This is a genomic window from Microbacterium sp. AB (assembly GCF_032878875.1).
Lineage (GTDB): Bacteria > Actinomycetota > Actinomycetes > Actinomycetales > Microbacteriaceae > Microbacterium > Microbacterium betulae.
The window spans coordinates 3,453,937-3,567,078 of sequence record NZ_CP118157.1 but is presented as its reverse complement, the minus strand read 5'-3'; the positions used below and the strand labels follow the sequence as shown (position 1 = coordinate 3,567,078).

At 72.9% G+C, this 113,142-nt stretch carries 104 protein-coding genes (2 of these 104 cut by a window edge); 73 read left to right on the top strand and 31 right to left on the bottom strand.

All coding sequences use genetic code 11. The annotated features are described in order from the left end of the window. Positions 1-382: the beginning of an exodeoxyribonuclease III gene (locus N8K70_RS16765; protein WP_317139496.1), read on the bottom strand. Its footprint begins 458 nt before the window's first position; only the first 382 of its 840 coding nucleotides appear in the window; the start codon lies at positions 380-382; its stop codon lies beyond the left edge, outside the window. Positions 383-567: 185 nt separating this feature from the next. On the opposite strand from N8K70_RS16765, the gene pyrE reads away from it, so the two are divergent. Both pyrE and N8K70_RS16755 read left to right on the top strand, forming a co-directional pair. Then, on the top strand, positions 568-1,146 hold the full coding sequence (pyrE, locus tag N8K70_RS16760; protein ID WP_317139495.1) for an orotate phosphoribosyltransferase: 579 nt from the start codon (positions 568-570) through the stop codon (positions 1,144-1,146). A 175-nt stretch (positions 1,147-1,321) separates the two neighbouring features. Then, positions 1,322-2,227, top strand: coding sequence for an ROK family protein (locus N8K70_RS16755; RefSeq protein WP_317139494.1), 906 nt, complete (start codon positions 1,322-1,324; stop codon positions 2,225-2,227). Positions 2,228-2,357: 130 nt separating this feature from the next. Here N8K70_RS16755 and N8K70_RS16750 read toward each other — a convergent pair whose 3' ends face one another. Then, entirely contained in the window at positions 2,358-2,837 is a 480-nt protein-coding gene (locus N8K70_RS16750) for a hypothetical protein (RefSeq protein WP_317139493.1), read from the bottom strand. 209 nt (positions 2,838-3,046) lie between these two features. Between N8K70_RS16750 and N8K70_RS16745 the strand changes: the two genes are divergently transcribed. From N8K70_RS16745 to N8K70_RS16720, 6 genes are all read left to right on the top strand, one after another. Further along, on the top strand, positions 3,047-3,652 hold the full coding sequence (locus tag N8K70_RS16745) for a helix-turn-helix domain-containing protein (RefSeq protein ID WP_317139492.1): 606 nt from the start codon (positions 3,047-3,049) through the stop codon (positions 3,650-3,652). A gap of 161 nt (positions 3,653-3,813) precedes the next feature. Next, entirely contained in the window at positions 3,814-5,016 is a 1,203-nt protein-coding gene (locus tag N8K70_RS16740; protein WP_317139491.1) for an amidohydrolase family protein, read from the top strand. Between the two features lie 41 nt (positions 5,017-5,057). Then, positions 5,058-6,656: an ABC transporter substrate-binding protein gene (locus tag N8K70_RS16735; RefSeq protein WP_317139490.1), complete on the top strand. Its 1,599-nt coding sequence runs from the start codon at positions 5,058-5,060 to the stop codon at positions 6,654-6,656. Between the two features lies 1 nt (position 6,657). Then, positions 6,658-7,746, top strand: coding sequence for an ABC transporter permease (locus tag N8K70_RS16730; RefSeq protein WP_317139489.1), 1,089 nt, complete (start codon positions 6,658-6,660; stop codon positions 7,744-7,746). Then, positions 7,743-8,555: an ABC transporter permease gene (locus N8K70_RS16725; protein WP_317139488.1), complete on the top strand. Its 813-nt coding sequence runs from the start codon at positions 7,743-7,745 to the stop codon at positions 8,553-8,555. The genes N8K70_RS16730 and N8K70_RS16725 overlap by 4 nt, the downstream gene beginning before the upstream one ends. Beyond that, positions 8,552-10,195 carry an ABC transporter ATP-binding protein gene (locus tag N8K70_RS16720; protein ID WP_317139487.1) on the top strand — a complete coding sequence of 548 codons (1,644 nt, stop codon included), beginning with the start codon at positions 8,552-8,554 and terminating at the stop codon, positions 10,193-10,195. Before N8K70_RS16725 ends, N8K70_RS16720 begins: the two co-directional genes overlap by 4 nt. An 804-nt stretch (positions 10,196-10,999) precedes the next feature. Here N8K70_RS16720 and N8K70_RS16715 read toward each other — a convergent pair. Then, a complete protein-coding gene (locus tag N8K70_RS16715; RefSeq protein ID WP_317139486.1) occupies positions 11,000-11,818 on the bottom strand; it encodes an HAD-IIA family hydrolase in 819 nt (272 codons plus the stop codon). Positions 11,819-12,036: 218 nt separating this feature from the next. Between N8K70_RS16715 and N8K70_RS16710 the strand changes: the two genes are divergently transcribed. The 3 genes from N8K70_RS16710 to N8K70_RS16700 all read left to right on the top strand — a co-directional run bounded on the left by N8K70_RS16710 (position 12,037) and on the right by N8K70_RS16700 (position 15,820). After that, a complete protein-coding gene (locus tag N8K70_RS16710) occupies positions 12,037-13,512 on the top strand; it encodes a condensation domain-containing protein (RefSeq protein ID WP_317139485.1) in 1,476 nt (491 codons plus the stop codon). Positions 13,513-13,520: 8 nt separating this feature from the next. Continuing rightward, positions 13,521-14,762, top strand: coding sequence for an MFS transporter (locus tag N8K70_RS16705; RefSeq protein ID WP_317139484.1), 1,242 nt, complete (start codon positions 13,521-13,523; stop codon positions 14,760-14,762). A gap of 68 nt (positions 14,763-14,830) precedes the next feature. Next, positions 14,831-15,820, top strand: coding sequence for an SDR family NAD(P)-dependent oxidoreductase (locus N8K70_RS16700; RefSeq protein ID WP_317139483.1), 990 nt, complete (start codon positions 14,831-14,833; stop codon positions 15,818-15,820). A 32-nt stretch (positions 15,821-15,852) separates the two neighbouring features. On the opposite strand, the gene N8K70_RS16695 is transcribed toward N8K70_RS16700, so the two are convergent. The 7 genes from N8K70_RS16695 to N8K70_RS16665 form a co-directional block, all read right to left on the bottom strand. Continuing rightward, positions 15,853-16,518 (bottom strand): response regulator transcription factor, encoded by a 666-nt coding sequence (locus tag N8K70_RS16695; RefSeq protein ID WP_317139482.1) that lies wholly within the window; start codon positions 16,516-16,518, stop codon positions 15,853-15,855. Further along, a complete protein-coding gene (locus N8K70_RS16690) occupies positions 16,515-17,768 on the bottom strand; it encodes a sensor histidine kinase (RefSeq protein WP_317139481.1) in 1,254 nt (417 codons plus the stop codon). Before N8K70_RS16690 ends, N8K70_RS16695 begins: the two co-directional genes overlap by 4 nt. Before the next feature lie 172 nt (positions 17,769-17,940). After that, positions 17,941-18,777, bottom strand: a complete 837-nt coding sequence (locus tag N8K70_RS16685) for a hypothetical protein (RefSeq protein ID WP_317139480.1) — start codon at positions 18,775-18,777, stop codon at positions 17,941-17,943. 14 nt (positions 18,778-18,791) lie between these two features. Further along, on the bottom strand, positions 18,792-19,712 hold the full coding sequence (locus N8K70_RS16680) for an ABC transporter ATP-binding protein (protein WP_317139479.1): 921 nt from the start codon (positions 19,710-19,712) through the stop codon (positions 18,792-18,794). A gap of 258 nt (positions 19,713-19,970) precedes the next feature. Next, positions 19,971-20,672, bottom strand: a complete 702-nt coding sequence (locus tag N8K70_RS16675) for a hypothetical protein (protein ID WP_317139478.1) — start codon at positions 20,670-20,672, stop codon at positions 19,971-19,973. A gap of 12 nt (positions 20,673-20,684) precedes the next feature. Beyond that, positions 20,685-20,837, bottom strand: a complete 153-nt coding sequence (locus tag N8K70_RS16670; RefSeq protein ID WP_317139477.1) for a ribbon-helix-helix domain-containing protein — start codon at positions 20,835-20,837, stop codon at positions 20,685-20,687. Between the two features lie 54 nt (positions 20,838-20,891). Further along, positions 20,892-21,524, bottom strand: a complete 633-nt coding sequence (locus N8K70_RS16665; protein WP_317139476.1) for a metal-dependent transcriptional regulator — start codon at positions 21,522-21,524, stop codon at positions 20,892-20,894. A 164-nt stretch (positions 21,525-21,688) separates the two neighbouring features. Here N8K70_RS16665 and N8K70_RS16660 point away from each other — a divergent pair, with 164 nt between their 5' ends. Further along, complete coding sequence (locus N8K70_RS16660) at positions 21,689-22,018, top strand: coiled-coil domain-containing protein (RefSeq protein ID WP_317139475.1); 330 nt, start codon at positions 21,689-21,691, stop codon at positions 22,016-22,018. Positions 22,019-22,057: 39 nt separating this feature from the next. After that, positions 22,058-22,687 (top strand): TrmH family RNA methyltransferase, encoded by a 630-nt coding sequence (locus N8K70_RS16655; RefSeq protein WP_317139474.1) that lies wholly within the window; start codon positions 22,058-22,060, stop codon positions 22,685-22,687. 13 nt (positions 22,688-22,700) lie between these two features. On the opposite strand, the gene N8K70_RS16650 is transcribed toward N8K70_RS16655, so the two are convergent. Then, positions 22,701-24,023, bottom strand: coding sequence for an MATE family efflux transporter (locus N8K70_RS16650; protein ID WP_317139473.1), 1,323 nt, complete (start codon positions 24,021-24,023; stop codon positions 22,701-22,703). Positions 24,024-24,072: 49 nt separating this feature from the next. After that, positions 24,073-24,969: a LysR family transcriptional regulator gene (locus tag N8K70_RS16645; RefSeq protein WP_317139472.1), complete on the bottom strand. Its 897-nt coding sequence runs from the start codon at positions 24,967-24,969 to the stop codon at positions 24,073-24,075. Positions 24,970-25,055: 86 nt separating this feature from the next. Between N8K70_RS16645 and N8K70_RS16640 the strand changes: the two genes are divergently transcribed. The 3 genes from N8K70_RS16640 (at position 25,056) to N8K70_RS16630 (ending at position 29,014) form a co-directional block, all read left to right on the top strand. Next, positions 25,056-25,964 (top strand): EamA family transporter, encoded by a 909-nt coding sequence (locus N8K70_RS16640; RefSeq protein WP_449406852.1) that lies wholly within the window; start codon positions 25,056-25,058, stop codon positions 25,962-25,964. 51 nt (positions 25,965-26,015) lie between these two features. Continuing rightward, positions 26,016-27,983 (top strand): M13 family metallopeptidase, encoded by a 1,968-nt coding sequence (locus N8K70_RS16635; protein WP_317139470.1) that lies wholly within the window; start codon positions 26,016-26,018, stop codon positions 27,981-27,983. A gap of 119 nt (positions 27,984-28,102) precedes the next feature. Beyond that, complete coding sequence (locus N8K70_RS16630) at positions 28,103-29,014, top strand: serine hydrolase (protein WP_317139469.1); 912 nt, start codon at positions 28,103-28,105, stop codon at positions 29,012-29,014. Between the two features lie 72 nt (positions 29,015-29,086). Here the strand turns inward: N8K70_RS16630 and N8K70_RS16625 are convergent, their stop codons facing one another. From N8K70_RS16625 to N8K70_RS16610, 4 genes are all read right to left on the bottom strand, one after another. Then, on the bottom strand, positions 29,087-30,451 hold the full coding sequence (locus N8K70_RS16625; protein WP_317139468.1) for a DUF3100 domain-containing protein: 1,365 nt from the start codon (positions 30,449-30,451) through the stop codon (positions 29,087-29,089). 76 nt (positions 30,452-30,527) lie between these two features. Continuing rightward, the gene (locus N8K70_RS16620) at positions 30,528-32,090 is read right to left on the bottom strand and encodes an aldehyde dehydrogenase family protein (RefSeq protein ID WP_317139467.1); all 1,563 of its coding nucleotides are present in this window, start codon (positions 32,088-32,090) and stop codon (positions 30,528-30,530) included. After that, a complete protein-coding gene (locus N8K70_RS16615; protein WP_317139466.1) occupies positions 32,087-32,977 on the bottom strand; it encodes an NAD(P)-dependent oxidoreductase in 891 nt (296 codons plus the stop codon). The genes N8K70_RS16620 and N8K70_RS16615 overlap by 4 nt, the downstream gene beginning before the upstream one ends. Positions 32,978-33,002: 25 nt before the next feature. Next, entirely contained in the window at positions 33,003-33,851 is an 849-nt protein-coding gene (locus tag N8K70_RS16610) for a MurR/RpiR family transcriptional regulator (protein WP_317139465.1), read from the bottom strand. A 138-nt stretch (positions 33,852-33,989) separates the two neighbouring features. On the opposite strand from N8K70_RS16610, the gene N8K70_RS16605 reads away from it, so the two are divergent. The 3 genes from N8K70_RS16605 to N8K70_RS16595 are packed head-to-tail and all read left to right on the top strand — an operon-like array spanning position 33,990 to position 40,685. Beyond that, positions 33,990-35,861 carry an HSP90 family protein gene (locus N8K70_RS16605; protein ID WP_317139464.1) on the top strand — a complete coding sequence of 624 codons (1,872 nt, stop codon included), beginning with the start codon at positions 33,990-33,992 and terminating at the stop codon, positions 35,859-35,861. Beyond that, positions 35,858-38,665: a hypothetical protein gene (locus N8K70_RS16600; protein ID WP_317139463.1), complete on the top strand. Its 2,808-nt coding sequence runs from the start codon at positions 35,858-35,860 to the stop codon at positions 38,663-38,665. The genes N8K70_RS16605 and N8K70_RS16600 overlap by 4 nt, the downstream gene beginning before the upstream one ends. A 55-nt stretch (positions 38,666-38,720) precedes the next feature. After that, entirely contained in the window at positions 38,721-40,685 is a 1,965-nt protein-coding gene (locus tag N8K70_RS16595; RefSeq protein ID WP_317139462.1) for a BCCT family transporter, read from the top strand. A 19-nt stretch (positions 40,686-40,704) separates the two neighbouring features. Here the strand turns inward: N8K70_RS16595 and N8K70_RS16590 are convergent, their stop codons facing one another. Both N8K70_RS16590 and N8K70_RS16585 read right to left on the bottom strand, forming a co-directional pair. Next, positions 40,705-42,414 carry a long-chain-fatty-acid--CoA ligase gene (locus N8K70_RS16590; protein ID WP_317139461.1) on the bottom strand — a complete coding sequence of 570 codons (1,710 nt, stop codon included), beginning with the start codon at positions 42,412-42,414 and terminating at the stop codon, positions 40,705-40,707. 116 nt (positions 42,415-42,530) lie between these two features. After that, positions 42,531-43,913, bottom strand: coding sequence for an amidohydrolase (locus N8K70_RS16585; protein ID WP_317139460.1), 1,383 nt, complete (start codon positions 43,911-43,913; stop codon positions 42,531-42,533). Between the two features lie 220 nt (positions 43,914-44,133). On the opposite strand from N8K70_RS16585, the gene N8K70_RS16580 reads away from it, so the two are divergent. Genes N8K70_RS16580 through N8K70_RS16510 form a run of 15 tightly spaced genes read left to right on the top strand, consistent with a single transcriptional unit; the run spans position 44,134 to position 60,246 of the window. After that, positions 44,134-44,877 (top strand): GntR family transcriptional regulator, encoded by a 744-nt coding sequence (locus N8K70_RS16580; RefSeq protein WP_317139459.1) that lies wholly within the window; start codon positions 44,134-44,136, stop codon positions 44,875-44,877. Then, complete coding sequence (locus N8K70_RS16575) at positions 44,874-45,713, top strand: class I fructose-bisphosphate aldolase (RefSeq protein WP_317139458.1); 840 nt, start codon at positions 44,874-44,876, stop codon at positions 45,711-45,713. The genes N8K70_RS16580 and N8K70_RS16575 overlap by 4 nt, the downstream gene beginning before the upstream one ends. After that, the gene (locus tag N8K70_RS16570; RefSeq protein WP_317139457.1) at positions 45,710-46,765 is read left to right on the top strand and encodes a zinc-dependent alcohol dehydrogenase; all 1,056 of its coding nucleotides are present in this window, start codon (positions 45,710-45,712) and stop codon (positions 46,763-46,765) included. Before N8K70_RS16575 ends, N8K70_RS16570 begins: the two co-directional genes overlap by 4 nt. Beyond that, positions 46,762-48,093, top strand: a complete 1,332-nt coding sequence (locus N8K70_RS16565) for an FGGY family carbohydrate kinase (RefSeq protein ID WP_317139456.1) — start codon at positions 46,762-46,764, stop codon at positions 48,091-48,093. Before N8K70_RS16570 ends, N8K70_RS16565 begins: the two co-directional genes overlap by 4 nt. Continuing rightward, positions 48,090-49,469: a UbiD family decarboxylase gene (locus tag N8K70_RS16560; protein WP_317139455.1), complete on the top strand. Its 1,380-nt coding sequence runs from the start codon at positions 48,090-48,092 to the stop codon at positions 49,467-49,469. Before N8K70_RS16565 ends, N8K70_RS16560 begins: the two co-directional genes overlap by 4 nt. Next, positions 49,466-51,097 carry an ABC transporter permease gene (locus tag N8K70_RS16555; protein WP_317139454.1) on the top strand — a complete coding sequence of 544 codons (1,632 nt, stop codon included), beginning with the start codon at positions 49,466-49,468 and terminating at the stop codon, positions 51,095-51,097. The genes N8K70_RS16560 and N8K70_RS16555 overlap by 4 nt, the downstream gene beginning before the upstream one ends. Positions 51,098-51,156: 59 nt before the next feature. Continuing rightward, complete coding sequence (locus N8K70_RS16550) at positions 51,157-52,179, top strand: ABC transporter substrate-binding protein (RefSeq protein ID WP_317139453.1); 1,023 nt, start codon at positions 51,157-51,159, stop codon at positions 52,177-52,179. Next, positions 52,176-52,988, top strand: a complete 813-nt coding sequence (locus N8K70_RS16545) for an ABC transporter ATP-binding protein (RefSeq protein ID WP_317139452.1) — start codon at positions 52,176-52,178, stop codon at positions 52,986-52,988. The genes N8K70_RS16550 and N8K70_RS16545 overlap by 4 nt, the downstream gene beginning before the upstream one ends. Before the next feature lie 20 nt (positions 52,989-53,008). After that, positions 53,009-54,514, top strand: coding sequence for an aldehyde dehydrogenase family protein (locus N8K70_RS16540; protein ID WP_317139451.1), 1,506 nt, complete (start codon positions 53,009-53,011; stop codon positions 54,512-54,514). Beyond that, positions 54,514-55,893 carry an NtaA/DmoA family FMN-dependent monooxygenase gene (locus N8K70_RS16535; protein WP_317139450.1) on the top strand — a complete coding sequence of 460 codons (1,380 nt, stop codon included), beginning with the start codon at positions 54,514-54,516 and terminating at the stop codon, positions 55,891-55,893. Before N8K70_RS16540 ends, N8K70_RS16535 begins: the two co-directional genes overlap by 1 nt. Before the next feature lie 22 nt (positions 55,894-55,915). Continuing rightward, the gene (locus tag N8K70_RS16530) at positions 55,916-56,416 is read left to right on the top strand and encodes a thiamine pyrophosphate-binding protein (RefSeq protein ID WP_317139449.1); all 501 of its coding nucleotides are present in this window, start codon (positions 55,916-55,918) and stop codon (positions 56,414-56,416) included. Next, the gene (locus tag N8K70_RS16525) at positions 56,413-57,027 is read left to right on the top strand and encodes a thiamine pyrophosphate-dependent enzyme (protein ID WP_317139448.1); all 615 of its coding nucleotides are present in this window, start codon (positions 56,413-56,415) and stop codon (positions 57,025-57,027) included. The genes N8K70_RS16530 and N8K70_RS16525 overlap by 4 nt, the downstream gene beginning before the upstream one ends. Beyond that, positions 57,027-58,616 (top strand): GMC family oxidoreductase, encoded by a 1,590-nt coding sequence (locus tag N8K70_RS16520; protein ID WP_317139447.1) that lies wholly within the window; start codon positions 57,027-57,029, stop codon positions 58,614-58,616. The genes N8K70_RS16525 and N8K70_RS16520 overlap by 1 nt, the downstream gene beginning before the upstream one ends. Beyond that, a complete protein-coding gene (locus tag N8K70_RS16515; RefSeq protein ID WP_317139446.1) occupies positions 58,613-59,224 on the top strand; it encodes a UbiX family flavin prenyltransferase in 612 nt (203 codons plus the stop codon). The genes N8K70_RS16520 and N8K70_RS16515 overlap by 4 nt, the downstream gene beginning before the upstream one ends. Then, complete coding sequence (locus tag N8K70_RS16510; RefSeq protein WP_317139445.1) at positions 59,221-60,246, top strand: adenosine deaminase family protein; 1,026 nt, start codon at positions 59,221-59,223, stop codon at positions 60,244-60,246. The genes N8K70_RS16515 and N8K70_RS16510 overlap by 4 nt, the downstream gene beginning before the upstream one ends. 47 nt (positions 60,247-60,293) lie before the next feature. Here the strand turns inward: N8K70_RS16510 and purU are convergent, their stop codons facing one another. Then, positions 60,294-61,169 carry a formyltetrahydrofolate deformylase gene (gene purU / locus N8K70_RS16505; RefSeq protein WP_317139444.1) on the bottom strand — a complete coding sequence of 292 codons (876 nt, stop codon included), beginning with the start codon at positions 61,167-61,169 and terminating at the stop codon, positions 60,294-60,296. 227 nt (positions 61,170-61,396) lie between these two features. Here purU and N8K70_RS16500 point away from each other — a divergent pair, with 227 nt between their 5' ends. The 7 genes from N8K70_RS16500 (at position 61,397) to N8K70_RS16470 (ending at position 69,773) form a co-directional block, all read left to right on the top strand. Beyond that, on the top strand, positions 61,397-62,986 hold the full coding sequence (locus N8K70_RS16500) for a pyridoxal phosphate-dependent decarboxylase family protein (RefSeq protein WP_317139443.1): 1,590 nt from the start codon (positions 61,397-61,399) through the stop codon (positions 62,984-62,986). Beyond that, positions 62,983-64,380: a lysine N(6)-hydroxylase/L-ornithine N(5)-oxygenase family protein gene (locus tag N8K70_RS16495; protein WP_317139442.1), complete on the top strand. Its 1,398-nt coding sequence runs from the start codon at positions 62,983-62,985 to the stop codon at positions 64,378-64,380. Before N8K70_RS16500 ends, N8K70_RS16495 begins: the two co-directional genes overlap by 4 nt. Next, positions 64,377-66,764 (top strand): GNAT family N-acetyltransferase, encoded by a 2,388-nt coding sequence (locus N8K70_RS16490; protein ID WP_317139441.1) that lies wholly within the window; start codon positions 64,377-64,379, stop codon positions 66,762-66,764. The genes N8K70_RS16495 and N8K70_RS16490 overlap by 4 nt, the downstream gene beginning before the upstream one ends. Before the next feature lie 134 nt (positions 66,765-66,898). Beyond that, positions 66,899-67,552, top strand: coding sequence for an acyl-CoA synthetase (locus N8K70_RS16485; protein WP_317139440.1), 654 nt, complete (start codon positions 66,899-66,901; stop codon positions 67,550-67,552). Then, positions 67,549-67,869 (top strand): amino acid transporter, encoded by a 321-nt coding sequence (locus N8K70_RS16480; RefSeq protein ID WP_317139439.1) that lies wholly within the window; start codon positions 67,549-67,551, stop codon positions 67,867-67,869. Before N8K70_RS16485 ends, N8K70_RS16480 begins: the two co-directional genes overlap by 4 nt. 91 nt (positions 67,870-67,960) lie before the next feature. Continuing rightward, the gene (locus N8K70_RS16475) at positions 67,961-68,800 is read left to right on the top strand and encodes a nitroreductase family protein (protein WP_317139438.1); all 840 of its coding nucleotides are present in this window, start codon (positions 67,961-67,963) and stop codon (positions 68,798-68,800) included. 247 nt (positions 68,801-69,047) lie between these two features. Then, positions 69,048-69,773, top strand: coding sequence for an FHA domain-containing protein (locus N8K70_RS16470; protein WP_317141237.1), 726 nt, complete (start codon positions 69,048-69,050; stop codon positions 69,771-69,773). 166 nt (positions 69,774-69,939) lie between these two features. On the opposite strand, the gene purB is transcribed toward N8K70_RS16470, so the two are convergent. Then, positions 69,940-71,322 carry an adenylosuccinate lyase gene (gene purB / locus N8K70_RS16465; RefSeq protein ID WP_317139437.1) on the bottom strand — a complete coding sequence of 461 codons (1,383 nt, stop codon included), beginning with the start codon at positions 71,320-71,322 and terminating at the stop codon, positions 69,940-69,942. Positions 71,323-71,531: 209 nt separating this feature from the next. Between purB and N8K70_RS16460 the strand changes: the two genes are divergently transcribed. Together N8K70_RS16460 and N8K70_RS16455 are read left to right on the top strand one after the other, a co-directional pair. Further along, positions 71,532-71,792, top strand: a complete 261-nt coding sequence (locus tag N8K70_RS16460) for a hypothetical protein (protein ID WP_317139436.1) — start codon at positions 71,532-71,534, stop codon at positions 71,790-71,792. A gap of 2 nt (positions 71,793-71,794) precedes the next feature. Beyond that, positions 71,795-73,120, top strand: a complete 1,326-nt coding sequence (locus N8K70_RS16455) for an alpha/beta hydrolase family protein (RefSeq protein ID WP_317139435.1) — start codon at positions 71,795-71,797, stop codon at positions 73,118-73,120. 22 nt (positions 73,121-73,142) lie between these two features. Here the strand turns inward: N8K70_RS16455 and N8K70_RS16450 are convergent, their stop codons facing one another. Next, the gene (locus N8K70_RS16450; RefSeq protein WP_317139434.1) at positions 73,143-73,538 is read right to left on the bottom strand and encodes a phage holin family protein; all 396 of its coding nucleotides are present in this window, start codon (positions 73,536-73,538) and stop codon (positions 73,143-73,145) included. 68 nt (positions 73,539-73,606) lie between these two features. Then, positions 73,607-74,320, bottom strand: a complete 714-nt coding sequence (locus tag N8K70_RS16445) for a helix-turn-helix transcriptional regulator (RefSeq protein WP_317139433.1) — start codon at positions 74,318-74,320, stop codon at positions 73,607-73,609. Positions 74,321-74,508: 188 nt separating this feature from the next. Here N8K70_RS16445 and fepB point away from each other — a divergent pair, with 188 nt between their 5' ends. The 6 genes from fepB to N8K70_RS16415 are packed head-to-tail and all read left to right on the top strand — an operon-like array spanning position 74,509 to position 80,684. Further along, positions 74,509-75,504 (top strand): Fe2+-enterobactin ABC transporter substrate-binding protein, encoded by a 996-nt coding sequence (gene fepB, locus N8K70_RS16440; RefSeq protein ID WP_317139432.1) that lies wholly within the window; start codon positions 74,509-74,511, stop codon positions 75,502-75,504. Then, positions 75,497-76,555, top strand: coding sequence for a FecCD family ABC transporter permease (locus N8K70_RS16435; RefSeq protein ID WP_317139431.1), 1,059 nt, complete (start codon positions 75,497-75,499; stop codon positions 76,553-76,555). Before fepB ends, N8K70_RS16435 begins: the two co-directional genes overlap by 8 nt. After that, positions 76,552-77,610: a FecCD family ABC transporter permease gene (locus N8K70_RS16430; RefSeq protein WP_317139430.1), complete on the top strand. Its 1,059-nt coding sequence runs from the start codon at positions 76,552-76,554 to the stop codon at positions 77,608-77,610. The genes N8K70_RS16435 and N8K70_RS16430 overlap by 4 nt, the downstream gene beginning before the upstream one ends. Beyond that, positions 77,607-78,410 carry an ABC transporter ATP-binding protein gene (locus N8K70_RS16425; protein ID WP_317139429.1) on the top strand — a complete coding sequence of 268 codons (804 nt, stop codon included), beginning with the start codon at positions 77,607-77,609 and terminating at the stop codon, positions 78,408-78,410. The genes N8K70_RS16430 and N8K70_RS16425 overlap by 4 nt, the downstream gene beginning before the upstream one ends. Further along, positions 78,407-79,591, top strand: a complete 1,185-nt coding sequence (locus N8K70_RS16420) for an enterochelin esterase domain-containing protein (protein ID WP_317139428.1) — start codon at positions 78,407-78,409, stop codon at positions 79,589-79,591. The genes N8K70_RS16425 and N8K70_RS16420 overlap by 4 nt, the downstream gene beginning before the upstream one ends. A gap of 22 nt (positions 79,592-79,613) precedes the next feature. After that, positions 79,614-80,684 carry a histidinol-phosphate transaminase gene (locus N8K70_RS16415; RefSeq protein WP_317139427.1) on the top strand — a complete coding sequence of 357 codons (1,071 nt, stop codon included), beginning with the start codon at positions 79,614-79,616 and terminating at the stop codon, positions 80,682-80,684. Between the two features lie 4 nt (positions 80,685-80,688). Here N8K70_RS16415 and N8K70_RS16410 read toward each other — a convergent pair whose 3' ends face one another. Further along, positions 80,689-82,389: an AMP-binding protein gene (locus N8K70_RS16410; RefSeq protein WP_317139426.1), complete on the bottom strand. Its 1,701-nt coding sequence runs from the start codon at positions 82,387-82,389 to the stop codon at positions 80,689-80,691. Between the two features lie 128 nt (positions 82,390-82,517). Between N8K70_RS16410 and N8K70_RS16405 the strand changes: the two genes are divergently transcribed. The 14 genes from N8K70_RS16405 (at position 82,518) to N8K70_RS16340 (ending at position 96,910) form a co-directional block, all read left to right on the top strand. Then, positions 82,518-83,657: a thiamine pyrophosphate-dependent enzyme gene (locus tag N8K70_RS16405; protein ID WP_317139425.1), complete on the top strand. Its 1,140-nt coding sequence runs from the start codon at positions 82,518-82,520 to the stop codon at positions 83,655-83,657. Beyond that, entirely contained in the window at positions 83,654-84,634 is a 981-nt protein-coding gene (locus tag N8K70_RS16400) for an alpha-ketoacid dehydrogenase subunit beta (RefSeq protein ID WP_317139424.1), read from the top strand. Before N8K70_RS16405 ends, N8K70_RS16400 begins: the two co-directional genes overlap by 4 nt. Before the next feature lie 21 nt (positions 84,635-84,655). Further along, positions 84,656-86,005: a dihydrolipoamide acetyltransferase family protein gene (locus N8K70_RS16395; protein ID WP_317139423.1), complete on the top strand. Its 1,350-nt coding sequence runs from the start codon at positions 84,656-84,658 to the stop codon at positions 86,003-86,005. Positions 86,006-86,042: 37 nt separating this feature from the next. After that, positions 86,043-87,020 (top strand): arsenic resistance protein, encoded by a 978-nt coding sequence (locus N8K70_RS16390; RefSeq protein ID WP_317139422.1) that lies wholly within the window; start codon positions 86,043-86,045, stop codon positions 87,018-87,020. 200 nt (positions 87,021-87,220) lie between these two features. Continuing rightward, positions 87,221-88,102, top strand: coding sequence for a glycoside hydrolase family 16 protein (locus N8K70_RS16385; RefSeq protein ID WP_317139421.1), 882 nt, complete (start codon positions 87,221-87,223; stop codon positions 88,100-88,102). A gap of 105 nt (positions 88,103-88,207) precedes the next feature. Further along, positions 88,208-89,215 (top strand): metal ABC transporter solute-binding protein, Zn/Mn family, encoded by a 1,008-nt coding sequence (locus N8K70_RS16380; RefSeq protein WP_317139420.1) that lies wholly within the window; start codon positions 88,208-88,210, stop codon positions 89,213-89,215. Positions 89,216-89,295: 80 nt separating this feature from the next. Beyond that, positions 89,296-90,123 (top strand): metal ABC transporter ATP-binding protein, encoded by an 828-nt coding sequence (locus N8K70_RS16375; protein ID WP_317139419.1) that lies wholly within the window; start codon positions 89,296-89,298, stop codon positions 90,121-90,123. Then, a complete protein-coding gene (locus N8K70_RS16370; RefSeq protein WP_317139418.1) occupies positions 90,120-91,022 on the top strand; it encodes a metal ABC transporter permease in 903 nt (300 codons plus the stop codon). The genes N8K70_RS16375 and N8K70_RS16370 overlap by 4 nt, the downstream gene beginning before the upstream one ends. A 10-nt stretch (positions 91,023-91,032) precedes the next feature. Further along, positions 91,033-91,437 (top strand): Fur family transcriptional regulator, encoded by a 405-nt coding sequence (locus N8K70_RS16365; RefSeq protein ID WP_317139417.1) that lies wholly within the window; start codon positions 91,033-91,035, stop codon positions 91,435-91,437. Beyond that, complete coding sequence (locus N8K70_RS16360) at positions 91,404-92,456, top strand: permease (protein WP_394357789.1); 1,053 nt, start codon at positions 91,404-91,406, stop codon at positions 92,454-92,456. Before N8K70_RS16365 ends, N8K70_RS16360 begins: the two co-directional genes overlap by 34 nt. 7 nt (positions 92,457-92,463) lie before the next feature. Beyond that, entirely contained in the window at positions 92,464-93,366 is a 903-nt protein-coding gene (locus N8K70_RS16355; protein WP_317139416.1) for a TIGR03943 family putative permease subunit, read from the top strand. 268 nt (positions 93,367-93,634) lie between these two features. Continuing rightward, entirely contained in the window at positions 93,635-95,068 is a 1,434-nt protein-coding gene (locus N8K70_RS16350) for an Ig-like domain-containing protein (RefSeq protein ID WP_317139415.1), read from the top strand. Then, positions 95,050-95,733, top strand: a complete 684-nt coding sequence (locus N8K70_RS16345) for a DNA-3-methyladenine glycosylase (RefSeq protein ID WP_317139414.1) — start codon at positions 95,050-95,052, stop codon at positions 95,731-95,733. The genes N8K70_RS16350 and N8K70_RS16345 overlap by 19 nt, the downstream gene beginning before the upstream one ends. Before the next feature lie 199 nt (positions 95,734-95,932). Beyond that, entirely contained in the window at positions 95,933-96,910 is a 978-nt protein-coding gene (locus N8K70_RS16340; RefSeq protein ID WP_317139413.1) for a zinc-binding dehydrogenase, read from the top strand. 40 nt (positions 96,911-96,950) lie between these two features. On the opposite strand, the gene N8K70_RS16335 is transcribed toward N8K70_RS16340, so the two are convergent. Genes N8K70_RS16335 through N8K70_RS16310 form a run of 6 tightly spaced genes read right to left on the bottom strand, consistent with a single transcriptional unit; the run spans position 96,951 to position 103,754 of the window. Then, complete coding sequence (locus N8K70_RS16335; RefSeq protein ID WP_317139412.1) at positions 96,951-97,925, bottom strand: sugar phosphate isomerase/epimerase family protein; 975 nt, start codon at positions 97,923-97,925, stop codon at positions 96,951-96,953. A gap of 19 nt (positions 97,926-97,944) precedes the next feature. Next, a complete protein-coding gene (locus N8K70_RS16330) occupies positions 97,945-99,465 on the bottom strand; it encodes a GMC oxidoreductase (RefSeq protein WP_317139411.1) in 1,521 nt (506 codons plus the stop codon). Further along, a complete protein-coding gene (locus N8K70_RS16325; RefSeq protein WP_317139410.1) occupies positions 99,462-100,652 on the bottom strand; it encodes an ROK family protein in 1,191 nt (396 codons plus the stop codon). Before N8K70_RS16325 ends, N8K70_RS16330 begins: the two co-directional genes overlap by 4 nt. A gap of 14 nt (positions 100,653-100,666) precedes the next feature. Continuing rightward, entirely contained in the window at positions 100,667-101,527 is an 861-nt protein-coding gene (locus N8K70_RS16320) for a carbohydrate ABC transporter permease (protein ID WP_317139409.1), read from the bottom strand. Next, positions 101,524-102,450 carry a carbohydrate ABC transporter permease gene (locus N8K70_RS16315; protein WP_317139408.1) on the bottom strand — a complete coding sequence of 309 codons (927 nt, stop codon included), beginning with the start codon at positions 102,448-102,450 and terminating at the stop codon, positions 101,524-101,526. The genes N8K70_RS16320 and N8K70_RS16315 overlap by 4 nt, the downstream gene beginning before the upstream one ends. An 8-nt stretch (positions 102,451-102,458) precedes the next feature. Beyond that, the gene (locus N8K70_RS16310) at positions 102,459-103,754 is read right to left on the bottom strand and encodes an extracellular solute-binding protein (RefSeq protein WP_317139407.1); all 1,296 of its coding nucleotides are present in this window, start codon (positions 103,752-103,754) and stop codon (positions 102,459-102,461) included. Between the two features lie 339 nt (positions 103,755-104,093). Here N8K70_RS16310 and rpmB point away from each other — a divergent pair, with 339 nt between their 5' ends. From rpmB to rpsN, 3 genes are read left to right on the top strand one after another with little or no spacing between them, the layout of a single operon-like run. Beyond that, complete coding sequence (gene rpmB / locus N8K70_RS16305) at positions 104,094-104,330, top strand: 50S ribosomal protein L28 (protein ID WP_317139406.1); 237 nt, start codon at positions 104,094-104,096, stop codon at positions 104,328-104,330. After that, entirely contained in the window at positions 104,330-104,500 is a 171-nt protein-coding gene (gene rpmG, locus N8K70_RS16300; protein ID WP_155049151.1) for a 50S ribosomal protein L33, read from the top strand. The genes rpmB and rpmG overlap by 1 nt, the downstream gene beginning before the upstream one ends. A gap of 2 nt (positions 104,501-104,502) precedes the next feature. After that, complete coding sequence (rpsN, locus tag N8K70_RS16295) at positions 104,503-104,808, top strand: 30S ribosomal protein S14 (protein WP_317139405.1); 306 nt, start codon at positions 104,503-104,505, stop codon at positions 104,806-104,808. A 69-nt stretch (positions 104,809-104,877) separates the two neighbouring features. On the opposite strand, the gene N8K70_RS16290 is transcribed toward rpsN, so the two are convergent. Both N8K70_RS16290 and N8K70_RS16285 read right to left on the bottom strand, forming a co-directional pair. Then, the gene (locus N8K70_RS16290; protein ID WP_317139404.1) at positions 104,878-106,206 is read right to left on the bottom strand and encodes a purine-cytosine permease family protein; all 1,329 of its coding nucleotides are present in this window, start codon (positions 106,204-106,206) and stop codon (positions 104,878-104,880) included. A gap of 131 nt (positions 106,207-106,337) precedes the next feature. Next, positions 106,338-107,777 carry a PucR family transcriptional regulator gene (locus N8K70_RS16285; RefSeq protein WP_317139403.1) on the bottom strand — a complete coding sequence of 480 codons (1,440 nt, stop codon included), beginning with the start codon at positions 107,775-107,777 and terminating at the stop codon, positions 106,338-106,340. Positions 107,778-107,881: 104 nt separating this feature from the next. On the opposite strand from N8K70_RS16285, the gene pxpA reads away from it, so the two are divergent. From pxpA to N8K70_RS16250, 7 genes are all read left to right on the top strand, one after another. Further along, positions 107,882-108,628: a 5-oxoprolinase subunit PxpA gene (gene pxpA / locus N8K70_RS16280; RefSeq protein ID WP_317139402.1), complete on the top strand. Its 747-nt coding sequence runs from the start codon at positions 107,882-107,884 to the stop codon at positions 108,626-108,628. A gap of 1 nt (position 108,629) precedes the next feature. Next, positions 108,630-108,869, top strand: a complete 240-nt coding sequence (locus N8K70_RS16275) for an acetyl-CoA carboxylase (protein ID WP_317139401.1) — start codon at positions 108,630-108,632, stop codon at positions 108,867-108,869. After that, entirely contained in the window at positions 108,869-110,212 is a 1,344-nt protein-coding gene (locus N8K70_RS16270) for an acetyl-CoA carboxylase biotin carboxylase subunit (protein WP_317139400.1), read from the top strand. Before N8K70_RS16275 ends, N8K70_RS16270 begins: the two co-directional genes overlap by 1 nt. Then, positions 110,209-111,114 (top strand): 5-oxoprolinase subunit B family protein, encoded by a 906-nt coding sequence (locus N8K70_RS16265; RefSeq protein ID WP_317139399.1) that lies wholly within the window; start codon positions 110,209-110,211, stop codon positions 111,112-111,114. The genes N8K70_RS16270 and N8K70_RS16265 overlap by 4 nt, the downstream gene beginning before the upstream one ends. Further along, complete coding sequence (locus N8K70_RS16260) at positions 111,107-112,081, top strand: 5-oxoprolinase subunit C family protein (RefSeq protein WP_317139398.1); 975 nt, start codon at positions 111,107-111,109, stop codon at positions 112,079-112,081. Before N8K70_RS16265 ends, N8K70_RS16260 begins: the two co-directional genes overlap by 8 nt. A gap of 197 nt (positions 112,082-112,278) precedes the next feature. Next, on the top strand, positions 112,279-112,566 hold the full coding sequence (locus N8K70_RS16255) for an HU family DNA-binding protein (protein WP_317139397.1): 288 nt from the start codon (positions 112,279-112,281) through the stop codon (positions 112,564-112,566). Positions 112,567-112,663: 97 nt separating this feature from the next. Then, positions 112,664-113,142, top strand: partial view of a cytochrome c oxidase assembly protein gene (locus tag N8K70_RS16250; RefSeq protein WP_317139396.1) — the start only. The gene runs 1,492 nt beyond the window's last position; 479 of the gene's 1,971 nt are visible here — the first part of the coding sequence; its start codon is at positions 112,664-112,666; its stop codon lies beyond the right edge, outside the window.

The following is a 113,142-nucleotide window of genomic DNA, read 5'->3' as shown; positions in this document are numbered from 1 at the left end:
CGAAGTGCGGGTCGTCGAGCCCGCGGCCGTTGGGGACGTAGAGGCTCCACACGCGCACGCCGTCGACGAGGGCGGAGATCGCGCGGGCCTCCAGAGGCGCGTCGTCGCCTGTATGCCCCTTCTTGAATCCGGGCATTCCCGGAAAGGAATACTGCACGTCCTCGAGCGGCTCGCGGCTCGCGATCGCGACCCCGTTCCACTGGTCGAGGCCGTGGGCCTCGACGTGATAGCCGGCCTCCTCGAACCGCGCGTACGGGAACTGCTCCGGCTTGCACTTGATCTCCTGCATCGCGAGCACGTCGATGTGCTCCCGCTCCGCGAACGACACGATGCGATCGACGCGGGCGCGGATCGAGTTCACGTTCCAGGTGGCAAGACGCATGCCTCCAGCCTATTTCGCGCGGCGACGTCCGATCGCGATCCGAGTCCGGGCGCCGCCCGACACCACGCAGGAAGAACGGTCGGCGGCGGCTGCCGCGTCCGCGCGATGCCGGGGCTCTCGTCGGTCCCTCCCCGCGGGATTCCTGCATTGTGCTCGCACGATCCGTGCTCTCTAAGCTGGTGCGCATGGCCATCGCATCCACGCCCGAGCTCGAAGCCGACCGTCAGGAGCTCATCCGCCTCATCAAGGAGGACGCGGTCTTCCACGGCGACTTCACGCTCTCGAGCGGCAAGAAGGCCACCTACTACGTCGACATGCGGAGGCTCACACTCGACCACCGCGCCGCTCCGGCGATCGGCCGCATCGTCCTCGACCTCATCCGCGACGTCGACGGCGTGGCCGCCGTCGGCGGGCTGACGCTCGGCGCCGACCCGATCGCGAACGCCGTCGTGCACGCGTCGGTCGCGGCGGGGCGTCCCGTCGACGCCTTCGTCGTCCGCAAGGAGCCGAAGGACCACGGCCGGGGGCGCCAGATCGAGGGCGCCGACGTCGAGGGCAAGCGCGTCGTCGTGCTCGACGACACCGTCACGACGGGCGGCTCGCCGCTCAAGGCCGTCGAGGTGCTGCGCAAGGCCGGCGCCGAGGTCGTCGCCGTCGCCACGATCGTCGACCGCCGGACCGGCGCGCAGGAGCGCATCGAGGCGGAGGGACTCCAGTGGCTCGCCGCCGTCGACCTCGACGACCTCGGCCTCGAGCCGCAGTAGGCCGGTCGCCGTCGGAAGCCTGCTGGCCCGTATCGGCGCCGATCGCATGGACGGGACGGCGCACCGTGGTGGGCACGGGCGGTGATCGCGGCCGGAAGCGACACCTCGGCACCGATGAACGCCCGCGTCGATACGCTAGGGGTGCCCACCGGCGCGCCACGCAGAGGAGCCCCGCATGACCCGCATCGCGCTCGCCGTCGACCTCGGCGGCACCAAGGTCGAAGCCGCCCTCGTCGACGGAGACGGCGCCGTCGTGACGGCGAGCCGCAACCGTCAGCCGACCGGGCCGGAGCTCACCCCGGACCGGCTGCGCTCCGCCGTCGCCGACGTCGTGTCGCGTGCGCTGGCCCATCTCCCGGAGGGTGCGGAGTTCGTCGGCGCCGGCATCGGCAGCGCGGGGCCCATCGACCTCGTCGAGGGCACCATCCGCCCCGTCAACCTGCGGGGCGTGCACGGATTCGGCCTCGTCGAGGCGGTGAGGGACGCCGTCATCGCCTCGACGGGGCAGTTCGACCCCACGGTGCGGCTGCGTCACGACGGCGGATGCCTCGCGCTCGCCGAGTCGTGGATCGGCGCCGCCGCAGGAGCGCGTGCGTCGCTGTCGTTCGTCGTGTCGACCGGCGTCGGCGGCGGCATCGTCATCGACGGCCGGGCCATCGGGGGAGCATCCGGCAACGCGGGGCATCTGGGGCAGATGCACGTCGGCGAGCTCACGGTCGAGGAGATCTCGTCGGGGCCGTCGAGCGTGCGCTGGGCGCAGCTGCAGGGATGGCACGGCGAGACGGGGGAGGACCTCGCACGCGCCTCGGCGAGGGGCGACCGCATCGCGCGGGCCGCGATCGAACGGTCGGCGAAGACCCTCGGGCAGGCGCTCGCCGACGCGTCGTCGCTGCTCGACCTCGAGGTGATCGCCGTCTCGGGCGGCTTCTCCGCGGTGTCGGACGACTACGTCGACCTCGTCGCCGGATCGCTGCGCGAATGGGCCGTCCTGCCCTATGCGCAGAGAACGCGCGTCGTCCGCAGCGCGCTCGGCGGCGACGGCCCGATCATCGGCGCCGCCGCGCTCGTGCTGCGGGGCTGACGCGCCCGTCGGCGGGTCGGCCTGTCCGGTCCGCGGAGTCGTGGGACAGGGGTGCCCTCGTGGGGCTCATCCGCAACGTCGGCCGCACTCATCCACCGACCGGCCACGCGGCCCGGTGCGCGGGCCGCCCTCAGCCCTTGCGGTACGCCGCCCGCATCCGCCGCGTCGACAGCAGCGCGCCGACCCCCAGCATGAGCGCGGCGAAGGCGACCTGCTCGACCGTCATCCACGCGGGATACAGGCCGGGGACGGCGGCGATCGTCAGGGTCACGGCGGGGAAGACGAACGAGAACAGGCGCATCCGCGAGTACGCCCAGTACCAGCCCTGCTCGGCGCGGAACGAGAAGTAGCCGAGGCCTCCGGTCAGCCCCAGGACGACGAGGCTGCGGAACCACACGAGGAACGGCTCGGGCATGCCCTGCGCGGTGAGCCAGAAGGCGATGCCCACGGCGCTCACGCCGAGCATGATCGCGACGCCCAGGAGCAGTCGGACGACGAGCCACGACCTGCGCAGGAACGGGTCGGCGAGCCTGTCGGCGGGGACGCGGATGTCGCGCTGACGGCCGGCCGCGAATCGATCGACGCGCAGCAGCACCTCGTTGAGACTCACCCCTCAGATGGTACCGGGGTCGACGGGCGGGACTCGCGGCGGCTGCGCCGCGCGTCCGGTCCTGAGGGCCGGGGATCCCGCGAACGCCGGATGATCCGGGCCGATCCGATCCGGCGTTCGCGGGATCTCCGGCGTTGGGGAAAGCGCCGTGGGTGTCGGCGGCGGCGCTCGCAGGGGGCGGGGGAGCGCGCTGGCCTAGTCTGTCGAGCATGACCGACCCGCACGAGACCCGTTCCGCCGTCGAGGAGTCGCGGCTGGAGAAGACGGTCGGCAACCGTGTGCGCCACTACCGGGCGGCCGCCGGTCTCACGGCGGCGGATCTCGCCGCGCGCGCCGGGCTGTCCCCGGCCATGATCTCGCGCATCGAGTCGGCGTCGACGTCCGCGAGCCTCACGACCATCAACCGTCTCGCCCGCGCCCTCGACGTGCCGGTGGCGTCCCTCTTCCGGGGAGCGGATGCGCCGCGCGCGGCCGTCGTCGTCAAGGCCGGCCAGGGCACGGAGTCGGTGCGCGCCGGCAGCAGGCAGGGGCACCGCTACGCGAGCCTCGGGAGTCTGCTGTCCACGAGCGGCCCGTCGCTCGAGCCCGTCATCGTGACGCTCAACGGGGCGTCGGACGAGTTCCCGCTCTACGAGCACGCGGGGGTCGAGTTCCTGTACATGCTGGAGGGTTCGATGCTCCTCGTCCACGGCGACGACGAGCACGTGCTCGAGGCGGGCGACTCGATCCTCCTCGACGCCGAGACGCCCCACGGCCCCACCGCCGTCCTGCGGGCCCCCGCGCGGTTCCTCTCCGTGAACCCCGTGGGCGGCTGACCCTCGCAGGCGCGGGACTCTCGGCCGCACGACATCCGGACGTAACACGGATAGCTTTACTGTCGGTAAATTAGTTGCGTTGGCCGCAAGATGGCACACGCGCTTCCCGTCGGACGGAGACCCCGTTCGCGGCGACATCCCGCTCGTCTCCTGGAGTACTCGTGCCCGAAAGCCCTCTGTCCCACGTCGCCATCTGGGACGGCACCCGCGCCATCGGCGCGGGCCGTCTCGCGTGGGAGGGCGATCTCATCACGGCCGTGGAGGCGACCGGCGACGGCGGGAGCCCGCGCTACGCCGTCATCCCCGGGCTCGTGGACACCCACGTGCATCTCGGCGGATACGCAGGGCCGCAGGAGCAGCCGTGGGGATCGCCGTGGTCGCTCGTCACGCCCGACACCGAGAGGGTCTTCCACATCGCCGCGCAGGCGCAGCGCGCGATGCGCGCCGGCGTCACGACCGTGCGCGACCTCGCGGGCGACGCGCTCCAGCTCTCCGTCAGCCGCGTCTTCGACGACGGCGTCCAGGTCGGGCCCCGCGTGCGCGTGCACGGCCAGGTCGGCATGACCGCCGGGCACGGCGACCTCTTCATCCCGCCCCACTACCCGCACCGCGACCCCGTCGCCGACAGCCCCGACGAGTGCCGCAAGCTCGTGCGCCAGTGGGCCCGGCAGGGCGCCCACGGCATCAAGATCTACGCGTCGGGCGGGGTGCTCTCGATGGGCGACCGGGTGGGATGGCGCAACCAGACGATCGAGGAGATCCGCACGACGATCGACGAGGCGCACGCGCTCGGCATGCCCGTCGCGGCGCACAGCCACGACGCGGTCAGCGCCCGCCGCGCGCTCGAGGCGGGCGTCGACTCGATCGAGCACGGCACGGGGCTCGAGGAGTCCCTCTGGCCGCTCGTCACCTCCCGCGGCATCCCCGTCGCACCCACCCTGCTCATCAACGACCGGCTCGCGGACGGCACGGTGCCGGTGGGCCAGGACGCGCGCGCGAAGGCGCAGGCCGTCGTCGCCGAGCGCGACGCGAACTTCGCCGGAGCCGCGGCCGCCGGCGTCCGCTTCGTCCTCGGCACCGATGCGAACGGCGTCATGGTCCGCTTCGGCGAGCAGCACCGCGAGGTCCGGCTCATGGCGGAGACGTTCGGCTGGACCGCCGAGCGGGCGCTCGTCTCGGCCACGAGCGACGCGGCCGACGCGATCGGGATGGGCGACCGCGTCGGCCGCCTCGCGCCCGGCTACGGCGCGGACTTCATCGTCATCGACGGGCGCCCCTGGGAGGACGTCTCCCACCTCGACGCCGACCGCATCGTCGCCGTCGTCTCCCGGGGACGCCTCGTCTCCGGGTCCCTGAACCTCTGACCCCCGACGTTCTGCACCACCTCCATCCCGAGAGGAAAACCGTGAACACATCCCCGAAGAGGCGCATCGCGCTCGCCGCAGGCTCCGCCGTCGCCCTGACGGCGCTTCTCGCCGGCTGCTCGGCAGGCGGCGGCTCCGAGGGCGAGGGCTCGGGCGGCACGCTCGTGTTCGCCGTCGAGACCGACCCCAGCTGCATCGACCCGCAGCAGCCCACCGTCACGCAGGCCCTGTACATCGGACGTCAGGTTGTCGACTCGCTCGTCGACCAGGACCCCGAGACGGGCGAGATCGTGCCGTGGCTCGCCTCGGAGTTCTCCTCGAACGACGACATGACCGCATTCGAGTTCACCCTCCGCGACGACGTGACCTTCAGCGACGGCTCCGAGCTCACGAGCGAGGTCGTGCAGGCGAACTTCGACGCCATCGTCGAGATGGCGGCCGACGGCTCGACGGCGTCCCTCGCCGGCCAGTACCTCTCGGGGTACGCAGGGACGGAGATCGTCGACGACCAGACGTTCCGCGTCGCGTTCGACGCTCCCAACGCGGCGTTCCTGCAGGGCGCGAGCACCATGAGCCTCGGCCTCGTGTCGCAGGCGACGACCGAGGAGACGCCCGAGGCGCGGTGCCAGGACGGCGTCATCGGCACGGGCCCGTTCGTCTACGACGCGTACGCGCCCAACAGCGAGGTGTCGATGGACCGCCGCGACGGCTACGACTGGGCGTCCGGGCTCCGCGGCCACGAGGGCGACGCGTACCTCGACCGCATCGAGTTCGCCGTCGTGACCGAGGCCAGCGTCCGCGTCGGCGGGCTGCAGTCGGGCGAGTTCGACATCGTGGGCGAGCTGCCGTACGCCGACGAGCCGCGCATCGCCGACGAGGGCTACTCGATCTACGCGAAGGCCAACCCGGGCATCCCGACGAGCCTCATCCCGAACCTCGAGAACCCGGTCCTGGCCGACCCCGCGGTGCGCGAGGCGCTGCGCGTCGGCATCGACCGGGAGGACATCAACGCCACGCTCGGGTACGCGGGCGGCGAGGCCCCGACGAGCGCGCTCTCGAGCGGCACGAGCGGCTACACGAGCCAGGCCGGCCTCATGGCGTACGACCCCGACGCCGCGATCGCCGCGCTCGAGGACGCCGGATGGGCCGAGGGCGCCGACGGCATCCGCGAGAAGGACGGCCAGCGCCTCACGTTCACGGCGACCGGCTTCTACGAGCAGGAGATGATGGAGCTCATCCAGCTGCAGCTCAAGGATCTCGGCATCGACATGCAGATCGACTTCACCGACGCGGGCGGCTTCTTCGGCGCCATCGCCGACCGCAGCTACGACGTGCTCTTCGCCGCGCTCACGCGCACGGGCCCGGACGCCCTGGGCGTGATGTTCGAGCAGGCCGCGCCGTCGCACTGGGCCGTCGTGGACGACGCGGAGCTGGAGGCGATCCTCTCCGAGCAGGCCGCCACGAGCGATGAGGACGCCCGCCAGGAGCTCCTCGACGAGGCGCAGCGGATCATCATCGAGGACGGCTACCTGTTCCCGGTCCTCGAGGTGTACCAGGTGCACGCGTCGCAGCCCGAGGTCACCGGGTTCGCGTTCGACTCCGCGTCCCGCTTCCATCTCTACGACGTCGAGCTCGGCTGACATGCCGGGAGCAGGAACGTCTCCGTCGCGGACGGCCCTCGCGGCGGTCCGCGCGGTCGCGCCCCGGATCCTCCAGTTCGTCTTCGTGGTCTGGGCGACCTACACCGTGACGTTCCTGCTCATCCGGATCCTCCCCGGAGACCCCGTCCTCGCCGCGCTCGCCGTCCAGTCGGGCGACGCCACGACGGTCGACCCCGAGCAGCTCGCGGCCCTCCGCGAGGAGGCGGGCCTCGCCGGCAGCGTCCTCTCCCAGTACCTCGCGCAGCTCGGCGGCCTGCTCACGGGCGACCTCGGCACGTCCCTCGCCACCGGTCGCCCCGTCACGCAGATGATCTCCGACGTCGTCCCGGGAAGCCTCGCCGTCGCGGGCCTCGCGCTCGTCGTCGGCGTCACGATGTCGCTGCTCGTCGGGTTCCTCGCCTACGTCTCCCCGTGGCGGTGGCTGCGGGACCTCCTCGTCCAGCTCCCGCCCCTCGGCGTCGCGGTGCCCGCGTTCGTCACGGGGCTCGTCCTCATCAGCGTCTTCTCGTTCACGCTCGGCTGGTTCCCCGCGTCGGGAGCGCGCTCGCCGCTGAGCGTCGTGCTGCCCGCGGTGACGCTGGCCTTCCCCGTGGGCGCGATCTTCTTCCAGGTCTTCTCCGCCGCGATCCGCGAGGCGGAGGGCAGCGCGTACGTCTTCACGGCCGACGTGAAGGGCCTCTCGCGCCTCGCGATCTTCGGCCGCCACATCCTCCGGAACGCCATGCTGCCGTCCGTCACGAGCATCGGACTGCTCGTGGGCTTCCTCGCGGGCGGCACCGCCGTCGTCGAGACCGTCTTCTCGCGCGACGGCATCGGCCGCATCGTGGTCGCGGCCGTGCAGGCGCGCGACGTCAACGTCATCCAGGGCGTCATCATCGTCGTCGCCGTCGTCTACGCGCTCGCGGCGCTCCTCGTCGACCTGTCCTATCCCCTGCTCGACCCGCGGCTGCGGACGCGCGGGCGGGTGCGGCCGGCGCCGGTCGTGGCGGGCGGACTCGGCGCCGTGGCGGCGCCGGGCGAGGCCCCGTCGGGGTCCGCGCCCTCCGCCGGCGAGGAGGCTCCTCGATGATGTCGCGCCTGCTGCGGCCCACGACCCTCCTGGCGCTCGCCGTCGTCCTGCTCGCCGCCCTCATGGCGCTCGCGCCCGGGCTGCTCGCGCCGGGCGACCCGCTCGCGGGCGTGACGGCCGATCGTCTCCGGGCTCCGAGCCTCGCCCATCCGTTCGGGACGGATGCGCTGGGCCGCGACGTCTACACGCGCGTCGTGCACGGATCGTTCCTCTCGCTCGCGGCCGCCACCACGGCGGTCCTCGTCGGCGGCATCGCCGGGGGAGCGGTCGGGCTCGTGTCCGGCGCGCTGCGCGGTCGCGTGGGGCGGATGGTCGACTTCGTCGTCATGCGCTTCGTCGACGTGCTCATCGCCGTCCCCGGCATCCTCCTCGCGCTCATCGTCGTGGCGACGCTCGGCTTCGGCCCGTGGAGCATCGCCCTCGGCGTGGGCCTCGGCGCCGCCGGCAGCTTCGCGCGCATCATGCGCGCCCAGGTGCTGCGGGTCCGCGGCGAGGAGTACGTCGAGGCCGCGTCGACCCTCGGCGTCCGCCCGCTCGCGGTGCTCGGCCGGCACATCCTGCCCAACGCCATGCGTCCCGTCCTGGCGATGGCGGCCCTCGAGCTCGGCACGGCCATCCTGTCGGTCTCGACCATCAGCTTCCTCGGCTTCGGCGCGCAGCCGCCCTCGCCCGAGTGGGGTGCGCTCGTGAGCGACGGCCGCGACTACCTCGCGACGGCCTGGTGGCTCACCGTCCTGCCGGGAGCCGTCATCGTGTGCGTCGTGCTCGCCGTGACCCGGCTGGCCCGCGTGATCGGAGTGGAGCGATGAGCGACGGAATCCCCCGCGGCGGGACAGCGCGTGACGACGCCGCGCGTGACGACGTCCTGACGGTCGAGGGCCTGCACGTCCGGTACCGCAGTGGCCGGCGCACGATCGACGCCGTGCGCGGCGTGGACCTGCGCGTCCCGCGCGGCGGGATCGTCGCGCTCGTGGGCGAGTCCGGCTCGGGCAAGAGCAGCGTCTCGCAGGCGCTCGTCCGCCGGCTGCCCGAGAACGGGCTCGTCTCGGGAGGGGCCGTCCGCTTCGACGGCGTCGATCTCACGCGCGTGCGCGAGCGGGAGCTGCGCCGCATCCGCGGTGGACGGATCGGCTTCGTCCCGCAGGACCCCAACGCCTCCCTCAACCCCGTCATGCGCGTGGGGGAGCAGATCGCGGAGGGCCTGCGCCTCCACGTCGGGCTCTCGCGCGTCGACGCGGCCGAGCGCGCCGTGCGCATCCTCGGCGACGTCGGGCTCCCGCACCCCGAGGCGCGGGCGCGCCAGTACCCGCACGAGCTGTCGGGAGGCATGAAGCAGCGCGTGCTCATCGGCATGGCGTGGAGCTGCGACCCCCGGCTCGTCATCGCCGACGAGCCGACGAGCGCCCTCGACGTGACGGTGCAGCGGCACGTGCTCGACCAGATCGCGTCTCTCGCGGCGGAGCGGGGCACGGCCGTGCTCCTCGTCACGCACGACCTCGGCGTCGCGAAGGACCGCGCGCAGGAGGTCGTCGTCATGCAGCAGGGCCTCGTCGTGGACCAGGGCACGACGGCCGAGGTGCTCGGCGCCCCGCGCACGGAGTACACGCGCGAGCTCGTCGCGGCGGCCCCCGGGCTCACGAGCCGTCGCCTCGAGCCGTCGATCGAGGGCGACTCCGTCGAGGACGTCGACGCCCCGGTGCTCCTGGAGGTCGACGGCCTGCGCAAGACGTTCGGCGACTTCGTCGCGGTCGGCGGCGTCTCCTTCGCCGTGCGCGCGGGCCAGACCGTGGCGCTCGTGGGCGAATCGGGCTCCGGCAAGACGACGACGGCCCGGATGGCCGCACGCATCGCGGACGCGGACGAAGGACGTCTCCTGTTCCGCGGCGAGGACGTCACGGCCCTGCGCGGAGCCGGGCTGCGCGAGTGGCGGCGCTCGGTGCAGGTCGTGTACCAGAACCCGTTCGGCAGCCTCGATCCGCGCATGAGCATCGAGGCGGTCGTCGCCGAGCCGCTGCGCGCGTTCCGCATCGGCTCGCGCCCGGAGCGTGCGCGCCGCGTGCGGGGGCTGCTCGACGCCGTGCGCCTGCCCTCCTCGGTCGCGGAGAGGCTTCCCGCCGAGCTGTCGGGCGGCCAGCGGCAGCGCGTCGCGATCGCGCGCGCACTGGCCCTGCAGCCCGACCTGCTCGTGCTCGACGAGCCGGTCTCGGCGCTCGACGTGTCGGTGCAGACCCAGATCCTGCAGGTGCTCGTCGACCTCCAGGCCTCGCTCGGGCTCGGCTACCTCTTCATCACGCACGACTTCGGCGTCGTCCGGCAGATCGCCGACCACGTCGTCGTCATGCGCGCGGGGAAGGTCGTCGAGCAGGGCGCGGCGCGGCGGATGCTCTCGACCCCCGGCTCGGACTACGCTCGCGAGCTGCTCGAGGCGGTGCCCGGCTCGCTCGGATGAGCGGCTCGTGCAGGACCTCGTCGTGGACGCGCAGCGCGTCGGGATGCTGGCCCTGACGCCGCGAGCACGACAGGATGGCAGGCGTGGCGGACCTGGATGAGCTTCGGCTGCTGAGGGAGCGCGCGTACGGCCCGCACGCGGACATCGACGCCGAGGGGTGGCGAAGGCTGCAGGAGCTCGAGACGCAGTCGTCCGGTCCCGGCCCGCGGGCGGCGGAGGCCGAGACCGTGTCGCCGGCTCCCGAGGCCCCGGCGGCGAGGAAGCGGTCGCGGCACCTCCGCAGCGGGATGATCCGCCCGAGCGCGGACGGATCATCCGATGGGCGGAGAGTCTGCAGCGGCTCCCGCTCCGGCGGCTGTCGCTGCTCTGGGCGACCAGCCTCCTCGTCGTCGCGCTCGCCGCATCCGCCGTGACCGTGGCGATCGTCCGGCACGATCCTGGCCGGGTCGCCGTGCTCGACGTCGACGAGGACTTCGCGTTCCCGGGATTCCTCGGGGACCCCGGGGAGGACGGGGCCGGCTACGAGGAGTTCCTCGGGCTGTCCGTCGTCCGGTTCGGCGAGGGCTTCTCGCTGTATCCCGGGAGCGTCTGCGTGGGCGTCATGCTCGCCGACGACGTGGACGAGGGCTCGACGTCGTCCTCATCCGGGATGGGACTCCAGGTGGGGTGCAGCGCGGGCGGCTTCCCCGCCGCCTACTCGTCCCTGTCGCGTCGTCCTCGCCACAGCTGCCAGACGAGCACGACGAGCGTGGCCGTCGTGACGAGGAACGTCGCGGCGAACAGCAGGTCCCGTTCGGACACGGCTCAGACCCCTGCGGTCAGCTCCGCGCCGCCATCGCCCTCGACCGCGGTGTCGAGGAGGGTGGCGACGGACGGCACGATCTCGTCGGGGCGGAACGGATACTGCTCGATCGAGGCGCGGTCGCTGATGCCCGTCATCACGAGCACCGTGTGGAGCCCCGCCTCGATGCCCGCGACGATGTCGGTGTCCATCCGGTCGCCGATCATCCCGGTGTTCTCGCTGTGCGCGCCGATGCGGTTGAGCGCCGAGCGGAACATCATGGGGTTCGGCTTGCCGACGATGTAGGGCTCCTTGTTCGTGGCCTTCGTGATGAGCGCGTTGATCGCACCCGTCGCGGGCAGCACGCCCTGGGCGCTCGGGCCCGTCGCGTCGGGGTTCGTGGAGATGAAGCGGGCGCCGTTGTTGATGAGGCGCACAGCCTTCGTCAGCGCCTCGAACGAGTAGTTGCGCGTCTCGCCGACGACGACGTAGTCCGGGTCCGTCTCGGTCATGATGAAGCCGGCCTCGTGCATCGCCATGAGGATGCCGGCCTCGCCGATCACGAACGCCGACCCGCCCGGGCTCTGCTGCTTGAGGAACGCGGCGGTCGCGAGCGCGCTCGTCCAGATGTTCTCCTCCGGCACGTCGATGCCGGAGGACCGGAGCCGCGCGGAGAGGTCGCGCGGCGTGAAGATCGAGTTGTTCGTGAGGACGAGGAAGGGCGTTCCGGTGTCGCGCCACTGCGACAGCAGCTCGGAGGCGCCCGGGATGGGCCGCTCCTCGTGCACGAGGACGCCGTCCATGTCGGTGAGCCAGCACTCGATCTCGTCGCGTCGCGCCATGACCTCAGCCTAGGTTCCCGCGGGTGCGCGTGGGATGCCGATCGTGTCGCGGGCGGCGGATCCATCGCCGATCCCCAGGACGGACGCGGCGTCTTGTCCCCCGAAATACCTACATCGCGCGGCGGCGAACGGTGTCACCATGGCGATAAGGCCTCGGGGCACATCGACGTGATGGGCACCGGGGCCTTTCTGCGTTCGGCGTGACAGGGGGGGACATCATGAGAAGTGGACTGCTGCCCGACTGGGAACCACGTCGCGGAGCCGTGACCGCCTGGCGGGCGAGCCGGAGCTCGAAGGACGCCGTGCGCGCGGCGGCGACGGAGCCCGCGCATCCCAGCTACATCCAGCGCCGCCATTTCGTCGACGCCGCGGGCGCCCAGACGGGAAAGCGCCGGTCGAGCTTCGCGGTCGTCACGTTCGACATCCACGACGCGTACGACGAGCGGCTGGTGGCCGAGGTCTTCCGCGACCACCTCCGCCGCCACTCCGTCTACCACACGTGGGTCGAGCACGACGGCGGCGGCTACACGGGCCGCACCATCGCGGCCGAGGACATCGAGGTCGAGATCGACCCGGCCGTCGGCGGGGTCATGGAGGCGGATGCGCTGCGCGCGTACGTCGACGGCGACCTGCCCGACATCGCCGAATGGGACATGTTCCGCCTCATCGCCATCCGGCCCGAGGAGACCCCCGACCGGTTCACGCTCGCGTTCGTCGTCGACCACTTCTACAGCGACGGCGTCTCGCTCGGCATCGTCCTGTACGAGTTCGTCACCGCCTACCGGGCCGCGCGATCGGGCGAGCAGCCGCGCCTCCCCGGCGTGGAGGGGTATCACGCCTACTGCGCGGACGAGAAGGACCACTGCGACGAGCTCACGTGGACGCACGACGACGTGCAGCGCTGGGCGCAGCTGCTGGTCCGCGCGGGCGGGCACCTGCCCCGCTTCCCGCTGCCGCTGGGCCTCTCGGAGCACGTCCACGTGCCCGGCCGGGGGCACATGATCGAGAGCGCGGTGGACGCCGCCGCGCTCGACGCCTTCGCCGAGGTCTGCCGCGGTGCGGGCGGGAACCTCAACAGCGGGGTGATCGCCGTGGCGTCGATGCTCGACGCGGTCGTGACGGGGAACCCCGTCTACTCGATGCTCACCCCGGTCTCCACGCGGTCGCGGCGCAGTCAGATCCTCTCGGTCGGCTGGTACACGCGGCTCGTCCCCGTGCAGTTCGCGCGCGCGGAGGACCCGCTCGACTTCGCCGCGGTGATCGCGGGGGCGCAGCGCGGGGTGGAGGAGAGCCGGGCGTTCGCGAGAACGCCCCTGCACCGCGTCCTCGAGGTGCTCCCGTCCGCGGGCGGCGAGGCGCCCCCGACCGACTTCGCCGCGCCGATGATCTCCTATCTCGACCTGCGCAGCCTGCCGGGCAACAACCTCCCCGTCACCCACGACATGCACGTGTACGGCAGCGTGGACGACTCCCGAGAGGTGTTCGTCTGGCTCAATCGCACGCCGCAGGGGCTCGACGTGAACGTCATCCATCCGGACACCGAGACGGCCGCGCGCAGCACGGCCGCGTACACCGACGCCTTCGTCGCGGTCATCGCCTCGATCGCGAGGCACGGCAGGGTCGATCCCCTCGAGATCGCGCCCCAGCTCGACGCGCTGCGCACGGCGGCGGGGCGCGAGGCGGTGGCGGCCTGACCGCCATCGTGCGCAGACGGCGCGAGGCGGCGCTCTTCCTCGCGTCCTACGGCCTCAGCACCGGCGGCAACTCCGTCGTGGGCGTGCTGCTGCCGCTCGTCGTCATCCAGCAGCTGCGGGATCCGCTCGGAGCCGCCGTCGTCGCGGCCGGCAGCGCGGTCCCCGGCATCGTCGCCGGTCTCTTCCTCGGCGTCGTCATCGATCGCATCGACCGGCGCTGGTCGGCGTCGACGGCCGACGCGCTCTCCGCGCTCGCCGTGGGCGCGCTCCCCGTCATCGCGTGGACGGGGGAGCTCACGCTGGGATGGCTCCTCGGCCTCGCCCTCGTGCGCGCGGTCGGCGAGGTGCCCGGCGTCACGGCGCGGGAGGCGATGGTGCCGGCCGTCGTGGCGCGCAGCGGCGTCCCGATCGAGCGGCTCACCGCGATGCGCGAGACCGTGGGGGCGGGGGCGATGATCCTCGGTCCCGCCGCCGCCGGCGCCCTCCTCGGCATCCTCGGACCGGCGACGGCCCTCTGGGTCGCGTCGGCGTGCTGCGCGTCGGCGGCGGTCACCGTCCTCGTCCTCGACCGCGTCGTCGGCAGGCCCGACGCGGGGGAGCAGGGCACGGCGGTCACCTGGGCCGCGGTGCGCGAGGGATGGGGCTTCATCCGGCGGACACCGGTGCTGCGGAGCATCATCGTCGTCACCGCCGTCATGATCGCGGTCCTCGGGGCCGTGCAGGGGATGATCCTCCCCACCTACTTCACCGAGATCGACCGGTCCGACGCCGTCGGGTTCGTGCTCGTCGCGTTCGCCGCGGGAAGCCTCGTGGGCGGCGGGTCGTTCGCGTTCGCCGGGCCGCGCGTGCCGCGCCGCCTCTGGCTGTCGGCGGGCATCGTCCTGTCCGCCGCCGGGATCGCGACGATCGGGAGCCTCGCGTCGATCCCGGTCATCCTCGCGGGGGCCGCCGCGCTCGGCGCCGCGAGCGGCGCGCTCGTGAGCCTGCTCGGGGTCGTGCTCGCCGAGCGCGTGCCGGACCGGCTGCGGGGCCGGGTGTTCGGGGTGCAGAACGCGGTCTCGGCCGCCGTGCCTCCGCTGGGCATCGGCGCCGCTGCGGTCTGCGTGCACCTCGTGGACGTGCACTTCGCCGGCGTGGCCGTCGCCGCGGCGTGGCTGGTGACGGCGGTCGTCGTGCTCGTGCTGCCGGCGCTCGGGCAGCTCGCGGCGCCGGGGTCGCCCGGTCGTCCGGCGTCCTCCCCGCCCTCGTGATCCGTCTTTCCGTGACGTCGCGCCCCGTCGTGCAGCCGTGAGTATGCCATCGGGCGTATCTTCTAACCGTGACCGAAAGCGCGCCCGCCCCCTGGGACCCCGCGCGCCTGCCCGACCAGTCGGGCCGCACCTTCCTTGTCACGGGCGCGAACGCGGGGCTCGGGTACTTCGCGAGCGAGCAGCTCGTCGCGGCCGGCGCGCACGTCATCCTGAGCGGTCGCAGCCCGAACCGGCTCGCGGCGGCGCACGACGCGCTCGAGGCGCGCGTGCCCGACGCCTCGGTCGAGACGCTCCTGCTCGACGTGAGCAACGCCGGTTCGATCCGCGCGGCGGCGGCGAGCGTCCGAGGCGGCCTCTTCAAGCGGCAGCGGCTCGACGGGGTGCTGCTGAACGCCGGCATCATCCACACGCCCCGGCAGCGCGAGACGACGCGCGACGGTCGTGAGCTCGTGCTCGCGACGAACGCGCTCGGCCACTTCGTGCTCGCGTCCGAGCTCCTCACGACGCTCTCCAAGTCGGCGAGCCGCACGTGGACGCCGCGCATGGTCTGGCTCGGCAGCGCCGTGACGCGGATGGGCGCGTACGACCCCGTCGACATCCAGCTCGAGGGCCGCTACCGGGCATGGCGCGCGTACGTGCAGTCGAAGGTCGTCGTGCAGGCGCTCGGCATCGAGGCCGACCTGCGTCTCAAGGACGCCGGGGTGCCGGTGGAGAGCGTGCTGGCGCATCCGGGGTACTCCATCGGAGGCCGCACCCCGCGGGTGGCCGGCGTGAACGAGCCGGGCGCCTGGAAGCGGGTACGCGACGGCCTGCAGGCGCCGATCGCGCAGTCCAAGGAGCGCGGGGCCGCCTCGCTCGTGCGTGCGCTCGTCGACCCGTCGATCGCCGGCGGCGAGTACTGGGGTCCGCGTCACGTCACGCGCGGCGACCCGACCCGTCAGCAGCCCTCGAAGACGTCGTCCGACCCCGAGGTGCGGCTCCGCATCTGGGAGACGTGCGAGCGCCTCTCGGGCATGGAGTGGCCCTTCGCCCGCGCCGCGCGGCTCGCGGGACGCTAGCCTTCGCCCTCCGCTCCGCCCCCGATCGTCTCTCAGCGCCCGACGACGCCCAGCTCGTAGGCGAGGATGACGAGCTGCACGCGATCGCGCGCGCCCAGCTTCTGCAGCAGGCGGCCGATGTGGGTCTTCACGGTCGAGGGGGAGAGGAAGAACCTCTCGGCGAGCTCGTCGTTCGTGAGGCCCTCGGCGATCGCGGCGAAGACCTCCCGCTCACGCGGCGTGAGGGCGTCGAGATCCACGTGCTCGCGCGCCGCCGGGGTCGCGGGCATGGCGAACAGCTCGAGCATCCGCCGCGTGACGCTCGGGGCGAGGACGGCGTCCCCCGCGTGGACGGCGCGGATCGCGGCGAGCAGGTCGGCGGGCTGGGCGTCCTTCAGCAGGAACCCGCTCGCGCCCGCCCGCAGGGCGGCGAACGCGTACTCGTCGAGGTCGAAGGTCGTGAGCATGAGGATGCGGGGGAGCGGCGAGCGCTCCGTGATGCGCCCGGTCGCGGCGATGCCGTCGACCCCCGGCATCCGGACGTCCATGAGCATGACGTCGACCTCCTCGCTCTGCGCGAGCGCGACCGCGGCGGCGCCGTCGTCCGCCTCGCCGACGACCTCGACGTCGGTCTGGGCGTCGAGCACCATGCGCAGGCCCAGGCGCACGAGCTGCTGGTCGTCGGCGATGGCGACGCGGATGGACGGGCTGTCCGTCACGATGATCCCTCCTTCAGCACGGTGCGCAGCCGCCATCCGCCCGCCGGGGTCGGGCCCGCCTCGACGGCCCCGTCGTGCAGCGCCGCCCGTTCGCGGACGCCGATGAGCCCGCTCCCGCGGCCGGAGGGCGCGGTGCCGGGGCGGGCGGGCGGATCGTTGACGACCTCGACCACGACGGCTCCCTCGTCGTGCCGGACGATCGCCTCGACCCGCCGGGCCCCGGGCGCGTGGCGCAGCGCGTTGGTGAGTCCCTCCTGCACGATGCGGAAGGTCGTGAGCTGGAGCGCGCGGTCCTCCACCGGCGGTCCGCTCCGGGTGAGCCGCACGGGCAGACCCGTCTCCCGGAACCGGGCGACGAGCGCGTCGAGGTCGGCGCCGCCGGGCTGCGGCGCGAGGTCGGGAGACTGGTCGCGCGCGCGCAGCACGCCGAGGAGCCGCCGCATCTCGGCGAGCGAGGCGCGACCGGTCTCGGCGACCGTGCGCATGACGTCGGGCGCGCGCGGGTTCCCGGCCTCCGCCTGCGCGGCGGCGCCCTCCGACAGCGTCACCATGACGGTGAGGCTGTGCGAGACGATGTCGTGCATCTCGCGCGCGATGCGGGCGCGCTCGTCGGCGACGGCGAGCCGGGCGCGCTGATCGCGCTCGCGCGCGAGGTCGGAGGCGCGCGCGATGATCGCGGCGACGTAGCGGCGCCGGTTGCCGACGGAGATCCCGAGCAGCGTCGGAACGAGGAACACGATGGCGTTCGGGACCGCTGCCGTGACGGGGGCGGGGGAGTCGCCCGTCGCCCAGATGCTCACCTGGGCGACCGACGACAGCTGCAGGACGACCAGCGTGACCGCCGAGGCGACGCCGTACCCGATCCATGTCCGTCGCGGAGTGCGGTACACCCCGAGCGAGTACAGCGCGATGAACACCGCGACGGCGCCGCCGAAGTTGAACGGATCCGGGAGCGCGGAGAGCACGGCGCACACGACGGCGCTCACGAACGGCATCCGCCGCCTCACCATGAGCGCCGCCCCGCCGGCCACGAGCGCTGTCACCACCCCGGCCGTGCTCCAGCCGTCGAGCACGAGGTCGCTCGCCGGCAGGCTGGCCGCGATGAGGGTGGCCGCTCCGGGAAGCACCTGGCTGACGAGCACGAGACCGGCGTCGACCGTGCGCGGGTGCGCGTCGAACCAGCGGCGGACGGCCCCGGGCGGGCGGGGGAGCGCGAGCTCCGCCGCCGATGCCGGGTCGTGCTCGGTCATGTCGTCCTTCTGCACGGCACAGTGCAGGAGATCTGCGTCCCCCTCCGGGCAGGAAGCGCGTTCCCGGCCGGATCCCGCGCGGGATTCCTGCGTTCTGCTCGCCTCACGCGTCCGACCCTACGCGGGCGGCCCGCACCCCGCGAGGGATGCGGGCCGACGCGCGGATCCTCGGTCATACGTCGCGTCGGCGCACCACGGCCATGCCCGCGACGAGTGCGGCCGCCGGCCAGGCGAAGGTCAGCGCGATGTCGCGGACGACCGTGCCGTCGACGCTCTCGTGCACCGTGTAGAGCGCGGAGCCCGTCTGCCCCATGAGCAGCTCGGCGACGTGGAGCGCCCACTCGAAGGGGAGGGACAGGAACACCGTCGGAAGGATGAGCAGGAAGACGAGGACGAGGCTCACCGCCCACGTCTCCGAGCGCAGCAGCGCCGCGACGCCGAGCCCCAGGACGGCGGACAGCGCGACGAGCACGGCGGCACCGAGCACGGGGATCGCGATCTGCGTCAGCGGGGAGTCGAACGCGACGGGGAAGTCGAACGCCGTGTAGACGATCGCGACGCCGATCGCCGAGACGACGAAGACGAGGGCGGCCCACACCGCGGTCACGAGCCCGACGACGGTCGCCTTCGCGCCGAGCACGCCGACCCGGCGCGGAGCCGCGGCGAGCTGCGTCCGCAGCGAGCCGGTCGAGTGCTCCTTGGCGAAGGCGCCCACGCCGATGAGCACGGCGACGATCTGCACGATGACGACGCCGTTCAGCGCCATGTCCATGAGGGGCGGCGCGACCTCGACGGGGAGCGGCTCCTCCGCCCGCTGCGTCGCAAAGCCCCAGATGACGGAGAACCCGACGGCGGCCAGGATGGCGAAGAGGGCGCCGAGCACGAGGGAGACGACGTTGCCGCGCAGGCTCCAGAGGCTCACCCACTCGGCGTGCACGAGGTGCGGGAATGTGATGCGGGCGTCCGCGACCGAGACGGCGCGGCGGGGAGAGGCGGTGAGAGAGGTCATGGGGTTCCTCCGGGTCAGGCCGCGATGGCGGCGGGGTCGCTGCGGTACTCGACGGCGTCGCCCGTGAGGGCGAGGTAGGCGTCTTCGAGGGAGCCGCGCAGGGGCACGAGCTCGTGCACGTCGATGTCGGCGCCGACCGCGACGCGCACGATGCGCGAGGCCGCGACGCCCTCGACCTCGAGCGTGTCGCCGTCGGCGTGGGCGATCGAGACGCCCTCCGCGGCGAGGAGGATGGCGAGCTCGCGGGCGTCCGAGGCGCGCACGCGCGTCCGCTCGCGGTCGCCGCCGCCGAGGAGGTCGCCCACGGGGGCGTCCGCGAGGATGCGGCCCCTGCCGAGGACGATGATGTGGTCGGCGGTCTGCGCCATCTCGCTCATGAGGTGCGAGGAGAGGAAGATCGCGCGTCCCTCGGCGGCGAGCGAGCGGACGAAGCCGCGCACCCAGTGCACGCCCTCCGGGTCGAGGCCGTTGACCGGCTCGTCGAGGATGAGCGTGTGCGGGTCGCCGAGCATGGTCGCCGCGATGCCGAGGCGCTGGTGCATCCCGAGGGAGAAGCCCCCGACGCGGCGGCGGGCGACGCTCGTGATGCCCGTGAGCTCCATCACCTCGTCGACGCGGGCGCGTCCGATGCCGTGCGTGGCCGCGAGGAGACGCAGGTGCGACTCCGCGGTCCGCCCCGGATGGACGCCCTTGGCGTCGAGCAGGGCGCCGATCTCGGTGATCGGCGCGCCGTGCCGTGCGAACGGGAGGCCGTTCACCGTCACCGACCCCGTGTCCGGCCGGTCGAGCCCGACGACCATGCGCATCGTCGTCGACTTGCCGGCGCCGTTGGGGCCGAGGAAGCCGGTGACCTGACCGGGACGCACCTCGAACGAGATGCCGTCGACGGCCGTGTGGGCGCCGAAGCGCTTCGTGAGGTTCTCTGCGGTGATCATGCCCTCGACGCTACGGATCCGGTCGGCCGGCCGCGTCGGAGCGGAGACGGATGTTCGGCGCCCCGCGTCATACCGCGGTACTACGTCGCGCGGCAGGCGCGGTGCCGGGAGGCGTCCGTGTCGGCGTCGGCTGAGCCCGACGCACTCCCCGGTGACGTCCCGCCGTCGTCCGTCGGTGCCGTTGTGCCGGTATGGCCGCCCGATGGCGGCGCTTCCGCACCAACGAACGACACGGTGCCGGACAGCGCTGGACGCCGCTCACTCCACCCGGCTGTAGCCGTAGAGGTCGTCCTGGGCCCCGTTGATCCACACCTCGTCTCCGCGGTCCGGATCGGGGACACGGACGGTCCGTCCGTACGACTCGTCGATGACGGCGGGGTCGAAGCCGGCGTCGCGCAGGCGCGCCGCGAGCGCGTCGAGGTCGCCCGGCGCGAGGAAGGAGAGCCCGATCAGGGGCTCGTCGCCGTGATGGAGCGCCACGAGGCCGCCGCCGCCGGCGACCAGCTCGACCCATCCGCCGCGGTCCGAGACGATCCGCGGACGCAGGCCCAGGGCTTCCAGGATGCGGTGCGGCTCGTCGAGATCGGGCTGGAACCAGATCGGCAGCACGGCGAGCTCGCCGGGACGGGTGACGCGCCCGCCGGCGGAGACGGTGACCGCGATGCCCGATGCCGCGCGCACCGTGAGGATCTCGCCGACGCCGTCCAGGGCGCCGCGCGAGACGTCGAAGCCCGACGCCGCCCGCTCCGCGGCGTCGAGGTCGTCGACGAGCAGGTGGACGTCCACCTGCCCCGCAGGGTGCTCCCCGCTCGCGTGATGGATGGCGAGGACGCCGTCGCCGTCGAACTCGGCCCACTCGGGGGTCGGCTCAGACGGCGGCGTCAGGCCCAGGGCGCCGGCGAGACGATGCCACTCCGTCGTCTTCGCGGTGAAGAGGATCTGCTGGATCGTGACGGTCATGTTCTCCTCGTCTCACGTCTCTGCGGAGCTCCGTGGTCCCAGATAGGACAGCAGGGCGTCCTCGACCAGCTTCGACAACGACTTGCCCTCGTCGATCGCGCGATGCTTGATCGCCCGGACCAGATCGGGCGGGACGTAGACGTTGAGCTGCTGCTTCTCTGTCATGCAAGGATGCTAGCAAACAAGCCGGTGCAGGAGCAAGAGCGGTTCCGTCGGCGCCTACGTCGTCAGCCAGATGACGTCGTGCGCGCCGTCGGGCAGGGCGACCTCGACTCCGCCCACGCTCACCCCGCCGTCGGTGACCGTCGCCTCGATCCCGACGTCGATGCCGGCGCCCTCGATCTCGCGCAGCAGCTCGGGATCGCGGTCGCGGACGCGCAGGACCCGTCCGACGTGCCCCTCCGGCGCATCCGCGAGCAGCACGAAGGGCTCGCGCGCGACCCGTCCGTCCGCATCCGGGATCTTGTCGCCGTGCGGGTCGAACGACGGGCGGCCCAGGTGCTCGTCGATCCGCTCCAGCAGCCGATCGCTGATGGTGTGCTCGAGCACCTCGGCCTCGTCGTGCACCTCGTGCCAGCCGTAGCCCATCTCCCGCACGAGCCAGGTCTCGATGAGGCGGTGGCGGCGGATGATGCCGACGGCGCGGCGCTCGCCCTCGTCGGTCAGGCGGACGGCGCCGTACGGGACGTGCGAGACGAGACCGGCTGCCGCGAGCTTCTTCACCATCTCGGTCACGCTCGACGGCGCGACGCCCAGCTTGCCGGCGAGCACCGACGGGGTGATGGGATCGTCCTGCCACTCGGTGTGCGAGTACACCGTCTTCAGGTAGTCGTCCGCCGCAGGTGAAGCCACGGCTCCAGCCTACGGCCGGCGGATCGTGCGCCGAAGGCCTCGGCGAGGCCGCGTGCACAAGGGCGTCTCTCCGAGGTTTCTCTCCACAGGATCGTGACGGCCGGCGTCCGGGTCCGCGAGGGCTGACAAAGTCGAAGGAGCTGCGCAGAATAGGAGGCATGCAGATGTCCGAACCTCAGATCTGGGTGTTCCTGGGGGTGTTCAGCACGTTCGCGTTCGCGACCCTCGGCGTCATCTCCTCGAACTTCACGCGCGTGCTGCGGGCCGAGACCGGGACGCTGCGGGCGGAGATCGGCGGGCTCCGCAGCGAGATGAACGCGGAGATCGGCGGGCTCCGCGCCGAGATGCGGGCGGAGATCGGCGGTCTCCGGAACGAGATGAACGCCCGGTTCGCCGCGGTCGACTCCCGCTTCGACGCGACGAACACGAAGATCGATCATCTCGACGCCGACGTGGCCGCTCTGACGCGTCGCGTCATGGGCGAGCATGACTGAGCGGACGTCGCCACGGGCGCGCCGGGATACCCTCGTCCGGTGACCCCAGCCGAGCCGGAACCGAGCCGAGAGGCGTCGACGCATGGCGTCGGGCCCTGGCCGGGGGAGTGGCCCGAGGGCGACCACTACGACCGCGAGCTGCTCGCGAACGGCGATTCGCGCAACGTCGTCGACCGCTACCGGTACTGGCGGATGGAGGCGATCGTCGCCGACCTCGACACCAGGCGTCATCCGTTCCACGTCGCGATCGAGAACTGGCAGCACGACATGAACATCGGATCGATCGTGCGCAGCGCCAACGCGTTCCTCGCCGACACCGTGCACATCATCGGGCGCAAGCGCTGGAACCGGCGCGGCGCGATGGTGACCGACCGCTACCAGCACGTCGTGCACCATCCGGATGTCGCCTCGTTCGCCGCGTGGGCGGAGGCCGAGGGGCTTCCGATCATCGCCGTGGACAACGTGGGCGAGGCCGTCCCGGTCGACCGGGCCGAGCTGCCCGAGCGCTGCGTCCTGCTGTTCGGCCAGGAGGGGCCGGGCCTCAGCGAGGAGGCGCTCGCCGCGGCGTCGGGCCGCATCGAGATCACGCAGTACGGATCGACGAGGTCGATCAACGCCTCCGCAGCCGGTGCGATCGTCATGTACGAGTGGGTCCGCCGGCACGCGTGAGAACGGCCGTCCCCTACGCCCGCTGCTCCATCCACGCCCTGCCGCGGATGCGCGCGCCGAGGGTGACGGCCCGCGCGAGCATGTAGACGCCGTAGTAGGCGGCGGCGAGCCAGGCGAGGGCGCCGGGGCCGGTCGGCGCGAGCTGCGCGAGGAGGACGAGGACCGGCAGGAACGGCAGGAGGTTGAGGCCGCCCGCGAGCGCGAGATAGCGGGCGTCGTTCGCGCCCATGAGCACGCCGTCGAGCACGAACACGAACGCGCCCAGCGGCTGCGACAGCGCGAGGACGAGCAGAGCGGGCTGGACGAACGCCGCCACGGCGGCGTCGCCCGTGAAGACGAGCCCGACGACCCCCGAGAGCGCGGCGACGACGACGCCGAACGCGACGCCGCACCAGACGCCCCACAGGGCGGTGCGTCCGAGCACGGCGCGCACCTGGCGCGGGTCGCCCTCCCCGAGCGCCTTGCCGATGAGCGCCTGGGCCGCGATCGCGAGCGCGTCGAGCGCGAAGGCGGCGGTGTTGAAGATCGTGAACACGACCTGCCAGCCTGCGAGCTCGTCCGTGCCGAGGGACGTCGCGACCCACACCGTGCCGAGCGTCGCGACCCGCAGGCTCACGGTGCGGAGGAACAGCCATCCGCCCGACCGGGCGGATCCGCGCACGCCCTCGCGCTGCGGCCGCACGGAGGCACGATGGCGGCGGGCGAGCCGTCCGATCACGACGACGTAGGCCGCGACCATCCCCCACTGCACGACGACCGTGCCGATCGCGGACCCCGCGACGCCCCATCCGAGGCCGTAGATGAGGAGGCCGTTGAGGAGCGCGTTGGCCGTGAAGCCGACGCCCGCGATCCACAGCGGGATGACGGTGTCCTGCAGCCCGCGCAGCAGGCCCGTCGCGGCGAAGACGACGAGCATGGCGGGAAGACCCCACATCGAGATGCCGAGATAGGCCTCGGCGTGCGCCGCGACGGCGTCGGTCGGGGAGAAGGCGGCCACGAGCAGCGGAGTGGCGAGGATCCCCGCGACGGCGAGCACGGCGCCGATCCCGAGCGCGAGCCACATGCTGTCGATGCCGACGGAGACCGCGCCCCGGGTGTTCCCGCGGCCGAACCTGCGGGCGACGGCGGGCGTCGTCGAGTAGGCCAGGAACACCATGAGCCCGACGACCGTGGTGAGGACGGCCGAGGCGATGCCGAGCCCTGCGAGCTCCTCCACGCCGAGATGCCCGATCATGGCGGCGTCGATCGCGAGGAAGACCGGCTCGGCGACGAGCGACCCCAGCGCCGGCACCGCCAGCCGCAGGATGTCGCGGTTCAGCGTGCGGCGATCGGTCACCGTCCGAGCCTAGGGCGGCCCGGCGACATCCGACGGCCGGGTGTGCGCGTCAGGACGCGGTGAAGGAGGCTCCCACGACGCGGAGGGCGTCCAGCACCACGCGCACGGCGCGGCGCTCCGCCCGGTCGGGGCGGCACATCGCGCGGATGTGGCGCCCCGTGGGGATGCCCGCGAGCGGCCGCATCGCGATCCCGCCCGTCGTGGGGGTCGTGAAGCGCGGCAGGACCGCGAGGGAGTCTCCGGAGGCGACGAGCGTCTCGATGAGGCGGTTGTCGCGCAGCCGCTGCCGGATGTCGAGGGGCGATCCGGTCGCATCCTCGATCGCCATCCGCACGGTGTCGAACGGATAGCCCGGCGGGACGGCGATCCACGGCCACGGCGCGACGTCGTGCGCCGTCACCTCGTCGAGGGCGGTCAGCGGGTGCGTCGCGGACATCGCGATGTCGAGGGGCTCGCGTGCCAGCGGCACCGTCGTGACCCGGTCGGAGACGGGCGTCGCGCGGGAGAGGCTGTGTCCGATGACGATGTCGTGATCGGCGACGAACGGGGGGAAGTCGTCCTCGGCGATGTCGACGTCGGCGAGCTCGAGCTCGATCGGCAGGTCCGCGAGTCGCTCGAGGACGCCGGGGAGCAGGAAGGAGGCGGCGCTCGGCAGGGTCGCGATCGTGACGACGCCGCGCGGCTCGTCGCGGAACTCCTGCCACCGCGACTCGGCGACGGTCACGGCGCGCGCGAGGTCCCGGCCGCACGACGCGAGCAGCCTCCCGGCCTCTGTCAGGCGCACGCCGCGGCCGGCGGGCTCCACGAGCGAGGCGCCGAACGCTCTCTCGGCGCTGCGGAGCTGCTGCGACACGGCGGATGCCGTCCGGTGCGTCGCGAGGGCCACGGCCGCGAGGCTGCCGCGCTCGTCGAGCTCGCGCAGCAGATCGAGGTGGCGCACGTCCATGTAGGAAGGCTAATCGGTCGATCAAGGATTATTCGTTTGTGCTTCCCGGTCGAAGCGCGGATGCTCGGAGCATGGGCCCGGACGGAATGAGCGCGCGCGACCGCCTCCTCGCGGTCGCGGTCGCGGCGGCGTGGGGCCTGAACTTCGTGGCGATCGACGCCTCCCTCGGGCACTTCCCTCCGTTCTTCCTCGTGGCGCTGCGGTTCGCGCTGCTCGCGATCCCGACGATCCTCTTCGTGCCGCGCCCGAGGGTCCGTCTGCGCTGGCTCATCGGGTACGGGCTCGGGTTCGGCACGTTCCAGTTCCTCTTCCTCTACGCGGGGATGGTGGCGGGGATGCCCGCGGGCCTCGCCTCGCTCGTCCTGCAGTCGTCCGCCCCGTTCACGGTCCTGCTGGGCGCGCTGTTCTTCCGGGAGCGGATGTCCCCGGCGCGGATCGCCGGCCTCGTCGTCGCGTGCGCGGGACTCGCGATGGTCGGAGCCCCGCGTGCGGGCGACGGCGCGAGCCTCCTCCCCTTCCTCCTCGTGCTGGCGGGCGGCCTGAGCTGGGCGGTGGGGAACGTCGCCACCGCCCAGGCGCACGCCGACGACCCGCTCCGGCTGACGCTGTGGATGTCGGTCGTCCCGCCGCTTCCGATGCTCGCCCTCTCGCTCGTCGTCGAGGGGCCCGACGCGATCGCGGGCTCGCTGACCTCGTGGCAGGAGCCGACGGCGGCGCCGGCCCTGCTCGGGCTCGCGTACACGGTGCTCGTGGGGACGGTGGGCGGCTCGGGCGTGTGGTCGTGGCTCATGACGCGTCACGGATCGAGCGCGGTGGCCCCCTTCTCGCTCCTCGTCCCCGTGGTGGGGATCGCCGCGGCATGGATCCTGCTCGGGCAGGCCGTCACGCCTCTCGACCTCGCGGGGGCCGCCGTGGTCATGGCGGGCGTGTACCTGGCGACGCGCGCGCCGGCGCGGGGAGGGGCGCGCACGGACCCCGTCGTCGCGCCGGGGTGACGCTGAGCGCCTTCCCTGCTCCCCGTCGGCGGCCGTGCCTACGATGGGTGCATGACGGCTGCTCCCCTGACCTCCGGTATCGCACTCGACGAGCTCAGCAAGGAGATCCGCCCGCAGGACGACCTGTACCGCCACGTCAACGGCGGCTGGATCGAGCGCACCGCCATCCCCGGCGACAAGGCGCGATGGGGGTCGTTCCACCAGCTCGCCGAGCAGGCCGAGAAGGACGTCCGCGCGATCGTCGAGGAGGCGCAGCGCGCGGAGCCGGGCACCGACGCGCGCAAGGTCGGCGACCTCTTCGCGAGCTTCATGGACACGGCGCGCGTCGAGGCGCTCGCCACCGCCCCGCTCGTCGCCCTGCTCGAGCGCGTGGAGGCCGTCTCCGACGTCGCCTCGCTCCTGCGGACGGCGGGCGAGTTCGATCGCGAGGGCCTCGGCTCGCCCATCGGCGTCTTCGCCGAGCCCGACCCGGGCGACCCGACGCGCTATGTGCCCTTCCTCGTGCAGTCGGGCATCTCGCTGCCGGACGAGAGCTACTTCCGCCTGGAGGGCTTCGCGGGCACGCGTGCCGCCTTCCGCCGGCACGTCGAGCGCCTTCTCGCCCTGGCCGGGGTCGCGGGGGCCGCGGCGCAGGCGGAGCGCGTGTTCGTCCTGCAGGCCGACATCGCCGCGCACCACTGGGACAAGGTGCGCAGCCGCGACGCCCTCGCGACGTACAACCTCAAGACGTGGGACGAGATCCAGCAGCTCGCCGGGGTCGACCTGACGCCGTGGCGCGACGCGGTCGTGCCGGGCCGGCCGGAGGCGCTCGCGGAGGCCGTCGTGGCACAGCCCTCCGCGCTCGAAGGGCTCGGGTCTCTGCTCGTCGCCGAGCGTCTCGAGGACTGGAAGGCGTGGCTGCTCTTCCAGGTCGTCCACGCGCTCGCGCCGTACCTGCCCGACGCGTTCGTCGATGAGAACTTCGCGTTCTACGGCACCGAGCTCACGGGCGTGCCGACCCTCCGCGAGCGCTGGAAGCGCGGCGTCGCGCTCGCCGAGGGCGCCCTGGGCGACGCGATCGGCCGCGTCTACGTCGAGCGCCACTTCCCCCCGGCGGCGAAGACGGCGATGGACGAGCTCGTCGCGAACGTCGTCGAGGCCTACCGGCAGAGCATCTCGCAGCTGGCGTGGATGAGCCCCGTCACGCGCGAGAAGGCTCTCGCCAAGCTCGACGCCTTCACGCCGAAGATCGGCTACCCGGTGAGATGGCGCACGTACGAGGCGCTCGAGATCGTCGAGGACGACCTCGTGGGCAACGTGCGCCGTGCGAGCATCGCCGAGCACGACCGGCAGCTCGGCAAGATCGGGCAGCCGATCGACCGCGACGAGTGGTTCATGTCGCCCATGACGGTCAACGCGTACTACAACCCGCTCATGAACGAGATCGTCTTCCCGGCCGCCATCTTGCAGTACCCCTTCTTCGACGCCGAGCGCGATCCCGCGGCGAACTACGGCGGGATCGGCGGCGTCATCGGCCATGAGATCGGCCACGGCTTCGACGACCAGGGCAGCCGCTACGACGGCACCGGCGCGCTCAGCGACTGGTGGACAGAGGACGATCGCGCGGCCTTCGAGCAGCGCACGCGCTCGCTCATCGATCAGTACGACGCCCTCGTCCCGCGAGGGCTCGAGTCGTCGCACACCGTCAACGGCGCGCTCACGATCGGCGAGAACATCGGCGACCTGGGCGGTCTCGGCATCGCGCTCAAGGCGTACGAGCTGTCGCTCGGCGGAGAGGAGTCGCCCGTCGTGGACGGTCTCACGGGGGTGCAGCGGCTGCTGCTGTCGTGGGCTCAGGTCTGGCAGCAGAAGTCGCGCGAGGCCGAGACGCTCCGCCTCCTGACGATCGACCCGCACTCGCCGAACGAGTTCCGCTGCAATCAGATCGTGCGCAACGTCGACGCCTTCTACGAGGCCTTCGGCGTCACGCCGGACGACGCCCTGTGGCTCCCCGAAGACGAGCGCGTGACGATCTGGTGAGAGTCTGCCGAGGGCAGACGGCCCCCGGTGATAATGGAAGGACGTGTGCGCGACGGCACGCGGGACAACTGAATATCCGACACAGCACCCCGGATGTGGAACCTTTGGGAAGGAACTCCGTGGCTACCGAGCCTCAGAAGGAAGCTGTGTCGCTGCGGGGGACGCGACGCAGCGGAAGACGCCCGAGACGGCGTGCCATCCTCAGACCGACCTTCGCCTCGACGCTGCGCGCGCTCGAGGGGCTGGTCGCGGCGGATGGCCGTGTCGCGGTGCATGTCGCGGACCTCGACCGCGGGACGGTGCTGCTCGGAGGCGATGACCACGTCACGATGCCCGTCGGCGGCGTCGGAACGGTGCCCCTGCTCGTCGAGGCCGCGGCGCAGTTCGAGGAGGGCACGCTCGACCCGTACGAGGTCGTCGCCCGCGATCCGCTCGACCCCCTGCGCGTGTCGGGCGTGTGGCGTCACCTCCAGGCGCGTGAGCTGCCGCTCATCGACGTCGCCGTGCTGACGGCGACGAGCGACGACGCGCTCGCCGCGAACGCGCTCCTCGAACGGGTGGGGCACGAGCGCGTGTCGCGCCGCTACGTCTCGCTCGGGATGCCGCGCTCGGCGCTCCTCGACCACTTCCGCGACCGGCGCGGGCCGGACGACGCACCGCATGTCGCGCTCGGCACGGCGCGCGAGTTCGCGGTGCTCTTCGCCGACATCGTCTCGGGCAAGGCCGCCGGCGCGACCGTGAGCGCGCAGGTCGCCGAGTGGCTCACCCTCAACCACGACCTCAGCCTCGTGGGCAGCGCCACGGGACTCGCGCCGTTCGCGCACGACGACGACGGACACGGCCTGCTCTTCCTCAACAAGACGGGTCGCGACCGGGACGTCCGTGCGGAGGCCGGCGTGCTGGCCGGCGCGCGCGGCGGGGTCGCCTACGCCCTCTTCGTCGAGTTCGACGACGCGAGCATCCTGCACCGCGACCGCGCCCACGAGGCGTTCCGCGTCCTCGGCCGCGAGCTCATGGAGTACGCGGCCTGAGGCGGCTGCGCGTGCAGGCGCGCCGCACGCGGCACGGTCCGCGCGCCGACAGCCGGCGCCGGGGCTCGGCCGTCATCCCCAGAACCCGAGGGCGAACTCGGCGACGACGGCCGACAGCAGGAACGACGCCGTGATCGCGACGAGGCCGACCGGGACGATCTTCCACCCGATGTTCCGCAGCAGCGGCAGGTCCTTGCCGAGCGAGAGGCCCGCGAGGGTCAGCATGACCGTCGCGATCGAGAGGAAGTCCACCGCGGCGACGGCCTCCGCGAGCGCGTCGCCGGCGAAGAACCACGGGCTCGACACGTAGGCGCCGATCGTCGTGATCCACACGATGGCCGAGACCCTGCCCCGGGTGAGCCTCGCCAGCAGCGAGCCGAGCAGCACCAGCGCGAGCATGATGGCGTAGCCCGCCACGATCCGCCCGTCGAACGCCTTCGCGGCGACGAACGCGGTGCCCAGTCCGAGGACGGTGAGGATGCCGAGGGAAAGCCAGAGAGGCAGCCTCACCTCCGCGGAGGAGGCGGCGACGGCCTCGCGGAACCGACGGTTCTCCTCGGTCCCGGCCGGAGCGGCCTCCGTCGAGGGGGCGCCGGCTCCGACGGGGACGGCGGCGGGCGTCGCCCTCTCCCGCCTCCGCGTGAGGAGCCGGTAGAAGCGGTCGGCGAGCGGCAGCGAGAGGTAGATCCCGACGTAGACGCCGAGCACGGTCGTGATGAGGTTCGACACCGCGGCCATGGCGAGGATGGCCTCCTCGTCGGCCGGGTAGGCGGCCACGATGCTCGCCGCCGAGGCGGCCATCATGGAGCCCGAGCCGACCCCGGCCCCCATCGCGAGGGCGAGCGGATCGAAGATCTTCCAGTTGGCCACGAGCGACGTCAGCAGGGTGATGTACACCGCGCCGAACATCGTCCCGAAGACGTACATCGCCAGCACCCCTCGGTACTGGTCGGAGTCGGGGCCGTACTTTTCGGACACCATCGCGAACGACGGCTCGCGGTCGAGCGAGAACGTCGCTCCGACCGTCGCCCCGCCCATGCGCAGCAGCACGGCGAGCGGGAGCGCCAGCGCGACCGTGCCCAGCAGATGACCGACCTCCTGGAGGAGGAGCGCGGGGCCCGCCTGGAGGAGGACGGGAAGGCTCGGCCCGATGTTGAAGGCGAGACGAGCGACGAGCAGCATGACCGAGACGCCGACGAGCGCCGCCGCGACCTTCTGCAGGTCGAGTCCCAGCGGCGTGAGCCTCTGCACCGAGACGAGCAGGCCCGCCAGGAGGCCCCACACCATGGGGAAGATCACGATGGCGCCGATCCCGATGTCGATCTGGGCGCTTCCGATGAACTGGACGACGAGGGTGATGACGAGCGCGAGCAGGGCGATGGGCCATGCCTCCCTCGTCCCCGCCGTCGTGACGGGGCGTGCGGTCGTGCGGGTCATGAGGGCGTGCTCTCTTCCTGGACGGTGGCGGGATGCCGGTGTGCGGAGCCGACGGATCGCGGGCTCAGGCCGCGCGTCATCGCACGCCCTCGGACGCGAGCGAGGGGAACGGCACGGGGGCCGGAGCCGTCGGCGTCCAGATCGCCTTCGTCTGGGTGTACTCGTCGAGCACGCCGGGGCCGGACGACCTGCCGTGCCCGGAGTCGCCGAACCCGCCGAACGGCGCCGCGACGTGGATGGTCTTGTACGCGTTGATCCAGAACGTCCCGGCGTCGACGCTCCGCGCGACGTGGTGCGCGCGAGCGACGTTCTCGGTCCAGACCGCGCCCGCCAGCCCGAAGGCCGAGGCGTTGGCGCGCGCGATCGCCTCCTCGGCGTCGTCGAAGGCGTCGGCGCCGACGACGGGGCCGAAGACCTCCGTCGACTCGACGACGTTGTCGGGGGAGACCCCCGCGAGCAGTGTCGGCGGCACCCAGAACCCGCCCCCGAGAGCGCCTTCCCGCACGGCGGCCGGCGTCTGTGCGGAGGTGATCCGGCGAGCGCCGCCCTCGACCCCTGCGGCGATGAGGGCCGTCACGGTCTCGTACTGCCGGGCGGTGATGATGGGGCCGATCTCGGTGTCGGGGGAGAGCGGGTCCCCCAGGCGCAGGAGCGAGGCCCTGTGCGCGACGAGCTCGACGAAGTCCTCGTACGCGGAGCGCTGGACGAGGAGGCGCGATCCCGCCACGCAGGACTGCCCGGCACCGGAGAAGATCGCCGACACCGCGCCGTCCGCCGCCCGTTCGAGGTCGGCGTCGGCGAACACGATGTTGGCGCTCTTGCCCCCGAGCTCGAGCACGGTGGGGATGCCCGCCTGCGCGGCGGCGACGGCGACGGCGCGCCCCGTCGGGACGGAGCCGATGAACGAGACCTTGCCCACGCGCCGGTCGGTCGTCAGCGCGGCGCCCGTGGTCGATCCGAGGCCTGCGGCGACGTTGAGGGCTCCGGCGGGAAGCCCCGCCTCGAACGCGATCTGGGCGAGTCGCACGGTCGACGCGGGAGTGAACTCGCTCGGCTTGACGACGACGGCGTTGCCGGCGGCGAGCGGCGCGGCCGCGTTCCATCCGCCCGTGAACATCGGGGCGTTCCAGGGGGTGATCGCCACGACGACGCCCCAGGGGACGCGCTCGGTGTAGGTGTGCCAGTGGCCGGGGACGGGGATCGTGAGCCCCGTCACCTTGTCCGCCCAGCCGGCGTAGTACCCGAACATCTCGGCGACCTTCGCCGCCTCGGCCCGGGTGTCGCGGATCGGCTTGCCCGTCGTCGCGCTCTCGAGGAGGGCGAGCTCCTCGCCGTGCTCGGCGATCGCACGCGAGACGTCGCGGAGGACGGCGGCGCGGGCGAACGCGTCGGTCGCACCCCAGGCGGCCGCTCCTCGGCGTGAGCTCTCGAGCAGCGCGTCGGCGCCGTCCTGACCGAGGTCGGCGTACGCGGCGAACGCCTCGCCGGTCGCGGCCGCCGTGAGCGTGAGGCGACGTCCCGTCCCGGGGGCGACCTCCCCGTGGACGAAGGAGCCGAAGCCGGACGGGAACGAGGCGCCGAGGACGGCGGCGGCGGTCGACGCCGAGGAGGCGAGGCTTTCTGCGGCGAGCGCGCTCATCGCGTGCTCTCCTTCGCGGCGAAGAGATCGGGGGCGGTCGTACGGGCGATCTCCGTGAAATCGGCATCCGCGCCCAGGTCGGCGAGAGCGTCCTGCCAGCGCCCGGCGACGGCGTCGAGCAGCGGCGGGCGCGCGCCGCGGGCGGCCGCGACGTCGAGCGCGAGGCGCGCGTCGCGGGCCATGAGCCCGAGCGAGAAGCCCGAGTCGAAGGTGCCCGACAGCACCCACTCGGGGTAGGACGCGGACGATGCGCGGCTCGCGCCGGAGGCGCCGCTGATGCCCTCGGCGGCGACCGAGGGCTCGATGCCGTAGGAGTGCGCGACGGCGAGCGCCTCGCCGACGGTGGCGAGATTGGCCGCGGCGAGGATGTTGTTGAGGAGCTTGACGACGTTGCCCGTTCCCGGTCCGCCGATACGGCGGTAGGAGCCCTGCGTGAGGGCGTCGAGGAGGGGCGTCGCGGCGGCGACGGCGGCGTCGGAGCCGCCGACGAACGCGCTGAGCGTGCCGGCGCGGGCTCCCGCGCGTCCGCCGGAGACGGGCGCGTCGACGAACGAGACGCCCGCCCGGGCGGCGAGCTCCGCCATCGCGGCGCTCGTGGCCGGCTCGGAGGTCGTCGTGTCCACGATGGCGGCCGCGCCCTGCGCGACGAGGGAGGGCACCGTCGTCTCCACGATCGCGGCGGACGGCAGCGACAGCACGATGTGCGGGATGCCGGCGAGCGCCTCGAGCGACTCGACCGTGTCGACGCCCTCGTCGCCGAGGCGGGTCCGGGCATCGGGCGACGGATCGAAGCCGGTCACGCGCCATCCGGCGTCGCGCAGCGCGAGCGCCATGGCGCCTCCCATCGATCCGAGGCCGACGACGGCGGCGGTGGGGGTGGGGGGCATGGGTGCTCCTTCTGTCGTTGCGGGGTCAGTCGGCATAGACGTCGAGGTCCTTCCAGAGCTCGTGGGTCCGACGCAGCGCGGCGCGGCTGCGGTCGGGATGGGCGGCTTCCATGCCCGCGAGGAGGCCGTAGACGGCGGAGCCGGCGGCCGTGACGGACTGGAAGAACGAGATGCCCTCGGACGGCACGACGACGACGTGGTCCGCCGCGGCGGCCAGCGGACCGCGCTTGCGGTCCGTGAGGACGACGATGCGCGCTCCCGCGCGGCGACCCGCCTCGGCGGCGGCGAGGATGTGCCGCTGCGTCCGCCACAGGTTGACGAGGAAGACCACGTCGCCGCCGCCGATCCCGTTGAACGCCGTGGCGAGGTGCACGCCGGCCCGGGTCTCGAGAGCGATCCGGTAGCCCATCGTCGATCCCAGGTGCGCGAACACCGAGGCGGGGCCGGCGAAGGAGCCGAGGCCGACGGCGAGGATCGCGCGCGCCTCGGACAGCGTGCGGATGGTGGACTCCGCGCTCTCCGCCGTGTTCGCCTCGAGGGTCTGCCGCAGGCTCTCGACGTCGCGCGCGATCGCCTCATGCAGCGGCGACCCCGGCACTCCATGCTCCTGCAGGGTCTCCTCCGTCGAGAGGCCGGCGAGATGCCGTGCCCGCAGCTCGCGCTGGAAGTCCTTCCATCCCGAGAACCCGAGCGTCTGCGCCGTGCGGACGGCGGTCGACGGATTCACCCCGGCCCGTTCGGAGACCTCCGCCAGGTCGCCGTAGGCGGCGAGACGGAGGTTGCGCTGGACCACGTCGGCGACCCGGCGCTGGCCGGGGGACAGCTCGCCCTCGGAGAAGGTCTCGTCGAGCCAGACGTCGATGTCCGAGGCCATGGGTCCTCCCGGGTGGGTGCAAGATTCGTTGCAGGAAATCTAGCGTGCAATGTTTCGTGCAGGAAGGCCCCGGGGTTTCCTCCGTGTAAATCCCTCTCGCGGACGTGACCGCGTCCCCGTCCTCCGTAATCTTGTCGGGTGAGGTTCGAATCGGATTCCCCCGACGTCCGGCCGTTCCAGGTCGACCTGCGCGGGGTGGTGGATCTGCTCAGTCGCCACATCTACTCCAGCCCGCAGGTGTTCCTGCGCGAGCTGCTGCAGAACGGGCGCGACGCCATCCGCGCCCGCCACGAGCTCGACGCCGGAGCCCCCGCGGGCTCGCTCGAGATCGAGCCCGCGGGGCCGGGGAGGCCGTTCCGCTTCCGCGACAACGGCGTGGGGCTCACGGCCGACGAGGCGTCGGAGCTGCTCTCGACGGTCGGCCGCAGCTCCAAGCGCGACGACCTCATGCAGGTGCGGCGCGTCGACTACCTCGGCCAGTTCGGCATCGGCCTCCTCAGCTGCTTCATGGTGTCCGACCGCATCGTGGTGCGCAGCCGCTCGGCGAAGGGGACGCCCGCGATCGAGTGGATCGGCGATGCGTCGGGCTCGTTCCGCATCCGGGAGCTCGGCGAGGCCGAGACCGACGGGATGGCCGTGGGCACGGAGATCGCGCTCGAGCCGCGTCCGGACGACGCGTCGCTGCTGTCCCCCGACCGCGTGCGCGCCCTCGCGACGCGGTTCGGCCAGTACCTCCCGGTGCCCGTCGCGATCGTGAACGAGGACGCCACGCTCGACACCGTCACGCGCGCCCCCGCGTTCCTCGGGGCATCCGCCGAAGAGCCCTCCGACGCCCTCGTCGAGCTCGGGACGAAGCTCCTCGGCCGCCGCCCGCTCGACATCATCCCGCTGTCGGTCCCCGGGACGGGGACGGAGGGCGTCGCCTTCGTGCTGCCGTTCGCGCCGCCGCCCGGCGCGCACCAGGCGAGCACGGTCTACCTCGGGCGGATGCTCGTGGGCGAGCAGCTCGACGGCCTGCTGCCCGCCTGGGCCTTCTTCGTGCGCTGCGTCCTCGACACGACGGGCCTCGCCCCCACGGCGTCGCGCGAGGGCCTCGTCGACGACTCCGCGCTCGAGCACACCCGCGAGCAGCTCGGCGCGTCCGTCCGTGCGTGGATCCTGCGCCAGGCGACGACGAGGCCGTGGCGGTTCCAGGAGTTCCTCTCGGTGCACCAGCTCGCGCTCAAGGCCCTCGCCGTGCACGACGACGAGCTCGCCCGCGCCGTGCTGCCGTGGCTCACGGTCGAGACGTCGGCGGGCGACACCACGGTCGCCGAGCTCGCGCGCCGCCACGACGGCGTGCGGTATGCCGAGAGCGTCGACGAGTTCCGGCAGGTCGCCGCGATCGTGCCGCCGGAGACCCCGGTCGTGAACGGCGGCTACTCCTATGACGCCGCGCTCCTGCGGCGCCTGCCCGACCTGCTCGACGTCCCCGTGACCCGCGTCACGGTGAGCGAGCTGCTCGACGAGCTCACGCCGCCGCCGCTCGCGGAGCGCGCGCTCGCCGTCGGCCTCGAGGAGCGCGCCACCGCCGCGCTCGCCGAGGTCGGATGCACCGTCTCCGCGCGTCGCTTCACGCCCGTCGAGCTGCCGGCGTTGTGCGTCGTCGACCCGGAGGTCGTGCGCCGCATCGAGCGCGACGCGGCGCAGGAGACCGCGGCGGGCGGCATCTGGGGCGATGTCCTCGGAGACGTGAGCGAGCTCATCGAGGCACGCCGCCGCGACGAGGGACGTGAGGCCGAGGCGGTCCGGCTGTGCCTGAACTGGTCGAGCCCGCTCGTCCGCCGCCTCGCCGATCTGCGCGACGAGCTCGTCTTCGACCGCACGGTGAAGCTGCTGTACGTGCAGGCGCTCCTCGCCTCGCACCGCCCGCTCGCCCCCGCAGACCGGCGGATGCTGACGTCCGCCCTGACCGACATGGTGACCCTGAGCGTCGGGATCACCGGAGAGCTCGAAGGAGAGGCCCTGTGACCACGACCGGAAGCCGCAAGAGCCGCAGGATCGAGAGCCTCCTGGACGAGGCCGCCGCCCTCCCTACCGGGCCGGAGGAGCGCGCGCTGCTCGACGAGGCCGTGCGCCTGGCCGACGAGGCGGGCGAGGAGGAGCTCGCCTACCGGGCGCGGATGTTCCTCACTCCGTCGGCCCACATGGCGGGGGACACCGACACGATGCTCGCCTCCTTCGGGTGGTGCGTCGGCAGGCACGACTCCGATCCCGTGCGCTTCCCCATCGACCCGGGCGTCCACGTCGACCTCCTCTTCCAGTACAAGTGGATGGCGAGCCGCCTCGCGAGCAACACCCGCTTCCCCCGCGAGCGCGTGGAGGCCATCCACGCCGACATGGAGCGCCGCTACCGGGAGGCCGGCGTCGGGCAGACCGGCGTCCTGCAGTCGAGGCACGACGTGGCGCTCCTCATGGGCGACGTCGAGGCCGCCGGCCGCTACCTCGCCCTGCGCGACGCCCTCCAGCGCGACGACTACTCGCACTGCGAGGCGTGCGTGCGCTCGAGCGACGCGAGCTTCGCGCAGCTGCGCGGCGACGACGCCGAGGCCATCCGGCTCTGGGAGGAGATCCTCGAGCAGAACCTGTCCTGCGGGGAGGAGCCGGAGTCCGCCGAGTCGGACATCCTGCTCGCGCTGCTGCGCGCCGGCCGCTTCGACGACGCGCTCGCCGCGCACGCCCGCAGCTACCGCGCCGCGCGCGCGAACCCCGACGGGTTCCCGATCGTCGAGCACCACCTCGTGTTCTGCGCCGTGACGGGAAACCTCGCCCGCGGCCTGCAGCTGCTGGAGCGGCACATCGACCGCCTTGCGCACGATCCGTACCACGAGGCCAGCCACTTCTCCGGTCTTGCCGCGGTCGCGGTGCTGCTCGACGCCGTGATCGACGCGGGCGAGGGCGACACGGTCGTCCGGGGCTCGGACCATCCGAGCCTCGACGGCCTGCTGGGGGCGTCGGACACCCCGCGCACGGCCGCGCAGCTGCGGGGGCTCTCCTGGGCGGCGGCGGAGGAGCTCGCGCGCCGCTTCGACGCGCGCAACGGCAACGGGGCGTACGCGGAGCGGCTCGCCGCAAAGCGGGCGCTGCGCGAGGTGCGCTATGACGTGCCCTTCGGCGGCGAGGCGTTCGCGCCGCGGCCTGCGGCCCCGACCGCACCGGCGGACGCCGTGGGCTGGCTCGCGCGGGCCCGCACGCGTCTCTTCGCCGGAGACGTCGCCGCCGCGACGGTCGCCGTCGAGCACGGCCTCGCGCTCGAGGACGTCGTCGTGACGCCGGATCTCCACAAGACGCTCGTGTGGGCGGCCGTCGAGCGCGACGACCTCCTCGCGGCCACCGCGCATCACGCCCGGCGGATCGCGGCGCTGCGCGCGGCCGGATGGACGGAGCAGGCGGACGTCGAGGAGCGGCTCGGGCTCACGGTGCTCGGCCATGCGACGGCCGACGACCTGCCTGCGCTCGTCGCCGAGCTCGAGCGCGCCCGGTCGGACGGCGAGGACCCGAACGTGCTCGTCGACCTGCTCGCCACGATCGGCGCGCTGCGCCTCGCCGCCGACGGGCCGGACGCCGCCCTGGAGGCGCTCGACGAGGCTGCGGCGCTGCTGCCCGAGGAGGACCCGCAGTTCCTCCGGCTCTCGGTCCAGGGCCAGCGCCTGCAGGCCCTCGCGGGAGCGGGGCGCGCGCAGGAGGCCGAAGCCCTGACCCGGGCGGTGGTCGACGACCCGCGCAACGCCGGATGGCCGCTGTTCACGGAACTGCGGCTGCGGGCGCAGCTCCTCACCGCGGAGGGCCGGTTCGAGGAGGCGCTCGTCGCCGCCGAGCGCCTCCTGGCCGACGCGGTGTCGCTGGACGTCTCGGTCGTCGTCGCCTCGTCGGCGCAGCTCGTCGCGATGATCCTCGCGGACCTCGGCCGCCCCGACGAGGCCGCGGCGCGGGCGGAGTTCGCCGTCCGGCACGCCGAGCGCGCCGAGCAGCCCACGATCGGGATGCGCTTCGCCCTCGCGCGCTTCCAGCTCGAGGTCGGCCGGACCGCCGCGGCGCTCGAGAGCTTCGAGACCGTGTACCTGGAGGAGAAGGAGGCCGGCGCGGAGCCGCAGGCCGTCGCCGAGACGGCCCTGTTCCTCGGCGAGGCCGCCCTGGCGGGCGACGAGCCCGGCCTGGCCTACCGCTCCTGGAGCGAGGCGGTCGCTCTCGCTCAGCAGGCGGAGGCGTTCGAGCTCGCCGCGCGCGCCGGGCTGTCGCTCGGGAACCTCCTGCTGCAGTTCGGCGACCCCGACGCCGTCGACGCCTTCGCCGCCGCGCTCGCCGACGCCCGCAGATCCGAGGCGACCGGCGTGATCCCGGCCGCGCTGCACGGCCTCGGACGGGCACGCGTCGCGGCGGGGGACGAATCCGGCCTGCGAGAGCTCGACGAGGCGATCGGGATCGCCGAGGCCGAGGACGCCACGTGGTTCGCGGCGAACGTGCTCGACTCGAAGGGCCGCTGCCTCATCGATCTCGGGCAGCTCGACCTGGGCGTCGGCACGGTCCTGCGCGCCGCCGACGCGCTGGCGGACGAGGGCGACGTGATGACCGCGGCGGGCGGGGAGGTCCATGCGGCGCGCGGTCTCGCGGCGGCGGGCCGGGCCGAGGAGGCCGTCGCCATCCTGCGGGGCACCCGCGACCGCTTCGACGAGCGCACGCCGCCCCACGCGGGCATCAGCCTGGAGCTCGCCGACCTCCTCGACGGTCTCGGCCGTTCGGGCGAGGCCGCGCAGCTGAGAGAGGGCGTGGCGTAGGCCCCGCGACGGGTCTCGGTTGGCGTCCGGCGGCCTCTTCGCGGAGAGTGGAGGGATGACCGAATTCGACAACCGACCGTCCGAACGCGACCATCCGAGCGGACACGGCGCGGGAGACCGCGCGATGGAGACGGCGAAGAGGATCGCGAAGGACATCGCCGACCCCGCTCCCGACGGCGTCCATCCCGCACTCATCCCCGGCATCGGCGTCGAGCAGACCGGCCGCGACTTCCGCACGGATCGCCTCGTGTTCGGCGTCGCCGTCGCCGCGACGATCGCCTTCATCGCGTGGGGCGTCGTCGCGGGCGAGAACCTCGCCGGCACGGCCTCGGACGTCCTCGGGTGGGTCATCGAGTACTTCGGCGTCCTCTTCACCGTCATCGCGACGGTCGTGCTCGTCTTCATGCTGTACGTCGGGTTCAGCCGGTTCGGCCGCATCCGTCTGGGGCGCGACGACGAGGAGCCGGAGTTCTCGCTGTTCTCCTGGATTTCGATGCTGTTCGCCGCGGGCATGGGCATCGGCCTGGTGTTCTGGGGCGCCGCCGAGCCGCTGACCTTCTTCGAGAGCCCGCCGCCGGGCACGGCCGAGGCCGGCACCGTGGAGGCGATGCACACCGCGCTCACCCAGGTGCTCTACCACTGGGGGCCGCAGGCATGGGCGTTCTACGCGCTCGTCGGCGGCGCGATCGCGTACGGCGCCTATCGCAGGGGCCGTACTCCGCTCATCTCGTCGATCTTCGCGCCCCTGCTCGGCGAGAAGCGGACCACGGGGCCGATCGGGCGGACCATCGACGTCTTCTCGATCATCGTCACCCTCTTCGGCACGGCCGCCTCCCTGGGCCTCGGCGCCCTGCAGATCGGGCACGGCGTCGAGCTCGTCACGGGGCTCGGCCAGGTGGGCAACGGCCTCCTCATCGGCGTCATCGCCGTCCTGACGGCGGCGTTCATCGCGTCGGCCGTGTCGGGCGTCTCCCGGGGCATCCGCGCCCTGTCGAACATCAACGCCGTCGTGGCGCTCCTCCTGGCGTTCTTCGTGTTCTTCGTCGGCCCGACGATGCTCATCGTCAACATCATCCCGTCGGTCGGCGCGCAGTTCCTCACCGAGTTCACGACGATGGCGGCGCGATCGAACTCCCAGGGCGAGGAGGTCCAGACGTTCCTGTCGGGGTGGACCATCTTCTACTGGGCCTGGTGGATCTCCTGGTCGCCCTTCGTCGGGATGTTCATCGCGAAGATCTCGCGCGGGAGGACCCTGCGGCAGTTCGTCGCCGTCGTCGTGCTCGTGCCGTCCGTCATCTCCTTCGTCTGGTTCGCCATCTTCGGGACGACCGCGATCGATCAGCAGATGAACGGAGCCGGCCTCGAGACCGATCCGCCCGAGAGCGTGCTCTTCGGCGTGCTCGCCGATCTGCCGCTGTCCGGGATCACGGTCGTCGTGCTCGGCCTGCTCGTCGCGATCTTCTTCGTCACCGGGGCGGATTCCGCGTCCCTCGTCATGGGCACCCTGTCGCAGCGCGGCAATCCGGAGCCGACCCGGTGGGTCACGATCGTGTGGGGGTCGCTCGTCGGCGTCATCGCCGGCGTGCTGCTCGTCGCGGGAGGGCGGGAGGGCAGCGGTCTCACCGCCCTCCAGAACGTGACGATCATCGCGGCGCTGCCGTTCGCGGTCATCATGGCGTTCATGATGATCGCGTTCATGAAGGACCTCCGCCGCGATCCGCTCATCCTGCGCGACGTGTACGCGGAGCGCGCCGTCCGGCACAGCGTGCGCACCGGGCTGGAGGAGTACGGCGGCGACTTCGCGCTCGTCCCCGCCCCGTACGACCACGCGTCGGACGACCTCGCGTGGGTCGACCCCGTGGTCGACGAGGAGCTCACGGAGCTCTACGCCAAGACGGAGGCGATCGCCGTGCAGGCGCAGGAGGCCGACGAGGGCGCCGCCGACGAGGACGAGCCGGACGCGCCCCGCCCGTCCGCGGCTCCCGGCGCCCGCTCCGAGGGGACGCCTCCCCGGTCGTGACGGCGGTCCTCGCCTCCGGTCAGCTCCGGCCGGAGGCGAGGATCCGCTCGCGCACCTCGCGGCGCAGCACCTTGCCGATGAGCGAGCGGGGGAGCTCCTCGACGAACACCACGCGCCGCGGGATCTTGTACGCCGCCAGGTGCGCGCGGCAGAAGTCCCGGATCCCGTCGGCGGTCGGCGCCGCTCCCGGGCGCAGCACGACGGCGGCGGCGACCGACTCGCCGCCCTGGGCGCGGGGGAGCGCGACGACGGCCGCCTCGGCGACGTCGGGGTGCGCGAGGAGCGTCTCCTCCACCTCGCTGGGCGAGACGTTGAAGCCGCCCGTGATGATGAGCTCCTTGAGCCGGTCGACGATCGTCACGAAGCCGTCGTCCGACACCGTCGCGATGTCGCCCGTGCGCAGCCATCCGCCTTCCAGCAGGATCTCCCGGGTCTCCGCGGGCCGCCGCCAGTATCCGGAGAACACCTGCGGCCCCCGCACGAGCAGCTCCCCGGCCTCTCCCGGCGGCAGGTCGGCCGTGGGGTCGGCCGGGTCCGCGATCCGGATGTCGGTGCTGGGGAAGGGCACACCCACGGTGCCCGGTCGGCGCGTGGGCCCCATCGGGTTGCCCAGGGTGATGGGCGACGTCTCGGTCATCCCGTATCCCTCGACGAGGAGGCCGCCGCTGGCCTCCTCCCAGCGGGCGATGGTCGACGGCGGGAGGCTCATCGCCCCCGAGATCGCGAAGCGGACGCTGCCGAGGTCGAGGGATCCCCGCGACGCCGTGCGCGTGAGCTGGTCGTAGATCGGGGGAACGGCGGGGAGGAACGTCGGCGGGCTCGTGCGCGCGGCCTGCGCCACGAGATCGGCGTCGAACGTCGGGAACAGGACCAGCTTCGCGCCGATGCTCATCGCGAACGTGAGGCAGAGCGTCATCCCGTAGGCGTGGAACAGGGGGAGCACGCCGTAGAACGTCTCGGCTCCCTCGCGCAGGCCGGGGACCCACGCCCTCCCCTGCATCGCGTTCGCCCGCAGGTTGCGGTGCGTCAGCATCGCGCCCTTGGGGGACCCGGTCGTGCCGCTCGTGTACTGCAGCACCGCGACGTCGTCGATCCCGGGCCGGGCGACCCTGGACGAGATCGGTCGGTCGCCCGCGACCTGCTCCCACGCGAGGACGCGGCGAGCAGACGGGCGCGCCGTGAGCCTCGCGCGGGTCGCTCGGGCCTTCGGGAGGGGGAGACGGAGCGCGATCCGCTTCGTCAGGGGCAGCGCGCGCGTGACGTCGACGCTGACGATCGCATCCAGCTGCAGGTCGTGGGGGAAGTCCGCGACGGTGTCGTAGACCTTGTCCCACACGATCGCGAAGCGTGCGCCGTGGTCCTCGAACTGATGCCGCAGCTCGCGCGTCGTGTACAGCGGATTGTGCTCGACCACCACGGCGCCGAGTCGCAGCACGGCGTAGAACCCGATCACGTGCTGCGGGCAGTTCGGGAGGATGAGGGCGACCCTGTCGCCCCTCTTCACGCCCAGGCGGCGCAGCCCGTGCGCGACGCGGTCGATCGCCTTCCGCAGCTGGGCGTAGGTGGTCACCGCGCCGAAGAACTCCAGCGCGGGCTTGCGCGCGTACCTCCTCCCGCTCGCCTCGACCAGATCGCTGAGCGTCTCCGTCACGTCGCCGATCTCGGCGGGCACGTCCGAGGGGTAGGCGGACAGCCACGGGCGCGAGGCGTAGGGGGACGAAGAGGTCATGCGGGACTCCCGAGGAGAGATGGGCAGTCCCTCCAGGGTATCCGCGGCGCCTTCGCGCCGGCCGGGTGCGCCGCCCCGGGCCGCACCGGTCGTCTCCGCGTCCCTCGCCGCGACGCTCAGCGCTCCCCGTACAGGCCCTCGAGCTCGCCGACGGACTCGAGGTACGCGCGCCGGCGCTCGAACAGACCCGGTGCGAGCGCGCGTACGCGGGCGATGATCTCGCCGAGATCGGCGTTCACGAGCCGTCCGTCCCGCACGACGACGTCCCCGTCGACCATCGTGAGGTCGACGTCCGACCCCCGCACGGCGTGGACGAGGTTGTGGTGCAGGTTGGCGTGCGCCCCGTCCGCGAGCAGGGGCGTCATCCGCGGAGTGTCGGTGCGCACGGCGACGAGGTCGGCCTTGCGCCCGGCGGCGATCGCTCCGAGCTCGTCGCCCCGACCGATCGCGCGGGCGCCTCCCCGGGTGGCCATCTCGAGCACCTGCCAGGAGTCCATGGCGGCGGCGTCCATCGTGCGCAGCTTGCCGAGCAGCGAGGCCACCTTCATCTCCTCGAACATGTCGAGGTTGTTGTTCTCCTTCTCGCCGTCCGTGCCGATGCCGACCGCGACGCCCGCCGCGAGCATCTCGGCGACGGGGGCCATGCCGCTCGCGAGCTTCATGTTCGACACGGGGTTGTGCGAGACGCCCACGCCGCGCTCGGCGATGAGCCCCACCTCGTCGTCGTCGAGCCAGACGGCGTGCGCGATCATGGCGCGCGGCGCGTCGAAGAACCCCAGCCTGTCGAGGGCGATCATGGGGCGCGCGCCGTGACGCGCGTCGAAGTCGGCCAGCTCGATCTCCGACTCGCTGCAGTGCGTGTAGAGCCCCGTGTCGTAGTCGCGGGCCATCGCGATCGCCCGCCTCTGGCCCGCCTCGTCGGCGTAGAACGGGTGCTCCAGCCCGACCCACGGCATGATCCGGCCGTTCGCGGCGCCGGTCCACTCGCGCAGCATCCGCTCGTTGTCGTCGAGGGTGTCGAAGTAGTCGAAGTCGGGGTGCGCGCCGACGTAGTTGACGGTGACGACGCGGTTGCCGAGAGCCGACGCCGCCCGGGCGGCGCCCTCCATGTACCGCCACATGTCCACGACGGTCGTCGTGCCGCCGAGCAGGCCCTCCGCGTAGCAGAGCCAGGCCGCGGCCTCCGCCTCGTCGGGGCGCAGCACGCGGTGCATCGGGTCGATGTGGAGACGGAGCCACTCCCACACCGGCAGGTGCTCGGCCGTGCCGCGCAGCAGGCCGGAGTGGTGGTGGGCGTTCACCAGCCCCGGCATGAGCAGGCGGTCGGGCAGGTCCAGGCGGCGCGCGTGCGGATGCGCCCGTGCGAGCTCGTCGGAGGGGCCGACGGCATCGATCGTGTCCCCGCGCACGAGGACGGCGGCGTCCGACAGCACGGTGCGGGTGTCGTCCATCGTCACGACGTGGTCGGGGACGAGCAGGAGAGGGGCGGCTGAGGGCATGCCCTCAGTCTCGGGGCGGGCGGGGTCGGAGTCGCCCGGCGAGGCAGCGCGAAACGAGGGTTTTACACAGGCTTAACATCCGCCGACTCGTCTCATTCATGTATGAAATCCCTGATAAATCAGCATAAATAGTGACATCTCGGGCCCTGCCGACGCATATAGACATCCATGGTTGTCCACATCTAGAGTCGCTGCCAGAAGACGCGAGCCGAGGAGGACGATGGAACCGTTGCTGACCCTGACGGGTGTGCCGGACGGCGTCGACCCGCTGTACGAGCGGATCGCGGGCGAGGTGCGTCGGCGCATCGACTCGGGCCTGTGGGGAAACGGCCAGCAGTTCAAGTCGGAACCCGAGCTCGCCGCCGACATCGGCGTCGCGCGCGGCACGCTGCGCCGTGCCTTCACGGATCTGGTGAGGACAGGCCATGTCGTGCAGCGGCAGGGTCTCGGCACCTTCGTCTCTCCGGAGAAGGCCGGAGGTCGCGGGCGCACGTTCGAGTCGCTCGGCGAGCGGATGACCGCCGCGGGCATGGAGTTCGAGACGAGGGTGCTGGGGAGGCACATGCGGGAGCCCGGATCGTGGGGAGCACGCCCCGAGAACGGTCCTGCCGTGCAGCTGCGCAGACTGCGCAGCGCGAACGGGGAGCCCGTCTCGGTCCTGCACAACTGCATCCCGACGGCGCTCGCGCCGACGCTCACGACGACGGCTCTGGACGGTCGGTCGCTCTACCGCGTGCTCGAGCTCGACTTCGGCCTCGCGCTCGGGCGCAGCGACCTCACCTTCGCCGCGCGCGCCGCCGACGCCGAGCTCGCCGGACTGCTGCGGGTGGCACCCGGCACGCCTCTGACGCATCTGAGCCAGGTCACCTTCGGGCTCGACGATCGCACCGTCGTCGACATCGCGGAGACCTGGATCCGCCCCGACCGCCACCAGCCCACCGTCTCGCTCTGGAGGAACCCGTGAACGGCTGCGCCATCCGCACCATGTCGCTGCTCGCTCCCTCCGGGCGCTCCGTCATGGTCGCGTTCGACCACGGCGGGGGCGGGGCGCCCGAGGGCGGCGAGGACGTTCCGGGGATCCTCGACACGCTCGGGGCGAGCAGCGCGCAGGGCCTCCTGCTCGGCCCCGGCCTCTCGCGCGCGGCCGGCCCACGCCTCATCCGTCCCGGCGCGCCGGCGCTCGTGACGGCGCTCGACGCACCGATCTTCTCCGACACCCCCGGCGGACACGGCCCGCTGCTCGCCCACCGCCGTGCGCTCTCGCCCGCGACGGCGCTCGGACAGGGGGCGACATCGGGCAAGGTCGTGCTTCCCATCGCCGTCGGCGACGCCGCCGCGCACGCCGACTCCGTGGCCATGATCGCGGCGCTCGCGGAGGAGGCGCACGCCGTGGGCCTCCCGCTCATGATCGAGCCCGCCCTGTGGGGGGCCGATGCCCGACACGACGACGCCGTGATCGCCCACTCGGCGCGGGTGGCGTGGGAGCTCGGCGCCGACAGCGTCAAGATCCATGCTCCGCACGACCACGACGTGCTCGCCGGCATCGTCGCGCACGCCGTCGGACCCGTCTTCGTGCTCGGGGGCTCGCCCGCCTCGGCCGAGGGGTTCGTGCGCGACGTCGACGCCTGGATCGCCGCAGGCGCGACGGGGGTCGTCGTCGGCAGGAACGTGTGGGCGAGGCCCGACCCGGCCGCGGCGATCTCCGCGCTCGCACGGGTCGTCCACGACCGCGACCCCGACGGCGCGCGGGAGATCCTGACGGACGCCGAACGCGCCGCGTCGAGAGGAGCGGTGCGATGACGCATCTGCAGATGGAGCTCTCCGGTCATCGCGCCCTGCGCGCCGTCGAGGCGGAGACGCCGCGTCCGGGGCCCGGTCACGTGCTCCTCGCGGTCGAGGCGGCGAGCCTGTGTCCCACGGACGTGAAGAAGTGGGACGACGCCGCGCTCGCCGAACGCCTGGGCGGGCGGGGGCTCGTCCTCGGACACGAGTTCGCGGGCACGGTCGTCGAGACCTCCGACGGGGACGAGGCGCTCCTCGGGATGCGCGCAGCGGTCGACCCCGTGTTGCGCTGCGGCGCATGCCGGGCGTGCACGACCGGGCGTCCCGGGCTCTGCACGAGCCTGCTGGGGATCGGCGCGGCCGCAGGCGACCCCGTCGCCTGCGCCGGGCTGGCGGCGACCACGGGCATCACGGGCGGCTTCAGCGAGCGGGCGATCGTGCCCGCGGCGAACCTGATCCCGATCCCCGCTGCCGTCGGCTTCGCGGCGGCGAGCCTTGTCGAGCCGCTGGCCGACGTCGTCTGCAGCGTCGAGGCCGCAGGCCTGAGGGCGGGCGAGCGCGCCGCGGTGATCGGCCTCGGCGCGATGGGCCTGCTGCACCTGGACGTGCTCGCCGACCGGGGCGTGCAGGCGGTCGGCGTCGACGTGCGCGACGACCGCCTCGCGCAGGCGTCCGCGCACGGCGCGCCGGGCGTCACCCCGGAGCAGCTCGATGAGGTCGACGTCGTGTTCGTCGTCGCCGGAGGCGCGGGGCACGTCCCTGCCGCGCTGCGCGGACTCGAGGCGCTCGCGCCGGGAGGACGCGTCGTGCTCTTCTCCTCGGCGTCCGCGGGACGGACCGCGCCGATCGACACCAACCGGCTGCACTACCGGCGTCAGCGGATCGTCGGCGTGGTGGGGTTCGAGCGTCATCACGCCGCGGAGGCCGTCTCCCTCCTGGAGCGGGGAGCTGTGGCGGAGGAGGCCATCCGCACGCCGTCCGTCGCGCTCGCCGAGCTGTCGGACGCCTTCGAGGCCGTCGGGGAGCCGGGCGCGCTCAAGCCCGCGATCAGGATCGGCGCTGCCGCGTGACCGCGGCGGAGGTGGCGCTCGGCGTCGACCTGGGGAGCCACGGTGTGCGCGTCGCGGCGGCGCGGGGCCGCGAGGTGCTCGCGGAGGCGTCTCGTCTCTACCCCGGTGCGCTGCCTCCCGCCCGACGTCCGCTCGAGACCTACTGGCGCACGCTCGTGCTCGTCGTCCGCGATCTCCCCGACGAGGTGCGCGCGGCCGTCGGCGCGATGGCCGTCGCGGCCATCCGCGGCTCCGTCGTCGCCCTGGGCGCCGACGGCGAGCCCCTGAGCGAGGTCCTTCCCGACTTCGACGTCGTCTCGTTGGAGACGATGCCCGAGGTGCGCGCAGCCGTCGGGGCCGCGCCGGTCGCTCGTACGGGGTGCCCGGTCTTCCCCCTCTCCGGGCTGCCGAAGCTGAGCCACCTCATGCGCCGGACGGTCGCCGTGCCCGGTTCCCGGCTGGTCGGCCCCCAGGACGCCGTCAACCGTCTGCTGACGGGGCGACTGGCCATGGGCGTGGGCGTCGCGCGTCGTCTCGGCATCCTGCGCGCGGAGACGGCGGAGCCGGATGGCGAACTGCTCGGAGCACTGGGGCTGTCGCACGTCCTCCCCGAGCTGGTCGCCATCGACGAGGTCGTGGGAGGGCTCCTCCCCGAGGCCGCCGATGCGCTCGGACTGCGTCACGGCATCCCGGTCGTCAGCGCCCCCGGCGACACGCCCGTCGCCCTGCGGGGTCTCGCCGACTCGCCCGACTTCGCCTCGCGCGTGCTCCTTGCCTCCCTCTCCACGACGACTGTTACCAGCGTCGTCTCCGCCCCCGGCGTCGCCGCGCGGCTCGCCGGAGACCTCACCTACGAGGTGCTGCGCGGCGACCTCTCCGCCCCGGGATCGCGTGCGGTCGAGGGCGGAGACGGCACGGGCATGTTCCAGGTCGACTGGCTGTGCGGGCTCCTCCGTTGCCGTGCGGAGGAGCTCGACGCGCTCGCGGGCGCCCGCGTGTCCGATGCGTCGCTCGCGATCGACACGCCGTTCATGGACGTCTGGGGCACGGGCCGCGCGGGATCGATCGAAGGCCTCGTGCGTGAGACGGGCCCTGCCGAGCTGGCGTTCGCCGTGCTGGCCGCCGTCGCCGACGGCGCGATCCGGATGATCGAGCGCCTGTCCGCCCACTCCGCGCCCGACATCGTGGTGCTCGCCGGCGGCGGTGCCCGCTCCCGCACCGTCCGGTCCCGGATCGAGGCGGCCGCCGGGATCCCCGTGCTCTCTCTCGCGGACCGTCAGCTCGCTGCGCTCGGCGCCGCCGTCGTCGCCGCACGGGCGACCGGCATCCCCGCGGAGGTCGCCGCATGAGGGCACAGGATCTGCAGAGCTGGTTCGCCGATTACGGGCGCGAGCACCCCGACGACGTCCTCGCGCTCGCCGCACCGGTGCGCGCCGACGGCGTGCTCACGGCCGTCGTCGACGAGCTGGAACGGTCGGGCCGGTCGCCGGTCGTGCACGCACCCGGGGTGGACGGCGGCGTCGACGTCCCCGTCCTGACGAACGTCTTCGCCAGCCGGGAGCGCATCGCCCGGATGCTCGGCGTCGGCCAGGACGAGCTCCATGCGGAGTACGCGCGCCGGCAGGATCAGGCACTGGCCCCCGTTCGCGTGGACGACGGCGCCGTGCTCGCGTCGGTCAGGGCGGGCGACGACGTCGATCTCTCCCGGCTGCCTCTGCTCCGGCACTTCGCCTCCGATCTCGGGCCGTACATCACCAGCGGTGTCGTCGTCGCAGACGATCCGGAGACGGGCGTCGGGAACCTGAGCTATCACCGCGCCACACCGGCCGGTCGCGCGCGGCTGGCGCTGAGCCTGCATTCGCGGGGCGATCTCTGGCGCATGCTGCGGCGTCACGAGCGTGAGGGGACGCGGATGCCCGTCGCGATGGTGATCGGCGCTCATCCGCTCTTCCACCTCGCCGCCTCCGCGCGCGCCGCGGAGAGCGTCGACGAGCGGCACATCGCGGGCGGGCTCCTCGGCGAGCCGCTGAGGGTGGTCGCCACTCCCGTGCACGGGATCGAGGTGCCCGCCGACGCCGAGATCGTCGTCGAGGGCACGATCGATCCGGCCGACGACGCGGCGGAGGGGCCGTTCGGCGAGTTCAGCGGCTACTCGTCCGACCGCTCCACGCGCGACGTGCTCGAGATCGACGCCGTGCTCATGCGGCGCTCGCCCATGCTCCTCAGCGTGACGGGCGGGCGCTCGGCCGACCATCTCACGCTCGGCCGGCTGCCTCGGGAGGCTGATGTCGTCACGACCCTCCGCGGCCGGTTCCCGCAGATCGTGCGGGTGCACTACCCCGCGTCCGGCACGCACTTCCACGCCTACGTCGCGGTCGACCAGCTGCGCCGCGGCGAGGCGCGGCAGATCGCGACGGCACTCCTCGGATGGGATCCGTACCTCAAGACGGTCGTGACGGTCGACGCCGACATCGACGTCACACGGGATGCCGACGTGCTCTGGGCGATGGCGGTGCACATGCAGCCGGAGCGCGACATCTTCGTCGTCGGAGGGCTGCCGGGCAGCGCCCTCGATCCCTCCGCCGACCCCCAGGGGACGACTTCACGGCTGGCGATCGACGCGACCCGCACGCAGCCGTTCACGGCCGCGCCCATCGAGATCTCTGCGGAGGCACGCCGTCGTGCGGCCGCCCTGCTCGCCGATGCGGCGGGAGGCCTGCGATGACCGCTCCGACACCGGCATCCGCCGTCGCGCCCTACCGCGCGACGGGGAAGGGCCGGGCCGCATGGGCCGCTGTACGAGGGGCGCTCCCGGCAGCCGCGGTCGTGCTCGGCGTCGTCGGCGCCTGGGAGATCGCCTCCCGCACCGTGCTCGCCGGGGTGTACGCCCTGCCGGCTCCCAGCCTCGTCGTCGAGCGTTTCGTCGAGGACATCGGCTTCGCGTGGCCCAACGTCGTGCAGACGGGGCTCGAGGCCCTGTACGGATGGACGTGGGGCAACCTCGTGGCGGTCCTCGCCGCAGCCGTCTTCATCCTCGTGCGGCCGATCGAGGTGCTCTTCTTCCGGCTCTTCGTGGCGCTCTACTGCCTGCCGATCGTCGCGCTCGCGCCCATCCTCACGGCGATCATGCCGGGAGGGCAGGCCTCGATCGTGATCTCGGCCCAGGGCGTGTTCTTCACGACCCTCGTCGCGCTGCTGCTCGGCCTGCGCGGGGCCGATCCCGCCGCCCTCGACCTCGTGGCCGTCTCGGGCGGAGGCCGGATGCGCCGTCTGCTGCTCGTGCAGCTCCCCGCGAGCCTGCCCTCCCTGTTCTCCGGGCTGCGCATCGCGGCGCCCGCCGCGGTCCTCGGCGCCGTGGTGGGCGAGTACCTCGGTGCGAAGTCGGGCCTCGGCATCGCCATGGTGTACGCGCAGCAGTCCCTCGACATCACCCGCACCTGGGGACTCGCCCTCTCCACGACCCTGCTCGCGGCGGCGTTCTACATCGCGACGGTGCTCGCCGAGCGTCTGCTCGTCCCGTGGATGAACCACCACACGGCGATCCAGACGCTTCCGTCTCCCGCCGTGCACGCGGGAGGGCCCGTCCGGCGGATCGTCGTCGCGCTCGGCTCCGCCGCTCTGAGCCTCGCCCTCATCGTCGCCGTGTGGTGGGCGGCCGTCGCGTTCAGCGGGCTGAGCCCCTACTTCATGAAGACGCCCGGCGACGTCGCCGCATACCTCTTCCGGGGAGCCGAGGCATCCACGAACCGGGCCGTCGTCGGATCCTCCCTCGCCGTCACCGTGCGAGACACCCTCGTCGGTTACGCGGCAGGCACGCTCGCCGCCGTCCTCGCGGCGGCGGCGACGTCGGTCAGCCGCCCCGTCCGGTCGATCGCGACGCCATTCGTCATCGCCATGCGAGCGGTGCCCCTCGTGGCGATGACACCGCTGTTCGTGCTGCTCTTCGGCCGCGGCCTCGGCGTGGTGGTCTTCATCGCAGGCCTCGTGGCCTTCCTCCCCAGCTACGTGACGATCTCGGGGGCGATGGACAGGGCGCCTCGCGCCGGGCGCGACCTCGTGACCGTGAACGGCGGCGGCGCGCTGAGCGCCGTGCGCCACATCCTCCTCCCGGCCTCCGTCCCCGCCATCCTCGCGGCAGCGCGCGTCGCGGCGCCCACGGCGATGCTCGGCGCCTTCATCGCCGAGTGGCTCGCGACCGGCGAGGGGCTGGGCTCCGACATGCTTCGGGCCGCGGCAGCAGCCGACTACCTCTTCGTGTGGTCGTCGGTCGCCGCGACCGTCCTGGTGTCGCTCGGGCTCTACGCCCTCGCGACCGTCGCCGAGTCCGCCGTGCTGCGGCGTCTGGGCGGCTGATGCTCCACCGCACCATCCGCTCCACCGTCCTCACTCGCACTCCACCCGAAGGAATCCCCATGAAGACCACCGCCTCGCGCCGCCTCGGCGCGTTCGCCGGCCTCGCGGCGGCAGCAGCGCTCACCCTCACCGCCTGCTCCGTGTCGACCGCCGGCTCCCCCTCCGACGACACCGACGACGGCGCCGCGTCGCAGGAGCTCACCTATCAGATCGGATGGCTTCCCACGGTGGAATGGGGTGCGAACTGGATCGCCGACGCGGAGGGCTACTACGAAGACGAGGGCATCGCCTTCGAGTGGCTGCCCGGCGGCCCCAACGTGTCCCCCGACACGGTCGTGACGGCAGGCACGGCGACCGTCGGGAACGCGAGCGCCGAGGTCGTCGCCTCGGCGATCAACGCGGGCGCACCCCTCAAGATCATCGGCGCCGCGTTCCAGCAGTCGCCCTTCAGCATCGTGAGCCTCGCCGACTCGCCCATCGAGACGCCCGAGGACATGATCGGCAAGCGGATCGGCGTCGCGGCATCGAACCAGACTCAGTTCGAGACGTTCCTCCAGATCAACGGCATCGATCCGTCCGCGCTCGAGATCGTGCCCGTGCAGTTCGATCCCTCGCCCGTCGCGAACGGCGAGGTCGACGGCCAGGTCGTGTATTCGATCAACGAGCCCGCTCAGCTCAACGTGCAGGGCATCGACACGTACACGATGCTCTTCGCCGACTACGGGTTCGAGGTGCTCACCGACACGATCTTCGCCACGGAGGAGACCATCGCGAACGAGCCCGAGCTGCTCGCCTCGTTCCTCCGCGCGTCGCAGCGGGGATACCTCGACATGTTCGAGGACCCGGCGGCGGCGGCGGACCTCGCTGTGAACGAGTACGGCTCCGACCAAGGCCTCAGCGTCGACCACCAGACGCTCGAGGTCGAGGCGATGGCCGAGCTCGTCATGCCGGAGGGACAGGAGGCGCCGCTCCTGATGAGCGACGAGCGGATGGCCGGCACGGTCGAGACGCTCGGGCTGGGCGGCATCGAGATCTCGGTCGACGAGCTCTTCGACACGTCCGTCCAGGACCTCCTCCGATGAGCACGGCCGCAACCGGAGGGATGGGACGGATGACGGGCATCGAGATCGCCGGGCTGTCCAAGGCGTTCCGCACGGGACGTCGGACGGTCGACGCGCTCGAGAGGGTCGACCTGTCGACGGAGGAGGGGAGCTTCACCTCCCTCCTCGGTCCCTCCGGTTGCGGCAAGTCCACCGTCCTGCGCATCCTGGCGGGACTGGAGGATCCCACGACCGGGACGACCCGCGTCGGCGAGCGCTCCCCGCACGAGATGCAGAAGGACCACAGCATCGGGATCGCCTTCCAGGAGCCGGCACTGCTGCCCTGGCGCTCCGTCGCGAGGAACATCGCCTTCCCCCGCGACGTCGCAGGCGTGCGCGCCGACCCCGCCGTCGTCGAGGGACTCATCGATCTCGTCGGCCTCCGCGGCTTCGAGAGGGCGCGGCCGTCGCAGCTCTCCGGCGGCATGCGCCAGCGCGCCGCCATCGCGCGCGCCCTCGTGAACGAGCCGCGCATCCTCCTGCTCGACGAGCCCTTCGGCGCGCTGGACGACATGACGAGACAGCGACTCAACCTCGAGCTCCAGCGCATCTGGATGGCCTCGCACCCCACGACGCTCATGGTGACGCACGGCATCGGCGAGGCCATCCTGCTCTCCGACCGGGTCGCCGTCATGAGCGCGCGTCCCGGGCGCATCGTCGAGGTCGTCGACATCGACCTGCCGCGCCCGCGCACCGCGGAGATGATGCGCTCGGCGCGATTCCACGAGCTGCACGATCGCCTCTCGTCCCTCCTCTTCGGAGGCGGGGCGCAGGGGGTCGAGGCCGCATGAACCCCCCGAGGAGCGACCCCATGCCCATCCCGACCCCCGGCCCGCTGCGAGAGCGCGTCGCGCGCTTCCTCGCCGACGGCCCTCACGGCCTGCTCATCGACGGCGTCTGGCGGCCCGCGCAGGCCGGCGAGACGTTCGCGACGCACGATCCGGCCACCGGGGAGGCGATCGCCGAGGTCGCGCGCGCTCGCGCGGCCGACGTCGACCTCGCAGTCGCCGCCGCCCGCCGTGCCCTGCGCGGCCCATGGGCGCGCATCTCGCCCATGGAGCGGGAACGGATCCTCCGGGCCGTCGCGGATCTCCTCCAAGAGCACCTCGACGACCTCGCCCAGCTCGAGAGCCTCGACCAGGGCAAGAACTGGCGGACGTCGCGCTTCGGGGAGGTCCCGGCCGCGATCGGCCAGTTCCGGTACTACGCGGGATGGCCGACGAAGATCCTCGGGCAGACGGTGCCGACCTCGCTCAGCCGCACGCCGGCGGGCAAGGAGGTGTTCGCCTACACGAGCCGCGAGCCCGTCGGCGTCGTCGCGGCCATCGTGCCGTGGAACTCGCCGCTCCTCATGGCCTCCATGAAGCTCGCGCCCGCGCTCGCCGCGGGCTGCACGATCGTGCTCAAGCCCGCCGAGAACACCCCGCTCACGGCCCTCTACCTCGGCAGGCTGCTGCAGGAGGCGGGCCTGCCAGACGGCGTCGTGAACATCCTCCCCGGGTACGGCGCCGAGGCGGGGCAGGCGCTCGCCGACCATCCCCGCGTCGACAAGGTCGCCTTCACGGGCTCGACGGCGGTCGGCAAGCGCCTCGTGACCTCCGCGGCCGGCACCCTCAAGCGGCTCACCCTCGAGCTCGGCGGCAAGTCGCCGTCGATCGTCCTCCCCGACGCCGACCTCCCGGCCGCGATCGACGGCGTCTCGCGCGGCATCTTCGACAACGGCGGGCAGGTGTGCGTCGCGAGCGCCCGGGTGTACGCGCACCGCGACGTCTACGACGAGGTCGTCGCGGGGATGGCCGCGTTCGGCGAGGGGCTGCGCCTCGGCCACGGCCTCGACCCCGACGCCGACCTCGGCCCGCTCGTGAGCCCCGCCCAGGCGGAGCGGGTGGAGGGCTTCCTCGACGAGGGGACGGCGCAGGGCGCACGCGTCGTGACGGGAGGCGCCCGTGTCGGCGACGCCGGGACGTTCTTCCCGCCCACGGTGGTGACGGGCGTCACGAACGACATGCGGCTCATGCGCGAGGAGATCTTCGGCCCCGTCGCCGTCGTGACCCCCTTCGACGACCTCGACGAGGTCGTGGCATGGGCGAACGACTCCGCCTACGGCCTCGCCGCGAGCGTCTGGACGGAGGGGCTCTCGAACGCCCATCGCGTCTCGGCGGCGCTCGAGTCGGGGACCGTCTGGGTCAACTGCCACTCCTTCCTCGGGCCGGAGCTCGTCAAGGGCGGGCACAAGGAGTCGGGATGGGGCTACGAGAACGGGCCGCACGGCCTGGAGAACTACCTGGAGACCAAGTCCGTGGTGATGGTGATCTGATGAGCGATGCACGAGGGCCGATCCTGTTCGGCGCGTTCGAGATGATGAACCCCTCGACGGGGATGCCGACGTGGACGCACCCGCTCGGACGAGCGGACGGATGGGACTCCGTCGACTACTGGGCCGGCCTGGCGCGGACGCTCGACGCGGCCGGGTTCGACTTCCTCTTCTTCGCCGACACCTACGGCTACGCCACGCTCGACGGCGTCATGCCCGACGAGGTCGCCGCGCACGGCATCCAGTTCCCCGCCGTCGACCCGATGCTCGCGATCGCCGCGCTCGCGCGGGAGACGGAGCGTCTCGGCTTCGTCGTCACCTCCCCCACGACGGTCGAGCGCGCCTACGGCACGGCCCGCCGGTTCGCGACGCTCGACCGCTTCACCGACGGCCGGATCGGGTGGAACGTCGTCACCGGGAGCTCGCAGGCGACGACGGACGAGCTGTTCGGGCTGACCGACCGTCTCGCGCACGATCGCCGCTACGACGCCGCGGACGAGTTCATCGACACGTGCCTCGCGCTGTGGGAGACCGGATGGGACGACGACGCGCTCGTCAAGGACCGGGCGCGCAACGTCTTCGCCGAGCCCGCAGGGCTGCACCGCGTCGAGGTGCGGGGCGAGTTCCACGGGACGGACGGCGTCTTCGCGGTCCCCCCGACGCCGCAGCGCACGCCCGTGCTCTTCCAGGCCGGCACCTCGTCCCGCGGACGCGCGTTCGCGGCGCGCAACGCCGAGGCCGTCTTCGTGCAGGGGCAGTCGATCGCCTCCGCCAAGGCGCACGTCGACGACATCCGCGCGCAGGCCGAGGCACATGGCCGCGATCCCCGGACCGTGTCGGTCGTGACGGGCATGACGGTCACGGTCGCGCCGACGACCGCGGAGGCGCGGGCCAAGCGGGCCGAGTACGAGGCGCTCCTCGCCTACGGAGACGCGGGCGTGATCTTCGCAGGGCTGACCGGCATCGACCTCACGCGCATCGACCCCGACACGCGCATAGCCGACCTGTCCACCGACCAGGGGCGCACGCTCCTCGAGCACTACCTGCGCACCGATCCCGACGCGCGCGTCCGCGGCGTCCTCGACGGATTCCGCACGAAGGCGATGCGGGGCTTCCAGGTGACGGGCTCGCCCGCCGAGGTCGCCGACGAGATCGAGCGGATCGTCGACGGCGCCGGTATCGACGGCATCATGCTCGAGCCCACCTTCGGCGGACCCGGGGCCTATGAGGACGTCATCGGGCTCGTGCTGCCGATCCTCGTCGAGCGCGGGCGGGCGGGGACGACCCCCGCCGGACCGACGCTGCGCCACCGGTTCACGGGAAAGGCCCGTCTCGACCCCACCCATCCCGTCCGCCGGCGCCAGCTCGACGGCGCCCGCTGACAACAGCCATCCGGAGGAAGCCATGAAGCAAGAAGCCGTCTCCGCGGTCATCCGCGGACTGAAGAAGGCGGGGGTGAGCGTGGTCGCATACCTGCCCGACTCCCTCCTGAAGGAGCTGTACCCGGCCCTCGACGCCGACCCCGACATCCGCACGATCCCCGTGACGAACGAGGGGGAGGGCGCCGCGATCGCCGGCGGCGTGTTCCTCTCCGGCAAGCGCGCGGCCCTCGTCATGGAGAACTCGGGCCTGCGCGCCGCCACGGAGCACCTCGCCCGTCTCGGCCTGGGCGCCGGGATCCCCGTCATCATGCTCATGAGCTACCGCGGCGAGCTCGGGGAGAACAACTGGTGGGCCGTCCCGCACGGCATCACCATGGAGCCGCTGCTCGACGCGCTGCGGACGCCGTACCGCATCGTCAGGGAGGAGGGCGAGATCGAACGCGCGATCGCCGACGCCTACGACTGGTCCTACTCCGCCTACCACCACTCGGCCGTCGTCCTCGGAGGGGGGATCGTGCGATGAGCATGAGCCGATTCGCCTGCATGAGGCTCCTGGGGGCGCGGCTGCAGGACGAGCTCGTCGTCCTCTCCCTCGGCGGCGCCGTCGACGAGTGGTACAACGCCGCCCCGCACATGCGGGAGGCGAGCCTCTTCCAGCAGCAGCTCGGCTGCGTCACGCCCGAGGCGTTCGGCCTCGCCGTCGGCCTCCCGCACCGCCGCGTCGTCTCGCTCGACACCGACGGAGGGCTGCTGTTCAACCTCGGCATCCTCGCGACGCTCGGCAACGAGAGGCCCGAGAACCTCTTCGTCGTCGTGTGGGACAACGAGCAGTACCAGTCGATCGGCGGGCCGAGGACGCACACCGCCTCGGGCACCGTCGACCTCGCCGCCATCGCGCGGGGCGCAGGCGTCCGCCAGGCGTTCACGGCGACGACGCTCGACGAGTTCGACGGGCTGTGCGCCGAGGGACTCGTCGCCCGCGAGCCGTACCTCCTCGTCGCGAAGACCGACGGCGTCCTCGAGCCCGGGATCAGGCGCAAGCACTCCGACGGACGAGAGGACAAGTACGTCTTCGTGCGCCACGTCGAGAAGACCGAGGGCATCACCATCATGGGCCCGAGCGAGCACAACTGATGCTCACGTCCGATCCGGGGGCGCTCGCCGCCTCGTACGACTACCTCGTCGTCGGCGGAGGCACCGCAGGCGACGTGCTTGCGGCACGGCTGTCGGAGGACACCGATGCGCGGGTCCTCCTCCTCGAGGCGGGAGGCGCGCATCACGGCGTGGGCGCCATCCGCGACGCGACGCGCTGGACGAGCCTGCTGCGCGGCGAGCACGACTGGGGCTACGACTACGAGCCGAGCGAGCGCGTCAACGGGCGCGTGCTGGGCATCCCGCGCGGGCGCGTGCTGGGCGGATCGAGCAGCGTCAACGCCATGCTCTGGTATCGCGGCAACCGGCGCGACTACGACCTCTGGGGCGAGAACGGCGCGACGGGCTGGGACTTCGACGCGCTGCTGCCGTACTTCCGCCTCTCGGAGGACTGGGAGGGCGGCGCGAACGCCTACCGGGGGGCGGGCGGGCCGATGCGCGTCGAGACGTCGAAGCGGCCGCACGCCGTCGCCGCGGCGATGCTGGAGGCCGCTCCCTCCGTCGGGATCCCGGTGATCGACGATCCGAACGCCGAGGACAACGAGGGCGCCGCGCTCGCGAACATGAACGGCCTCACCCGGCCCGGCCTGCCGATGGAGCGATGGAGCACGGCGCGCGGCTACCTCGATCCCGCGCTGGCACGACCGAACCTCGCGGTGCTCACGGACGCCGAGGTCCGCCGCGTCGTGTGGCGCGGGTCGCGCGCCGTGGGCGTCGTCTTCTCGTCGGGAGGCCGCGACGTCGCGGTCGCGGCCGACCGGGGCGTGGTGCTCACGGCGGGGGCCATCGGCACGCCGCGAATCCTGTGGCACTCGGGCGTCGGCGATCCGGAGGAGCTCGCGGCGGTGGGGCTCCCGACGCGGCTGGCCCTGCGCGGCGTCGGGCGGAACTACATGGACCACCCGCTGCTGCAGGGGCTGAGCTTCCGCTTCCGCGGGGACATGGGTCCCCTGACCGACAACGGCGGCGGCACGATGATGAACTGGCGCAGCTCGGTCGCCGACGGCCGCCCCGATCTCCACGCCTTCGTGGCCCAGACCGGACAGGCCACGCCGGCCGTGCGCGAGCGCTTCCCCCTGGGCGACGAGCCCGCGTTCGCCGTGTCGCCCGGCCTCATGTCCGCGCGGAGCGTCGGATGGATGCGCCTCGTGTCGCCCGATCCCGCCGTCGCGCCGCTCATCCAGCCGAACTTCCTCGACCATCCCGACGACATGACCGCCCTCGTCGAGGCGATCGACGTCGTGTTCGACCTGCTCGACGCCCCCGCCTACCGCGCGGTCAGCGACGGCGCGCTCACCCCCGACCGGCGTCTGGACGCGAAGGAGCGCGAGGAGTACGTGCGCGACAGCGTGGAGACCTTCTTCCACTCCTCCGGGACGGCGAAGATGGGCGTCGACGAGATGGCGGTCGTCGATCCGTCGCTCCGGGTGCACGGCGCCGATGCGCTCTGGGTCGCCGACGCGTCGGTCATCCCGACCCTCCCCACCGCGAACACGCAGGCGTGCGTCGTCGCCGTCGCCGAGCGCGCGGCCGAGCTCATCGACGGCCGTTCCCGCATCGGCACGGCATGAGCGCGCGCGTCGTCGTCGGCATCACGGGGGCCTCGGGGGCCGCCGTCGCCGTGCGCGTCGTCGAGATGCTCCGCGAAGCCGGCACGGAGACCCACCTCGTCGTCAGCCGGTGGGGCAGGGCGACGCTCGAGCACGAATGCGGGATGGGCGTGCGCGACCTCGCGCCGCTCGTGGCCGACATCCACTCCAACGGCGACATGGCCGCGCCGATCTCGAGCGGGTCGTTCGGCGTCGACGCGACGCTCGTCGTGCCGTGCAGCGCGCGCACGCTCGGCTCGATCGCTGCGGGGACGGGCGACACGCTCGTCGCGCGGGCCGCCGACGTCGCGCTCAAGGAGCGCACGCGGCTCGTGCTCGCGGTGCGCGAGGCGCCGTTGTCGTCGATCCACCTCCGGAACGCCCTCGCCGTCTCCGAGGCCGGCGGCGTCGTCCATCCGATCGTGCCGACGTTCTATGCGCGGCCGGCGTCGGTCGCCGAGCTCGTCGACGACATCGCTGCGCGCCTGGTCGCCCTGTGCGGCGTCCGCTCGCCGTTGCGGCGCTGGGGCGTCGACCTCGGTATCGACCCGCGCGGCGACGCGCAGAACCGGACAGGAGACCCCTCATGACCCCCGAAGACGCCCTGCGCCTGCTTCCCAAGGCCGAGCTCCACTGCCACTTCGTCTCGACGATGCGGGCGTCGACCCTCGTCGAGCTGGCCGCGCGCCACCGGGTGCCGCTGCGCACCGACGACCTCGACGCGCTGTTCGCCTACGAGGGGCTCCCCGACTTCCTCGACGTCTTCAACGCCGCGCACGCCGCGCTCACGACGGGCGACGAGATCGCACGGGTCGCGTACGAGGGCGTGGAGGACGCCGTGCGGGCCGGCAACCTGCGCTACCGCGAGTACTTCGTCAACCCCGACAACTTCCGCGACGCCGGCATCGGCTACACGAGCCTCGTGGACGCCATGACGGACGGCCTCGTGCAGGCCGAGCGCGACTTCGGCGTCGGCTTCCGCATCGTCGCGGCGATCAACCGCTCGCTGCCCGCCGCGACGGCCGTCGACCTCGTCGGGACCGTGCTCGCCCATCCGCGCGACGCCGTCGTCGGCATCGGGATGGACGACCTCACGCCAGAGCTCACGGAGGATCCGCTGCGCTTCCAGGAGGCGTACGCGCTCGCCGCCCGCCACGGTCTCCGGGGAACGGCCCACGTGGGCGAGACGCTGTCCGCCGATCCGCGGAACGTGGCCGACGCCGTCTTCGGTCTCGGCGTCGAGCGCGTCGACCACGGATACCGCGTCGTCGACGACGCCGACGTGCTCGCGCGCGTGGGGGAGGCCGGGGTGCCGTTCGTGTGCACGCCGTTCTCGACGCGCATGCTCTCGGGGTGGGGGTTCGACCCCGGGCACCGCATCGCGCGGATGGTCCGCGCGGGTCTGCGCGTGACGCTCGCGACCGACGACGCCGTCTTCTTCCGGACCGACATCGGGCGAGAGTACTCCGAGGCGCTCCCCGCGATGGGGCTCGGCCTCGACGACGCCGTCCGCATCGCCCGGGTCGGCTTCGAGGCGGCGTGGTGCGACGAGTCGCAGCGGGAGCGGATGCTCGCCGACCTGCGCGGCGCCGCGCTCGCGCTCTCGGCGTAGCCCCGGGAGGTCGTCACCTGACGTCGTGGATCGGCCCGGGCTGCGCCTCAGAAGACGATCGTGTGGTTCCCGTCGCGCACGACGCGGCCCTGCGCGTGCCACAGGACGGCGCGCGAGAGCACGGCGCGCTCGACGTCGGCGCCGCGTCGGCGGAGGTCCTCGGCGGAGTCGGCGTGGGTCACGCGCACGACGTCCTGCTCGATGATCGGCCCCTCGTCGAGGTCCTCCGTCACGTAGTGGCTCGTCGCGCCGATGAGCTTCACGCCGCGCTCCTTCGCCTTGCGATACGGGTTCGCGCCGATGAACGCGGGCAGGAAGGAATGGTGGATGTTGATGACCGGCACGCCGATCTCGCGCAGGAAGCCGCTGGAGAGGATCTGCATGTACCGGGCGAGCACGACGAAGTCGACGTTGCCCTTCAGGAGACGCACGATCTCCGCCTCCGACTGCGACTTGTCGGGCCCGGCCTGTGAGGGGACGTGGAAGAACGGCACGCCGAAGGAGCGCACGTCGTCGGCGGTGGTCGTGTGGTTCGCGACGACCATCGGGATGCTCACAGGCAGCTCGCCGCGACGGTGGCGCCACAGGAGGTCGAGCAGGCAGTGGTCGTCCTTCGACGCGAGGATGGCCATCCGCTTGGGGATCGAGAGGTCGTCGAGAGTCCAGCTCATCCCGAACGGCTCGAGCGTCGCGGCGAGGTCGGCCTCGATCTCGTCCCTCGCGACGGCGAAGTTCGCGCGGTGGAAGACGACGCGCTGGAAGAACCGCCCGGCCTCCGGGTCGGTCGAGTACTGGTCGAGGGTGACGATGTTGCCCTGGTTGCGCGTGATGAGCGCGGCGATCGCGGCGACCACTCCGAACTGGTCGGGACCGTCCACGATGAGGCAGGCGTGATCGATCAGTTCTTCCCTCAACGGCGTCATGGTCCCATTCTGTCAGCCCGCCTCCGCGCGCCCGCCCGATAGGGCACCGGCCACGAGCCTGTCGAGGGGCAGAAGTGCCCATGCGGCAGAGGGAGGACTCCAAGGCTACGCGGAGGGTCGATGCCTACTCTGCTCAGGTTAGGCAAACCTAACTACGATGTGAGCGGCGGTCGAAGGCCGGTCGCCCGGCGGACAAGGAGAGATGAACGCGCATGGGACGAACCCTGGTGGGAACCGAAGAGAGCTCGTCGACGGCGACAGCGGGCGTCGGCCGATGCACCTCCCTGCTGAGCGCGCGGACCGCGGAGCGCTATGCGCAGGTCGTCCACGAGGTCGTCGACGACCTCGCCGAACGCTTCCGGACCGTGAGCTCGCCCTCGTCGGGCGCCGCGCGCCACGAGCTCCGGGAACGCGTCGACGCCGTCGACCTCGACGGCGACGGCGTGGGCGAGCGGGCGGCTCTCGCGGAGGCCGGAGACCTCTACGCGCGGCACGCCGTCTGGTTCCACCTGCCCGCCTACGCCGCGCACCTCAACTGCCCCGTGGCGGTTCCCGCCGTCGCGGCGGAGAGCATGCTCGCGGCGATCAACACGTCCGTCGACACCTACGACCAGTCGGCCGTGGCGACGCTCATGGAGCGGCGGCTGATCGCGTGGACCGGGGAGCGGATCGGCTTCGCCGACGCCGACGGGGTCTTCACCTCCGGCGGCACGCAGTCGAACCTCCAGGCGCTCTTCCTCGCCCGCGAGGCGGCGTTGCGCGGCGACCGGAGCGCTCGGGGCGAGCGGATGGCGCGCCTGCGCGTCCTCACGACGGCCGCGAGCCACTTCTCGGTGGCGCGCTCGGCGCTGCTGCTGGGGCTGCCGGACGACGCGGTCGTCTCGGTGGGGACGGATGCGGACGGCCGGATGGCGCCCTCCGCCCTCGCCTCCGCGCTCCGGGAGACGACGGATGCGGGCGATGTCGTCATGGCGGTCGTCGTGACGGCCGGCACGACCGACAGGGGGGTCATCGACCCGATCGCCCCCGCGGCCGACCTCTGCGACGCCGCCGGCGTCTGGCTGCACGTGGACGCGGCGTACGGCGGCGGCCTCCTGGTGTCGCCCACGCGCCGCGGTCTGCTCGACGGGATCGAGCGCGCCCGCTCGGTCACGGTCGACTTCCACAAGACCTTCTTCCAGCCGGTGTCCTCCAGCGCGCTCGTCGTCCGCGACCCGCAGGACCTGCTCGCGACGGCGTGGCACGCGGACTACCTGAACCCCGAGGTCGAGGCCGCGGAGGACGACGCCGAGCCCAACCAGGTCGACCGCTCGCTGCAGACCACGCGCCGCTTCGACGCCCTCAAGCTCTGGACGACGCTGCGGGCGATCGGCCCCGACCGGCTGGGCGCGATGGTCGACGCCGTCTGCGATCTCGCCGCGCGGGTGCGGGAGGCGATGGACGACGATCCCGAGCTGCGTCCCGTGGGCGCGACCGACCTCAGCACCGTGCTGTTCCGCTATCAGCCCGATGGGGTGGACGACGCGACGGCCGACCGTCTCGTGCCGCTCGTGCGGCGCATCCTCTTCCAGTCGGGGAGGGCGATGGTCGCGCGCACCGTGATCGACGGCGTCCCGTGCCTCAAGCTCACGCTCCTCAACCCCGACGCCACGGTCGACGACATCGCCGAGGTCCTCGAGCTCGTGCGGTCGGCCGCCCACGGGCTGCTCGCGGGTGACGAGCTCACGACGCGCGACACGCCTCCGTGCCGTGACGTCCATCCGCGGCTGCGCCGCACGAGCGAGCTCGACGCGACGGCGGAAGGAGCCGGCCGATGAGCGCCGACGCCGTGCACGACGTCGTCGGGATCGGGATCGGGCCGTTCGGCCTCGGGCTCGCGGCGCTCGCGCAGCCGCTGCCCGACGTCGACGCGGTCTTCCTCGACCAGGCGGACGGGTTCCGCTGGCATCCGGGCATGATGATCGACGGGGCGACCATCCAGGTGCCGTTCCTCGCCGATCTCGTCACGATGGCCGACCCGACGTCCCCGTACTCGTTCCTCGCCTTCCTCAAGGCGACGGGGAGGCTCTACCCCTTCTACATCCGCGAGTCGTTCTACCCCCTGCGGTCGGAGTACGACGAGTACTGCCGCTGGGTCGCCGCGCAGCTGCCGACGCTCCGGTGGCGTCGCAGGGTCGTCGCGGTCGAGGAGGAGGGAGACCTCCTCGTCGTCCGGGCAGAGGTGCTCGACGCGGCCGGCGGGGTCGTCGGGACGGAGAGCCGCCGCGCGCGCCACGTCGTCCTCGGCGTCGGCACCCGCCCCGTGCTGCCGGCGCCCCTGCGGGCGCTCGCGGACGAGGTCGCGCGGCACCCGTCCGCCGGCCCCGTCGTGCACTCGGCCCGGTACCTCCCGGCCCGCGACGCGCTCCGCGGGAGCGGCTCCGTCACGGTCGTCGGCAGCGGGCAGTCGGCCGCCGAGGTGTACCGCGACCTGCTCGCGGACGTCCAGGACAGGGACGCCCGCGTCGACTGGGTCACGCGCTCGCCGCGGTTCTTCCCGATGGAGTACACGAAGCTCACGCTCGAGATGACGTCTCCCGAGTACACCGACCACTACCGGTCGCTCCCCGCGGAGCTGCGCGAACGGCTCGGACGCGAGCAGCGCAGCCTCTCCAAGGGCATCAGCGGCGACCTCGTCGACGACATCTACGACACCCTCTACCGGCTCTCGAGCGGAGGCCGCTCCGTCCCGTCGACGCTCCTCACGGACACGGAGGTCGTGGCCGCACGGTACGACGAGGCCACGGAGGAGCACGTCCTCACCCTGCGCCACGGACAGCTGGGCGAGACCCGCGAGCACCGGACGGGGGCGGTGCTCGCCGCGACGGGCTACCGGTCCGAGACGCCGGCCTTCCTCGACCCCGTCGCGCACCGCGTGCGCCTCGACGACCGCGGGCGGCTCGACGTCTCGCGCGACTACGCGGTGGACGAGGCCGAGCGCATCCACGTGCTGAACGGCGAGGAGCACACGCACGGCGTGACCGCTCCCGACCTCGGCTTCGGGCCGTGGCGCGCGTCCGTCGTGCTCGCCGCCGTGACGGGGCGCGAGCCGTATCCGATCGAGCGCCGGATCGCGTTCCAGACGTTCGGGCTCCCCGGCGACGCCGGACCCGCCGCCGGCGCGGATCCCGCCACCGACACCGCCGAGCGCTTCCTGGAGGCCGCACGATGACCATCACCGCACCGTCCGTCGCCACGCCGGCGTCGTCCCTCGCCGTCTCGCTCGAGCCGATCGACGCCGAGCGCGACGCGGACATGCTGCACGCCTGGCTGACGCATCCGCGCTCCCGCTTCTGGGAGATGACCGACCACGACCCGCAGCAGGTGCGCGCGTACCTGGAGCGGGTCGCGGCGGACCCCGCGCAGGACGGATGGCTCGGACGGGTGGACGGCGCGCCGGCGTTCTACGTCGAGACGTACGAGCCCTCCGCGCTCCTCCCGGACGAGCTGTTCGCCGCGGACCCGGGCGACGTCGGCATGCACCTGCTCGTCGCGCCCCCCGCGGCGGACCCCGTCGACGGCTTCACCTCGGCGGTCATGGGGGAGGTCCTGCGCTTCTGCCTGGGCCGTCGGGCGGACGGCGGCCTCGGGCGCACGCGCGTCGTCGTCGAGCCGGACGTCCGCAACGCGGCGATCCTCGCCAAGAACGCCGCAGCGGGGTTCCGGGTTCTGGGGGAGGTCGACCTCGTGCTCGACGGCCATCCGAAGCGCGCAGCGCTCAGCGTCTGCACGCGGGAGGACCTCGCGGCGAGCCCGCTGGGCGCCGGCTGGGCCGGAGGGCGCGGGCCGCAGCCGTATCTGCGCCCGGACCTCCTGCGCCACGGGCATCGCCATCTCGTCGCCAAGGCGTTGTCGGAGTTCGCCCACGAACGGCTCATCGCGCCGCAGCGGGGGCCGGAGGAGGGAGAGTGGGAGCTGGAGGTCGCCGACGGCTCATCGCGCTACGCCTTCCGCGCGCGCGTGCTCCCGCTCGAGCACTGGGCGATCGACGAGGCGAGCATCCGACGCAGCCGGGGCGGGGCATCCGCGGAGCTCGACGTCCTGGAGCTCGTGCTCGAGCTGCAGCCGCTGCTGGGCCTGCCCGAGGACCTCGTCGCGGTGTACCTCGAGGAGCTGTCGTCCACGCTCGCGAGCGCCGCGTCCAAGCGGCACCGCGCGCTCGCCGGGGAGACGCCGACGGCCGAGGCCCTGCTCGACGCGGGCTTCCAGGAGACCGAGGCGGCCATGACGGAGGGGCATCCGGCCTTCCTCGCGAACAACGGGCGCATCGGCTTCTCGCGCTCCGACTACCGCGACTACGCGCCGGAGAACGGACGGCGAACGCGGCTCGTGTGGGTCGCGGCGGCGCGCGAGCACACGCACCTCGCGCTCGGACGCGGGCTGGACGAGGCCGGGCACCTCGAGCAGGCGCTCACGGCCGACGAACGGCGCGCCTTCGCGGAGCGGCTCGCCGACGACGGGCACGACCCCGAGGGCTTCCACCTCCTGCCCGTCCACCCCTGGCAGGCCGAGCAACGGCTGCCGGTGACCTTCGCCGCCGACATCGCGCGCGGGCACCTCGTCCCGCTCGGCCTCACGGCGGACGAGTACCAGCCGCAGCAGTCCATCCGCACCTTCTTCAACCTCACCCGTGCGGGCGCGCCCTACGTCAAGGTCGCCCTGGCCATCCAGAACATGGGCTTCCTGCGCGGACTGTCTCCGGCCTACATGCGAGACACCCCTGCCATCAACGACTGGGTCGCCGATCTCGTGAGCGGCGACCCGGCGTTCGGCGACGCGGGGTTCGAGGTGCTGCGCGAGCGGTCGGCCGTGGGGTACACGGGCGACGTCTACCACCGCACGGCGGAGACGAACCCGCAGCGCAAGATGCTCGCCGCGCTCTGGCGGGAGAGCCCGGTCCCGCGGCTCGCGCCCGGGGAGCGCCTCGTCACGATGGCGGCGCTGCTCCATCGCGATCACGATGGCGCCGCGTACGCCACGGCGCTCGTCCGCGCGTCGGGACGGCCGGCGGACGCGTGGGTGCGCGCCTACCTCGACGCCTACCTGCGTCCCCTCGTGCACGCGGTGCTCGCACACGACCTCGCCTTCATGCCGCACGGCGAGAACCTCATCCTCGTGCTGCGCGACCACACCGTGGCGCGTGCGCTCATGAAGGACATCGGGGAGGAGGTCGCCGTGCTCGGAGAGCGCGCGCTGCCGCCCGGGACGGAACGCATCCGGGCCGTCGCGCCGGGGCGGGAGAAGGCCCTGGCGATCTTCACCGACGTGTTCGACGGCGTGCTCCGTCATCTCTCCGGCATCCTCGACGCCGACGGCGTGCTCTCCGCCGACCGGTTCTGGGCGCTCGTCGCCGACGTGCTCGACCGGTACGAGGACGCGCATCCCGACGTCGCGCGGGGTCTCGCGGGAGACGTCGACCTCAGGGCGCAGGGCTTCGCGCACTCGTGTCTCAACCGCCTGCAGCTGCGCAACACCATGCAGATGGTCGACATCGGCAACCAGGCCGAGTCGCTGCTCTACGCGGGCCAGATGCCCAACCCCGTCGCACGCGGCTGAGCCGAGCGGGAGGCGGGATGCGTCCCGCCTCCCGCCGCCGACCCGGGACCTCGGCGGCGCAGCCGGTGACGGGACGTTCACAGCGGCGGGTTCCCTAGACTGGGCATGTCCCTTCGCACGTATGAGGTCCCGCCATGCCCGCAGCCAGGCCGTTCACGCCGAGCACACGTCACGTCCAGCTGCTCCGCGCGCTCGTCGCGGCGATCGCGGCGCTCATGGTGACCTTCTCGCCCGACCACTCGGCGATCGTCGGACTGCCGATCTTCAGCGGATGGGCCGTCGCGACGGCCCTCGCCCTCGGCCTCGGCGCCTGGATGGTCGCGCCGGCGGGCGAGCGGGCCGTCCCCGTCCTCCTCGCCGTCGTCTACCTGGCGGCGGGGATGGTCGCGGGCATCGCGCCGCTGCGCGGCCCGCTCCTGTACTTCGTCCTGGTCCCCCTGTGGGCGTTCGTCGCCGGGGTGCTCGAGACCGGGCTCGGCGTGGCCCGGCGCCGCCGCGGAGACGGAGACGGTGCGCGCGACGCGCTCACGGTCGGCGTCCTGACGCTCGTCGTCGCCGCGGCGACGCTGGTCGTCCCCGCGGACTACGTGCTCGACTACTACATCGAGGACGCCGGTCAGGCCTTCACCCTCACGGGGGAGATCATCGCCGTCGGCCTCTTCGGCGGGTACGCCGCGATCGTCGCGGTATTCCTCGCCATCGCCGGCCTGTCGCCGGACGCGCCGAGGCAGACGGCGGCAGCACCCATCAGCGAGGCCGAGCCCCGCATCCCGGAGGAACGTCCGTGACCGACAAGCCCACCCGCCGCGCGCTCATGCGCCCCGTCCAGCTGCTCGCCGTCGCGTTCGGCTCGGCGGTGTTCGCCCTCCTCGTCGGGGCGATGTCGATGGGCGCGTTCACATCGCAGCCCCCGGAGGTCATCGCCCAGGCCTGGACGGTCGCCGCGATCATCGCGGGCATCGTCTTCATCGTCGTGCTGCTCATCCTGGCGATGCTGCTGCTCGTCGTCGACCCCGCCGACGTCACGAGGACGATCGACCACGCCGTCCTCCTGCCCTCGGACGACGAGACCGAGGGCGACGCGGAGTCCGGCTCCGCGAAGTAGGCGTGTGGACCCGTGTGACGCCGGCGGAGCCGCCCCTGCGCCGCCGAACATAGGCTGGCGCGGTACCGTCCGATCGCACAGGAGGCCCCCCGTGACCGACACGCCCACCGGCAGAGACGTCAATTCGCTGCTGCGCCGTCGCTACGGGGCGGGAGCCCCGACGCTGACGGATCCCGCCCTGCTCTCCTCGGACACGCTGGCGCTGCTCCTGCGCCACCGCACGGTGCGGAGCTTCTCGCCGGGCGAGGTGACGGACGAGCACGTCACGGCGATCATCGCCGCCGCGCAGTCGGCTGCGAGCTCCTCGAACAACCAGTCGTGGAGCGTCGTCGAGGTGCGCGACGAGGCGCGCAGACGACGGCTCGTCGAGCAGGCGCACGGGAGCGCCCTCATCGCCGGCGCCCCCGTGGTGCTGCTCTTCGTCGCCGACTGGGCGCGCGCGGCCGAGGTGGCGTCGTGGCAGGGAGCGCCCGCGGAGGCGGCGGACTACCTCGAGAGCACCCTCGTGGCGTTCGCCGACGCGGCCATCGCGGCGCAGAACGCCGTCGTCGCGGCGGAGTCGCTCGGTCTCGGAACCTGCTACCTCGGATCGCTGCGCAACCGTCCCGAGGCGTCCGCCGCCGAGATCGGCCTGCCGCAGCGGTCTGCCGTCGCGTTCGGGGTGGCGCTCGGATGGCCCGATCCGGACGACACCGCGGGCATCAAGCCCCGTCTGCCGCAGGGCGCCGTCCGCTCGCGCGAGGGGTATCGCGAGACGCAGCGCGCCGACGTCGCCGCGTACGAGCAGGAGCTCGACGCGTACAACGCCTCGCAGGGGCGCTCGGGCAGCTGGATCTCCGCCGTCGTCGCGCGCGTGCGCGATGTCGCGGGCCTGCACGGCCGGGAGAACGCGCGCGCGGCCCTCGAGCGCCGGGGCCTGCCGTCGCACTGAGCGCATCCGATGGGTCGAACTGCCCATGTCAAGGCGGGGAATCGTGCACCCCGCGGCCCTAGCATAGGAGCGTCATGCGCCCGTCGGCCGCGGTACGCGGTCGGGGGCGCTCCGGTCATCGAGCGGGTGAGAACCGCGCCGACGCGCGCACGCCGTCCGCTCTCCGTCCGCCCGGACGATCGCACGATGGAGGTCCGCCATGGCCGAGAACCCGGCCAGCCTGTCCGAGAGCGTCCCGACGGACACCATGCCCGGCACGGAGAGGCCGTTGCGCGTCGAGTTCGCGGGCGAGTGGCACACCGTGAGCCCGCACGCCCGGTTCACGATCGGGAGGGAAGGCGACCTCTCGGTCGACGACAATCCGTATCTGCACCGGCATTTCCTCGAGCTGTCGTTCCATGAGGGCCTGTGGTGGCTGGCGAACGTCGGCTCACGCCTCGCCCCGACGGTCTCGAGCGCGGGCGGCGCCGTGCAGTCGTGGCTGTCGCCCGGCGCGCGGATGCCCATCGTCTTCGCGCAGAGCGTCATCGTCTTCACCGCAGGGCCGACGACCTACGAGATCGCCCTCCACACGGACGAGGCGCACTACTCCGTGGCGAGCCAGGTGCAGACCTCGATGACGGGGGAGGCGACCGTCATGCCCGTGAGCTTCACGCCCCTGCAGCGGGTGCTCATCGTCGCGCTCGCCGAGCCCATGCTGCGCCGCGAGGGAGTGAGCGTGAGCGAGCTGCCGTCCTCGAGCGCGGCGGCGGCGCGCCTCGGCTGGACGATGAGCAAGTTCAACCGCAAGCTCGACAACGTCTGCGACAAGCTCGACCGGATGGGCGTGCAGGGCCTGCGCGGCGGCACGGGGAGGCTCGCGACGAACCGCCGCGCACGGCTCGTCGAGTACGCGGTGTCGTCGCAGCTCGTCACGCGCGCGGACCTGCCGCTGCTGGACGACGAGTCGCTGCACGACTCTGCCGACGACTGAGACGCGCGGGTCCGCGGCGCGGCGTGCGCGGGCCGGCGGGCGCTGAGAGGAGGAGGCGCCGGCAGGGGGATGGCCGCGCTGGGGTCGTCCTCCCCACCACGGCGTTCTCTCCTCCTGCCGGCGCCGTCCGCAGAGCCTCCGGGGAGCCTCCGCGGACGGCGCCGCCTCAGAGGTAGGTGCGCGTGAGCTGCTCGGCGAGGCCCGTGTAGGTCGCGGGCGTCAGCGCGAGCAGGCGCTTCTTCGCCTCGTCGCCGATGTCGAGTCCCTCCACGAACTCGGCGAGCTCGGCGGCGCCGACGCGACGTCCGCGCGTGAGCTCCTTGAGGAGGGCGTAGGGGTCGCTGATCTGCGAGCGCCCCGCGACGATCTCGGCGCGCACCGTCGTCTGGACGGCCTCGCCGAGCACCTCCCAGTTCGCGTCGAGGTCGGCCGCCAGCGCGTCGCGCGAGAGCGAGATCTCGTCGAGCCCGCGCAGCAGGTTGTCGAGCGCGACGAGCGAGTGGCCGAGGGCGACGCCGATGTTGCGCTGCGTCGAGGAGTCGGTCAGGTCGCGCTGGAGGCGCGAGGTGACGAGCGTCTGCGCGAGGGTGGTGAACAGGCCGCCCGCGATCTCGAGGTTCGCCTCGGCGTTCTCGAAGCGGATGGGGTTGATCTTGTGCGGCATGGTCGACGAGCCCGTGGCGCCCGCGACGGGGATCTGCGCGAAGTAGCCGAGCGAGATGTAGGCCCAGACATCGGTCGCGAGGTTGTGGAGGATGCCCCCCGCGTGCTTCGCGCGGTCGTACAGCTCGATCTGCCAGTCGTGCGACTCGATCTGCGTCGTGAGCGGGTTGAAGGCGAGGCCGAGCGACTCCACGAAGCCGCGGGCGATGTTGGGCCACGCGACGTGGGGGGCTGCGGCGAGGTGCGCCGACCACGTCCCCGTGGCGCCGGAGAACTTCCCGAGGTACTCGGAGCCCTCGATCTGGCGGACGACGCGCTCCAGGCGCCACACGAAGACGCCGAGCTCCTTGCCCACGGTGGTCGGGGTGGCCGGCTGACCGTGCGTGCGCGAGAGCAGGGCGGCGTCCGCGTGCTCGAGCGCCAGCGTGCGCAGCTTCTCCACGACGGCGCGGAGGGCCGGCAGCCACACCTCGGCGACGGCGCGCTTGACGGTGAGGGCGTAGGCGAGCGAGTTGATGTCCTCGCTCGTGGCGCCGAAGTGCGTGAGCTCGGCGAGCGCCGCGAGCCCGAGCTGCTCCAGGCGATCGCGCACGAGGTACTCGACGGCCTTGACGTCGTGGCGCGTGACGGCCTCGCGCTCGGCGAGCCAGTCGATCTCGGCCTGTCCGAAGGTGAGGTACAGCGCGCGCAGGCGCGCCTTGTCGTCCTGCGAGAGCGGGGTCGTGCCGAAGAGCGAGTTGTTGGTGAGGGTGATGATCCACTCGATCTCGACCTCCACGCGGACGCGGTTGAGACCCGCCTCCGACAGGTACTCGGCCAGTGGCGAGACGACGCTCCGGTAGCGGCCGTCGAGCGGGCTCAGGGGCTGGGGGGGGAATGCGGTCACGATGAGCCTCCGGATCGAGAGGGGCCGCTCGCTCGGACGGCGGACGGCCGGAGTGAGCAGGCGGGACAGCGGCGTGGCTGCCTTTCCGATCATACTCAGCGGCCTGGGAGACCGGTCATCGTGTGCACAGGGGAGGGACACGCGGAGGCCTCTCCACAGATCGTCGCGGGCCGGCTCGCGGGCGCGCGGGGAGCGCGAAAGTGGATCCCATGATGACGGAAGAGGAGCTGCGGCGCCTGGTCGGCGTCGCGCGGGGACGGATCGACGGCGTCGCGACCGAGGTGCGCGAGGCGGCGTCCTCGCTCGCGTCGGTCTCGATGCTCACGATGTGGAGATCGGAGGCAGCGGATCGCTTCCGGGCGTCGTCGCGCGATCTCGTGGCGGCCCTGCACGGCCTCGGGTTCCGTTGTGACGCGGAGGCGGAGGCGCTCGCGTCGGCGGCTCGGACGACCCTCTTCCCGGCGGCGTGACGATGGACGTCGGTCATGGCGGCGCGGTCGCGGTCGACCCGGAGGAGCTGCGCGGGCTGGCGGCCCGGGTGACCGCCGACGCCGCGCGTCTCGAGGGCGCCGCGTCGGAGATGCGCGCGGCGGCGTACCCGCTCGCCGACACCCTCATCCCGACCTCCGGCATCCTCGCCGCCGCCGGGCACATCGCGCAGGAGGCGTCGCGCACCGCCGACCTCGCCGCCGCCATGCGGTTCGCGGCCGACGTGTACGAGCTCGTCGAGCTGCAGGCGAGGGTGCTCATGCTCGGGCTCCCGCACGGCCGTCCGCACGACGACCTGCTGCGGTCGATCGAGCAGCGCGCACGCGGTCTCGAGGCGCGCAGCCCCGGCGCGACCGAGGAGGCGGAGCGGATGCTCGTCGAATGGCGCGGCGAGCACGGCCGGGAGTTCGAGCGGCAGCTGCGGGGAGGCCCGAACGCGCTGCTGGGGATGTTCGGGATCTCGGTGCCGCGCATGCTGGCGTTCCTCTCCTTCCCGATGGAGGTGCTCCGCGACAGGGGCTTCGGGAGGATCCCGCCCGGTCAGCGTCTGCGCGGCCGTGCGGCTCGGCCGCGCATGCTTCCCGCCACGCCCGGCGCGCCGGCGGCCGCACCGCGATCGATCGGCGACATGGCGTCGCGGGTGCCGGACGGGTCCGACGCGACGATCCGGGTGGAGCGGTACACGATGCCGGACGGCTCGCGGGAGTTCGCCCTCTACGTCGCCGGCACGCAGTCGGAGGAGGGGACGGTGCTCGACTGGGCGTCGAACCTGAAGCTCTACGTGGGCGAGCGGTCCCAGGCGTACGAGGCCGTGGAGCTCGCTCTGCGGGACGCCGGTGCGGGCCCCGGCGATCCGCTGCACGCGGTGGGCTTCTCGCAGGGAGGCATGATCGCGAGCTGGCTCGTGGCGGAGGGCGGGTACGACGTGCGGACGCTCGTGACGCTCGGCGCGCCCGTGGAGGCCGATGCGGGCGGAGGGCCCCTCGTCGTCGCCCTGCGTCACGACGACGATCCCGTGCCGCTGCTCGCGGGCGGAGGACACCCGCATGCGACGGGGTCCGAGGGGACCGTCCTCGTCGAGCGGACCTACGATCCTCCGAGCACGCCGGCCGATCTCCTCCTCCCCGCCCATCGTCTCGACTCCTACGTCGAGACGGCGCGCGAGTTCGACGCGTCGGCCGATCCGCGCCTCGAGGGCGTCCGGGACCGGCTCGCGCATCTCGGCGAGGCGGAGACGATCGAGGTCTTCGGCTTCCGTCCGGAGCAGACGCCGGAACGGTCGGGCCGCGAGGGCGGTGGGTCGTTCTGAGGGCGCGAGGTCTCCCGCGGGATCAGCGGCGCTTCTTCTGCGGGCGCAGGAGGATGCCGAAGACCCAGTTGATGAGGCTGAGGAGGATGCCGGCGAGCACGGCCGGCCAGAACCCGTCGAGGCTGAGCCCCCAGTCCCAGGGGCTCATCACCCAGGCGGTCACCCACAGCAGGATGCCGTTGAGGAGAAGGGAGAAGAGCCCGAGGGTCAGCACGAACAGCGGGAAGGCCACGATCCTGATCGCGGTGCCGACGATCGTGTTGACGACGGCGAAGAGCGCGGCGATGGCGAGCAGGCTGATGACCAGCTGCAGGTCGCCGCCCGGTGCGAACGGGGTGATCGTGACGTGCAGGAACGGCACGAGACTCACGACCCAGATCGCGAAGGCGTTCACGGCGACACGGATGAGGAAGCCCATGCCGGAAGTGTCGCATCTGAGCCTGCGATCGCACTCCGAGGGGCGGGGCGTCTTCCGCGACGGCCCGCCTACGCGGCGGAGAGGTCGCCCGTGCGCCGCAGGTGCGCGGGGGTGTCGCCGTACTCGCGCCGGAACGCGTCGATGAAGGCGGTGCAGCTGGCGTAGCCGACGCGCGACGAGATCGAGGCGATGGTCTCGTCGGACGTCAGCAGGCGGTGCGCGGTGCGCAGCCGCAGTCGGGTGCGCCATTCCGGGAAGCGCATCCCGGTCTCGCAGGAGAAGGATCTCTGGAGCGTCTTGGCGCTGACATGGATGATCCTGCCCCACTCCTCGAGGGTCTCCGGGCGTGACGGATCGGCCACCAGGGCGTCGGCGATCTCCCTCGCGCGCGGATCGTGCGGCAGAGGCAGCCCCGGCGCCTCCGCGGCCGCGACGATGTCGAGGAGTCGCCGTCGGGATGCGTGGAGCGTGCTGGGCGTCGCGAGGCCCGGCTGGGCGAGCGTTCGAGCCAGCGCGTCGAGCTCTTCGGACCTCGGCACCGCGCGAGGCTCGGCGTACGGGCTCGGCCAGCGGGCGGACGGGAAGAACAGCGGCAGCGCGAGGGCGTTCCGGGCGGGGCGGACCAGGTGCGGGATGCCCGCGGGGATCCACAGCGCGCGGGCGGCGTCGACCGTCCACTCCCGGACGCCGATCGTCAGGCGCAGCTCGCCCGCGGCGACCCATGTGAGCTCGTGCTCGCCATGGGTGTGCCGCACGGAGTCGACGAGCTGTGCGGTGTGCATGCGGATGTCCAGAGGCAGGGACGGTGTGTCCGGGCACAGCGATGTGCTGTGACTTAGGCAATCCTAAACTAGCGTCGGCTGGGTCTCCGGCCAGCCGCGCGAGGCGTGGCAGCGGTCGTGCCCGACGACTGCCCGGCGACCGCGTCTTCCGCCCGTTCGCCGAATGGGCGCGTCCCGAGAGGAAACGCATGAACAACTCCCTCCCTTGCGTCGTCGCCGTCGTGGTGGCCACCGCGCTCGCCGCCACCGTCGCAGGCTGCAGCAGCCGTGCCGATGACGACCCCTCGGCGGCATCGACCGACGAGGGCTCCTGGCCTCGCACGATCGAGCACGAGCTCGGCGAGACGACGATCGATGCCCAGCCGGAGAACATCGTCTCGACCTCCGTCACGATCACCGGCACGCTCCTCGCCATCGACGCGCCGGTGACGGCGAGCGCGGCGACGACGGTGAGCTCGATCACGGATGACCGGGGCTTCTTCTCCCAGTGGGCGGATGTCGCCGAGGAGCGGGGCCTGGAGGAGCTGTACCCCGACCTCGATCTCGACCTCGAGGCGGTCATCGCCGCCGCGCCCGACCTCATCGTCATCTCGACGTCGGGCGCCGACACGACCGCCGACGCCTACGACCAGCTCTCCGAGATCGCGCCGACCGTCGCGCTCGACTACGGCAGCCAGTCCTGGCAGGAGCTCGCCGTCGCCCTCGGCGAGGCCACGGGCCTGGAGGACGACGTCGATGCGACGCTCGACGCGTACGAGGCGGAGATCGAGGACGCCGCCTCCGCGATCGAGGTCCCGGAGGGCGAGGCCAACGCCGTCGTCTACAACGGCACCGAGAACGACACCGCCTTCGCCAAGGCGGGCAGCCCGCACGCCGACCTGCTCGAGTCGCTGGGCTTCGCGATCGCCGCAGCCCCCGAGGGACTCGACACCTCGGAGCAGGCGCGCAGCGACTTCGCGTTCCTCTCCGTCGAGAACGCGGTCGCGACGCTGACGGCCGACACGGTGCTCCTCGTCTCGGGGGGCGACGACACGCTCGAGAGCCTCGTGGACGAGCCGGTGTTCGCCAACGCGCCGGCCATCCGGAGCGGCCAGGTCTACCCGCTCGGCGAGACGTCGTTCCGCATCGACTACTACAGCGCGCTCGACATCGCAGACACGCTCGTCGCGGAACTGGGTGCCTGAGACGATCGCCCGCGCCGACCCGGCGCAGGAGTCGGAGCCCGCGGTGAGACGCCGCGGGCTCCGACTCCTCGCACTCGTGCTCGCGGCGATCGGCGCCATCGTCGTGTTCTCCGTGCTGAGCGTCCTCATCGGATCCCGCGCGATCGAGCCGCGCGTGGTGTGGGAGGCGCTGACGGCCTTCGACGCCACGCACGACGCCCACCTGACCATCCGGCTGCTGCGCCTGCCCCGCACGGCTCTCGTCCTCCTCGTCGGGGCGGCGCTCGGCGTCGCCGGGGCGCTCATGCAGGCGATGACCCGCAACCCCCTCGCCGAGCCGGGTCTCCTGGGCGTCAACGCCGGCGCGTCTGCGGCCGTGGCGACCGGTGTGCTCGTGACGGGCCTCGCGCGGGTGGAGGTGTACCTCTGGTTCGCGTTCGCGGGCGCCGCGGTCGCCGCGGTCGCCGTCTACGCGCTCGGAGGCGCCCTGCAGCACGCGTCGAACCCCGTGCGCCTCGTCCTCGCGGGGGCGGCGCTGAGCGTCGTCCTCGGCTCCTACACCTCGGCGATCCTCGTGAACTTCCCCCACGTCTTCGACTCCTTCCGGTTCTGGGACACCGGATCCTTCCAGGGGAGGGACGGCACCGTCCTGCCCTCCGTGAGCGTCGCGATCGCCGTCGGCCTCCTGCTCGCGGTCGCCATCGCCCCCGACCTCAACGCCCTCGCGATGGGGGCGGAGCTCGGCCGCACCCTGGGCGCCTCGCCCCGCCGCACCTGGCTCCTCGCGGGGATCGCCGTCGTGCTGCTCGCCGGCGCCGCGACGGCCGCCGCCGGGCCGATCGGCTTCATCGGGCTGACCGCGCCGATCGTCGGGCGCGCCCTCGTCGGCCCCGACCACAGGCGGCTCATCCCGTTCTGCGCCCTCGTCGCGGCCGTCCTGCTGCTCGCCGCCGACATCCTCGGCCGCGCCGTCGCCGTCCCGAGCGAGCTGCAGGCGTCGATCGTCAGCGCGGCCATCGGCGCTCCCGTCTTCATCTGGCTCGTGCGCAGGCGGAGGGTCCCGACGCTGTGACCATCCGATCCGACGCCTCCCTCGCCCCGGGCCAGCGCGTCCTGCGCTCCCGCGGCGTCTCCCTGCGGTGGCGGCCGCGCACCCTCGTCGTGTGCGTCGCGCTCGCCGTCGCGTGCGCGGTCTTCGCCGCCCTCGGCATGATGACCGGGTCGACGCCCCTCGCCCCCTCCGACCTGTGGGCGGCGCTGGGCGGGTATGCGGAGAGCGCCGCGACGAACATCGTCCTGAACGTCCGGATGCCCCGCGTGATCGCCGGGATGGCGGTCGGCGCGATGCTGGCGGTCTCCGGCGCGACCTTCCAGTCGCTCTCCCGCAACGCGCTCGGCTCGCCCGACATCATCGGGTTCGTGACGGGAGCGGCCACGGGCGCCATCGTCGCGATCACCCTCTTCCAGGCCACGGGCGTCACGGTCGCGGTCGCCGCGGTCGCCTCCGGAATCGTCACGGCCCTCCTCGTCTTCGTGCTCTCCGCGGGAGGGCGGGGCGACGCCGGATACCGGCTCATCCTCGTCGGCATCGGCGCGGGCGCCTTCCTCGCGGCGATCAACAGCCTCCTGCTCACGCGCTCGACGGCCGAGACCGCGATCGCGGCGCAGATCTGGCTCACCGGGACGCTCAACAGCCGGACATGGGCGCAGGCGCTCACGGCGGTCGTCGCCTTCGCGGTTCTCGTCCCCGTGCTCGTCGTCCTCACGCGCAGCCTCGACGTCATGGAGCTCGGCGACGACTTCGCCGCGGGCGTCGGCGTGCGCACGCACCTCGTCCGCCGCGCCGCCCTTCTCGTCGCGGTCGTCCTCGCGGCGGTCGCGACGGCCGTGTGCGGGCCCATCAGCTTCGTCGCGCTCGCCGCTCCGCACATCGCACGCCGGCTGCTGGCCGCGCCGGGTGTGCCCATCGCGGGGTCGGCGCTCATGGGCGCGGCGCTCCTCGTCGGCGCCGATCTCGCGGCGCAGTCCCTCCCGTTCGGCCTCCGTGTGCCCGTCGCGCTCATGACGGGCGTCCTCGGCGGCGTCTACCTCATCTGGCTTCTCACCCGCAGGACGACGCGCATATGACGACATCCGACATCCCCCGCCTCGCCGGATCCGGGCTCGACCTCGGCTACGACGGGCGCCGTGTGAGCACGGGGCTCGACATCGAGATCGTCCCCGGCGCCTTCACCGCGATCATCGGCCCGAACGCGTGCGGCAAGTCCACGCTGCTTCGGGCGCTGAGCCGCGTGCTCACGCCGTCCGCGGGCGTGGTCACGCTCGACGGCGTGCCGCTCGACGACATCCCGGCTCGCCGGGTCGCGCGGCGTCTCGCGCTGCTGCCGCAGTCGGCGACGGCCCCCGACGGCATCACGGTCGCCGATCTCGTCTCCCGCGGAAGATACCCGCATCAGAGCTTCTTCCGCCAGTGGTCGCGCGAGGACGAGCGCGCCGTGCGCGACGCCTTGCGGGCCACGGGCGTCGAGGAGCTCGCCGACCGGCACGTCGCCGAGCTGTCGGGCGGACAGCGCCAGCGGGTGTGGATCGCGACGGTGCTCGCCCAGGAGACGCCCGTCCTCCTCCTCGACGAGCCGACGACCTCCCTCGACATCGCCCACCAGATCGAGGTGCTCGAGCTGTGCCGCCGGCTCAACGGGGAGCGCGGCGTGACGATCGTCGCGGTGCTCCACGAACTCAACCACGCAGCCCGGTACGCCGACCGGCTCGTCGTCATGCGCGACGGAGCGATCCTCGCGGAGGGCGCCCCCGACGAGGTCCTCACGGAGGAGGGCGTCGAGGCCGCGTTCGGGCTCGTCTGCCGGGTCGTGCCCGACCCCGTCTCGGGCGCCCCTCTCGTGCTGCCGCTCGGATCGCTGCCCCGATGAGCGTCCTCTGGGAGAAGGCGCCGTGCACACCGGTGAACGACGACGGGACGCCCATCCGGATCGTCCCCGATGCGCTCGTCGCGGATGCCCGCACGCCGGGCTTCTGGGAACGGCATCCGACGGCGCCCGTGCTCGGCGAGGTCGGGGGAGGTCTTCGCGAGACGTCGTTCCTCTGGCGGCCGACGAGGCCGGGCCTCGAGGCGATCGTCCACGTCAACTCCGTCACCGACCGCCATCGTGAGGACGTCACGGCGGCGCGCTTCGAGCGCATCGACGACAGCGACGTCTGGCACGTGAGCTACCTCCTCCCCGACGCGCTCGTGGCGAGCTATCGCATCGTCGAGGCCGAGTCGATCCCGACGGATGCGGGCCGAGACCGCGAGGGATGGCTGCGCATCCACCACGCGGGGACAGCCGATCCGCTCTGCGCGGAGACGCTGCCGAACCCCCTCGGGCGTCGCTCCAGCGTCCTGCGGATGCCCGCCGCGCCGGAACATCCCGCATGGCGCGAGGCGCGGCGCGCCCGTACGACGGCGGCTCCCGCCGTACGACTCGACACGCTCCATCCCGTCTGGGCGATCGACCCGGCCGAGGAGCCCGCCCGCCTGCTCGTGCTCTTCGACGGCGAGCGCTGGCGGGGGCTCCCCCTCGCCGAGGCGCTCGCCCGGCGCGCGGGACCGCCGCTCGCGGTCGTGCTCGTCGACTCGGGGCCGGGGCGGGCCGAGCTGCTCCCGCATCCTGAGCGCATCGCGGCCCTCCTCGGGGAGGTCGTACTCCCCGCGGCGCGCCGGCGCTGGCCCGGCGTCTCCGGCACGATCGTCGCGGGCCAGAGCTACGGCGGCCTCGCCGCCGCGTCGATCGTCGCCCTGCGGCCCGACCTCGCCGGGACCGCGGTCGCCCAGTCGGGGTCCTTCCAGTTCCGCGCCGGGGAGGAGCCCCGCCGCGATGCGACGGAGCCGGGCGACCTCACGCGGCTCCTCGGAACGCGCGCCGCGCGTGGCCGCATCCACCTGCAGGCCGGGTCGGAGGAGCACGACCTGTCGGCGCAGGCCGAGACGTTCGCCGCTGCCGCGACCCGCGCCGGCATCGCGATCACGGGCGAGCAGCGGGTCGGCGGGCACGACTACGCGTGGTGGTCGGATGCGCTCTTCGACGGACTCGATCGTGTCCTCGCCGAATGACCCGGTTCCCTAGAATCGTCCCGTGACCCCCCACGAGCCCGTCCTCCCGCGCATCCGGCCCGAGATCGCCGCCCTCCCGCCCTACCGGCAGGGCAAGGCCGCCGGTGCGGACGGCTTCAAGCTCTCGAGCAACGAGAACCCCTTCGAGCCGCTGCCGGGCGTCGTCGAGGCGACCCGGGCGGCGGACGCGCTCAACCGGTACCCCGATGCGACCGCCGCGCGGCTGCGCGCGCGGTTGGGCGAGCGCTTCGGCGTCTCGCCGGACGGCGTGGTGGTCGGCGCCGGCAGCGTCTCGCTCCTCGCGGCGTTCATCCAGGCCTCGGCGGGTCAGGGCGACGAGGTGCTCTACTCGTGGCGGTCGTTCGAGGCGTACCCGAGCCTCGTCCTCGTGGCGGGGGCGACGAGCGTGCAGGTGCCGAACCTCCCCGACGGGCGTCACGACCTCGACGCGCTCGCGGCGGCGATCACCGAGCGCACCCGGTGCATCCTGCTCTGCACCCCCAACAACCCGACGGGCCCCGCCATCACGAGCGCGGAGCTCCGCGCCTTCGTCGAGAAGGCGCCGGACGACGTCCTCATCCTCCTCGACGAGGCCTACGTCGAGTTCGCCACGTCGGAGGACGTGGTCGACGGACTCGCCGAGCGCGTCTTCGAGACCCATCCGAACGTCGTCGTCCTGCGCACGTTCTCGAAGGCGTACGGTCTCGCCGCCCTTCGCGTCGGGTACGCGATCGGCCACCCGCGCGTCCTCGACGCCGCCCGCAGCGCGGCTATCCCGCTGTCGGTCACGGCGCACGCCGAGAGCGCGGCGCTGGCGAGCCTCGATCACCAGGACGATCTCGACGCCCGCGTGGCCGAGATCGCGGAGCGTCGCGATGCGCTCGCCGCAGCGCTCCGCGCGGCCGGCTGGGACGTGCCGGACGCGCAGGGGAACTTCGTGTGGCTCGCCGGCGCCGGCGCGGATGCCGCCGCGGCGTTCGAGGAGGCCGGCGTGATCGTGCGCCCGTTCCCGGAGGGCGTGCGCATCTCGGTGGGCGAGGCGGATGCCCTCGCCCGCGTCGTGGAGGTGGCCGCGGCGCTCGCGGTGCGCTGACCTCTCAGCGGCGCGAGCGCAGGCCGGGGAAGTCCTCGTCGCGCCACTCCGCGTCGCGGTCGACCGAGCCGTCCTCCTCGCGGGCGCGCAGCTCGACGCGGCGGATCTTGCCCGAGATCGTCTTCGGCAGCTCGAAGAACTCCAGCCTCCTCACACGCAGGTACGGCGCGAGATGCTCGCGCGCGTGGGCGAGGATCGACCGCGCCGTCTCGGCCGTCGGCTCGTGCCCCGCGGCCAGGGCGATGTACGCCTTCGGCACCGCCAGGCGCACGGCGTCGGGCGCCGGAACGACGGCCGCCTCGGCCACGGCGGGATGCTCGATGAGCACCGACTCCAGCTCGAACGGGCTGACCTTGTAGTCGCTGGCCTTGAACACGTCGTCGGTCCGCCCGACGTAGGTGATGTAGCCGTCGTCGTCGATGCGGGCGACGTCGCCGGTGCGGTAGAAGCCGCCCGCCGTGGACGTCGCCGTGCGCTCGGGGTCGTTCGCGTAGCCCGTCATCAGCGGGAGCGGGCGCTCCGACAGGTCGAGCGCGAGCTCCCCCTCGCCCGGGGCGGCGACCGGCTCGCCCGTCACGGGGTCGAGCAGCGCGATGGGGTAGCCGGGAAGGGCGCGGCCCATCGACCCCGGCTGCACGCGCGAGCCCGGCGTGTTGCCGATCTGCGCCGTGGTCTCCGTCTGCCCGTAGCCGTCGCGGATGGTGAGCCCCCATCGCTCCCGGATGCGGGCGATGACCTCGGGATTGAGGGGCTCGCCCGCCGAGAGCAGCTCGCGGAGCGCCGGAGGCCGCTCGCCGAGGTCGGCGCCGATGAGCATCCGCCACACCGTCGGCGGGGCGCAGAACGTGTCGACCGCCCGGCGGCGCAGCTCGTCCAACAGCGCCGCCGCGTCGAACCGGCCGTAGTTGTAGACGAAGATCGTCGCCTCGGCGATCCACGGGACGAAGAAGCTGCTCCAGGCGTGCTTCCCCCATCCGGGCGACGAGATGTTGAGATGCGTGTCGCCGGGCCGCACGCCGGTCCAGAACAGGGTCGAGAGGTGACCGACCGGGTACGACGCCTGCGAGTGCTCCACGAGCTTCGGCCGCGACGTCGTCCCCGACGTGAAGTAGCGCAGCAGCGGATCGGATGGCGCCGTCCCCGGATGCGCGGACGGCGCGTGCGGGAGTGACGCCGCCTCGCGCAGGTCGTCCCATCCGTCGGCTGCCCCGACGCTGAACCGCGCGAAGTCGCCCTCGATCGGGGCGAGCTTCCCCGTGTCGGCGGCGTTGCACACGACGGCGCGCACGTGTCCGCGTTCGATGCGGTCGGCGAGATCGTCGGCGCCCAGCGCCGTCGTCGTGGGCAGGATGACGGCGCCGAGCTTCATGATCGCGAGCATGGCGTCCCACATCTCGACCTGGTTGCCGAGCATGAGCAGCACGGGGTCGCCGCGGCCCACGCCCCGCGCCGCGAGCCAGGACGCGAGCCGATCGGACGCGATGCGCATCTCGTCGAAGCTGCGCACGAGCTCCGACCCGTCCTCCTCGACGATGACGAGGGCGGCGCGGTCGTTGCCGCGGGCGATGTCGTCGAACCAGTCGATCGCCCAGTTGAAGCGGTCGCCGAGCTCCGGCCAGGAGAACTTCTCGACCGCGCGGTCGTGATCCTCTCGCAGGGACAGCAGCAGGTCGCGGCTCGCGCGGTACTCCTCGGTGACGCTCATCGGATCACCCTAGCCATGCCGTCATCCGCTCCGCCGCATACGTCTGTGGGGTCCGGACGACGAAACCGGCGATCCGTTGTCCGCCGTGTTCCCCCACACGTTCGGCTCGACGCGATTAGCGTGGAGAAGTGACTTCGCCAGACTTCCTGACCGACCCCGCGACGGTGCGCGTGCTGTCCCCCGACGGCACGTTCGCCCCGTCGCCCGCGGCGGAGCGCTACCTCCCCCTCATCGAGGCCCTCGAAGACGCCGAGCTGGAGCGGCTCTACCGCGACATGGCCGTCATCCGGGCGTTCGACCAGCAGGCGACCCTGTTGCAGCGGCAGGGCCAGCTCGCGCTGTGGCCGCCGTCGTTCGGGCAGGAGGCCGCCCAGGTCGGCTCGGCGCACGCGGCCCGTCCCCAGGACCACGTCTTCCCCTCCTACCGGGAGCACGCGGTGGCGCGCGTCCGCGGGGTCGACCCGATCGGCATCATCCGGCTCATGCGCGGCATCAGCCACGGCGGCTGGAACCCGTGGGAGGAGCGCAACGGCAACACCCACATCTACACGCTCGTGCTCGGCTCGCAGACCCTGCACGCGACGGGCTTCGGGATGGGCCTGAACTTCGACGGCAAGACGGGCTCGGGCGACGCCGACAAGGACGAGGCCGTCATCGTCTACTACGGCGACGGCGCATCGAGCGAGGGCGACGTGCACGAGGCGATGGTCTTCGCGGCCTCGTACAAGAGCCCGACGGTCTTCTTCCTGCAGAACAACCAGTGGGCCATCTCCGTCCCGGTGGCGACGCAGGCGAGCGCCCCGTTCGCCGCGCGCGCGGCCGGCTACGGCATCGACTCCGTGCGGATCGACGGCAACGACGTGCTCGCCAGCTACGCCGTCGCGCGGACGGCGCTGGACGAGGCGCGCGACGGCCGCGGCCCGCGGGCGATCGAGGCGGTCACCTACCGTCGCGGCGCCCACACCACGAGCGACGACCCGACGAAGTACCGCACGAAGGACGAGGAGGCGCTCTGGGCCGAGCGCGACCCGATCGCCCGCATGCGCGCCTACCTCCTCGCGCGCGGCGCATCCGAGCAGTTCTTCGCCGACGTCGACGCCGAGGGCGAGGCGGTCTCCGCCGATCTGCGCGAGCGCATCGTCACCCTGGACGCCCCGGTGCCGCAGTCGATGTTCGCGCACGTGTACTCCGAGCCGCATCCGCTCGTGGACGAGCAGCGCCGCTGGCTTGCCGACTACGAGGCCTCGTTCGAGGAGGGCACGGCATGACGCTCGAGACGCTGACCTTCGCCAAGGCGCTGAACGCGGGCCTCCGCCAGGCGATGGCCGACGACCCCCGCGTCCTCATGATGGGCGAGGACATCGGCCGCCTCGGCGGGGTGTTCCGCATCACGGAGGGCCTGCTGGCGGAGTTCGGCGGGCAGCGGGTGCTCGACACGCCGCTCGCGGAGTCGGGCATCGTCGGCACGGCGATCGGCCTCGCGATGAACGGGTTCCGCCCCGTCATCGAGATCCAGTTCGACGGCTTCGTCTTCCCCGCCTTCGACCAGATCACCACGCAGCTCGCCAAGCTCACGAACCGGCATGAGGGCGCCCTGTCGCTGCCCGTGGTCATCCGCATCCCCTACGGCGGGCACATCGGCGCCGTCGAGCACCACCAGGAGAGCCCGGAGGCGTACTTCGCGCACACGCCGGGCCTGCGCGTGGTGAGCCCGTCGACCCCGAACGACGCGTACTGGATGATCCAGGACGCCATCCGCTCGAACGACCCCGTGGTCTTCATGGAGCCGAAGAGCAGGTACTGGCCCAAGGGCGAGGTCGACCGCGCCGAGCGCCCGGCGCCGCTGCACGCGAGCCGCGTCGTGCGCAAGGGCACGGACGTCACGCTCGTCGGCCACGGCGCCATGGTGACGACGCTGCTGCAGACGTCCGCGCTCGCGGAGGCGGAGGGCACGAGCTGCGAGGTGATCGACCTGCGCTCGCTCTCGCCCGTCGACTACGGCCCCATCGTCGACTCGGTGCGCTCGACGGGCCGGATGGTCTACGCGCAGGAGGCGCCGGGCTTCGCGAGCGTGGGCAGCGAGATCGCCGCGACGGTCGCCGAGCGCGCCTTCTACGCGCTCGAGGCGCCTATCCTTCGAGTGTCGGGCTTCGACGTGCCCTTCCCCGCTGCGAAGCTCGAGGGCGTGTACCTGCCCGACGCCGACCGCGTGCTCGAGGCCGTCGACCGCGCGCTCGCGTACTGATCTCCACCGAGAGGACCCGGGATGCAGACCTTCCACCTCCCCGACGTCGGCGAGGGCCTCACCGAGGCCGAGATCGTCGCCTGGCGCGTCAAGCCGGGAGACGATCTCGGGATCAACGACGTCGTCGCCGACATCGAGACGGCCAAGTCGGTCGTCGAGCTGCCGTCCCCGTATGCCGGCGTCGTCGGCGAGCTGCTCGTGGCCGAGGGCGACACGGTCGACGTCGGCACGGCGATCATCACGATCGCGGATGCCGGAGCGGACCCCTCGGACGACGGTGCGCCGGACGCCGCCGGCGCGTCGGCGGACGACGGCCCGGCGGATGCGCCCGCCGCGGAGGAGGGCGGCGGGTCGGTGCTCGTGGGCTACGGCTCCGGCGGCGAGGCGTCCACGCGCAGACGCCGGAAGAAGCAGGAGAACGCGCCGGCGCAGGCCGTGGGCGTGCTCGCGAAGCCTCCCGTGCGCAAGCTCGCGCGCGACCTCGGCGTCGACCTGGCGGACGTGCGGGCGACGGGGAGCGTGGGCGAGGTCACGCGCGACGACGTGCTGAGGCACGCGGAGCAGGCCTCCGTCTTCCGCAACATCTCCACGCCCGAGTGGCCCGCGGTGCGCGAGGAGAAGATCCCCGTCGAGCCCGTCGCGGCCGCTGAGCCGGTGCTCTCCCCGCCCGGGCGCATCGAGTCGATCCCCGTCAAGGGCGTGCGCAAGGCGACGGCCACGGGCATGGTCAAGTCGGCCTACACCGCGCCCCACGTCTCCGTCTGGACCGATGTCGACGCGTCCCGCACGATGGAGTACGTCAAGCGGCTCAAGGCCTCGCCCGACTTCGCCGACGTCAAGATCTCGCCGCTCCTCATCGTCGCGCGCGCGGTCATCTGGGCCGTGCAGCGCACGCCGACCATCAACGCGGCCTGGGTCGAGGAGGAGGACGGGGCGAAGATCCACGTGCGCCACTACGTCAACCTCGGCATCGCGGCGGCGACCCCGCGCGGCCTCCTCGTCCCGAACATCAAGGACGCGCAGGATCTCTCCATGCGCGATCTCGCGAAGGCGCTCGAACGACTGACGATCACGGCGCGCGACGGCCGGACGACGCCCGAGGACCAGCGCGACGGCACCATCACCATCACGAACATCGGCGTGTTCGGGATGGACGCGGGAACCCCCATCATCAACCCCGGCGAAGCCGGCATCGTCGCGATGGGCGCCATCCGCCAGAAGCCCTGGGTCGTCGACGGCGAGGTGCGCCCCCGCTGGGTGACGACGGTGTCGGGCTCGTTCGACCACCGCATCATCGACGGCGACAAGATCAGCCGCTTCATCGCCGACATCGCATCGGTGCTGGAGGAGCCCGCCCTGCTGCTGGACTGAGTCCGGCCGGTCGCGGACGGACGCCTATCGTCGAGGCATGCCCGCTCATCGTGTCGCCCCACGCGAGTGGATGGAGCGCCGCCAGCTCGCGCTCTACCCGGCGGCCATCGTCGCGGGCCTCTCCGTCGGCCTCGCCCTCCCCGGCGCGGACCTGCTCGGGGCGGGCATCGACCCGGCGATCGCGCTGCTGCTGTACGTCACCTTCCTCGGCGTGCCGTTCGCCCGCATCGGCGCGGCGTTCCGCGACGTGCGGTTCCTGCTGACGCTGCTCGCGCTGAACTTCGTCGTGGTCCCCGTGGTCGTCTTCGCGCTGTCGCGGCTCGTCGCCCATGACGCGGCGCTCCTCGTCGGGCTTCTCCTGGTGCTGCTCACGCCGTGCATCGACTACGTGATCGTGTTCTCCGCCCTCGCGGGCGCCGCGCACGAGAAGCTGCTGGCCGCCGCTCCGCTGCTGATGATCGCGCAGCTCGTCCTCCTGCCCGGCTACCTCTCCCTCTTCGCGGGACCGTCCGCACTCGGCATCATCGAGCCCGGTCCGTTCGCCGAGGCCTTCCTGGTGCTCATCGCCATCCCGCTCCTCGCGGCCGCGATCACGCAACGGGCGGCTCCGCGCGACCGGGCGTTCCGCGCGGTCGCCCGGGCCGGTGCGGCGTCGATGGTCCCGCTGATGATGCTCGTGCTGTTCGTCGTCGTCGCCTCCCAGGCGCGTCGGATCGCCGCCGACGCCGCGTCCCTCGTCGCCCTCGTCCCGATCTACGCCGGCTTCCTGGTGGTGATGGCGGGGATCGGCATCGTGACCGCGCGCCTCGCGCGCCTCGACGCGCCCAGCGCGCGGGCGCTCACGTTCAGCGGCGCGACGCGCAACTCGCTCGTGGTCCTGCCGCTCGCGCTCGCCCTGCCTCCTGCCCTCGCCCTCGCGCCGGCCGCCGTCGTCACGCAGACGCTCGTCGAGCTCGTGGGGATGGTGGTCTACGTGCGACTGGTCCCCCGGCTCGTCCCCGACCCGACGTCGTAGGGGCCGCCGCGCTCCGGCCCCGCCGGCCTTCGCGCGCCGAGGCGGGACGAGGTGCCGGGAAAGGGCTTGAGAGCGCTCCCATCTCGTGCATACCCTGGGCGCGAGGGTCGATGAGGACCCTCGTCCGCGCACCGCGGCGCCGATCGTCGCGAGCGCGCGGGCACGAGAGCGGCACCCGCCGTCCAGATCTGGAGGTCGACATGCACCACGGAATCGAACGTCAGGGAACGAACGCACGGGGCTTCCGGGCCCGCCGGAGGACGAGGAGGCTCGCCCTCGTCGGGGCGAGCGCGTCGGCCATGGCCCTCCTCGCCCCCGCCATCGTCGGCGCGACGAGCCCCGCCGACGCCGCGGTCGGCGACCTCGTCTGGTCGCAGGAGTTCGACGGCCCGGCGGGGTCCGCGCCCGATCCCGCGGTCTGGAACCACGACCTCGGCGCCCACGGCTGGGGGAACAACGAGCTGCAGGACTACGTCGACTCGCGCGCGAACTCCGCGATGGACGGGAACGGCAACCTCGTCATCACGGCGCGGCAGGAGGCCGACGGCGGCTACACGTCCGCGCGCCTCACGACGAAGGACAAGGTCGACATCCAGTACGGCCGGATCGAGGCGAGCATCAAGATCCCGCGCGGCCAGGGGATCTGGCCGGCCTTCTGGATGCTCGGCGGGCAGTTCTCCGAGGTCGGATGGCCCGCCTCGGGCGAGATCGACGTCATGGAGAACGTCGGCAAGGAGCCGCATCTCGTCCACGGCACCGTCCACGGACCCGGATACTCGGGCGCCGACGGCATCAGCGGCACGTACCCGCACCCGCAGGGATGGTCGTTCGCCGACACGTGGCACACGTTCGCGATCGACTGGAAGCCCGGTGAGATCACGTGGTACGTCGACGGGCAGCAGTACCACCGGGTCGACCGCGCGAGCGTCGGCGGCGACGAGTGGGTGTTCGACCAGCCCTTCTTCCTCCTGCTCAACGTCGCGGTGGGCGGCGACTGGCCGGGCTCCCCCGACGGGTCCACGCAGTTCCCGCAGCAGATGCAGGTGGACTACATCCGCGTCTACGACAACGGCAGCCGGTAGCGCCGCCGCGGGCGGGGCGGCTCGTCGCGCTCCGCCCGTGCGCCGGGCCCGGGAGACGGGGTCACGGAGTTGAGAACGATTCTCATTCTGCATATGATCGTCGTCATGCCCTCCCGTCGCGTCCTGCTCGCATCCGCCCTCGTCGTCCCCGTGCTCGTCGTCTCGGGCTGCGCGACCACGGAGGAGGGCGATTCCCCCGGCGATGCCGCGGCCGACGACGCCTTCCGGATCGTCGCCTCGACGAGCGTCTACGGCTCGCTGGCCGAGCAGCTCGCCGGAGATGCCGCCGAGGTCGTCACGATCGTCGACTCGGCCACGCAGGACCCGCACGCCTACGAGGCGACCGCGCGCGACCAGCTCGCCGTCGACGGCGCCGACCTCGCCATCCTCAACGGCGGCGGGTACGACCCCTTCATGGAGGACCTCGTCGAGGCCGCGGGGACGGCGCACGTGCTCACGGTCGTCGAGCTCTCGCACGACGACGCCGGCAACGAGGGCCACGAGGAGTCGGAGGGGCACGACCACTCCGACGACGAGTCGTCGGACGAGGCGGCGGAGACCGGCGACGAGGGCCACGACCACATCGAGGGGTTCAACGAGCACGTCTGGTACGACCCCCACACGATCGCGCACCTCGTGGCGGACCTCGCCGGGGAGCTCGAGGAGCTGCTGCCCGACGCGGCCCCCGTCATCGCCGCCGCCGAGGAGTCGCTGCGGGCCGAGATCGACGGGCTCGAGGCCGACCTCGACGCGATCGCGGCCGATCGCTCCGGCTCGCACGTGTTCTTCACCGAGCCGGTCGGCGGCTCCCTCGCGGAGGCCGCGGGGCTCGAGGACGTGACGACGGAGGGGTTCGTGGAGGCCGTCGAGGAGGGGCGGGACGTCGCTCCGGCGACGCTGCTCTCCGCGCTCGACGCCGTCGAGAGCGGAGACGTCGACGTGCTCGTGACGAACACGCAGACGTCCGGCGCGGAGACCGCGCGGGTCGTCGACGCGGCGAAGGCCGCGGGCGTCCCGGTCGTGGAGTACGCCGAGACGCTGCCCGAGGGCGAGACGTACGCGACGTGGATGGCTGCGAACGTCGCCGCACTGCAGGATGCGCTCTCGGGCTGAGCCCCCGCGATCGCCGGGGGAGGGCCGGCATCGACGGAATTCCAGAGAACGATTATCAATACAGGGATAGTGTGAACGTCATGCCCGAACCCGTGCTGGAGATCGCCGGCGCCGCCCTGCGGCTGCGCGGCCGCGAGCTGTGGGCGGGGCTCGACCTCGTCGTCCGGCCCGGCGAGTTCGTCGCCGTCCTCGGCCCCAGCGGATCGGGGAAGACCACCCTGCTGCGCGCCGTCCTGGGCCTCCAGCAGCTGAGCGCGGGCGACATCCGCGTCGGCGGCCGCCCCGTGCGCCGCGGGAACCGGCGCATCGGCTACATCCCGCAGCAGCGGCCGTTCGCACCCGGCACGAGCCTGCGGGCGCGCGACCTCGTCGCCCTCGGCGTGAACGGCGCCCGCTTCGGGCCGCCGATCCCGCATCGAGGCGATCGCGACCGCGTCGACGGGCTGCTCGCCGCGGTGGGCGCGACGCGCTACGCCGACCATCCGGTCGGCACCCTCTCCGGCGGCGAGCAGCAGCGCCTGCGCGTGGGACAGGCGCTCGCCGACGCGCCCGGCCTGCTGCTGTGCGACGAGCCGCTGTCGAGCCTCGACCTCGCGAACCAGCGGGCGGTGACGAGCATCGTCGACCGTCAGCGCACGGAGCGCGGGGCCGCGGTGCTGTTCGTGACGCACGACATCAACCCGGTCCTCGACTCCGTCGACCGCATCCTCTACATCGCCGGCGGCCGCTTCACGCTGGGGACCCCCGCCGAGGTGCTGCGCACCGAGGTGCTGAGCGAGCTCTACGGCGCCCCCGTGGAGGTGCTGCGCGCGGGCGGACGGCTCGTGGTCGTCGGGATCCCGGACGCCGAGCCGCACCATCCGCACGCGCACCACGACCCCGCGCATCCGGGGGAGGCCCGCGCATGAGCCCCCGCATCCTGCCCGCCGTCGACGGGAGCGACGTCTTCTCGTTCCAGGACTACGGCGCCCTGCTGCAGCTCGTGTCGAACTCGATCGTCGCGGCCGCGGCGCTCGGCATCGTCGGCGGTCTCATCGGCGTGTTCGTCATGCAGCGCGACATGGCGTTCGCCGTGCACGGCGTGAGCGAGCTGTCGTTCGCCGGCGCCGCGGCCGCGCTGCTGTTCGGGGGCAGCGTCGTGGCCGGCTCGCTCCTCGGCGCCGTCGCGGCGGCGCTCGTCATCGGCGCGCTGGGGGCGAGGGCGCGCGATCGCAACTCGGTCGTCGGCGTGCTCATGCCCTTCGGCCTCGGCCTCGGCATCCTCTTCCTCTCGCTCTACGACGGCCGCAGCGCCAACCGCTTCAGCCTGCTGACGGGCCAGATCGTCTCGGTGTCGAGCCCGGACCTCGGATGGCTCATCGCCATCAGCGCGATCGTCTTCGCCGGGCTCCTCGTCGTCTGGAACCCGCTGCGCTTCGACTCGCTCGACCCGCAGGCCGCCGAGGCGCGCGGGGTGCCGACGCGGCGCATCAGCATCCTCTTCATGCTGCTGCTCGGCCTCATCGTGGCCGTCGCCGTGCACATCATCGGCGCCCTCCTCGTCATGGCGCTGCTCGTGACGCCCGCCGCGGCGGCGATGCGCGTGAGCCAGGGCCCGCTCGCGGTGCCGCTGCTCTCGGCCCTGTTCGGGTTCGTCTCCGCGGTCGGCGGCATCCTCCTCGCGATCGCGGGCACACTGCCGGTGAGCCCGTACATCACGACGATCTCGTTCGCGATCTGGGGCGTCTGCCGGCTCGTCTCCTGGCGGCGCGAGCGCGTGGTGCGGACGGACGAGGGCCGCCAGCCGCTCCGCAGGGCGCCCGCCTAGAATCGGTCGCATGGCTCAGCGGAACACCTGGCAGCGCGAGCGCGTGCGCGGCGCCCTCAGCGACGCCGAAGGGTTCGTGAGCGCCCAGTCGCTGCACGCCGCGCTGCGCGACGAGAACACCGGCATCGGGCTCGCCACGGTCTACCGCGCGCTCGCGGGGCTCACCGCCACGGGCGAGGCCGACACGCTGCAGAGCCCGGACGGCGAGGCCCTGTACCGCGCCTGCTCCCAGGGGCACCATCACCATCTCATCTGCCGTCGCTGCGGCAAGGCCGTCGAGATCGAGGCTCCTCCCGTCGAGGCCTGGGCGCAGGAGACCGCGGCGCGGCACGGCTTCCGCGAGGCCGAGCACATGATCGACATCTTCGGCCTGTGCGCGGAATGCGCCGCCGAGAAGGACGCCGCCCCGGCGTGACGTCGGTCATCGTCTCCGAGCGTGCAGCGCCGCCGCGCCGCGCCCGTCTCGCGATCGGGCTCGGCGCGGGCGCCGCGACCGTCGGGGCGCTCTTCCTCGTCGACGCGCTGCTGCCGTCGCTGTTCCCCGAGGCGCTGCCCGCGCGGGCCCAGGACGGCCTCACGCTCGCCCTGAGCGTGCTCATCGAGTCGCTGCCGTTCGTCGTCCTCGGCGTGCTGCTGTCCATCGCCGTGCAGGTGTGGGTGCCGCCGCACGTCATCGAGCGGGTGCTGCCGAGGACCGGATGGGCCCGCCGCGCCGTGCTGTCGCTGCTGGGCATGCTCATCCCCGTCTGCGAGTGCGGCAACGTGCCGTTCGCGCGCGGCCTCCTCATGCGCGGCTTCGCTCCGGCCGACGCGCTGACCTTCCTCGTCGCGGCGCCCATCGTGAACCCGATCGTCATCCTCACGACGCACCAGGCGTTCGGATGGGACGGCGGGATCCTCGTCGCCCGCCTCCTCGGCGGGTACGCCGTGGCCAACCTCATCGGATGGCTCTACAGCCGCCATCCCGACCCCGAGCGGATGCTCACCGACCGCTTCCGCGACACGTGCGAGGTCGTCGCGCACAAGACGGGAGGCCGCCCGCGCCGGAGCCTCGCCCAGTTCGTCGTCGAGCTGCGCGCCGTCATGCCCGCGCTCGTCATCGGCTCGGCGATCGCGGGCGCCGTGCAGGTGCTCGTCCCGCGCAGCGTGCTCGTCGCGATCGGCTCCAACCCCGTGCTGTCGATCGTCGCGATGATGCTGCTGGGCGTGACGGTCGCCATCTGCTCGAACGTCGACGCCTTCTTCGCGCTGTCGTTCGCCTCGACGTTCTCATCGGGCTCGCTCGTGGCCTTCCTCCTCGTCGGGCCGCTCATCGACGTGAAGATGCTCGCGCTCATGCGGACGACCTTCACGTCGCGCGTGCTGGCCGGCATCGTCGCGATCGTGCTGCTCGTGGCCTTCGTGATCGGGGTCGGGGTGAACCTCGTTGCCTGACGGACGGATGCACGCGCTCACGGACCGCTGGCTGGGGGTGGGGCTCGCGGCCGTGCTCGCCGTGGTCACGCTGAGCCTCGCCGTCACCGGCCGGCTGCAGCTCTACATCGACCCGGCCCAGGCCTGGTTCGCGGTCGGGATGGCCGTGATCGCGCTCGCCGGCGCCGTGTGCTCGTTCGCGCTGCCGCTCGGGGCCGAGGGCGACCACGGGCACGATCACGGGGAGGCGTCGACGGAGGGGACGGGGCGGTCGGATGCGGATGCCCGCGGCCCGCGCGCCGCGATGCGCGCACGGCGGGCGCCCGTGGCACGACGCGGCGTCGTCCCGTCGGGCGTTCCCGTCGCGGATGCCGGCCTCCGGGACGGCCGCGCCGCCCGTCGATCCCCGCCTCGTCGCATCGCGGGCGGCGTCGCCGTGGCCGTCGGCGGGGTCGCGGCATCCGCGGTCGCCGTCGCGGCGCTCGTGCTGCCGCCCGCGCCGCTCTCGGTCGAGCTCGCGATGGACCGCGACACCGGCACGCCGCCGCTGTTCGCGGGCGACGACTCGGCGGACCTCGCCGCGAGCGGCGACACGGGCGCCTTCGGGATCGGCGAGTGGTCGTCCGTGTTCGCCACGGCGACCCACCCCGAGACCTTCGCCGGCCAGCAGGTCACGCTCACGGGCTTCGTCACGCCCGACGACGAGAACCCCGACGGTCTGCTCCTCGGCCGGCTCGTCGTCACGCACTGCGTGATCGACGCGCAGCCGGCGTCCGTGCCGGTCTCGGCTCCGGGAGGCACGGGCGACCACGCGGTGGGCGACTGGATCGAGGTGCAGGGCACCATCAGGGCCGACGCCTCGGGCGCGCTCACGATCGAGCCGGAGTCGATCACCGCGGTCGACGCCCCGGAAGACCCGTATGAGTACTGACGAGGGGCGGCCGCCGAGCCGTCGCGCGCTGCGGGAACGGCGCGCGGCCGAGGAGTCAGCGACCCAGGCCGAGACGGACGCCCGGACCGAGACGGACGCCCGGACCGGAGCGGAGGCGCCGCCGGACCGGACCGCTGGCTCTCGCGACGAGGTCGCCGGGGCGGCCGCGGAGGTCTCCCGGGAGGCCGGTGCACAACGCAGGACGAATCCGCCGGACGGGCCCGAGAAAGCGGTCTCCGACGCGGAGACGGAGCGCGATTCCTGCGTTGTGCCCGAGCCGCCTGCATCCGAGGGGCCCGGCACCCGGCCGCGATCCCGGCGCTTCGCCGGCGCGCTGCTCGCGGTCGTCGGCGTGCTCGCCGTCCTCGCGGCCGCCGGCGCGGGTGCGAGCCTCCTGCAGGGGCCGCGCGTCAGCTCGGTGCAGGTCGATCCCGCGGCGGCGGTGGAGGCCTCCGGCAGCCGCGTCGTCCTCACCTCGAACCAGGCTCTCGCGGAGATCGACCCGTCCCAGGTCGCCGTCTCGCCCGAGACGCCCTTCACGGTCGACGCGGCGGGGCGGATGGTGGGCGTCCGCTTCACGGTGCCGCTCGACGACGACACGGAGTACACCGTGACGGTCGACGGCGCCGAGAGCATCGGCGGCGGGCCTTCCGCGACCCTCGAGACGAGCTTCACGACGCCGGCCGCCGAGATCTTCGTGCTCCAGCGCGACGCCGACGGCGACGACACGATCTTCCGCAGCGACCTCTCCGGGAACACCGCCGTCCCGGTGTACACGGCCGGTGTGATCGACGACTTCCGCGCGACCACGTCCCGCCTCGTCGTCTCGGTGCGCGAGGGCGATGCGTCCGCCCTCTACGTCGCCGACCGCGACGGCGAGAACGCGGAGGAGCTGATCCTGCCGGGCGAGGGCACCGTGACGGGGCTGCAGGTCTCCGATCAGGGCGAGCTCGTCGGCTACACGTACACCGATCTCCGGGTCAGCGACGCGGAGGGGCGTGCGAGCGTGCTCTTCACGTCGTCGCTGCGCGAGCCGGATGCCGATCCCGAGCCGATGGCCGTGGGCGATGAGGAGCCGAGCATCGCCAGCTGGCGGTTCGTGCCCGACTCCTCGGCGCTGCTGTTCGTCGACTTCGCGGGCGACCTCGTCCTCGACGACGCCCGGGCGGAGAGCCCGGAGCCGACGCTGCTCGGCACGGCGCTGTCGATCGACGCCGTGACGCGCGGCACGTACACCGCGTTCGTCGAGCGGATCGACGCGGCGGGAGGCGTCCAGCTCGACCTGACGACGGGCGAGGAGACCGAGATCGTCGCGCCGGCCGACGATCTCGGGCAGGCCGCGCGCGTGCTCCCGGTGCCGGGAGGCGGGACCGTCCGCGAGTTCGTCCGCTATGCGGACGACGGCCTGCCGGAGGCGCAGAGCGTCGCGTTCGTGGACGACGAGGGCGCCGCGACGCCGCTGCTGGACGTGCCGGGTGCGGACGGCCTGCTGCAGACGTGCGTGTCGCCGAGCGGCCGGTACGTCGCCGCCCTCGTCGCCCCCGACCTCACGACGAACTCCTACGGCTACGACGCGCTGCAGCCCCTCCCGGGCGTGCTCCGGACGCACATCGTCGAGATCGCGACGGGCGAGGCGGTGTCGGTGCTGTCGGGGTTCGACATCAGCTGGTGCGAGGTCGGCCCGTGGGACGGCACGACGTGAGGGACGGATGGCACGAGGCCGCACGCGAGGAGCTCCTCGGCCTTCCCGCGGACGTCGCGCCGCGGCTGCTCGGAGGCGTCCTCACCACGGTCGTGGGCGGCGAGGAGGTCGCCGTGCGCCTCACGGAGGTGGAGGCCTATCACGGCCTCGGCACGGGCGATGTGCACGACGCCGGCTCGCACGCGCGGATGGGCCGCACGGCCCGCAACGCGACGATGTGGGGCGAGCCGGGTCGTCTCTACGTGTACCTGAGCCACGGCATCCACTCGTGCGTCAACGTCGTGTGCGGACCGGAGGGCACGGCGGGCGGGATCCTGCTGCGCGCCGGCGAGATCGTGCGCGGCGCGGAGGCGGCCCTGCGGCGCCGCGAGGCACGGGGCGTCGTGCGCGCGCCGCGGGACCTCGCCCGCGGCCCCGGCCGCCTCGGCGACGCGATCGGGCTGCGCCATCCCGTGCACGACGGCATCGACGTCGTGACGGGCGAGCCGCGGGCGGGCGCCGTCGCGCGGCTCGCGCTCGCGGACGATCCGCCCGCCCACGTCGCGGGCCCCCGGGTCGGCGTCGCGGGGCTCGCCGGGACGTCCGCCTTCCCGTGGCGCTTCTCGATCCCCGGCGACCCGACCGTGTCGCCCTTCCGCCCCGGCCGCGGGGCGGCGCCGTCCTGAACCGTCGAGCATCCGCGGGCGACGGGCGCGCACGCCGCTGAATAGACGACCGGTCTATTTTGCGTGTAGCGTGGGAAGACGACCCGCGCCGCGACAGCCGCGACGACGCCTCCCGACCGGCTCCGCCGCGCCGGCGAGACGTTCCGCACGGCCCGCGCCGCGTGACGCGGCTCCCCTCAGACGGCAGAAAGGCATCACCATGCGCGCACTCGTCCACTCCACCTTCGGAGAGGCCAGCGAGGTCCTCGAGGTCGCCGAGCGACCGCTCCCCGAGCCGGGCCCGGGCCAGGTGCGCGTGCGCACGGTGCTCTCGCCCATCCACAACCACGATCTGTGGACCATCCGCGGCACGTACGGGTACAAGCCCGAGCTGCCCGCCGCATCGGGCACCGAGGCCGTGGGCGTCGTCGACGCCCTGGGGGAAGGCGTCGACGGGCTCGCCGTCGGCCAGCGCGTCGCGACGGGCGGGACGTTCGGCGCATGGGCGGAGTTCTTCGTCGCGAGCGCCGCGGGGCTCATCCCCGTGCCGGACGGGATCGACGACGAGACGGCCGCACAGCTCGTCGCCATGCCGTTCAGCGCGCTGAGCCTGCTCGACTTCCTCGACGTGGCGGAGGGCGACTGGGTCGTGCAGAACACCGCCAACGGCGCCGTCGGCAAGCTCCTCGTGCAGTTCGCGCGGGCGCGCGGCGTGCGCGTGCTCGGCCTCGTGCGGAGGGACGCGGCCGTCGCCGAGCTCGCCGCGCTCGGCATCGCGGACGTCGTCTCGACGGAGAGCGACGGATGGCGTGACGCGGCCGAGGCGATCCTCGGCGGCGTCGCGCCGCGCGCCGCGGTCGACTCCGTCGGAGGCGAGGCCGCGGGCGACCTGCTCTCGCTGCTGGGCGAGGGCGGCACCCTCGTCTCCTTCGGCACGATGGGATCGCCGACGCTCTCGCTCGCCGCGCGCGACGTCATCTTCAAGCAGACCACCGTGCGGGGCTTCTGGGGCAGCCGCGTCAACGCGACGATGGCGCCGGAGAAGCGCGCGTCGCTGTTCGGCGAGCTCCTCCGGCGCGTCGGGGCGGGCGAGGTCGCGCTGCCCGTCGAGGCGGTGTACCCCTTCGACGACGCGCGCGCCGCGGCCGCCGCGAGCGACGTCCCCGGCCGCTCCGGCAAGATCCTGCTGCGTCCCTGACCGTCTCGGCCGGAACGGCGGCGTGGGCGCCGTGCGGGCGTCAGATCCGCGCGCTCACCCACTCCCAGCTGACCGCCGCGGAGGCGGCGGGCGCCATCGTCGCGCGGTCGACCTCGACGATCGTCCAGCCGTCCCAGCCGTCGGGGAGCGCCGCGAGCACGCCGTCGAGGTCGACGTCGCCGAGCCCCGGCTCGCGGAAGACGCCGAGATCCGTCGCGCGACGGTACGGGGTGGGCTCGGCACGGGTCGCCTCCGCGATCGAGAGGTCGAGGTCCTTGACGTGGAGGTCGAGGATGCGTCCCGCGTGACGGGTGACCATCGCCTCGGCGTCGATCCCGGCCCACGCGAGGTGCCCGACGTCGAACGAGGCGCCGAGGAGCGGGGCGGGGATGGCCGCGAGCGTGCGCTCGATCTCCTCCTCCGTCTCGATCCACGTGCCGACGTGGTTGTGGAGACCCGCCCGCACGCCCTCGGCGGAGAGCACCTCGGCCGCGCGTCCGATGACGTCGATGACGCGGTCCAGGCGCCCCGGGTGGAAGGACGCGCCGACGGCCGCCGCGTCGCGGGTGCGGACCGTCGCGGGCGCCCACGACACCTCCGGGGAGAGGAAGACCGTCTCCAGCCCGAAGAACAGCGACTCCTCGGCCTTGCGGCGCACGCCGTCGAACCAGCGGACGCCCTCGGCGCTCGCCGGGTCGAAGAGCACGCCGTGATCCTCCGGCAGTGCGACGCTCGCGTATCCCGGCGCGAGGGCGAGCCCGGCGTCGTCGATCATCCGGCGGTAGTCGAACAGCGTCTGCGTGTCGAGCACCTCCATCATCGTCGCCGGGAACCCCGAGTCGCGGATCGCGCGGAGCACCCTCGGGTAGTCCGCGCGGAACGCCGGATCGGCGAACAGCCAGAGATCCTCCGAGCCGGGGTCGTCCGGGTCGGCCTTGACGTTGATCCACGGGATGGGGTTCAGCGCCACGCGGTCGGCTCGGAGCAGCGGGCGCCGGGGTGCGGTGTCGGTCATGGTCGTTCCTCTCCTGGGGTCAGATCCGCGCCGCCACGCGCTCGGCCACGGCGCGCGCGGTGCGCACGGCGGTGACGACTCCGGTCAGCGTGGCGTTGGCGACGACGGGGGTCGGGACGACGCCGTTCCCGGCGACGTAGAGGTTGTCGAACCCCCAGACGCGCCCCTCCGGGTCGCAGACGCTCGTGCCGTCGTCGTCGAGCCCGCTGCGCACGGTGCCGGTGAGATGCAGCGACGAGCCCGGCACGAGGAGCGCGCGCTCGGTGGCCGGGTCGAAGGCGCCGAAGTCCCCGATGATGTCGGCGGCCTCGGCCAGCGCCCGGTCGATGAGCGCGAGGTCGGCGGGCGAGTAGGCGAACTCGATGCGCATGCGCGGCATGCCGGCCAGGTCCTGCTCGTCGTCGGCGAAGACGACCCGGTTCTCCGGCCGCGACTCCACGGGCGAGTAGAGCGAGACGCCGACGGAGTGGGCGAGCGCACGCCCCTGCTCGTCGACGTAGGTCGTGTCCATGACCTGGCCGTGGAAGGGCTGCTCCGCGCCGTTCTGCGGGATCCAGAGCGAGTCGGTGCAGAACTCGCCGTCCGCCGCGATCGGGAGGTCGTCGGCCGTGAGCCCGAACCGCTCGAGATCGACGAGGACGCGGGAGGCGATGAAGGCGTGCTCGTTGAGGTAGCGGCCGAGGGCGGCGGGGCGGATGCCCGATGCGAACAGGAGCTGCGGCGTGCGCAGCGCGTCGGCGCACACGACGACGGCGTCGGCGCGGATCTCGCTCGTCGCGCCGTCCGCGACGCTGCGCACGCGCGCCCCCGTCACGCGTGCGTCCTCGACGATCAGCGAGGTGGCGAGCGACCCGGTGCGCAGCGAGAACGCCGCGTCGCCCGCGTGCGCGATGGCCGGGAAGATCGTGGCGGGGCTCGTCCGCTCGAGACGGCCGCCCGGCACGGGCCGCACGGCCATCGGCATGGGCTGCGGCCGTCGCGTCGCGTCGCCCGCATGCGCGTAGCGTCCGCGCAGCACCTCGAGGACGCGCTCGCCGACGGCGGTCGGCCCGATGGCCGCTGGGCGGACGCCGAGCACGCGCCTCGCCGTCTCGAGGTCGCGGCGCCACGCGTCGTCGTCGCCGAAGGCGAAGGTCTCCTCGCCGTCCGGCCACGGCGCGGCGGCTGTCCAGTGCACGCCCATCCCGCCCGCGTTCCAGGCGATCGCGGTGGCGGGCATCTGCTCGGCGTCCTCCCCGAACGCGAGGGCGTGGAACATCCCCGGTCGCAGTCCGCGCAGGTCGGACGCGACGTCGGCCACCACCTCCGCGCCCGTGTACATGCCCTGGATGCCGCTCGACACCCGCTCGTTGTACCGGGCCCAGACCTCGGGGTCCTCGATGTCGTGGAGGTGGACGCCGGGGGCGGCGCCGATGGGCGCGCCCGCGTCGACCATCGTGATCGCGATGTGCGCGTCGCTCTCGCGGAGGAGCCGGGCGACGGCGGCGCCCATGAGGCCTCCTCCCACGATGAGGACGTCGGTGCGGGGGGCGTGGGTCACGGGTGCTCCTTGACGACGGGGGTGGGGACGGGGGACGGGGCGGCCCGATCGAGCGCGACGAGCGGCCCGAAGAGCGCGACGTCCATGCGATCGAGGACGAAGCGCAGCGCGCCGACGAGGGGGGCCTCTGCGCCCAGCTCGGTCTTCCGCAACGAGATGTCGGGCGTGCGCGCACGGCGCAGCAGCTCCTCGACGCGGGGCAGGAGGAGGTCTCCGGCGTCCTCGAGGCCTCCGCCGAGGACGAACAGCGACGGCGCGACCGTCCACGAGAGGGTCACGAGGATCGTCGCGATGTGCGCGGCGAACTCGTCGACGAGCGCGACGGCCTCCTCGTCGCCCTCGCGTGCGCGGTCGATCGTGCGCAGGGCGGCCAGCCGATCGTCGTCGTGGGGCGAGGTGAGGCCGCCGACGGGATGGCTGTGGAAGGCGTCGGCGGGCAGGGAGGCGGCCTCGACGATCTCGCCCGCCGCGCCCTGGAACCCGCGATGGATGCGGCCGCGGATGAGCGTCCCGATGCCGGTCCGTGCGCCGAGGATCGCCCAGACGACGTCGTCGTGATCGCGCGCGGCCCCGCGCCAGCGCTCGGCGAGCGCGGCGAGGTTGGCGTCGTTGTCCGCGAACCAGGGGACCGCGATGCGCGCGTTCAGCTCCGCCGGCAGGTCGACCCCCGACCACTCCCTGGTGTGGACGAGACGCCGGATCACGCCGTCGTCGTCGACCGCGCCGCCCGAGGCGATCGCGCCGGCGCGCAGACGGTGCACGGAGGCGCCGGCCGCCGCCAGCGCCTCGTGGACGAGCTCGGCGGCGTCGTCGAGCGTGGGCCGGGGCTGTTCGTAGAGGCGCAGCGGACGACGGGCCCGGGACAGGATCCGGCCGCGGACGTCCGCCACGACGGCCGAGACCTCGAGGGTGGTGATGCGCACCGCCGCGAGCAGCGCGTGCTCGGCGCGGAGCTCGAAGCGACGGGCCGGGCGTCCGGCGGCGCCCGTCGTCGGGATGCGCTCGAGCTCGTCGACCCACCCGGCCTCGACGAGCTCGTCGAGGATGAGTTCGATGGTCCTGCGGGAGAGTCCCGTCCCGCTCGCGATCGCGGTCATGCTCAGGGGCTTCGTGGCCACGGCGAGGGCTCGCAGCGTCACGGAGGTGTTCACGCGCCGCAGCGCGCGCGGATCGAGACCGGCCATCATGCGCTCTCCCCGGGTCACTTGAGGCCCGCAGCCGCGATGCCCTGGACGAAGTACCGCTGGAGCAGCAGGAAGAGGACGAGGACGGGGAGCATGACGACGAGCGCGCCCGCGAGCACCAGCCCGTAGTCGAGCACGTGGTTCGACGCCTGGCTCGTCGCGGCGAGCGCCACGGGCAGCGTGTAGGTGGCGTCGGACTGCGCCACGACGAGCGGCCAGATGAAGTTGTTCCACGAGGTGAGGAACGACATGATCGTCACGGTCGCCACGGCGGGCCCGGTCAGCGGGAGGAAGACCCGGAAGAAGATGCGGAACTCCCCCGCGCCGTCCAGCCGTGCCGCCTCGATGAGCTCGTCGGGCACGGAGGAGGCGTACTGCCGCATGATGAAGATCGAGATCGGCAGGGCCGTGCTCGGCAGCGCTATTCCTGCCAGGGTGTCCACGAGGCCCAGGTTCACCGTGATGACGAACTGCGGGACGAACACCGCCGTGAACGGGATCATGAGGGCCATCATGACGGCTCCGAACGCGATGCGCCTGCCGGGGAAGTCGAACTTCGTCAGCGCATACCCCGCGGCCGTGGCGGCGAGGACGTTGCCCGCGACGACGATGGCCGCCACCACGACGCTGTTGACGAGGTAGGTGGCGAAGCCCTCCCCGGCGAAGAGCCGGACGAAGTTGTCGAGCGTGGGGTCGGCGGGGAACCAGGCCCCGGGGTCCTGCCGGATCTCGCGGAGGCTGCGCAACGACCCGCTGACGACCCAGGAGAAGGGGAGGAGCGTCGCCAGGGCGCACACGACGAGGGCGGCGTAGAGCAGGCCGCGACCGGCACGCGCTCCCGGGAGGAGCCGGGCCTCGGAGCGGGCGGGGCCGTTCATGTGCGGGGCCTCAGGAGGCGGAACTGGACGGCGCTCACCACGACGACGAGCACGAGGGTGATGAAGGACGCCGCGGACGAGAGGCCGAACTCCCCGAAGCCGAACTGGCGGTAGGTGTAGAGGGCTATGGACTCCGTGCTGCCGAGCGGGCCGCCGTTCGTCAGCAGGTACGGCTCGTCGAACACCTGCAGGTAGAACGTCGTGAGCAGCACGGAGACGAGCAGGATGGTCGGACGGAGGAGGGGCAGAGTCACGTGCCAGAGGCGGCTCCACCAGCCGGCCCCGTCGAGCGCCGCCGCCTCGTACACCTCCTCGGGGACGGCCTGCAGCCCCGCGAGGAAGAGGACCATGGCGGTGCCGAAGTTGCGCCAGACGCCGAGCAGGATGACGACCGGCATCGCCAGGTCCGTCTCCGTGAGCCATCCCGGCCCCGCGAACCCGAACCATCCGAGCGCCTCGTTCACCGTGCCGTCGGAGTTGAAGGCGTACTGCCAGATCAGGGCGATCGCCACGACGTTGGTCACGACCGGCGCGTAGAAGACCGTGCGGAAGACTCCGCGCGCCCGGCGGATGCCGGTGTTGAGGGCGAGAGCGAGGAGGAGGCCCAGCAGCATCGTGAGGGGCACGCCGACGATGACGAAGGTCGCCGTGTTGCCGACGTCTCGCAGGAACCGTGCGTCCGAGAAGAGGCGCAGGTAGTTGTCGAGGCCGACGAGGTTCACCTGGAACGGGTCGCGCAGGTCGGTGCCGCGCAGGTCGGTGAGGCTCATGGCGAGCGCCGCGACGGCGGGGATGGCGGTGTAGAGGAGGAAGACGAGGGCGAACGGCGCGAGGAACACCCAGGCGATCACCCCGTGGCGTCGCGCGCCGGGCCGCCGGGGGCGCGGGGTGGGCCGCGCCCCCGGGAGGAGGGCCGTCGTCATGAGGCCGGTCACTCCGAGCCGGTGCCGAGGGACTCGGCGAAGGCCTGGATGTTCGCGGCGGCCTCCTCGGCGGTCTGGGCGCCCTTGGCGACGCCCTCCATCTCCGCGCCGAGCTGCGTCACCACCTGGGGCCAGGTGGTGGACTGCGGGTAGGTCTTCGCGGTCTGGAGCTGCGTGAAGAAGGCGTCGAGCAGGGGCTCGCCGGAGATCGCGGGGTCCTCCCACGCCGACTCCACGGCCGGCAGCGAGCTGTATGCCTCGTACTGCGTCAGCTGCGTGTCCTCCTCGGCGAGGAAGCGGATGAGCTTCCACGCGGAGTCCGGGTTCTCGCTGTCGTCCAGGACGCCCCAGCTCCCCCCGGCGAGTGCGCCGACGGATCCCCCGTCTCCGGCGGGCAGGGGAGCGGTGCCGACGTTCTCGGCCGTCCACCCCTCCTCCCCCGCCACGTCGTCGTACTGTCCGATGACCCAGGGCCCCGTGATCGACGACGCGGTCTTCCCCTCGACGAAGTACGGCTGCGAGTCGAGGAAGAGCGGTGTCGCGGTGTCGGCGCTGCCCGACGTGAAGAAGGAGGCGTCGTGCTCGATCGCCGCGACCATCTCGGGGGTGTCGAGGGTCCACTGGGCGCCGTCGTCGGTCAGCAGCTCGCCGCCGGCCTGCCAGAGCAGCTGCGCGACGAGCTGCCCGGTGTAGACGTCCCAGCCGACGTCCGCCGCGAAGCCGCGCACGGCGCCGGCGCTCTCGAGCGATTCGAAGAACGGGACCATGTCGTCCCACGTCTCGGGGGCGCTCGCGCCCGCCGCGGCGGCGAGGTCGGCTCGGTAGACGAGGGCGTAGGTGTACGAGTACCACGGGACGGAGTAGGCGGCCCCGTCGATGACGCCGGCGTCCCACGCGCCGTCGAAGAAGGCGTCGGCGTCGGCGACCCCGTCCGGCACGGGTGCGAAGGCGCCGGTGCGGGTGAACTGCGCCTGGGACTCGGTGTAGAGCAGGGCGACGTCGGGGCCCGAGCCCGCGGAGATGGCCGACCGCAGCTTGGTCGTGTACTCCGACTCCGGCACGAGCGTGATCTCCACGTCGGCGTCGGGGTTGTCCTCGAGGAAGGGGGCGATGACCTCTTCGAGGACGTTCGCGTCGCCGTCGGGGGCCCAGACGGCGATGGCGCCCGTGGCGGGGGAGTCGTCGATCGACGAGGTCGCGCCGGACGATGCGGCGTCGTCGGCGCGACCGCAGCCGGCGAGGGCGAGGGATCCGACGAGGATCGCGCCGGCGATGAGGCGGGCAGGGCGGGCAGGGCGGCTCATGAGTGCTCGTTTCTCGAACGGGACGAGGAGGGGTGGAGCATTGTGCGTGAATGTAGCGATATCGGCGCCGGTCATTCGAGACGACGCTAGGAACGCCGTGTTACCCCGCGATGACCGCATGGTCACGAATAATTTCGGCGGTTATAGCGAAATGGCGGCGAGGGCGAGCGGGGGCGACGCGCCCGGACATGCTAGGATCGACGTTTGTCTGCGCACGCTCCTGTGCGCAGTTCGTGCGGACCTCGTCTGAACACAGCCCGGCGACGGGCGGGTGCGGTCTGCGCAGACAAGAGATCTTGGGTGGGGCCGTCCGGCTCCACGGTAATGAAGGAGTGAACCATGGCTGCTGTGTGCCAGGTGACCGGTGCCGTTCCCGGCTTCGGTCACAACGTCTCGCACTCGCACCGGAGGACGAAGCGCCGCTTCGACCCGAACGTGCAGAAGAAGACGTACTACGTCCCGTCGCTCGGTCGTAAGATCACGCTCAACGTGTCCGCCAAGGGCATCAAGGTGATCGACGCCCGCGGCATCGAATCGGTCGTGAAGGACCTCATCGCGAAGGGTGTGAAGCTCTGATGGCGAAGAAGGCTCAGGACGTCCGTCCCATCATCAAGCTGCGTTCGACCGCGGGCACGGGCTACACGTACGTGACCAAGAAGAACCGCCGCAACAACCCCGACCGCCTCGTGCTCAAGAAGTACGACCCGGTCGTGCGCAAGCACGTCGACTTCCGCGAGGAGCGTTAATCATGGCGAAGAAGAGCAAGATCGCTCGCAACGAGCAGCGCAAGGCGGTCGTCGACCGCTACGCGGAGAAGCGTCTCGAGCTGAAGAAGCAGCTCGTGAGCCCGAACTCGACCGACGAGGAGCGCGAGGCCGCCCGCGTGGGCCTGCAGAAGCTGCCCCGCAACGCCTCGCCCGTGCGTCTGCGCTCGCGCGACGTCATCGACGGACGCCCCCGCGGCGTGCTGACGAAGTTCGGCATCTCGCGTGTCCGCTTCCGCGACATGGCGCACCGGGGCGAGCTGCCCGGCGTGACCAAGTCGAGCTGGTAGGCATCCGCCTCGGCGAGAGGGCGGGACTCCTTCGGGGGTCCCGCCCTCTCGCGTCCTCCGGGCCGGGTGTCAGGCCATCAGCTGCTCGTCCACCGACGGCGCCTCCGCCTCGTCGACCACGGGCGGCGGCTGGATGCGGAAGGCGATTCCCGCCCCGGCCGCCGCGATCCCGAAGGTGACGATCGGCGCGGCCGCGCCGATCGCCGTCGTCGCGGCGAACTCCGTGAGCAGGATCCCCGTCGCGGAGGCGACGACCCACGCGAGCGCTCCCAGCGTGAACCTCGGCAGCAGCTCGCGCCGCACCTCCGGCACCACGTCCCTGCCGCGCGTCGCCCGGATGAACACGAGCGCGATCGCGACCCACGCGACCACGAACACGCCCTGCCACGCGAGCGCCTTCAGGAGCCAGGACACGACGTTCGTCAGCATCAGGAGGTAGGCGACGACGCCGGCGACCACGACCCAGACCCAGCGGGGGAGGGCGAGCCGGAAGACCCGCGTCGCGAAGGCGTCGAGGTTGGTGGAGGCGAGGTAGTAGTTGGCGGTGTTGATGCGGGTCTGGGAGACGAAGATCACGAGCAGGCCGAAGAGCCCCATCGTCCCGAGGAACGCGTCCACGACGCCCGTCTCGCTGCCCTCGTGACCGGTCGCGGCGATGATGTAGATCCCCACGAGCCCGTTGACGGCGAACGTGAACAGGTAGAAGACCCAGCCGAACGTGAACCGTCCGTGGAACCGCTCGTCCTCGGGCCGGCCCATGCGCGCGTAGTCGAACGTGTACATCATCATGATCCAGACGCCCATGTAGATGAGGTACGAGGAGACCCAGCCGGGCAGGGGGCCGGAGGCCGCGACGTCGAAGACGGACTCCGGCACGCCGTGCTGCACGGTGGCGAAGATCACGACGAGGACGAGCCCCACGGCGTAGACCGGGAGCAGGAGGCCGTTGAGCCTGTCGAGCCAGCGCTGCACGGGCCCGGAGGCGAGCGGGATCGCGTACGCGACGACGAGCGCGTACCACGCGGCGATGTCGCCGCCGAAGGTCTTCTGGAACGCGATCGCGATGATCGATCCCTCGAAGACGCAGTAGTAGATCGCCGTCGCCGCGAAGATGAGGGTGGCGAGGGCCGAGCCGAGGACGCCGAACATCGAGCGTGACGCGAGCTCGACCGTCAGCCCCGTGCGGGCGGCGTATCGCGCGAGCACGAGGTTCACGACCCCGTACGTGGCGACGGTGAGGGCCATGCCGACGAGGGTGTCGATGAGGCCGACGGCTCCCGCGGAGGCGACGGCGACGTAGATCCAGAACATGGCGGAGAAGAGCGCCCACCAGGCCATCGAGAGGGACCAGCGCGGGGCGCGTTCGGACGGGGGCAGGACGTAGCTCGAATAGGCCACGGCGACTCCTTCTGATCGGGTGGAGCACGAGGCGGCGACGAGTGTCGACGAGGAGCGAATGTAGTGTCCCCGGCGCGCAGCCGATATCGGCAGTCAGCCCTCTCTGAGCCGGTCTCCTTGTGCACGCAGCACTATCCGGTCGCGATCCGCATCGCCAGGAGGAGCGTCGCCCGCGTCTCCCCGTCCTGCAGATCGACCCCCAGCACGGACTCGATCCGGCGAAGGCGGTAGGCGAGCGTGTTGCGGTGGATGAAGAGCTCGTCGCAGACGGCACGCGTCGCACCGCCGTGGGAGAGGTGGCTGCGCAGCGTCTCGGCGAGGGTGCCGGTGGGGTCCGCCGCCTCGAGCGGGGCGATGCTGCGCCGCGCGAGCGAGACCAGGCCGGACGAGGGGAGCGCTCGGACGATCGAGACCATGTCGAGCGGAGGGAGGGCGCGCACGCCGGCCGCGAAGGGCTGACGTGCGGCCATCCGCAGCGCGAGGGGCAGCTCGTCCAGCGAGAGGTCGGACGCGAAGAGGACGCAGGCCTGGGCGAGACCCGTGACCTCCCCGAGCACGTCCTCGATCCGGGCGCCGTCGGTCGCGTGCTGCAGGAGGAGGAAGGTCCGCTCGGGCTGCTCGAACAGCCGCACGACGCCGAAGCTCGCCTCGAGGTGCATCTGCAGGCGCCAGGCGGCGAGGCGCGTGCCGGCGGTCGACGCCGTCGGCGCCGAGGAGATCGAGACGAGCTGCCAGGGCGCCTCGGCGTCGAAGCCGACGGAACGCGCGAGCCCGGCGGCCTCGTCGGATGCGGCCGCGTCGTCGAGCAGAGCGCCGACGAGCCTCGCCGCCGTCGGCGAGTGCAGCGGCGACGACGACGCCAGCGTGTACGAGAGCTGCATCGCGAGGACGGCCGCGACGGGGCCGAGCAGCGGCTGGAGGAGCTGGCCGTCCGTCCCGCCCCGGATGCGGATCGTGAACCGCCCGCCCGGCCCCCCGGGGAGCGCGAGGGCGGTCGACGCGGCGCCGGGTCGCGCGGGGCGTCCGGCTGCGGCGAGGGCGAAGTCCCCGGGATCGAGGAGCGTCACGTGCGCGTCCACGGCGTCCGCGATGCGTTCGAGGACCGCGACGACGGGCGCGCCGCGAGCCGCGAGCCGCGTGCACTCGTCGGCGAGGTCCCATCCCGCGCGGACGATCTCGTAGCGCTGCGCGGCGAGCTCCTGCCAGATGTGCCGCGAGAACTGCAGGAGGGGGAGGTCGGGCGGCAGCTCGAACAGGACGACGCCGTGCCGGTCGCACGCGGAGACGAGGCCGTCGGGGACCCGCGGATGGATCCGGCCGAGGCTGAACGCGAGCGCGCTGATGGGCACCGCGGCGAGGCGCTCGACGTAGGCGTCCCACGTGCGGTGGTCCTCGAAGTGCAGCGCCATCCCCGTGGTGAGCATGAGCTCGCCGCGCTGGAGGAACGGCGTCGGGTCCATGAGCTCGGACTGGGCGCAGCCGCTGATGGGCCGGTCGAGGTGGGCGTCGTCGAGGTGCGTGCGGAGGGAGACGCCCAGGACGTCGTCGTCGAGCAGATCGCGTGCGCGCATGGCCGGCCGTCCTCACGGTTCCTGTGCAGACTTCACTATCGTGGTGCTCAGATTGAGCGTACTGCCCAGCGCGATCGCGTGGACGGCCTGGCTACCGTGAACGCATGGCGCGCACCGGGCGGATCCTCATCAACTCCGACATGGGCGAGGCGTTCGGCCTCCACACGTTCGGCAACGACCCGGATCTCCTGCGGATCGTCGATCTCGCGAACGTGGCCTGCGGCTTCCACGCGGGCGATCCCGGCATCATGCGCGAGACCGTCGCGCTCGCCACGGAGAGCGGGGTGCGCGTCGGCGCCCATCCCGGTCTCCCCGACCTCGTCGGCTTCGGACGGCGGCGGATGGCGCTCCGGCCCGACGAGGCGGCGGACCTCGTCGTCTATCAGACCGGGGCCCTCGTGGGGTTCCTCGACGCCGTGGGCGAGCCGTTGAGCCACATCAAGCCGCACGGGGCGCTCTGGGGCATGCTCGCCGCCGACGCCGACCTCATGCGGGCGGTCGCCCGGGCGGTGAAGGCGTTCGACGTGCCGTTCCTCGGGCTCGCCGACACCGCGCACGAGAGCGTGTGCGCGGAGGCGGGCGTGCCGTTCGTCGGAGAGCTCTACGTCGACATGGACTACAACGCCGACGGCACGCTCGCGCTCGCGCGCTCCGCCCGCCGGACGGATCCCGCCGCAGCCGCCGAGCGCGTCGCGAAGGCGCTCGCCGGCGAGCCCGTCGCGTCCGTCGACGGCACTCCCGTCGACGTCCGCTTCCAGAGCGTCTGCGTGCACTCGGACTCCCCCGACGCGCCCGACGTGGCGCGCGCCGTGCGTGCCGTCGTCGACGCCCGAACCCCTCGAGAGGACTGAGATGACCGACATCGTCTCCCCCCTGCCCGGCGTCTTCTACCGCAGGCCGGCGCCCGGCAAGCCGACCTTCGTCGAGGAGGGAGATCCGATCGAGGTCGGGCAGACGCTCGGCATCGTCGAGATCATGAAGCAGTTCACCGAGATCCGCTCCACGGCGGCCGGCCTCGTCGGCGCGTTCTCCGTCGAGGACGGCGGGACGGTCAGCCCCGGCGACGTCGTGGTCACGGTCGACGAGGCCTGATGCGCCGCCTCCTCATCGCCAACCGGGGCGAGATCGCCGTCCGCATCGTCCGTTCGGCCCGCTCGCTCGGGATCGAGACGGTCGTCGTCGCGTCGGAGCCCGACCGCGCCGCGCTCGCCGCGCGCGTCGCCGACGAGGTCGTCGTGATCGGCGAGGCGCCCGCGAGGTCGTCGTATCTCGACGCCCGGGCCGTGCTCGCCGCGGCCGTCGACAGCGGGTGCGATGCCGTCCATCCGGGGTACGGGTTCCTCAGCGAGAACGCCGCCTTCGCCCGTGCCGTGCAGGCGGCGGGCCTCGTCTGGGTGGGCCCCGATCCGGACGCCATCGAGCTCATGGGCGACAAGTCGAACGCGCTCCGCGCCGCGCGGGCCGCCGGGGTGCCGGTGCTGGCGGGGACCGACGGCGTCCTGGCGTCCGACGACGACCCCCTGGCGACCGCGCGGGGCATCGGATACCCGCTCCTGGTGAAGGCGCGGGCGGGCGGAGGGGGGCGCGGCATCCGGCTCGTCGCGCGCGAGGAGGAGCTGCTGCCCACGGTCGAGCTCGCGCGGGGCGAGGCGGCCGGCCTCTTCGGCGACCCGGGCGTGTATCTGGAGCGGTTCGTCGAGCGCGCGCGCCACGTCGAGGTCCAGCTGCTCGCGGACGGAGACCGCTGCGTGCATCTCGGCGACCGCGACTGCACGCTGCAGCGCAGGTCGCAGAAGGTCCTCGAGGAGGCTCCGGCCCCGGGCATCCCGGATCACGTGCGGGAGCTGATGCGTGCGTCGTCCGTGCGGCTCGCCGTCGCGAGCGGCTATCGCGGCGCGGGAACGGTGGAGTTCGTCTACGACCCCGCCCGGCAGGAGGCCGCCTTCATCGAGATGAACACGCGTCTGCAGGTGGAGCACCCCATCACCGAGGCCGTCACCGGAATCGACCTCGTCGCGGAGCAGCTGCGCATCGCCGCAGGCGAACCGCTGTCGCTCGTCCAGGACGACGTGCGCCTGGTCGGCCACGCCATCGAGTGCCGCGTCAACGCGGAGGATCCGTCCCGGGACTTCTTCCCCAGCCCCGGCGCCATCTCCGCGCTGGAATGGCCGCAGGGCGTGCGCGTCGACGCCGGCTTCGAGGCCGGCGACGTCGTGGTCCCCTTCTACGACTCCCTCATCGCGAAGATCGTCGTGCACGCGGCCACGCGGGACGAGGCCGTGGCGGCGATGCGCGATGCGCTCGCCCGGACGCGCATCGAGGGGATCGCGACGACCGTCCGGCTGCATCTGCGGCTCCTGGCGGACGAGGGCTTCCGCGCCGTCGCGCACCACACGAAGACCATCGAGAGCGACATGATCCTGGAGACGACATGAGCGAAGGAGAACGCGCGCCCCGGCGGCCGGCGCGGTACACGTGGGGAGGGGACGAGTTCCTCTTCGTCGAGGTGGACGAGGCGATGAGCCTCGCCGCCAACTTCGCGGTGATGGCGATCGCGGCGCGGCTGTCGGAGCGGGCGCTCGACGGCATCGTCGACATCTGCCCGGCCAACGCCTCCCTGCTCATCCGCTTCGACCCGGACGCGCTGGCGCCGACGAGGCTGGAGGCGGTCGTGCGCGAGATCGAGCGCGACGTCGAGGGCCAGGAGGCGGGCGAGCTGCGCACGCGGATCGTCGACGTGCCGGTCTGGTACGACGACCCCTTCACGGCGGAGGTGGGCGCGCGGTTCCGCGCCGGCTACCACCAGGACCCGGACGGGGACGACCTCGACTACGCCGCCTCCGTCAACGGACTCGAGAGCAGGGCCGAGTTCGTCCGACGGCACCAGGCCCAGCCGTGGATCGTCAGCATGGTGGGCTTCGTCGCGGGGCTGCCGTTCCTCTATCAGCTCGTGGAGCAGGACAGCCAGCTCGTGGTGCCGAAGTACCTGAGCCCGCGCACGGACACCCCGAGGCTCACCCTGGGGCACGGCGGATGCTTCGGGGCGATCTACTCGGTGCGCGGCGCGGGCGGATACCAGATGTTCGGCGTCGTCGCGCCGCCCATCTACGACCCGGAGCAGCGGCTCGCCGACTTCGCGGAGTCGTCGGTGCTCTTCCGGCCGGGGGATCTCGTCCGGTACCGGTCCATCGACCGGGACGAGTACGACGACATCCAGGCCGAGGTGGCGGCGGGGACGTGGCGGTGGCGCCAGGCCCCCGCCGTCTTCTCCCTCGCGGACTGGCAGCGCGATCCCGTCGCTGCGAACCGATCGATGACGGAGGCGCTCGATGCTTGAGGTGCGGCAGGCAGGGCTCCAGACGACCGTCCAGGACCGGGGGCGGTCCGGCCACTACTGCCTGGGATTCCCGCAGGGCGGCGCGATGGACCAGGAGTCCGCCCGCCTCGCGAACGCGCTCGTGGGGAACGACGCGAGCGCCGCCGTCCTCGAATGCACGTACATGGGGCCGGAGATCCGCGCGACGACCCCCGCCGTCGTCGCGGTCGCCGGAGCGCCGGTGCCCGTGCTCGTGAACGGGGAGACGCGCGACGAGTGGGCGCGCATCGAGCTCGACGAGGGCGACACGCTGTCCTTCGGCGTCATCGGCGGGGGGACGAAGTACTGGATCGCCGTGCGCGGCGGCATCGACGTCCCCCTCGTCCTCGGAAGCCGCTCCACCTACGTGATCGGGGCGATCGGCGGGGTCGACGGCCGGCCCGTCGTGGCCGGGGACGTCCTCCCGGTCGGCGCGCCGACGGGGCCGCTGCCGGCATCGGCGGAGCTGGGCCGGCGGTATCGTCCGTCCTTCCCCCGCGCGCAGACGATCCGCGTCGTGCCCGGTCTCTACGACCACCTCCTCACCGAGGAGGGGATGCGCCGTCTCGTCGAGGAGGAATGGACGCTCACGCCCATGGCCGATCGGATGGGGCTGCGCTACGACGGTCCCGGCGTGCAGTGGCGCGAGCGGGGGCAGCCGTTCGGCGCGGGGCAGGATCCGTCCAACATCGTCGACGCCGGGTACGCGGTGGGATCCATCCAGATCCCCGGGGGGACGCAGCCGATCGTCCTGCACCGCGATGCGGTCTCCGGGGGCGGCTACGCGATGGTGGCGACGGTCGTCTCGGCGGACATGGACCTGCTCGCGCGTGCGGCCCCCGGGACCGTCACACGGTTCCGGCCCGTCACGATGGACGAGGCGCTCGACGCCCGGCGCGCCCGCTCCGCGCGGATCGAGGCCGCGGTCGCGTCGCTCGGCGCGGGGTGAGGGAGGTCCGACCCGCCACATCCGCCCCATCCGTCACACCGGAGAGGCGACACGCCGTGCGAATCGCCCGGAAACCCGCGAGAATCCGCGGAATTCCGGGGTGCGTTGATACATTCGTCACGGTCGCAAGACCACCGGGCGCAAACGCACCCGGTCCGCAATATCGTCGCGGCGTCGTCACGCCGCTGGAGGTTGACATGGCCGACAAGACCATCACCAAGACCGAGCTCGTCGCGAGCATCGCGAGCGCGACCGGTCAGAGCCAGGCCGCCGTCTCGGGCGTCCTCGACGCTCTGTTCGCCTCGGTCTCCGACTCCGTCGCCAAGGGCTCGAAGGTCTCGATCCCGGGCTGGATCGCCTTCGAGCAGGTCGACACCGCGGCCCGCACGGGCCGCAACCCGCAGACCGGCGCGGAGATCAAGATCCCCGCGGGCAAGCGCGTCAAGGTGACCGCCGGCTCGAAGCTCAAGGCCGCCGTCAAGTAAGACGGCTGCGACAAGGGGGCGGCGATCCTTCGGGACGCCGCCCCCTTCGGCGTGCCGGGCCGGGAAGCGCACAGCGGCGCGCGCATAGGGTGGGGACGTGACCCCCCGCGTGCTGCGGGCCGCTGGGCCCCTCATCCTCGTCGTCGCGTCGATCGCCGCCGTCATCGCGGGCCTCGTGATCGGCGGCGGCGCCGCTCCGCGCTTCAGCGGCGACCCGGGCGCGTTCGTGCGCTGGGGGCTCCCTGCGGCCAAGCTCCTCGTCAACCTCTCGGCCGCGACGATGGTCGGAGCCCTCGTGCTCGGCCTGTTCGGGCTGCGCGCGGGCGAGAAGGAGTTCGACGTCGCACTCGACACCGCCTCGGCGGGCGCGGCGGTCTTCACGGTGTCGAGCGGAGCCGTCGGGTTCCTCACGTTCATGAGCGCCTTCGCGCCCCAGCTCAGCCTCGGCCCGGAGTTCGGCGCACAGCTCGGGAACTACCTCGTCGGCTCCGAGACGGGGCGGGCGTGGCTCATCACGACGGTCATGGCCGCCGTGATCACGGTGCTCGCGTTCGCGATCCGCAGCTGGACCCCCGC

What these genes read in the sequence shown, in the direction of transcription:
- N8K70_RS16270 (WP_317139400.1), top strand. Translation starts at nt 108,869, where the DNA reads ATGCGCCGCCTCCTCATCGCCAACCGGGGCGAGATCGCCGTCCGCATC.
- N8K70_RS16625 (WP_317139468.1), bottom strand. Translation starts at nt 30,451, where the DNA reads ATGACCCGCACGACCGCACGCCCCGTCACGACGGCGGGGACGAGGGAG.
- N8K70_RS16595 (WP_317139462.1), top strand. Translation starts at nt 38,721, where the DNA reads ATGACCGAATTCGACAACCGACCGTCCGAACGCGACCATCCGAGCGGA.
- N8K70_RS16645 (WP_317139472.1), bottom strand. Translation starts at nt 24,969, where the DNA reads ATGGACGTGCGCCACCTCGATCTGCTGCGCGAGCTCGACGAGCGCGGC.
- N8K70_RS16285 (WP_317139403.1), bottom strand. Translation starts at nt 107,777, where the DNA reads ATGCGCGCACGCGATCTGCTCGACGACGACGTCCTGGGCGTCTCCCTC.
- rpmB (WP_317139406.1), top strand. Translation starts at nt 104,094, where the DNA reads ATGGCTGCTGTGTGCCAGGTGACCGGTGCCGTTCCCGGCTTCGGTCAC.
- N8K70_RS16470 (WP_317141237.1), top strand. Translation starts at nt 69,048, where the DNA reads ATGCCCGGCACGGAGAGGCCGTTGCGCGTCGAGTTCGCGGGCGAGTGG.
- N8K70_RS16640 (WP_449406852.1), top strand. Translation starts at nt 25,056, where the DNA reads ATGAGCGCGCGCGACCGCCTCCTCGCGGTCGCGGTCGCGGCGGCGTGG.
- N8K70_RS16260 (WP_317139398.1), top strand. Translation starts at nt 111,107, where the DNA reads ATGCTTGAGGTGCGGCAGGCAGGGCTCCAGACGACCGTCCAGGACCGG.
- N8K70_RS16540 (WP_317139451.1), top strand. Translation starts at nt 53,009, where the DNA reads ATGCCCATCCCGACCCCCGGCCCGCTGCGAGAGCGCGTCGCGCGCTTC.
- N8K70_RS16725 (WP_317139488.1), top strand. Translation starts at nt 7,743, where the DNA reads ATGATGTCGCGCCTGCTGCGGCCCACGACCCTCCTGGCGCTCGCCGTC.
- N8K70_RS16495 (WP_317139442.1), top strand. Translation starts at nt 62,983, where the DNA reads ATGAGCGCCGACGCCGTGCACGACGTCGTCGGGATCGGGATCGGGCCG.
- N8K70_RS16325 (WP_317139410.1), bottom strand. Translation starts at nt 100,652, where the DNA reads ATGATGGCCGGTCTCGATCCGCGCGCGCTGCGGCGCGTGAACACCTCC.
- purU (WP_317139444.1), bottom strand. Translation starts at nt 61,169, where the DNA reads ATGACGCCGTTGAGGGAAGAACTGATCGATCACGCCTGCCTCATCGTG.
- N8K70_RS16340 (WP_317139413.1), top strand. Translation starts at nt 95,933, where the DNA reads ATGCGCGCACTCGTCCACTCCACCTTCGGAGAGGCCAGCGAGGTCCTC.
- N8K70_RS16720 (WP_317139487.1), top strand. Translation starts at nt 8,552, where the DNA reads ATGAGCGACGGAATCCCCCGCGGCGGGACAGCGCGTGACGACGCCGCG.
- N8K70_RS16545 (WP_317139452.1), top strand. Translation starts at nt 52,176, where the DNA reads ATGAGCACGGCCGCAACCGGAGGGATGGGACGGATGACGGGCATCGAG.
- N8K70_RS16515 (WP_317139446.1), top strand. Translation starts at nt 58,613, where the DNA reads ATGAGCGCGCGCGTCGTCGTCGGCATCACGGGGGCCTCGGGGGCCGCC.
- rpmG (WP_155049151.1), top strand. Translation starts at nt 104,330, where the DNA reads ATGGCGAAGAAGGCTCAGGACGTCCGTCCCATCATCAAGCTGCGTTCG.
- N8K70_RS16335 (WP_317139412.1), bottom strand. Translation starts at nt 97,925, where the DNA reads ATGACCGACACCGCACCCCGGCGCCCGCTGCTCCGAGCCGACCGCGTG.
- N8K70_RS16525 (WP_317139448.1), top strand. Translation starts at nt 56,413, where the DNA reads ATGAGCATGAGCCGATTCGCCTGCATGAGGCTCCTGGGGGCGCGGCTG.
- N8K70_RS16585 (WP_317139460.1), bottom strand. Translation starts at nt 43,913, where the DNA reads ATGCCCTCAGCCGCCCCTCTCCTGCTCGTCCCCGACCACGTCGTGACG.
- N8K70_RS16530 (WP_317139449.1), top strand. Translation starts at nt 55,916, where the DNA reads ATGAAGCAAGAAGCCGTCTCCGCGGTCATCCGCGGACTGAAGAAGGCG.
- N8K70_RS16535 (WP_317139450.1), top strand. Translation starts at nt 54,514, where the DNA reads ATGAGCGATGCACGAGGGCCGATCCTGTTCGGCGCGTTCGAGATGATG.
- N8K70_RS16660 (WP_317139475.1), top strand. Translation starts at nt 21,689, where the DNA reads ATGTCCGAACCTCAGATCTGGGTGTTCCTGGGGGTGTTCAGCACGTTC.
- N8K70_RS16620 (WP_317139467.1), bottom strand. Translation starts at nt 32,090, where the DNA reads ATGAGCGCGCTCGCCGCAGAAAGCCTCGCCTCCTCGGCGTCGACCGCC.
- N8K70_RS16400 (WP_317139424.1), top strand. Translation starts at nt 83,654, where the DNA reads ATGACGCTCGAGACGCTGACCTTCGCCAAGGCGCTGAACGCGGGCCTC.
- N8K70_RS16360 (WP_394357789.1), top strand. Translation starts at nt 91,404, where the DNA reads ATGCGCCGCCGAGAAGGACGCCGCCCCGGCGTGACGTCGGTCATCGTC.
- N8K70_RS16745 (WP_317139492.1), top strand. Translation starts at nt 3,047, where the DNA reads ATGACCGACCCGCACGAGACCCGTTCCGCCGTCGAGGAGTCGCGGCTG.
- N8K70_RS16455 (WP_317139435.1), top strand. Translation starts at nt 71,795, where the DNA reads ATGGACGTCGGTCATGGCGGCGCGGTCGCGGTCGACCCGGAGGAGCTG.
- N8K70_RS16460 (WP_317139436.1), top strand. Translation starts at nt 71,532, where the DNA reads ATGATGACGGAAGAGGAGCTGCGGCGCCTGGTCGGCGTCGCGCGGGGA.
- pxpA (WP_317139402.1), top strand. Translation starts at nt 107,882, where the DNA reads ATGGCGCGCACCGGGCGGATCCTCATCAACTCCGACATGGGCGAGGCG.
- N8K70_RS16395 (WP_317139423.1), top strand. Translation starts at nt 84,656, where the DNA reads ATGCAGACCTTCCACCTCCCCGACGTCGGCGAGGGCCTCACCGAGGCC.
- N8K70_RS16680 (WP_317139479.1), bottom strand. Translation starts at nt 19,712, where the DNA reads ATGATCACCGCAGAGAACCTCACGAAGCGCTTCGGCGCCCACACGGCC.
- N8K70_RS16490 (WP_317139441.1), top strand. Translation starts at nt 64,377, where the DNA reads ATGACCATCACCGCACCGTCCGTCGCCACGCCGGCGTCGTCCCTCGCC.
- N8K70_RS16570 (WP_317139457.1), top strand. Translation starts at nt 45,710, where the DNA reads ATGACGCATCTGCAGATGGAGCTCTCCGGTCATCGCGCCCTGCGCGCC.
- N8K70_RS16715 (WP_317139486.1), bottom strand. Translation starts at nt 11,818, where the DNA reads ATGGCGCGACGCGACGAGATCGAGTGCTGGCTCACCGACATGGACGGC.
- N8K70_RS16685 (WP_317139480.1), bottom strand. Translation starts at nt 18,777, where the DNA reads ATGACCTCTCTCACCGCCTCTCCCCGCCGCGCCGTCTCGGTCGCGGAC.
- N8K70_RS16560 (WP_317139455.1), top strand. Translation starts at nt 48,090, where the DNA reads ATGAGGGCACAGGATCTGCAGAGCTGGTTCGCCGATTACGGGCGCGAG.
- N8K70_RS16365 (WP_317139417.1), top strand. Translation starts at nt 91,033, where the DNA reads ATGGCTCAGCGGAACACCTGGCAGCGCGAGCGCGTGCGCGGCGCCCTC.
- N8K70_RS16265 (WP_317139399.1), top strand. Translation starts at nt 110,209, where the DNA reads ATGAGCGAAGGAGAACGCGCGCCCCGGCGGCCGGCGCGGTACACGTGG.
- N8K70_RS16730 (WP_317139489.1), top strand. Translation starts at nt 6,658, where the DNA reads ATGCCGGGAGCAGGAACGTCTCCGTCGCGGACGGCCCTCGCGGCGGTC.
- N8K70_RS16690 (WP_317139481.1), bottom strand. Translation starts at nt 17,768, where the DNA reads ATGACCGAGCACGACCCGGCATCGGCGGCGGAGCTCGCGCTCCCCCGC.
- N8K70_RS16615 (WP_317139466.1), bottom strand. Translation starts at nt 32,977, where the DNA reads ATGCCCCCCACCCCCACCGCCGCCGTCGTCGGCCTCGGATCGATGGGA.
- N8K70_RS16580 (WP_317139459.1), top strand. Translation starts at nt 44,134, where the DNA reads ATGGAACCGTTGCTGACCCTGACGGGTGTGCCGGACGGCGTCGACCCG.
- N8K70_RS16520 (WP_317139447.1), top strand. Translation starts at nt 57,027, where the DNA reads ATGCTCACGTCCGATCCGGGGGCGCTCGCCGCCTCGTACGACTACCTC.
- N8K70_RS16675 (WP_317139478.1), bottom strand. Translation starts at nt 20,672, where the DNA reads ATGACCGTCACGATCCAGCAGATCCTCTTCACCGCGAAGACGACGGAG.
- rpsN (WP_317139405.1), top strand. Translation starts at nt 104,503, where the DNA reads ATGGCGAAGAAGAGCAAGATCGCTCGCAACGAGCAGCGCAAGGCGGTC.
- N8K70_RS16355 (WP_317139416.1), top strand. Translation starts at nt 92,464, where the DNA reads ATGCACGCGCTCACGGACCGCTGGCTGGGGGTGGGGCTCGCGGCCGTG.
- N8K70_RS16610 (WP_317139465.1), bottom strand. Translation starts at nt 33,851, where the DNA reads ATGGCCTCGGACATCGACGTCTGGCTCGACGAGACCTTCTCCGAGGGC.
- N8K70_RS16370 (WP_317139418.1), top strand. Translation starts at nt 90,120, where the DNA reads ATGAGCCCCCGCATCCTGCCCGCCGTCGACGGGAGCGACGTCTTCTCG.
- N8K70_RS16420 (WP_317139428.1), top strand. Translation starts at nt 78,407, where the DNA reads ATGAGCGTCCTCTGGGAGAAGGCGCCGTGCACACCGGTGAACGACGAC.
- N8K70_RS16380 (WP_317139420.1), top strand. Translation starts at nt 88,208, where the DNA reads ATGCCCTCCCGTCGCGTCCTGCTCGCATCCGCCCTCGTCGTCCCCGTG.
- N8K70_RS16670 (WP_317139477.1), bottom strand. Translation starts at nt 20,837, where the DNA reads ATGACAGAGAAGCAGCAGCTCAACGTCTACGTCCCGCCCGATCTGGTC.
- N8K70_RS16375 (WP_317139419.1), top strand. Translation starts at nt 89,296, where the DNA reads ATGCCCGAACCCGTGCTGGAGATCGCCGGCGCCGCCCTGCGGCTGCGC.
- N8K70_RS16450 (WP_317139434.1), bottom strand. Translation starts at nt 73,538, where the DNA reads ATGGGCTTCCTCATCCGTGTCGCCGTGAACGCCTTCGCGATCTGGGTC.
- N8K70_RS16510 (WP_317139445.1), top strand. Translation starts at nt 59,221, where the DNA reads ATGACCCCCGAAGACGCCCTGCGCCTGCTTCCCAAGGCCGAGCTCCAC.
- N8K70_RS16275 (WP_317139401.1), top strand. Translation starts at nt 108,630, where the DNA reads ATGACCGACATCGTCTCCCCCCTGCCCGGCGTCTTCTACCGCAGGCCG.
- N8K70_RS16255 (WP_317139397.1), top strand. Translation starts at nt 112,279, where the DNA reads ATGGCCGACAAGACCATCACCAAGACCGAGCTCGTCGCGAGCATCGCG.
- N8K70_RS16555 (WP_317139454.1), top strand. Translation starts at nt 49,466, where the DNA reads ATGACCGCTCCGACACCGGCATCCGCCGTCGCGCCCTACCGCGCGACG.
- N8K70_RS16390 (WP_317139422.1), top strand. Translation starts at nt 86,043, where the DNA reads ATGCCCGCTCATCGTGTCGCCCCACGCGAGTGGATGGAGCGCCGCCAG.
- N8K70_RS16385 (WP_317139421.1), top strand. Translation starts at nt 87,221, where the DNA reads ATGCACCACGGAATCGAACGTCAGGGAACGAACGCACGGGGCTTCCGG.
- N8K70_RS16710 (WP_317139485.1), top strand. Translation starts at nt 12,037, where the DNA reads ATGAGAAGTGGACTGCTGCCCGACTGGGAACCACGTCGCGGAGCCGTG.
- N8K70_RS16550 (WP_317139453.1), top strand. Translation starts at nt 51,157, where the DNA reads ATGAAGACCACCGCCTCGCGCCGCCTCGGCGCGTTCGCCGGCCTCGCG.
- N8K70_RS16410 (WP_317139426.1), bottom strand. Translation starts at nt 82,389, where the DNA reads ATGAGCGTCACCGAGGAGTACCGCGCGAGCCGCGACCTGCTGCTGTCC.
- pyrE (WP_317139495.1), top strand. Translation starts at nt 568, where the DNA reads ATGGCCATCGCATCCACGCCCGAGCTCGAAGCCGACCGTCAGGAGCTC.
- N8K70_RS16485 (WP_317139440.1), top strand. Translation starts at nt 66,899, where the DNA reads ATGCCCGCAGCCAGGCCGTTCACGCCGAGCACACGTCACGTCCAGCTG.
- fepB (WP_317139432.1), top strand. Translation starts at nt 74,509, where the DNA reads ATGAACAACTCCCTCCCTTGCGTCGTCGCCGTCGTGGTGGCCACCGCG.
- N8K70_RS16425 (WP_317139429.1), top strand. Translation starts at nt 77,607, where the DNA reads ATGACGACATCCGACATCCCCCGCCTCGCCGGATCCGGGCTCGACCTC.
- N8K70_RS16320 (WP_317139409.1), bottom strand. Translation starts at nt 101,527, where the DNA reads ATGAACGGCCCCGCCCGCTCCGAGGCCCGGCTCCTCCCGGGAGCGCGT.
- N8K70_RS16315 (WP_317139408.1), bottom strand. Translation starts at nt 102,450, where the DNA reads ATGACGACGGCCCTCCTCCCGGGGGCGCGGCCCACCCCGCGCCCCCGG.
- N8K70_RS16310 (WP_317139407.1), bottom strand. Translation starts at nt 103,754, where the DNA reads ATGAGCCGCCCTGCCCGCCCTGCCCGCCTCATCGCCGGCGCGATCCTC.
- N8K70_RS16635 (WP_317139470.1), top strand. Translation starts at nt 26,016, where the DNA reads ATGACGGCTGCTCCCCTGACCTCCGGTATCGCACTCGACGAGCTCAGC.
- N8K70_RS16445 (WP_317139433.1), bottom strand. Translation starts at nt 74,320, where the DNA reads ATGCACACCGCACAGCTCGTCGACTCCGTGCGGCACACCCATGGCGAG.
- N8K70_RS16590 (WP_317139461.1), bottom strand. Translation starts at nt 42,414, where the DNA reads ATGACCTCTTCGTCCCCCTACGCCTCGCGCCCGTGGCTGTCCGCCTAC.
- N8K70_RS16755 (WP_317139494.1), top strand. Translation starts at nt 1,322, where the DNA reads ATGACCCGCATCGCGCTCGCCGTCGACCTCGGCGGCACCAAGGTCGAA.